This is a genomic window from Massilia sp. FBCC-B171 (assembly GCF_059134155.1).
Window position 1 is genome coordinate 2,903,436 of sequence record NZ_CP101443.1, and the last position, 115,343, is coordinate 3,018,778.

At 64.0% G+C, this 115,343-nt stretch carries 97 protein-coding genes, 1 tRNA gene, 1 pseudogene and 2 other annotated features (2 of these 101 cut by a window edge); of the genes and pseudogenes, 45 read left to right on the plus strand and 54 right to left on the minus strand.

The window, feature by feature from the left end; translation table 11 throughout:
- Both NMB41_RS13175 and NMB41_RS13180 read right to left on the minus strand, forming a co-directional pair.
- A protein-coding gene (locus NMB41_RS13175) for an FAD-dependent oxidoreductase (RefSeq protein WP_494378270.1) crosses the window boundary here: on the minus strand, positions 1-550 show its start. The gene continues 1,142 nt to the left of window position 1, outside the view; the window shows 550 of its 1,692 coding nt (coding positions 1-550); the start codon lies at positions 548-550; its stop codon lies off the left edge, out of view.
- 19 nt (positions 551-569) lie between these two features.
- Positions 570-1,532 carry an MBL fold metallo-hydrolase gene (locus tag NMB41_RS13180; RefSeq protein ID WP_494378271.1) on the minus strand — a complete coding sequence of 321 codons (963 nt, stop codon included), beginning with the start codon at positions 1,530-1,532 and terminating at the stop codon, positions 570-572.
- Between the two features lie 116 nt (positions 1,533-1,648).
- Between NMB41_RS13180 and NMB41_RS13185 the strand changes: the two genes are divergently transcribed.
- A complete protein-coding gene (locus tag NMB41_RS13185; RefSeq protein ID WP_494378272.1) occupies positions 1,649-2,548 on the plus strand; it encodes a LysR family transcriptional regulator in 900 nt (299 codons plus the stop codon).
- 174 nt (positions 2,549-2,722) lie between these two features.
- Here the strand turns inward: NMB41_RS13185 and NMB41_RS13190 are convergent, their stop codons facing one another.
- Positions 2,723-3,799, minus strand: coding sequence for a porin (locus NMB41_RS13190; RefSeq protein WP_494378273.1), 1,077 nt, complete (start codon positions 3,797-3,799; stop codon positions 2,723-2,725).
- A gap of 522 nt (positions 3,800-4,321) precedes the next feature.
- On the opposite strand from NMB41_RS13190, the gene NMB41_RS13195 reads away from it, so the two are divergent.
- The 7 genes from NMB41_RS13195 (at position 4,322) to NMB41_RS13225 (ending at position 11,999) form a co-directional block, all read left to right on the plus strand.
- Positions 4,322-5,299: a tripartite tricarboxylate transporter substrate binding protein gene (locus NMB41_RS13195; protein ID WP_494378274.1), complete on the plus strand. Its 978-nt coding sequence runs from the start codon at positions 4,322-4,324 to the stop codon at positions 5,297-5,299.
- Positions 5,296-5,793 carry a tripartite tricarboxylate transporter TctB family protein gene (locus NMB41_RS13200; RefSeq protein ID WP_494378275.1) on the plus strand — a complete coding sequence of 166 codons (498 nt, stop codon included), beginning with the start codon at positions 5,296-5,298 and terminating at the stop codon, positions 5,791-5,793. The genes NMB41_RS13195 and NMB41_RS13200 overlap by 4 nt, the downstream gene beginning before the upstream one ends.
- A gap of 9 nt (positions 5,794-5,802) precedes the next feature.
- Positions 5,803-7,302: a tripartite tricarboxylate transporter permease gene (locus NMB41_RS13205; protein ID WP_494378276.1), complete on the plus strand. Its 1,500-nt coding sequence runs from the start codon at positions 5,803-5,805 to the stop codon at positions 7,300-7,302.
- A 57-nt stretch (positions 7,303-7,359) separates the two neighbouring features.
- Entirely contained in the window at positions 7,360-9,987 is a 2,628-nt protein-coding gene (gene acnA / locus NMB41_RS13210; protein ID WP_494378277.1) for an aconitate hydratase AcnA, read from the plus strand.
- A 142-nt stretch (positions 9,988-10,129) separates the two neighbouring features.
- Positions 10,130-10,855, plus strand: coding sequence for a transporter substrate-binding domain-containing protein (locus NMB41_RS13215; protein ID WP_494378278.1), 726 nt, complete (start codon positions 10,130-10,132; stop codon positions 10,853-10,855).
- Positions 10,852-11,427 (plus strand): chromate transporter, encoded by a 576-nt coding sequence (locus tag NMB41_RS13220; RefSeq protein WP_494378279.1) that lies wholly within the window; start codon positions 10,852-10,854, stop codon positions 11,425-11,427. The genes NMB41_RS13215 and NMB41_RS13220 overlap by 4 nt, the downstream gene beginning before the upstream one ends.
- A complete protein-coding gene (locus tag NMB41_RS13225; RefSeq protein WP_494378280.1) occupies positions 11,424-11,999 on the plus strand; it encodes a chromate transporter in 576 nt (191 codons plus the stop codon). The genes NMB41_RS13220 and NMB41_RS13225 overlap by 4 nt, the downstream gene beginning before the upstream one ends.
- 59 nt (positions 12,000-12,058) lie before the next feature.
- Here NMB41_RS13225 and NMB41_RS13230 read toward each other — a convergent pair whose 3' ends face one another.
- The 15 genes from NMB41_RS13230 to NMB41_RS13300 all read right to left on the minus strand — a co-directional run bounded on the left by NMB41_RS13230 (position 12,059) and on the right by NMB41_RS13300 (position 30,409).
- Positions 12,059-12,640: a TOL_0243 family YfiR-like periplasmic protein gene (locus NMB41_RS13230; protein WP_494378281.1), complete on the minus strand. Its 582-nt coding sequence runs from the start codon at positions 12,638-12,640 to the stop codon at positions 12,059-12,061.
- The gene (locus NMB41_RS13235) at positions 12,640-14,571 is read right to left on the minus strand and encodes a TOL_0244 family TonB-dependent receptor (protein WP_494378282.1); all 1,932 of its coding nucleotides are present in this window, start codon (positions 14,569-14,571) and stop codon (positions 12,640-12,642) included. The genes NMB41_RS13230 and NMB41_RS13235 overlap by 1 nt, the downstream gene beginning before the upstream one ends.
- A gap of 112 nt (positions 14,572-14,683) precedes the next feature.
- Positions 14,684-15,532: an oxygenase MpaB family protein gene (locus tag NMB41_RS13240; RefSeq protein ID WP_494378283.1), complete on the minus strand. Its 849-nt coding sequence runs from the start codon at positions 15,530-15,532 to the stop codon at positions 14,684-14,686.
- 24 nt (positions 15,533-15,556) lie between these two features.
- On the minus strand, positions 15,557-15,949 hold the full coding sequence (locus NMB41_RS13245) for a RidA family protein (protein ID WP_494378284.1): 393 nt from the start codon (positions 15,947-15,949) through the stop codon (positions 15,557-15,559).
- A gap of 19 nt (positions 15,950-15,968) precedes the next feature.
- Positions 15,969-16,400 carry an acyl-CoA thioesterase gene (locus tag NMB41_RS13250; protein WP_494378285.1) on the minus strand — a complete coding sequence of 144 codons (432 nt, stop codon included), beginning with the start codon at positions 16,398-16,400 and terminating at the stop codon, positions 15,969-15,971.
- Positions 16,393-17,565: an acyl-CoA dehydrogenase family protein gene (locus NMB41_RS13255; RefSeq protein ID WP_494378286.1), complete on the minus strand. Its 1,173-nt coding sequence runs from the start codon at positions 17,563-17,565 to the stop codon at positions 16,393-16,395. Before NMB41_RS13255 ends, NMB41_RS13250 begins: the two co-directional genes overlap by 8 nt.
- 5 nt (positions 17,566-17,570) lie before the next feature.
- Positions 17,571-18,425 (minus strand): enoyl-CoA hydratase family protein, encoded by an 855-nt coding sequence (locus NMB41_RS13260; protein WP_494378287.1) that lies wholly within the window; start codon positions 18,423-18,425, stop codon positions 17,571-17,573.
- Positions 18,426-18,438: 13 nt separating this feature from the next.
- Positions 18,439-18,963 carry a MarR family winged helix-turn-helix transcriptional regulator gene (locus NMB41_RS13265; RefSeq protein ID WP_494378288.1) on the minus strand — a complete coding sequence of 175 codons (525 nt, stop codon included), beginning with the start codon at positions 18,961-18,963 and terminating at the stop codon, positions 18,439-18,441.
- Position 18,964: 1 nt separating this feature from the next.
- Positions 18,965-21,358 carry a bifunctional salicylyl-CoA 5-hydroxylase/oxidoreductase gene (locus NMB41_RS13270; protein WP_494378289.1) on the minus strand — a complete coding sequence of 798 codons (2,394 nt, stop codon included), beginning with the start codon at positions 21,356-21,358 and terminating at the stop codon, positions 18,965-18,967.
- Positions 21,355-22,989: an AMP-binding protein gene (locus NMB41_RS13275; RefSeq protein WP_494378290.1), complete on the minus strand. Its 1,635-nt coding sequence runs from the start codon at positions 22,987-22,989 to the stop codon at positions 21,355-21,357. The genes NMB41_RS13270 and NMB41_RS13275 overlap by 4 nt, the downstream gene beginning before the upstream one ends.
- Positions 22,990-23,143: 154 nt before the next feature.
- Positions 23,144-24,619: a YeeR family protein gene (locus NMB41_RS13280; RefSeq protein WP_494378291.1), complete on the minus strand. Its 1,476-nt coding sequence runs from the start codon at positions 24,617-24,619 to the stop codon at positions 23,144-23,146.
- A gap of 279 nt (positions 24,620-24,898) precedes the next feature.
- Positions 24,899-26,149 (minus strand): benzoyl-CoA 2,3-epoxidase subunit BoxA, encoded by a 1,251-nt coding sequence (gene boxA, locus NMB41_RS13285; protein ID WP_494378292.1) that lies wholly within the window; start codon positions 26,147-26,149, stop codon positions 24,899-24,901.
- A 29-nt stretch (positions 26,150-26,178) separates the two neighbouring features.
- Positions 26,179-27,606, minus strand: a complete 1,428-nt coding sequence (gene boxB, locus NMB41_RS13290) for a benzoyl-CoA 2,3-epoxidase subunit BoxB (RefSeq protein ID WP_494378293.1) — start codon at positions 27,604-27,606, stop codon at positions 26,179-26,181.
- Between the two features lie 25 nt (positions 27,607-27,631).
- A complete protein-coding gene (boxC, locus tag NMB41_RS13295; RefSeq protein WP_494378294.1) occupies positions 27,632-29,290 on the minus strand; it encodes a 2,3-epoxybenzoyl-CoA dihydrolase in 1,659 nt (552 codons plus the stop codon).
- 201 nt (positions 29,291-29,491) lie between these two features.
- Complete coding sequence (locus NMB41_RS13300; protein ID WP_494378295.1) at positions 29,492-30,409, minus strand: helix-turn-helix transcriptional regulator; 918 nt, start codon at positions 30,407-30,409, stop codon at positions 29,492-29,494.
- Positions 30,410-30,624: 215 nt separating this feature from the next.
- Between NMB41_RS13300 and NMB41_RS13305 the strand changes: the two genes are divergently transcribed.
- From NMB41_RS13305 to NMB41_RS13335, 7 genes are all read left to right on the plus strand, one after another.
- Positions 30,625-32,187 (plus strand): benzoate-CoA ligase family protein, encoded by a 1,563-nt coding sequence (locus NMB41_RS13305; RefSeq protein WP_494378296.1) that lies wholly within the window; start codon positions 30,625-30,627, stop codon positions 32,185-32,187.
- Positions 32,188-32,200: 13 nt separating this feature from the next.
- The gene (locus NMB41_RS13310) at positions 32,201-32,995 is read left to right on the plus strand and encodes an alpha/beta fold hydrolase (RefSeq protein WP_494378297.1); all 795 of its coding nucleotides are present in this window, start codon (positions 32,201-32,203) and stop codon (positions 32,993-32,995) included.
- A 27-nt stretch (positions 32,996-33,022) separates the two neighbouring features.
- Complete coding sequence (locus NMB41_RS13315) at positions 33,023-34,198, plus strand: ABC transporter substrate-binding protein (protein WP_494378298.1); 1,176 nt, start codon at positions 33,023-33,025, stop codon at positions 34,196-34,198.
- 62 nt (positions 34,199-34,260) lie between these two features.
- Positions 34,261-35,133: a branched-chain amino acid ABC transporter permease gene (locus NMB41_RS13320; protein WP_494378299.1), complete on the plus strand. Its 873-nt coding sequence runs from the start codon at positions 34,261-34,263 to the stop codon at positions 35,131-35,133.
- Between the two features lie 2 nt (positions 35,134-35,135).
- Positions 35,136-36,164 (plus strand): branched-chain amino acid ABC transporter permease, encoded by a 1,029-nt coding sequence (locus tag NMB41_RS13325; RefSeq protein WP_494378300.1) that lies wholly within the window; start codon positions 35,136-35,138, stop codon positions 36,162-36,164.
- Positions 36,161-36,919, plus strand: coding sequence for an ABC transporter ATP-binding protein (locus tag NMB41_RS13330; RefSeq protein ID WP_494378301.1), 759 nt, complete (start codon positions 36,161-36,163; stop codon positions 36,917-36,919). The genes NMB41_RS13325 and NMB41_RS13330 overlap by 4 nt, the downstream gene beginning before the upstream one ends.
- Before the next feature lie 26 nt (positions 36,920-36,945).
- Positions 36,946-37,647: an ABC transporter ATP-binding protein gene (locus NMB41_RS13335; RefSeq protein ID WP_494378302.1), complete on the plus strand. Its 702-nt coding sequence runs from the start codon at positions 36,946-36,948 to the stop codon at positions 37,645-37,647.
- A gap of 158 nt (positions 37,648-37,805) precedes the next feature.
- Here NMB41_RS13335 and NMB41_RS13340 read toward each other — a convergent pair whose 3' ends face one another.
- The 3 genes from NMB41_RS13340 to NMB41_RS13350 form a co-directional block, all read right to left on the minus strand.
- Complete coding sequence (locus NMB41_RS13340) at positions 37,806-39,008, minus strand: ISL3 family transposase (protein WP_494382838.1); 1,203 nt, start codon at positions 39,006-39,008, stop codon at positions 37,806-37,808.
- A 122-nt stretch (positions 39,009-39,130) separates the two neighbouring features.
- A complete protein-coding gene (locus NMB41_RS13345; RefSeq protein ID WP_494378303.1) occupies positions 39,131-40,282 on the minus strand; it encodes a glycerate kinase in 1,152 nt (383 codons plus the stop codon).
- A 95-nt stretch (positions 40,283-40,377) separates the two neighbouring features.
- Positions 40,378-41,277, minus strand: coding sequence for a LysR family transcriptional regulator (locus NMB41_RS13350; protein ID WP_494382839.1), 900 nt, complete (start codon positions 41,275-41,277; stop codon positions 40,378-40,380).
- Positions 41,278-41,421: 144 nt separating this feature from the next.
- On the opposite strand from NMB41_RS13350, the gene NMB41_RS13355 reads away from it, so the two are divergent.
- The 6 genes from NMB41_RS13355 (at position 41,422) to curA (ending at position 47,084) form a co-directional block, all read left to right on the plus strand.
- Positions 41,422-42,609, plus strand: coding sequence for a CaiB/BaiF CoA transferase family protein (locus NMB41_RS13355; protein WP_494378304.1), 1,188 nt, complete (start codon positions 41,422-41,424; stop codon positions 42,607-42,609).
- Positions 42,610-42,619: 10 nt separating this feature from the next.
- Positions 42,620-43,576, plus strand: coding sequence for a hydroxymethylglutaryl-CoA lyase (locus NMB41_RS13360; protein ID WP_494378305.1), 957 nt, complete (start codon positions 42,620-42,622; stop codon positions 43,574-43,576).
- A gap of 10 nt (positions 43,577-43,586) precedes the next feature.
- Entirely contained in the window at positions 43,587-43,967 is a 381-nt protein-coding gene (locus NMB41_RS13365; protein ID WP_494378306.1) for a VOC family protein, read from the plus strand.
- A 37-nt stretch (positions 43,968-44,004) separates the two neighbouring features.
- Positions 44,005-44,931 carry an NAD(P)-dependent oxidoreductase gene (locus tag NMB41_RS13370; RefSeq protein WP_494378307.1) on the plus strand — a complete coding sequence of 309 codons (927 nt, stop codon included), beginning with the start codon at positions 44,005-44,007 and terminating at the stop codon, positions 44,929-44,931.
- Between the two features lie 45 nt (positions 44,932-44,976).
- Complete coding sequence (locus tag NMB41_RS13375; protein ID WP_494378308.1) at positions 44,977-45,963, plus strand: Bug family tripartite tricarboxylate transporter substrate binding protein; 987 nt, start codon at positions 44,977-44,979, stop codon at positions 45,961-45,963.
- Between the two features lie 83 nt (positions 45,964-46,046).
- Complete coding sequence (curA, locus tag NMB41_RS13380; RefSeq protein WP_494378309.1) at positions 46,047-47,084, plus strand: NADPH-dependent curcumin/dihydrocurcumin reductase; 1,038 nt, start codon at positions 46,047-46,049, stop codon at positions 47,082-47,084.
- A gap of 167 nt (positions 47,085-47,251) precedes the next feature.
- Here the strand turns inward: curA and NMB41_RS13385 are convergent, their stop codons facing one another.
- Entirely contained in the window at positions 47,252-48,322 is a 1,071-nt protein-coding gene (locus NMB41_RS13385; protein WP_494378310.1) for an MBL fold metallo-hydrolase, read from the minus strand.
- Positions 48,323-48,341: 19 nt separating this feature from the next.
- Complete coding sequence (locus NMB41_RS13390) at positions 48,342-49,034, minus strand: Rossmann-fold NAD(P)-binding domain-containing protein (RefSeq protein WP_494378311.1); 693 nt, start codon at positions 49,032-49,034, stop codon at positions 48,342-48,344.
- A gap of 124 nt (positions 49,035-49,158) precedes the next feature.
- Here NMB41_RS13390 and NMB41_RS13395 point away from each other — a divergent pair, with 124 nt between their 5' ends.
- A complete protein-coding gene (locus NMB41_RS13395; protein WP_494378312.1) occupies positions 49,159-49,707 on the plus strand; it encodes a TetR/AcrR family transcriptional regulator in 549 nt (182 codons plus the stop codon).
- Between the two features lie 9 nt (positions 49,708-49,716).
- On the opposite strand, the gene NMB41_RS13400 is transcribed toward NMB41_RS13395, so the two are convergent.
- On the minus strand, positions 49,717-50,031 hold the full coding sequence (locus tag NMB41_RS13400; protein ID WP_494378313.1) for an EthD family reductase: 315 nt from the start codon (positions 50,029-50,031) through the stop codon (positions 49,717-49,719).
- An 83-nt stretch (positions 50,032-50,114) separates the two neighbouring features.
- On the opposite strand from NMB41_RS13400, the gene NMB41_RS13405 reads away from it, so the two are divergent.
- Complete coding sequence (locus NMB41_RS13405) at positions 50,115-50,261, plus strand: hypothetical protein (protein ID WP_494378314.1); 147 nt, start codon at positions 50,115-50,117, stop codon at positions 50,259-50,261.
- 9 nt (positions 50,262-50,270) lie between these two features.
- Here NMB41_RS13405 and NMB41_RS13410 read toward each other — a convergent pair whose 3' ends face one another.
- The 7 genes from NMB41_RS13410 to NMB41_RS13440 form a co-directional block, all read right to left on the minus strand.
- Positions 50,271-52,751, minus strand: a complete 2,481-nt coding sequence (locus tag NMB41_RS13410; protein ID WP_494378315.1) for an MASE4 domain-containing protein — start codon at positions 52,749-52,751, stop codon at positions 50,271-50,273.
- Positions 52,752-53,638: 887 nt separating this feature from the next.
- Positions 53,639-54,358, minus strand: coding sequence for a hypothetical protein (locus NMB41_RS13415; protein WP_494378316.1), 720 nt, complete (start codon positions 54,356-54,358; stop codon positions 53,639-53,641).
- 123 nt (positions 54,359-54,481) lie between these two features.
- Complete coding sequence (locus tag NMB41_RS13420; protein ID WP_494378317.1) at positions 54,482-55,813, minus strand: MBL fold metallo-hydrolase; 1,332 nt, start codon at positions 55,811-55,813, stop codon at positions 54,482-54,484.
- Positions 55,814-55,989: 176 nt separating this feature from the next.
- Positions 55,990-56,466, minus strand: coding sequence for a hypothetical protein (locus tag NMB41_RS13425; protein ID WP_494378318.1), 477 nt, complete (start codon positions 56,464-56,466; stop codon positions 55,990-55,992).
- Positions 56,438-57,085 carry a hypothetical protein gene (locus NMB41_RS13430; protein WP_494378319.1) on the minus strand — a complete coding sequence of 216 codons (648 nt, stop codon included), beginning with the start codon at positions 57,083-57,085 and terminating at the stop codon, positions 56,438-56,440. The genes NMB41_RS13425 and NMB41_RS13430 overlap by 29 nt, the downstream gene beginning before the upstream one ends.
- A 10-nt stretch (positions 57,086-57,095) precedes the next feature.
- Positions 57,096-59,537, minus strand: a complete 2,442-nt coding sequence (locus NMB41_RS13435) for a DUF262 domain-containing protein (protein ID WP_494378320.1) — start codon at positions 59,535-59,537, stop codon at positions 57,096-57,098.
- The gene (locus NMB41_RS13440) at positions 59,534-61,342 is read right to left on the minus strand and encodes a DUF262 domain-containing protein (protein WP_494378321.1); all 1,809 of its coding nucleotides are present in this window, start codon (positions 61,340-61,342) and stop codon (positions 59,534-59,536) included. Before NMB41_RS13440 ends, NMB41_RS13435 begins: the two co-directional genes overlap by 4 nt.
- Before the next feature lie 253 nt (positions 61,343-61,595).
- Here NMB41_RS13440 and NMB41_RS13445 point away from each other — a divergent pair, with 253 nt between their 5' ends.
- From NMB41_RS13445 to NMB41_RS13455, 3 genes are all read left to right on the plus strand, one after another.
- Entirely contained in the window at positions 61,596-62,201 is a 606-nt protein-coding gene (locus NMB41_RS13445) for a hypothetical protein (protein ID WP_494378322.1), read from the plus strand.
- 139 nt (positions 62,202-62,340) lie between these two features.
- Positions 62,341-62,457, minus strand: a sequence feature (AL1L pseudoknot).
- Positions 62,458-63,047: 590 nt separating this feature from the next.
- Entirely contained in the window at positions 63,048-64,235 is a 1,188-nt protein-coding gene (locus NMB41_RS13450; RefSeq protein WP_494378323.1) for a hypothetical protein, read from the plus strand.
- A protein-coding gene (locus tag NMB41_RS13455; RefSeq protein ID WP_494378324.1) for an IS3 family transposase occupies positions 64,232-65,787 on the plus strand; the annotation gives its coding sequence in 2 pieces (ribosomal slippage) (positions 64,232-64,694 and positions 64,694-65,787; 1,557 coding nt in all). Before NMB41_RS13450 ends, NMB41_RS13455 begins: the two co-directional genes overlap by 4 nt.
- A gap of 559 nt (positions 65,788-66,346) precedes the next feature.
- On the opposite strand, the pseudogene NMB41_RS13460 reads toward NMB41_RS13455, so the two are convergent.
- Positions 66,347-67,540: pseudogene (locus NMB41_RS13460) on the minus strand (AIPR family protein).
- Positions 67,541-67,835: 295 nt separating this feature from the next.
- Positions 67,836-69,554, minus strand: a complete 1,719-nt coding sequence (locus tag NMB41_RS13465; RefSeq protein ID WP_494378325.1) for a DNA cytosine methyltransferase — start codon at positions 69,552-69,554, stop codon at positions 67,836-67,838.
- Positions 69,555-69,602: 48 nt separating this feature from the next.
- Between NMB41_RS13465 and NMB41_RS13470 the strand changes: the two genes are divergently transcribed.
- Positions 69,603-70,094 carry a very short patch repair endonuclease gene (locus NMB41_RS13470; protein WP_494378326.1) on the plus strand — a complete coding sequence of 164 codons (492 nt, stop codon included), beginning with the start codon at positions 69,603-69,605 and terminating at the stop codon, positions 70,092-70,094.
- Positions 70,095-70,155: 61 nt separating this feature from the next.
- Here NMB41_RS13470 and NMB41_RS13475 read toward each other — a convergent pair whose 3' ends face one another.
- From NMB41_RS13475 to NMB41_RS13515, 9 genes are all read right to left on the minus strand, one after another.
- Positions 70,156-70,905 carry a hypothetical protein gene (locus NMB41_RS13475; protein WP_494378327.1) on the minus strand — a complete coding sequence of 250 codons (750 nt, stop codon included), beginning with the start codon at positions 70,903-70,905 and terminating at the stop codon, positions 70,156-70,158.
- A gap of 286 nt (positions 70,906-71,191) precedes the next feature.
- Positions 71,192-72,106 (minus strand): PD-(D/E)XK motif protein, encoded by a 915-nt coding sequence (locus tag NMB41_RS13480; RefSeq protein ID WP_494378328.1) that lies wholly within the window; start codon positions 72,104-72,106, stop codon positions 71,192-71,194.
- A gap of 27 nt (positions 72,107-72,133) precedes the next feature.
- Entirely contained in the window at positions 72,134-72,793 is a 660-nt protein-coding gene (locus NMB41_RS13485; protein WP_494378329.1) for a DUF6339 family protein, read from the minus strand.
- On the minus strand, positions 72,790-73,770 hold the full coding sequence (locus NMB41_RS13490; RefSeq protein ID WP_494378330.1) for a hypothetical protein: 981 nt from the start codon (positions 73,768-73,770) through the stop codon (positions 72,790-72,792). The genes NMB41_RS13485 and NMB41_RS13490 overlap by 4 nt, the downstream gene beginning before the upstream one ends.
- Positions 73,767-75,848: a hypothetical protein gene (locus tag NMB41_RS13495; protein WP_494378331.1), complete on the minus strand. Its 2,082-nt coding sequence runs from the start codon at positions 75,846-75,848 to the stop codon at positions 73,767-73,769. The genes NMB41_RS13490 and NMB41_RS13495 overlap by 4 nt, the downstream gene beginning before the upstream one ends.
- Entirely contained in the window at positions 75,845-78,655 is a 2,811-nt protein-coding gene (locus NMB41_RS13500) for a Z1 domain-containing protein (protein WP_494378332.1), read from the minus strand. The genes NMB41_RS13495 and NMB41_RS13500 overlap by 4 nt, the downstream gene beginning before the upstream one ends.
- A gap of 618 nt (positions 78,656-79,273) precedes the next feature.
- Positions 79,274-80,496, minus strand: a protein-coding gene (locus NMB41_RS13505) for an IS3 family transposase (protein ID WP_494378333.1) whose coding sequence is annotated in 2 segments (ribosomal slippage) — positions 79,274-80,208 and positions 80,208-80,496 — 1,224 coding nt in all. Because the reading frame shifts where the segments join, the coding sequence is not laid out codon by codon here.
- Positions 80,102-80,218, minus strand: a sequence feature (AL1L pseudoknot). (Overlaps the previous gene by 117 nt.)
- Positions 80,497-80,574: 78 nt before the next feature.
- On the minus strand, positions 80,575-81,708 hold the full coding sequence (locus NMB41_RS13510; RefSeq protein WP_494378334.1) for an MBL fold metallo-hydrolase RNA specificity domain-containing protein: 1,134 nt from the start codon (positions 81,706-81,708) through the stop codon (positions 80,575-80,577).
- Positions 81,709-81,860: 152 nt separating this feature from the next.
- Positions 81,861-83,377 (minus strand): ISNCY family transposase gene (locus tag NMB41_RS13515; protein ID WP_494382804.1). Its coding sequence is split into 2 segments (ribosomal slippage): positions 81,861-82,501 and positions 82,501-83,377, totalling 1,518 coding nucleotides; the frame shifts between segments, so codons are not numbered across the junction.
- 251 nt (positions 83,378-83,628) lie between these two features.
- On the opposite strand from NMB41_RS13515, the gene NMB41_RS13520 reads away from it, so the two are divergent.
- From NMB41_RS13520 to NMB41_RS13530, 3 genes are all read left to right on the plus strand, one after another.
- Positions 83,629-84,627 carry a transposase gene (locus NMB41_RS13520; protein ID WP_494378335.1) on the plus strand — a complete coding sequence of 333 codons (999 nt, stop codon included), beginning with the start codon at positions 83,629-83,631 and terminating at the stop codon, positions 84,625-84,627.
- A 278-nt stretch (positions 84,628-84,905) separates the two neighbouring features.
- Complete coding sequence (locus NMB41_RS13525; protein WP_494378336.1) at positions 84,906-86,042, plus strand: IS481 family transposase; 1,137 nt, start codon at positions 84,906-84,908, stop codon at positions 86,040-86,042.
- A gap of 45 nt (positions 86,043-86,087) precedes the next feature.
- Positions 86,088-86,519 carry a hypothetical protein gene (locus NMB41_RS13530; protein ID WP_494378337.1) on the plus strand — a complete coding sequence of 144 codons (432 nt, stop codon included), beginning with the start codon at positions 86,088-86,090 and terminating at the stop codon, positions 86,517-86,519.
- Between the two features lie 351 nt (positions 86,520-86,870).
- Here NMB41_RS13530 and NMB41_RS13535 read toward each other — a convergent pair.
- The 4 genes from NMB41_RS13535 to NMB41_RS13550 form a co-directional block, all read right to left on the minus strand.
- Positions 86,871-86,945 (minus strand) — tRNA-Val (locus NMB41_RS13535).
- 39 nt (positions 86,946-86,984) lie between these two features.
- Positions 86,985-87,692, minus strand: coding sequence for a DNA polymerase III subunit epsilon (gene dnaQ / locus NMB41_RS13540; protein ID WP_494378338.1), 708 nt, complete (start codon positions 87,690-87,692; stop codon positions 86,985-86,987).
- A 55-nt stretch (positions 87,693-87,747) separates the two neighbouring features.
- A complete protein-coding gene (gene rnhA, locus NMB41_RS13545) occupies positions 87,748-88,188 on the minus strand; it encodes a ribonuclease HI (RefSeq protein ID WP_192050515.1) in 441 nt (146 codons plus the stop codon).
- A 20-nt stretch (positions 88,189-88,208) separates the two neighbouring features.
- Entirely contained in the window at positions 88,209-88,982 is a 774-nt protein-coding gene (locus NMB41_RS13550; protein WP_494378339.1) for a class I SAM-dependent methyltransferase, read from the minus strand.
- Between the two features lie 11 nt (positions 88,983-88,993).
- Here NMB41_RS13550 and gloB point away from each other — a divergent pair, with 11 nt between their 5' ends.
- Positions 88,994-89,818 carry a hydroxyacylglutathione hydrolase gene (gene gloB, locus NMB41_RS13555; protein WP_494378340.1) on the plus strand — a complete coding sequence of 275 codons (825 nt, stop codon included), beginning with the start codon at positions 88,994-88,996 and terminating at the stop codon, positions 89,816-89,818.
- A 220-nt stretch (positions 89,819-90,038) separates the two neighbouring features.
- On the opposite strand, the gene aceB is transcribed toward gloB, so the two are convergent.
- Positions 90,039-91,628 carry a malate synthase A gene (gene aceB / locus NMB41_RS13560; protein ID WP_494378341.1) on the minus strand — a complete coding sequence of 530 codons (1,590 nt, stop codon included), beginning with the start codon at positions 91,626-91,628 and terminating at the stop codon, positions 90,039-90,041.
- A gap of 174 nt (positions 91,629-91,802) precedes the next feature.
- On the opposite strand from aceB, the gene NMB41_RS13565 reads away from it, so the two are divergent.
- Positions 91,803-92,729 (plus strand): LysR family transcriptional regulator, encoded by a 927-nt coding sequence (locus tag NMB41_RS13565; RefSeq protein WP_494378342.1) that lies wholly within the window; start codon positions 91,803-91,805, stop codon positions 92,727-92,729.
- 137 nt (positions 92,730-92,866) lie between these two features.
- Here the strand turns inward: NMB41_RS13565 and NMB41_RS13570 are convergent, their stop codons facing one another.
- The 4 genes from NMB41_RS13570 to NMB41_RS13585 all read right to left on the minus strand — a co-directional run bounded on the left by NMB41_RS13570 (position 92,867) and on the right by NMB41_RS13585 (position 96,168).
- A complete protein-coding gene (locus NMB41_RS13570; RefSeq protein WP_182988379.1) occupies positions 92,867-93,070 on the minus strand; it encodes a cold-shock protein in 204 nt (67 codons plus the stop codon).
- Between the two features lie 290 nt (positions 93,071-93,360).
- The gene (locus NMB41_RS13575; RefSeq protein ID WP_494378343.1) at positions 93,361-93,741 is read right to left on the minus strand and encodes an Hpt domain-containing protein; all 381 of its coding nucleotides are present in this window, start codon (positions 93,739-93,741) and stop codon (positions 93,361-93,363) included.
- A 3-nt stretch (positions 93,742-93,744) separates the two neighbouring features.
- On the minus strand, positions 93,745-94,395 hold the full coding sequence (upp, locus tag NMB41_RS13580) for a uracil phosphoribosyltransferase (protein WP_494378344.1): 651 nt from the start codon (positions 94,393-94,395) through the stop codon (positions 93,745-93,747).
- Between the two features lie 96 nt (positions 94,396-94,491).
- Positions 94,492-96,168 (minus strand): isovaleryl-CoA dehydrogenase, encoded by a 1,677-nt coding sequence (locus NMB41_RS13585; protein WP_494378345.1) that lies wholly within the window; start codon positions 96,166-96,168, stop codon positions 94,492-94,494.
- A gap of 320 nt (positions 96,169-96,488) precedes the next feature.
- On the opposite strand from NMB41_RS13585, the gene NMB41_RS13590 reads away from it, so the two are divergent.
- Both NMB41_RS13590 and NMB41_RS13595 read left to right on the plus strand, forming a co-directional pair.
- Positions 96,489-98,237 (plus strand): putative bifunctional diguanylate cyclase/phosphodiesterase, encoded by a 1,749-nt coding sequence (locus NMB41_RS13590; protein ID WP_494378346.1) that lies wholly within the window; start codon positions 96,489-96,491, stop codon positions 98,235-98,237.
- A complete protein-coding gene (locus NMB41_RS13595) occupies positions 98,234-99,736 on the plus strand; it encodes an HDOD domain-containing protein (protein ID WP_494378347.1) in 1,503 nt (500 codons plus the stop codon). The genes NMB41_RS13590 and NMB41_RS13595 overlap by 4 nt, the downstream gene beginning before the upstream one ends.
- 4 nt (positions 99,737-99,740) lie before the next feature.
- Here NMB41_RS13595 and aroC read toward each other — a convergent pair whose 3' ends face one another.
- Complete coding sequence (gene aroC, locus NMB41_RS13600; RefSeq protein ID WP_494378348.1) at positions 99,741-100,832, minus strand: chorismate synthase; 1,092 nt, start codon at positions 100,830-100,832, stop codon at positions 99,741-99,743.
- A 208-nt stretch (positions 100,833-101,040) separates the two neighbouring features.
- On the opposite strand from aroC, the gene NMB41_RS13605 reads away from it, so the two are divergent.
- Positions 101,041-103,290 (plus strand): GGDEF/EAL domain-containing response regulator, encoded by a 2,250-nt coding sequence (locus NMB41_RS13605; protein WP_494378349.1) that lies wholly within the window; start codon positions 101,041-101,043, stop codon positions 103,288-103,290.
- Positions 103,291-103,331: 41 nt separating this feature from the next.
- On the opposite strand, the gene NMB41_RS13610 is transcribed toward NMB41_RS13605, so the two are convergent.
- Positions 103,332-103,784: a CBS domain-containing protein gene (locus NMB41_RS13610; RefSeq protein WP_494378350.1), complete on the minus strand. Its 453-nt coding sequence runs from the start codon at positions 103,782-103,784 to the stop codon at positions 103,332-103,334.
- 182 nt (positions 103,785-103,966) lie between these two features.
- On the opposite strand from NMB41_RS13610, the gene NMB41_RS13615 reads away from it, so the two are divergent.
- The 3 genes from NMB41_RS13615 to NMB41_RS13625 are packed head-to-tail and all read left to right on the plus strand — an operon-like array spanning position 103,967 to position 106,388.
- Positions 103,967-105,277 (plus strand): O-acetylhomoserine aminocarboxypropyltransferase, encoded by a 1,311-nt coding sequence (locus NMB41_RS13615; RefSeq protein ID WP_494378351.1) that lies wholly within the window; start codon positions 103,967-103,969, stop codon positions 105,275-105,277.
- 2 nt (positions 105,278-105,279) lie between these two features.
- Entirely contained in the window at positions 105,280-106,101 is an 822-nt protein-coding gene (locus NMB41_RS13620) for an alpha/beta fold hydrolase (RefSeq protein WP_494378352.1), read from the plus strand.
- Positions 106,098-106,388 carry an Mpo1-like protein gene (locus tag NMB41_RS13625; RefSeq protein ID WP_494378353.1) on the plus strand — a complete coding sequence of 97 codons (291 nt, stop codon included), beginning with the start codon at positions 106,098-106,100 and terminating at the stop codon, positions 106,386-106,388. Before NMB41_RS13620 ends, NMB41_RS13625 begins: the two co-directional genes overlap by 4 nt.
- A gap of 21 nt (positions 106,389-106,409) precedes the next feature.
- On the opposite strand, the gene NMB41_RS13630 is transcribed toward NMB41_RS13625, so the two are convergent.
- Positions 106,410-107,738, minus strand: coding sequence for a YihY family inner membrane protein (locus NMB41_RS13630; RefSeq protein ID WP_494378354.1), 1,329 nt, complete (start codon positions 107,736-107,738; stop codon positions 106,410-106,412).
- A 110-nt stretch (positions 107,739-107,848) separates the two neighbouring features.
- On the opposite strand from NMB41_RS13630, the gene wrbA reads away from it, so the two are divergent.
- The 7 genes in view from wrbA to NMB41_RS13665 are tightly spaced (at most 31 nt apart) and all read left to right on the plus strand, a layout consistent with a single transcriptional unit that may run on beyond the window.
- Positions 107,849-108,472 (plus strand): NAD(P)H:quinone oxidoreductase, encoded by a 624-nt coding sequence (gene wrbA, locus NMB41_RS13635; protein ID WP_494378355.1) that lies wholly within the window; start codon positions 107,849-107,851, stop codon positions 108,470-108,472.
- On the plus strand, positions 108,472-108,870 hold the full coding sequence (locus tag NMB41_RS13640) for a DUF2069 domain-containing protein (RefSeq protein WP_494378356.1): 399 nt from the start codon (positions 108,472-108,474) through the stop codon (positions 108,868-108,870). Before wrbA ends, NMB41_RS13640 begins: the two co-directional genes overlap by 1 nt.
- Positions 108,863-110,272, plus strand: coding sequence for an FAD-binding oxidoreductase (locus NMB41_RS13645; protein WP_494378357.1), 1,410 nt, complete (start codon positions 108,863-108,865; stop codon positions 110,270-110,272). Before NMB41_RS13640 ends, NMB41_RS13645 begins: the two co-directional genes overlap by 8 nt.
- A gap of 14 nt (positions 110,273-110,286) precedes the next feature.
- On the plus strand, positions 110,287-110,718 hold the full coding sequence (locus NMB41_RS13650) for a DUF4124 domain-containing protein (protein ID WP_494378358.1): 432 nt from the start codon (positions 110,287-110,289) through the stop codon (positions 110,716-110,718).
- Positions 110,706-113,255 carry an FtsX-like permease family protein gene (locus tag NMB41_RS13655; protein WP_494378359.1) on the plus strand — a complete coding sequence of 850 codons (2,550 nt, stop codon included), beginning with the start codon at positions 110,706-110,708 and terminating at the stop codon, positions 113,253-113,255. The genes NMB41_RS13650 and NMB41_RS13655 overlap by 13 nt, the downstream gene beginning before the upstream one ends.
- Positions 113,255-114,319, plus strand: a complete 1,065-nt coding sequence (locus NMB41_RS13660; protein ID WP_494378360.1) for a lipocalin-like domain-containing protein — start codon at positions 113,255-113,257, stop codon at positions 114,317-114,319. The genes NMB41_RS13655 and NMB41_RS13660 overlap by 1 nt, the downstream gene beginning before the upstream one ends.
- Before the next feature lie 31 nt (positions 114,320-114,350).
- Positions 114,351-115,343 carry the 5' portion of an ABC transporter transmembrane domain-containing protein gene (locus NMB41_RS13665; RefSeq protein WP_494378361.1) on the plus strand. Its footprint extends 852 nt past the window's final position, so 993 of the gene's 1,845 nt are visible here — the first part of the coding sequence; it begins with the start codon at positions 114,351-114,353; its stop codon lies off the right edge, out of view.

The window sequence follows — 115,343 nt, forward strand, 5'->3', positions numbered from 1 at the left end:
TGCTCTTGCCGCCGTCGGCCGCGACCACATACGCCGCCTCGCAAACGTAGTCGCCATCGGGCGTGGAGACCGTCAACGCGACATGGTCCGCATGCTGGACCAGGCCAGTTACCTTGCTGGCCCAGCGCAGCGCGAGCAGGTCGAGCTCCTGCGCCCGCTCGTGCAGATAGCCCTCGACATAATACTGCTGCAGGTTCACAAAAGCCGGCCGTTCGTGGCCGCTTTCGGGCAGCAGGTCGAAACTGTAGACTTCCTCGCTGCCCTTGAAGACGCGCCCCACATTCCAGCGCACGCCCTTGGCCGCCACCCGCTCGCCGCAGCCCAGGCGATCGAAAATCTCGAGGGTGCGCTTGGAAAAGCAGATGGCGCGCGAGCCGGTCGAGAGCTTGTTGTCGTCGTCCAGCAGCACGACCGGTACGCCATTCTGCGCGAGGTCGATCGCGGTTGCGAGGCCCACCGGGCCGGCGCCGACCACGGCGACGGGATAGCGCGATCCCGATGCATCCGGCGGCGCGTAGCCGAACACACAGCCCTGGTAATCGATGTCCATGATGGCCGCCTGTAAAAAATCAGTTCTGCAGCGCGTGCCACATCTCCTTGTCGCGCTCCGCGGTCCAGATGCGCGGGTGCTTGATGCCCTTGGCCTCGTCGTAGGCGCGCGTCACGTCGAAGGGCAGGCAGTGCTCGTAGATGAAGACGTGGCGGAATTTCGGGTCCATCTTGCTGCGCACGTGGACCATCGTCTCGTTCAGCGTCATCTGCGCCGCCACAGCTTCCTTCGCGCCTTCGAACAGGGTCGTGACGAAATCCTTGGTGTAGTCGATGCCTTCATTGACCTGCTGCGGATTCATCAGTGCGGGGCCGCGACCAGGCACCAGTTTTTCGGCGCCCAGCGCGCGCAGCGCTTCCAGCGTCGCCGGCCATTCTTCGAGCTGGGCGTCGCCGGTGTAAGCCGCCGCGCCGTATTCGACCAGGTCGCCGGAGAAACAGATTTTTTGCGACGGAATCCAGGCGATGGTGTCGCCCTTGGTGTGGCCCATGCCGATATGGGCCAGGCGCACTTCGAGCTTGCCCATGAAGATCGTCATCTCTTTTTCGAACACCATGGTCGGCCAGGACAGGCCGGGCACCGATTCGACGCCCGCGAACAGGCGCGGGAAGCGCTCGATCTCGGACTGCATGTCCTGGGCGCCGCGCTCGACGATCAACTCGTAGGTGCCGCGTGAAGCGATAATCTGCTCGGCCCCTTCGGCGAAATAGGCCGAGGCGCCCAGCACGCGCACCGCATGGTAGTGCGAGAGCACCACGTACTTGATCGGCAGGTCGGTCACGCTGCGGATATGCTTGATCAGGGACTGCGCCATCATCGGGGTGGCGGTGGTGTCGATCACCATCACGCTGTCGTCGCCGACGATGACGCCGGAATTCGGGTCGCCCTCGGCCGTATAGGCCCAGGCGTTTTCGGAGAGCTGGATGAAGCTGGTCTTCTTTTCCTCGAGGTCGGCCTGCGATGCGAAGGTTCTTTCGGTCATGATGCTGTCTCCCTTTATATTTGAACGCTGGCGATAGGCAGACGATACGACTTTCCGTATTATCTGTAAATCAGGGCTTATCGATGAAGACTATGAACGGCGTGCATAACACAGACTTGGACCTTAATTTGCTGCCGGTGTTCGACGCCTTGATCCGGGTGCGCAGCGTCAGCCGGGCGGCGGCCGAGCTGGACATGTCGCAAAGCGCGGTGAGCCACTCGCTGAAACGCCTGCGCGAGTTCTTCGGCGACCAGCTGTTTTTGAAGTCCGGCAGCGGCATGCAGCCGACCCCGCGCGCGCTCGAATTGCAGGCGCCGGTGCTGGCGGTGATGGGCACCGTGCGCGGCGAGCTGCTGGTGCGCGAGGGCTTCGAAGCATCGACCAGCAGGCGCGTCTTCAGCCTCTGCCTGACCGACATGGGCGAACTGATCTTCCTGCCGCGCCTGATCGAGCGCCTGCGCCGCGAAGCGCCCTACTGCACCCTGCGCACCCTGCAGATGCCGATGCAGCAGATCGCCCAGGCGCTGGAAAGCGGCGCGGCCGACCTCGCGCTCGGATCCCTGCATTCGATGCCCGAGGGCCTGTTCCAGCAGCAGCTCTTCACGCGCAGTTTCGTCACCATCGTCAACCGCCGCAACCGCGCCATCGGCGAAGCCCTGACGCGCGAACAGTACCTGGCGCTGGAGCACATCGTCGTGTCCCTGTCGGGCAGGCTGGAAGACGCCTACGACGCCATCGTCGACCAGCTGGCCGGTCCGCGCCGGGTCTACCTGACGACGCCCCACTTCCTCACGGTGCCGATGATCATCGAGCAGAACCCGGAGCTGATCGCCACCGTGCCGCGCGAGCTGGCCACGCGCTTTGCCGGCTACAACAGCATCAAGGCGCTGACCACGCCAGTCGACGTGCCGCCGTTTGCGATCCGCCAGCACTGGCATCCGCGCTACCAGCACGATGCGGCCAATGTCTGGCTCAGGCAGCTGGTGAAGGACGTGTTCGATACGCATCCGGAATAGCAGGCGCCACCTATGCGGTCAAACAGAATTGAACAAAGATGAATACGATGCATGAAGGCACAGACCCGTAGGGGCCATCGAGGCCACTGGCCTCGATGGCCCCTACGGGTCTGAGCGTAAGGATTCAGCTTAAGTGACCGGGCTTGGCCTGCGCCCTGCCTGCTGCGCGGCGCGTCAGAAGCGGTGCTGGATACCGACCACCAACCCGGTCTGGTTGTCCGCCGTCCCCGTCACGCCGCCGTCTTCGTTGTTGTCGCGCGAGACGCCGACCGGCACGCCGCCCCTGGCCTTCGCATGCGCGGCGGTCGCGTACACGCTGGTGCGCTTGGTCAGCGCGTATTTGGCGCGCAGCACCAGCATGCGCGGATCGGCGGCGGTGTCGGCCGGCGTCACGCCGGTCTTCACGTCGACGTAGTACAGCACCGCGGTCAGGTCGAGCGCGGGCGTGAGCTCGTAATTGGTGCCGGCCCACCAGGTATTGGCCCGCGCCGTGGGACCGGCCGCCTGTTCCAGCCTCAGGTGGCGGTGGCCAAGCTTCAGGCTCAGCGCCTCGCTCGCCTCGAAGGCGGCCGCCGCGTGATAAACCGTCGATTCGGAACGCGCACCCAGCGCATTGCTGACGCCGTTGACGCGTTCCCCCGTGGCGACAAAGCGCAGCTTGCCCAGCTCGTAGGCGGCGGCAGCGGCGAGCTTGCGGCCGTCCGACGAACTGCCGGCGACTTCGCCCGCACCCCAGGACGCGCCGATTTTCAGCTTGTCGAACTGGCCCTGGTATTTGACCATGTTGTCGAAGCCCGTCGTCATGCCGTATTTGTTCGACAGGGTGCCGTTCCCGGTCGGGACCCAGGAGTAGCGCGGCGCATAGCCCATCGGGTCGAAGGAAACGATGAAGTCATAGACCGTCGTGAACGAGCGGCCGATCACGACGCGGCCGAACTTGCCTTCCAGGCCGACGTTGGCCTGGCGCCGGAACAGGGCTCCGTCGAAGGTGCCGTTGTCGATCAGGAGGCCCGATTCGAGGTTGAACACGGCCTTGAGGCCATTGCCCAGGTCTTCGGTGCCGCGAAAACCGAGGCGCGAATTGTTCGATCCGCCCGAGTAGACCTTGGTCACGTCTGCGCCGCCGGCGCCCGCATTCGTCACATGCTCGATGCCCGCATCCATGATGCCGTAGATTTGCACATTGGTCTGGGCGCATGCGGCACCGCTGAATGCGGCAGCCATCGCTGCGAAAAGCGCAGGTTTATTCATTGTCTATCTCCGTTGTAGTTGTAATGGGACGATCGAAAAGGCTGCGGGCGCCGCGCTGAACACTGCAGCGTCCGCCTCTTCTTGCGGCAAAATATAGACGGGCCCAGCTTTCAGAATGCTTTCATTGTGCTTTGCAACATCAATAACATGCGATCGCGGCGCCTGATTTCGTATGGGGAGCAAGGCGCGCAGAAGGATAATTTTTAATATCGAAGGGACAAGCCCGGGCTGAAAGCAAACTGAAAGCTGAGCCCGCCTATAGTTGACGAAAACAAGGCACACAAACGATGCCGCCAACCGGAGACAAGATGCAGACCTTTCCCTCACGCGCACGCCGTCCTGGCAGCGCCATTCCCGAATAATTCCTTCATGGCCAAGGCACGGTCCAGGCCCTGGCCTGGCCGTGCCCGGGCTTGAACAAGACAAGCTGTGCCCGCCAATGACCGTCACGCCTGCTTGCGTGGCGGCTGCGGCAATACAACAACCTGCACCGATACAGGTGCTTACATCAGGAGACGCTTCATGAACAAGATCAACACAATGCTGGCCCGTGCCGTCCAGGCGCTCGTCATCGGCGCCGCCGTGGCTGCGGCGCCGGCCATGGCGCAGGCGCCGCTGGAACTGAAGATCATCGCCCCGGCGGCGCCCGGCGGTGGCTGGGACAGTGCCTCGCGTTCGCTGCAGCAGGTGATGGTTGCCGCCGGCGCCGCCAAGAGCGTGCAGGTGATTAACGTGCCGGGCGCGGGCGGCACCGTCGGCCTGGCCCAGTTCGCCAATGGCGCGAAGGGCGACGGCAAGCAGATGATGACGATGGGGATCACCATGCTCGGCGCCGTGCTGACCAACAAGTCGCCGGTCAAGCTCGACACCGTGACCCCGATCGCGCGCCTGACGGCCGATCCTCTGGTGATCGTGGTGCCGGCCAATTCGCCGCACAAGACCATCAAGGACCTGGCCGCCGCGATCAAGGCGGATACCTCGAAAGTGGTCTGGGCCGGCGGTTCGGCCGGCGGCGCCGACCATATCCTGGCCGGCATGGTTGCGAAAACGGCGGGCGGCGACGTGCGCAAGCTGAACTACGTACCCTTTTCGGGCGGCGGCGAAGCCCTGGCCGAAATGCTGGGCGGACGCGTGACGGCCGGCGTGTCGGGCTATAACGAATTCGAAAGCATGATCAAGGCGGGCAAGCTGCGCGCCCTGGCCATCGCGTCCGGCAAGCGCATCGCGGGCGTCGACGTGCCGACCCTGAAGGAACAAGGCCTGGACGCGGAACTGGTGAACTGGCGCGGCATCGTCGCCGGCCCCGGCATCACGCCGCAGCAGCGCGCCGCCCTGGCCGCCGCCGTCGAAAAGACCGTCAAGTCGCCGGAATGGGCCAAGGTCCTGAAGGCACGCGGCTGGGAAGACGCCTACCTGCCGGCTGACCAGTTCGCCGCCTTCATGAAAGGCGACCAGGCGCGCGTCAAGGACATCCTGGTGTCGATCGGCCTGGCAAAATGATCGCCAGCCGTGAACACAAAGTGCCCGCCTGGCGGGCGCCGCTGCTGGTCGGCTTGACCCTGCTGCTGCTGGGCGCAATCACGCTGGTCGATGCCTACCGCGTCGCCGAAAGCGTCGGCCCGGGTGTCGGCCCGTCGGCGGCGATGAAACTGATCGCGGGACTGCTGGTGCTGCTTGGCCTCGCGCACCTGGTGCAGGCGGGCCGCGCGGCGAAGCAGACCCTCGTCTTCGACGCAGCCGAGAAGGTTAACTTCGGCGCCCTGGCCTGGGTGCTGGGCGGGCTGGTGCTGCAGATCGCGGCCCTGTCCCTCGGCCTGGGCTTCATCCTGTCCTCGACCATCCTGTTCGTCGCCACCGCCTGCGGCTTCGGCCGCCCGCTCAAGTCCTGGGGACCGGTCTACGGCCTGGTGCTGACGACGCTCGTCTACCTGTTTTTTACCAAGGCGCTCTCCCTGTCCCTGCCGATGGGACCGCTTGAGCAACTGCTGGGCTAAAGGAATCCGATGGATACGCTTTCACTACTGGCCGACGGTGTCTGGATCGCCCTGCAACCCGGCAACCTGCTGTTCGCCGGCATCGGCGTGCTGCTCGGCACCCTGGTCGGCATCCTGCCCGGCATCAGCCCTTCGCTCACGGTCGCCCTGCTGCTGCCCGTGACCTTCCAGCTCGACCCAACCGGTTCGATCATCATGTTTGCCGGTATTTATTTTGGCGGCATGTACGGCAGCTCGACCACGGCCATCCTGATCAATACCCCGGGCGAGGCCGCCTCGATCGCCACCGCCATCGAAGGCTACAAGATGGCGCTGAGCGGACGCGCCGGTCCGGCCCTGGCCACCGCGGCAATCGGCTCCTTTGTCGCCGGCACCATCGCCACCGTCTGCCTGGCGCTGCTGGCGCCGTGGATCGTCGACCTGGCGGTGCAGTTCGGCCCCTGGGATTACCTGGCCCTGATGGTGGTGGCCTTCGTCACCGTATCGGCCACCTTCGGCAGCTCGGTGCTGCGCGGGCTGACCAGCCTGGCGCTCGGCCTCTTCCTGGGCCTGGTCGGCATCGACAAGCTGACCGGCCAGGCCCGGCTCACCTTCGACGTGCCCCTGCTGATGGACGGGATCTCGATCACGACCCTGGCCGTCGGCCTGTTCGCGATGGGCGAAGCCCTCTTTGTCGCCTCGCGCTTTGGCGGCGTGACCGAAAAGATCGAAAAGGTGCGCGGTTCGCTGATGATGTCGAAAGAAGACTGGAAAGCCTCGTGGAAGCCCTGGCTGCGCGGCACCCTGCTCGGCTTTCCGATCGGGGCCCTGCCCGCCGGCGGCGCCGAAGTGCCGACCCTGCTCTCCTACACCCTCGAACGCCGGCTCGCCAAAAACCCCGAGCAGTTCGGCAAGGGCGCGATCGAAGGCGTGGCCGGTCCCGAGGCGGCGAACAATGCCTCGGCCACCGGCACGCTGGTGCCCCTGCTGGCCCTCGGCCTGCCGACTTCGGCCACCGCCGCCATGATGCTGGCCGGCTTCCAGCAATACGGCCTGGTGCCGGGACCGCTGCTGTTCACCACCAACCCCGACATGGTCTGGGGTCTGATCGCCAGCTTCCTGGTCGGGAACCTGATGCTGCTGGTGCTGAACCTGCCGCTGGTGGGTCTGTGGGTGAAGCTGCTGGCCATTCCGCAAGCCTGGCTGTATGCGGGCATCCTCGTGTTTGCCGCGATGGGCACGCTCGCTGCGAATCCCTCGACCGTCGAGCTGACCATGCTGGTGGTGTTCGGCTTGGCGGGCTACATGATGCGCTGCTGGGACTATCCGGTCGCGCCGATGATCGTCGGCCTGATCCTGGGGCCGATGGCCGAGAGCCAGTTCCGGCGCGCGCTGCAAGTGAGCCTGGGCGACTACTGGATCTTCTTCAAGCATCCGGCCTCGGCCACGCTGCTGGCGATTGCGGCGTTCGCGCTGCTGGCGCCGCTGCTGTTCAAGGGCTTGCGACGGTTCAGGGGCAGCGACGAGTAACAGCCCTCAACCATGCCGGTCAGACGACCGGTTGGCGCATATAGTTAAAGATCGGCCATGCACAATTTCGCTACCCTGCCCCCGGCTTACCTCGACCACGCCGGACAACGCCATCGGCTGGTCGACCTGCCCGCCCTGTTCGGCGAACGCCTGTACCGCCTGCCCGTCGTCCTGCGCCTGCTGCTGGAAAACGTGCTGCGCACCAGTCCTATTGAGGAAGGCCAGGCCGCCGTCGATGCCATTTTCGGCTGGCTCGAACACGGCAGCAGCGAGGCGGAGATTGCTTACCAGCCGGGACGCGTGCTGATGCACGACACCACCAGCACCCCGGCCCTGGTCGACATCGCCGCCATGCGCAACGCCCTCGATGAAGCCGGCTTTGACCCGGCCGTGCTGAACCCCGGCCTCCCGGTCGACATTTCGGTCGACCACTCGCTGGCCGTGGAATTCTACGGCCAGCGCGATGCGCTCGACCTGAACCTGCAGATGGAAATGCGCCGAAACAGCGAGCGCTACACCTTCCTGCGCTGGGCCTCGAAGGTGATGAAGGGCGTGCGCATCCATCCGCCCGGCACCGGCATCATGCACACGATTAACCTCGAACAGCTGGCCACCGTAGTCACGCTCGAAGAGCGCGGCGGCCAATCCTGGGTCGTGCCCGACACCATGATCGGCACCGACAGCCACACCCCCATGATCAATGGCATCGGCGTGCTGGGCTGGGGCGTGGGCGGTCTGGAAGCGCAGACGGTCATGTTCGGCATGCCGACCATGCTGCGCGTGCCCGAGGTGATCGGCGTGCGCCTCACCGGCCGCCTCGGTGCATGCGCGGTCGCCACCGACCTGGCCTTGACCGTCACCCAGCGCCTGCGCCAGATCGGCGTCTCGGGCCAATTCGTCGAATTCTTCGGGCCGGGCGTGGCCACCCTGAGCGCCAACGAGCGCTCGGTGGTGGCCAACATGGCGCCCGAATACGGCGCCACCACCGGCTTCTTCGCTATCGACGGGCAGACGCTCGACTACCTGCGCCAGACCGGCCGGCCGCAAGAACGCATCGCCCTGGTCGAAGCTTATGCGCGCCGCAACGCGCTCTGGTTCGACCCGGAAGCGCAGCCGACCTATACCCGCACCATCGAGATCGACCTCGATGCGATCGCGATCCACGTGGCCGGCCCCAAGCGCCCGCAAGACCTGCTGGCCTATACCGAGACCGCCGCCGCACTGGCCAAGCTGGGCTTCGTGCCGGCCGCGTCGAACGGCGCGCTGCCGCGCCATCCGGTCGTCATCGCGGCGATTACCAGCTGCACCAATACCTCCGACCCCGGCCTGCTGGTTGCCGCCGGCCTGGTCGCGCGCCGCGCCCGCCAGTTCGGCCTGAAGGTGCCGAGCTGGGTCAAGACTTCGCTCGGACCCGGCTCGCCGGCTGCGGCACGCTATCTCGAACGCGCCGGCCTGCTGGAGGACCTCGCCTCTGTCGGCTTCGACATCGTCGGCTATGGCTGCACGACCTGCATCGGAAACTCGGGCGCCCTCACCGAACAGGTCCAGCAGGCGCAGGCACGCGGCGAGATTCACCCGGTGGCGGTCCTGTCGGGCAACCGCAATTTTCCGGGCCGCGTGCATCCCGACCTCGACCTCGGTTTTCTGATGTCGCCGCCGCTGGTGATCGCCTTTGCGCTGGCCGGCAACGCCGAACGCGATCTGAGCCGCGATCCGGTCGGGACCGCGACCGACGGCAAGCCGGTCTTCCTGCGCGACCTGTGGCCGACCCGGCTCGAGGTCGACGCCCTGGTGGAGAAAGGCCTGGCGGCCGGCGACTTCCCGCAAGCCTTTGCCCATGCCAGCCTGAACCCGGCCTGGCATGGCCTGAAGGTGCCCGATACGGCCCTCTTCCCCTGGAATCCGGCGTCGACCGCCCTGCGCCGCCCGCCTTTCGCTTCGCTGAGCGAAACGAGCCAGCTTGGCCGCTACACCGCCTGGCCGCTGCTGGTGCTGGGCGACGACATCACGACCGACCATATCTCGCCGGCCAGCGCCATTCCCGAAGACAGCTTCGTTGCCGACTTCCTCGTCGCGCGCGGCGACGAGCGCAAGGATCTGAATGTGTTCGCCTCGCGGCGCGGCAACTGGGAAGTGATGCTGCGCGCGGCCTTCTACAGCAAGTCGCTGCGCAACCTGCTGCTGCCATCAAGCCCGGTCGGGCATACGCTGCACGCGCCCAGCGGCGAGGTAGCGCCGATCTTCGAGGTGGCACAGCGCTATCGCGACGAGGGGCAGCCGGTGGTGCTGGTCGCCGGCGAGCGCTATGGCACCGGATCTTCGCGCGACTGGGCCGCGAAGGGCCAGCGCCTGCTGGGCGTGCGCGCCGTGCTGGTGGTGAGCTTCGAGCGCATCCATCGTTCGAACCTGATCGGCATGGGCATCCTGCCGCTGCGCCTGTCCGAGGGACTGTCGCCGGCCACCTTGCAGATTGCTCCCGGCGACCGGATCGAAATCGATGCCGCATCCTCGTCGTTGCGTGCACGAGGCCCGGTGCAGGTCAGCCTGCACCGGGCGGACGGTAGGCATCAGGTATTCAAGGCCATCGCCGCCGTCGAAACACGGCTCGAGGTCGAGCTGCTGCGCCACGGCGGCGTCATTCCCTTCATTCTGCAAAAAACCATGGCGCAGCAAGCTAAGCCATAATGCAAGGATGCGGCCGGTGGCCTCGCAGCACCTGAACATCCTCGACCTGATGAGCACCTCGCGCATACCCTGGCCTCCCTGGCGAAGATCGAAGACATCCTCCATGCCACGGGAACGACGCAACCCTGAACCTGGTGCAACCATGAACCCATCGATTCGTTCCGCCTTCACCCCGACCGGCAAGCTGCGCGCCTGCATCAACCTGGGCAATCCCATCCTCGCCGGCCTCGATGCTGCCGGCCAGGCGGCCGGCGTCTCGGTGGACCTCGCTGGTGAATTGGCGAAGCTGCTGGGCGTGGAACTGGAACTGGTGCTCGTGGACGCCGCCGGCAAGTCGGTCGAGGTGGTGGCCGCCGACCAGGCCGACATCGGCTTCTTCGCCATCGACCCGCTGCGCGGCGAGCACATCGCCTTCACCGCGCCCTATGTGCTGATCGAGGGCTGCTACCTGGTCAAGGACGATTCGCCGCTACGCTCCAACGACGAAGTCGACCAGGCCGCGAATCGCGTCGTCGTCGGCAAAGGCAGCGCCTACGACCTCTACCTGACCCGCACGCTGCAGCACGCGCAGATCCTGCGTTCGCCAACCTCGCCCACGGTGGTCGACACCTTCCTCGAACAGGGTGCGGAAGTGGCGGCCGGCGTGAAACAGCAGCTCGAAGCGGACGCACGGCGCCTTGGCGGCCTGCGCCTGCTGGGCGAGCGCTTCATGGTGATCCAGCAGGCGATGGGCACGCCGAAAAGCCGCGGGCTCGAAGCGGCCGCCTTCCTGGCGCGCTTTGTCGAGGACATGAAAGCGGGCGGCTTCGTTGCGGCCGCCCTGCAGCGGCACGGCATCGAAGGGGCATCGGTGGCGCCCCCGGCATGAGCGTGGCGGCACCTGACGCCCGTCCGCGTCCGGCCTCGCTGGCGGAACTGTTCTTCTCGATTACCTGGATGGCCCTGCAGGGCTTCGGCGGCGTGCTGGCCGTGATCCAGCGCGAGCTGGTCGAGAGGAAGCGCTGGATGACCAACGAGGAGTTCGTCGAGGACTGGGCCGTCGCCCAGATCATGCCCGGCCCGAACGCGGTCAACCTGTGCATGATGATTGGAACCCGCTATTTCGGCCTGGCCGGCGCCCTGACCGCGCTGGCCGGCATGCTGGCGCTGCCGCTGGTGCTGATCCTGCTGCTGGCGCTGCTGCACGGGAAATTCGCCGGTAACCCGCTCGTGGCCGGCGCACTGCGCGGCATGGCCGCGGTGTCGGCCGGCCTGATCGCCGCCACCGCCCTGCGCATGGCGGCGGCCCTCGTCAAGAACGTGATGCCGCTCCTCTGGTGCGCGGCCATTGCGCTGGCCAGCTTCGCCCTGCTGGCCTGGATGCGCGCGCCGCTCGGGTTGACACTGGCGCTGCTGGGCGGCCTTGGCTTCCTGCTGGCCTGGCACAGGCTCAAGCGATGAGCGCGCACCAGATCGTGCTGTCCTGGCAGGAGTGGGTCGACCTGTTCGCCCACTTCCTGATGCTCTCGATGATGTCGCTGGGCGGCGCGATTTCGACCAGCGCCGAGATGCACCGCTACCTCGTCGAGCAGCAGGGCTGGCTGACCCACGCCCAGTTCAAGGAAGCGATCGCCCTGGCCCAGGCCGCACCGGGCCCGAACGTGCTCTTCGTCGCCCTGATGGGCTGGCAGGTGGGACTGAACGCCGGCAGCACCACGGCGGCTTTGCTCGGGGTTGGGATTGCGATGGCCGGCATCCTGTTGCCGTCGACGGTGTTTACCTACCAGGTCGCGCAGTGGGGGCACCGTAACCGCGAGCCGCGCGCCGTGCGCGCCTTCAAACAGGGCATGGCGCCGCTGGTGATCGGCATGCTGCTCTCGACCGCCTGGCTGCTGGGCGCGGGCGGCGGCGCCGGCAACTGGCGGCTATGGCTGGTTTCCATCGCCAGCTGCCTGCTGATCTGGCGCACCCGCATTCATTTGCTGTGGCTGCTGGGCGCGGGCGCGCTGCTGGGAGCTCTCGGCCTCGTCTAGGCCGCGCTTGCCGCTTCGTTGACGATCCGCTGCGCGCGCAGGATGACCGGAGGCCTACCCTAGCGCTTGTCCTTGACGATCGAGGAAGCCAGCACCAGCAGCTGCGAGCTGACCCGCAGCCCCGCCTTGCCGGCCGAGTCGAGCGAAATCTCGAAGCGCACGCGCTCGTCGAGCACGCGGAAATTGATGACGCTGCCATGCGCAAGCGCGCCGTCCGACTCGGTCACCACCAGGATCGAGCGGGCGGCGGCCTGCTCGATCATCGGTGCGGCGCGCGCCACATAGCCGTCACCGACATACAAGATGTGGATGCCGTCGAGCGGGTCGCCGTTGCGCAGCTGGCGCACCGCCAGCGTCCCTTTGACGGGATCGCGCACGGCCGCCAGCTGCGCCAGCCTGGCGGCCACTTCATCCGCGCCGACGATGCCGATCACGGTGCGTCCGCCGGCCGGCGGTGCGGCGCGCGGCGGCCACTCCACATAATGCCGCAGCTTCGACAGGTAGGCGGCCTTGACCACGTCCTCGGTCGAGGCGCCTGCCTGGGCCTGCGCCTCGCCAGCTGCCAGCCACGCGGGCGCCAGCAATACCGCGCCGCACAGGCGCAGGGACAGTGCAATCGCCAGGCGCCTGGCCCGCATCATTACAGCCGCCACACCAGGTTCACGCCAACACTGCGCTCATACAGGCTGCGCCCCGGGCTGCTGCCGAATTCCGGGTGCTCCGCATCGAGCAGGTTGCGTCCGCGGACCGACAAGTCCAGGCCAGGCGCAACGCGCCAGTTGTAACTGATGTCGAGCGACTCGTAGGCCGGCACCGCCGGGCGATTCAGTTTGCCGTAATGGCGCAGCAGCAGGTCGACCGAATGGCCGCGTGCGATGTCGTAGGAGGCCTGCAGCTTCCAGTAGTTGCTCGGGTCGCTGGTCGCGAGGCCCGTGCCGGCGCTCGCGTCGCGGCTGCCCGCGTCCAGCGTGCTGCGGATGTGCTGCGCCACCAGGCCTGCCGACAGGCGCAAGGCGGCGCTTGCGTCCCAGCTCGACCACATCTCGATGCCGCGCGCGCGCGCATTGGCCATGTTGCTGAACACCGAACCGGAGCCACGCGGGTTCGGCTCCAGCGTGCGCAGGCGGTCGTAGTCGCTGACAAAGGCCGTCGCCGAATACGACAGCGCCGGCGTGGCCTGGATCCGGTAGCCCAGTTCGAACACGTTCGCCACTTCCGAGCGGAAGTCCGGCCCGCCGGCCAGCGCGTAGCGCGGCACGCCATTCACCACGGCCGGGTTCGTGGGACTGTAGAAATCGTGGTCGATGCGGGACGGCGCGCGCACCGTGCGCGAGGCCGAGGCCCAGGCCCGGCTGCTGCCGGTCGGCTTCCATGCCAGGCGCAGGGTCGGCAGCAATTCCATGCCGGTGTAATTGTTGTGCTCCACCTTGGCGCCCGCGACCAGGCGCAGGGTATCGGTCAGGTCGATCTCGTCCTGCACAAAAGCGTTCCCCCAGTGCAGGTCCAGGTCGCCCGGCAGGAAGGCGAAGCCGGCGCCGTTGTCGATGCGGTCGAAGGCGACGCGGTAGCCCGCGCCCCAGACGAGGCGGTGGCGCTCGGCCAGCGTGAGCGAACTTTGCAACTGCAGGTCCAGGGTATTGAGGTGCTCGATGAAGGCGCCCGGCTGGTTACGCTCGGTGAAGTCCCAGTAGGCCTGGGCCGTCACGTCCGAGACGCCGATGCGCATCGATGTGCGCCCGAGCAGGTTAGCGCCGGCGATGCGGATGTCGCGCGTACCCCGCTGGTGCAGCGCGCCGGTATAGGCGTCGCCCTGCACGGTCGTGCTAGCGAGCCCCTGCCCCCAGTCGGCGCGGAAACCCGCCTGCGAACGCTTCCAGCCGGTGAGGTCGCTCATGCCGTTTTCGCGTTGCAGGTCGTCCTGTTCGGAGACCTTGGCGTAGACGCGATAGCGCCCGCCTTTGGCCAGCGCGCCGCCATGGCGCACCGATCCGGTGACGAAGTCGCGTTCAACCGTGCTGCTCACCTGCGTGCCCTGGGTGGCGCCGGCGGCCTTGGTGATGATGTTGATCACGCCATTGACGGCATTCGCGCCCCACATGGTGGCGCCCGCCCCGCTGATGACTTCGATGCGCTCGACGTCTTCCAGCACCACGTCCTGCGCGTCCCAGAACACGCCCGAGAACAGCGGCGTATACACGCTGCGCCCGTCGATCAGCACCAGGAGTTTGTTCTCGAAGGCGCTGTTGAAGCCGCGCGCCGTGACTGCATAATTGCGCGCATCGACGCGCGCTACCTGCAAATTGGGCGCCAGGCGCAAGGCCTCGGGCAGTGTCGCCGCGCCGGCGCGCTTGATGCTCTCGCCCGAGATGACGTAGATCGACGCGGCCGCATCGGCCACCGGCTCGGAGCGGCGCGAGACGGAGGTGACGCGCACGTTCGACAAGTCTTCCAGGCTGAGGTTGGCGATGTCTTCCGGTTCGATGACCTGGGCGCTGGCCGGCGCGGCAAGCACGCCGGCGAGCAAGGCGACCGCGAGGGGACTTAGTGATGTGACAAGCAGGCGATGACGCATGCGGCGCGATGTTCTATTCAGGTAGATGGGCCCGAAGCCTGAATCGGGTACTGCGTTCGATATCTGAAAACGCGTCAATACAAGGCGATTCTAGCAGAGTCGAAAAAGCGCCCTACTTCCTTCCGAGCCGCCGCGCGGCCTGGAAGGGCGGCGTATCGCCCAGCGGCAGCAGCGCGGCCATCCGCGCCAGGCCGCGCACCAGCTGCGCTTCGCCCAGGCGCAGGGCGCGTCCGCGCAATTGCGGCAGCGAGCGCACCGGCTCCGGCGTCATGTCCACGGCGGCGCGCACCAGCAGGCGCTGGAGCGGACGCAGTGGCGCCGGCACGATGGGCGCGTTATCCATGATGCGCAGGAATTCGCCGAGGATGCTGGAGCCCTCCAGCATCGGCGCCGTTTGCGCCAGCAGCGCTTCCCACGCGGCCCAGGTGTGCGGCACCCCTGTGGCGCCGTACAGCGCCGCGGACGCCTGGCTCTCGGCGAAAGCGGCATCCTTCTCGGCCGGCGACAAGGGGCTGGCGTAGCGGTGGTAGGCTTCGGCAAATCCGAATACGGCGCTGGCCTGTACCCAGTCGAGCAGGCGCGGATCGTTGGCGTGGTAGGCGGCGCCATCGGGCGTGGTGCCGGCTACCATGCCGTGCACGCGCACCACGCGCGCAATGAGCTGCTCGGCGGCCGAACGCGGGCCGTAGACCGTCATCATGGCTGCAAAGCCCGTGCGGCGCAGGCGCAAGCCCGGGTCGCGCTGGAAGCCGCCCGAATCCCAGACGCCCGATCGAACCTTGGGCTCGGCCAGTTCGAGCAGCACCGCCGCCACGCCGCCCACGAACAGCGAGACCGGGTTGGCGAACACCCGCCAGGCCACGCCGTCAAGCGGCGCGAGCGCAGGTTCGCCGCGCGGCTGGCTGAAGTCGAAGGCCATGCCCGGCGGCGGTTGCAATAGTTCGCGCAGGGCTTTCAGCATGCGCTCTTTCGGTGTGACACGCGGCTAGTCGGGTACGACAGCGGTGACCTCGATCTCGACCCGTGCCCGGTCCTCGACCAGCCCGGCCACCTGCACCGTGCTCATGGTCGGGTAGTGGCGGCCGATTAGGTCGCGGTAAGCGGCGCCGATTTCCGGGTAGGCGGCCACGTATTCCTTCTTGTCGAGCACATACCAGGTCATGCGCACGATGTGCTCGGGCCTGGCGCCGCCTTCGGCCAGCACCGCGACGATGTTGGCGAGGGCCTGGCGCACCTGGCCGGCGAAATCGTCGGTTTGGAAGACGCCGTCGGCGTCCCAGCCGATCATGCCGCTCACGAAGACCATCCGGCCCGAGGCCGCGATGCCGTTCGCGTAGCCGCGCGGCCGGGGCCAGTTTTTGGGTTGAAGGAATTCCATGGATGCTTGCCTCTCTCTGTCAGTCTGCCGCCGGCGCCTGGAATTGCGCGATGCGGCTGCGCATGGGTTCTGGAATGCGCGTGGCGCGCTGCGTCTTCATGTCCATCAGCACCAGGATCAGGGTAGCACGCACACGCGGCGCCCCGTCGGCACCCAGCAGCCGGATCGCCACGGTGATCGACGAGCCGCCGATCTTGAGCACCGACAGCTCGGCGCGCAATGCGTCGCCCAGTTTGCTGGTGGCGACGAAGTCGGTCTGGACGCTGACCAGCGGCAGGCCGAAGCCGCGCACGCCGATCAGCTCCTGAAACGGCGTGCCGAGACCTTGTCCGCACCAGTCCTCGACCAGGTTGTTGAACATCTCGAAATAACGCGGATAGAACACGATGCCGGCCGGGTCGCAGTCGCCGAAGCGCATCACCACGTCGGTCACGAAGCGCGATTCAGCCATGCGGCACCGCTTCGGCCAGCAATTCGCGCGCGATAATCAGCTGCTGCACTTCAGTCGCGCCTTCATAAATGCGCAGCGAGCGGATCTCGCGGTAGAGGCGCTCGACCGGCTGTTCGCTCACCACGCCCAGGCCGCCGAACATCTGCACCGCCGCGTCGATCACCTGCTGCGCCGTCTCGGTGGCGGTCAGCTTGGCCATCGCCGCTTCCTTGGTCACGCGCCGCCCCTGGTCGCGCTGCCAGGCGGCGCGGTAGGTGAGCAAGGCCGCCGCGTCGATCCCGGTCGCCATCTGCGCCAGCTTGGCCTGGGTCAGCTGGAAGTCGGCCAGGGTCTTGCCGAACATCTTGCGCGAAGTGGCGCGCGCCAGGGCTTCATCCAGCGCACGGCGCGCGAAGCCGAGCGCCGCGGCGGCGACCGAGGTGCGGAAGATGTCGAGGGTCGCCATCGCCACCTTGAAGCCCTGCCCCGCTTGCCCCAGGCGTTTCGACGCCGGCACCCGGCAATCGGTGAAACGCAGGCGCGCCAGCGGGTGCGGCGCGATGACGTCGATCCGCTCGGCGATCTCGAAGCCCGGCAAATCGGCGTCGACGATGAAGGCCGAGATGCCGCGCGCGCCGGGCGCTTCACCCGTGCGGGCGAACACCACATACATGTCGGCGATGCCGCCGTTGGAAATCCAGGTCTTCTCGCCATTGAGCACGTAATCGTCGCCGTCGAGCGTCGCCGCGCAGGCCATCGCCGCCACGTCCGAGCCGGCATCGGGCTCGGACAAGGCAAAGGCGGCGATCGCCTCGCCGCGACCGACCCGGGTCAGGTAGTCCCGCTTGTTTTCTTCGCTGCCGAACAGGGTAATGGCCCCGCTGCCCAGGCCCTGCATGGCAAACGCGAAGTCCGCCAGCCCCGAGTGGCGCGCCAGGGTTTCGCGGATCAGGCACACCGCCCGGGTGTCGATGGCCTCGCTCGCGCCGCCATAGGCCAGGCCACCAATGGCGTGCTTCAGCCACCCTGCCTCGCCCAGCTGGCGCACCAGGCCACGGCAGGCCGCGTCGACGTCGTGCCCGTGCTGCTGGTCGATGTGCTGCGCGGCCCAGGCGTCGAGCTCCTGCGCCAGTTCGCGGTGGCGGCCCTCCAGGAAAGGCCAGTTCAAATAGTCGGTATCGGCCATGGCCTTCAGTCCCCTTCGAATTGTGGTTTTTCCTTGGCCACGAAAGCGTGGTAGGCGCGGTGGAAATCGTTGGTCGCCATGCAGATCGCCTGGGCCTGGGCTTCGGCCTCGATGGCTTCGTCGACGCCCATGTTCCATTCCTGCTGCAGCATTTTCTTGGTCATGCCGTGGGCGAAGGTCGGTCCCGCGGCCAGCATGGCAGCGAAGGCCTGGGCCTCAGGCAGCACGGTCTCGGGCGTGGAGACGCGGTTGAAGAAGCCCCAGCGCTCCGCTTCCTCGCCGCCCAGGCTGCGCCCGGTGTAGAGCAGCTCGGCCGCGCGGCCCTGGCCGATCACGCGCGGCAGCAGCGCGCAGGCGCCCATGTCGCAGCCGGCGAGACCCACCCGCGTGAACAGAAAGGCGGTCTTGCTGCGCGCGGTGCCGTAGCGGATGTCCGAGGCCAGCGCCAGGATCGCGCCGGCGCCGGCGCAGATGCCGTCGATCGCGGCCACCACCGGCTGCGGGCAGGCGCGGATCGCCTTGACCAGGTCGCCCGTCATGCGGGTGAAGGTCAAGAGTCCCGGCATATCCAGCTTGGTGAGCGGGCCGATGATGTCGTGCACGTCGCCGCCGGAGCAGAAGTTCTCGCCGGCGCCGGTGATGACGACCGCCTTGACGTCCTCGGCATAGGCCAGGGCGCGGAACAGGTCGCGCAGCTCGGCATAGGAGTCAAAAGTGAGCGGATTCTTGCGCTCGGGGCGGTTCAGGGTGAGCGTGGCGACGCCGCCTGCGACGCTGAACTGGAAGTGCTGCGGCTGGTAAGCGGCCATGCTGGCGCGGTTGCCGGCCAGCTGGTGTGCTTCGCCTGTGAGGTAACGCATCAATTCTCCTGGTTTAGGGTTGGCCGGCGGGCTGCAAGCCCCGCTTCATTGTCGAGAGCAGCGCCATCAGCGCTGCACGTTCGTGCTCTTCGAGGGCGCCCATCAATTCGATGATCCAGCCTTCGTGGCGCGCGGCCATGCGCTTGAAGCTGCGCCGCCCGCCGGCGGTCAGCTTCAGGGTAAAGGCGCGGCCGTCGCCCGGCACCGCTTCGCGCAGCACCAGGCCCTCCTGCTCGAGCAGGTTGGCAATCCCGGTCACGTTGGCGCTCGTGACCATCATGCGTTTCGACAGTTCGCCCATGCGCAGGCCCTCCGGATGGCGGTCGAGCTGGGCCATCAGGTCGAAGCGCGGCAGCGTGATGCCGAATTCCAGGCGCAGGCGGCTGCGGATCTCGGCTTCGATCAGCGTCGTGCAGGACAGCATGCGCAGCCAGAGCTTGAGCGACTGGTGATTGTCTTCGGTCAGGCGGCTTTCGACGTCGAGCACCGCGCCTTCATCTTCAAGCACGGGCGCCAGCGTCAGGTGTTTGCGCGCCATGTCAGCCTTCGAGCAGCTTGGCCGCGACCTGCTGCGGCGTCAGCCCGCTGCTGGCGGCCGCCATCTGGCGCTCGCGCTCGAGGTTGCGCTCCAGTTGCTGCTTGCCGGCGTAATACTGCTTCGGCCAGGCGATGTCGGTGTAGCCCAGCTTGGCCGTCTCGTGCAGGGTCCAGGCCGGGTCGGCCAGGTGCGGGCGCGCGATCGCGCACAGGTCGGCGCGGCCCGAGGCGATGATGCTGTTGACGTGGTCCGCTTCGAAAATCGCGCCCACCGCAATGGTCGGAATGCCGACTTCGTTGCGGATGCGGTCCGCGAACGGGGTCTGGAACATGCGGCCGTACACCGGCTTTTCGAGTTTGCTGACCTGGCCCGAGGAGACGTCGATCATGTCGGCGCCGGCGTCCCGGAACAGGCGCGCCACCTGGGCCGCTTCGCCCGGGGTCAGGCCGCCTTCGACCCAGTCATGGGCCGACAGGCGCACGCTGATCGGCTTGTCCTCGGGCCAGACCGCGCGCATCGCACGGAACACCTCGAGCGGATAACGGCAGCGGTTTTCCAGGCTGCCGCCATAGTCGTCGACGCGCTGGTTGGTCAGCGGCGAAATGAAGCTGGAGAGGAAGTAGCCGTGCGCACAGTGCAGTTCCAGCCAGTCGAAGCCGGCCCGCGCCGCGTCCACCGTGGCGCGCACGAAGTCGCGCTTGATGCGTTCCAGGTCCTCAAACGTGGCTTCGCGCGCCGTCTGCGACACGCCCTCCAGGTATTGCTGGGGCGAAGCCGACACCAGCGGCCAGTTGCCCTCTTCGAGCGGCAGGTCGGTGCCGTCCCAGGCGCGCCGGGTCGAGCCCTTGGCGCCGGCGTGGCCCAGCTGCAGCGCGATTTTCGCGTCGCTGCTGGCGTGGACGAAGTCGACGATGCGGCGCCAGGCGTCCGTGTGCTCCGGCGTGTACATGCCGGGGCAGCCGGGCGTAATGCGGGCGTCGGCCGAGACGCAGGTCATCTCGGCGAACACCAGGCCCGCGCCGCCCAGCGCGCGGCTGCCCAGGTGGACCAGGTGGTAGTCGCCCACCACGCCATCCACGCTGGAATACTGCGCCATGGGCGAGACCACGATACGGTTCTTCAGCACCGTGCCGCGCATGCGGAAAGGCGTGAGCATGGGCGGAATGCCGGCGCCAGCACGCGGCGCCGGCAGGCCCGCCTGGGCGAAAGCACGCTGCGCGATCCAGTCTTCGAAACCGGCGACATAGTCCGGGTCGCGCACGCGCAGGTTCTCGTGCGAGAGGCGCTGGCTGCGCGTGAGCATCGAATAGGCGAACTGCTCGGCCTCCATCGCGGTGTAGCGCTCGACGTTCTCGAACCATTCCATGGAATTACGCGCCGCGCTCTGGATTTTCAATACTTCGATCCCGCGCAGCTCCTGGTAGGCGGCTAGCGCCCGGTCGATGCCGTCTGCGCCATGGGTGGCGAAGCTGCGCGCCAGTTCGATCGCGTCTTCCAGCGCCAGCTTGGTGCCCGAACCGATCGAGAAGTGCGCGGTGTGGGCGGCGTCGCCCATCAGCACGACCGGCACGCGGCGTGCGTCGATGGTATTCCAGTGCACCCATTCGCGGCAGACGATGCGCGGGAACCTGATCCACATGGCCGAACCACGCAGGTGCGAGGCATTGCTCATCAGCTTGTGGCCGTCGAGGTAGTTGGCGAACAGCTTCTCGCAAAAAGCCACGCCCTCTTCCTGGCTCATGTCCTCCAGGCCGGATTTTTTCCAGACTTCTTCGGGCGTCTCGACGATGAAGGTCGAGGTGTCGCCATCGTACTGGTAGCAATGGGCCTGGAACCAGCCATGTTCTGTTTTCTCGAAGGCGAAGGTGAAGGCGTCGAATTTTTTCTTGGTGCCGAGCCAGACGAAGCGGCAGTTGCGGGTGTCGATGTCGGGCTGATAAGTCGCGGCATAGCGGGTGCGCACGCGGCTGTTCAAGCCGTCGCAGGCGATCACGAGGTCGGCGCCGTATTGCGCGGCCAGGGCCAGGTCGTCGGACACGTCGGTTTCGAACACCAGCCGCACGCCAAGCTCCTCGCAGCGCGCCTGCAGGATGTTCAACAGGCGCTTGCGGCCGATGCCGCAGAAGCCGTGCCCGCCCGAGGTGACGGTGCGGCCCTTGAAATGAACGTCGATGTCGTCCCAGTGATTGAAGGACTGCAGGATGGTGCGCGCGGTCTCCTCGTCGGCCGCGACCAGGTTGCCCAGGGTCTGGTCGGAGAACACGACGCCCCAGCCGAAGGTGTCGTAGGGGCGGTTGCGCTCGACGACGGTGATCTCGTGCGACGGGTCCTGCTTCTTCATCAGCAGGCTGAAATACAGGCCGGCCGGGCCGCCGCCGATGCAAACGATCTTCATGAGGGCTCCGTGAGTTGTTTCGCTTCCTGGCGCAGCTTGAAGCGCTGCAGCTTGCCGGTTTCGGTGCGCGGCAGGCTGCTGCGAAACTCGATCCGGCGCGGGTATTTATAGGGAGCGACCAGGCGCTTGACGTGCTCCTGCAGGGCTTTGGTCATCTCCGGCCCGCCCGCTTCGCCCGCGCGCAGCACGACATAGGCCAGCACCACCTGGCCGCGCTCGGCGTCCGGGGCGCCGACCACGCCGCATTCGGCCACCGCCGGATGCTGCAGCAGCACGTCCTCGACTTCAGGCCCGGCGATGTTATAGCCGCTCGAGATGATCATGTCGTCGGTGCGCGCCTGGTACCAGTAATAGCCGTCGGCATCGACCTGGTAGGCGTCGCCGGTCAGGTTCCAGCCGTTGCAGACGTAGTCGAGCTGGCGCGGGTCGGCCAGGTAGCGGCAGCCGGTCGGGCCTTTCACCGCCAGGCGCCCGGTCACGCCGGGACCGACCGGCTGGCCTTCGTCGTCGAGGATGCAGGCCTGGTAGCCGGGAATCGGGCGGCCGGTGGCGCCGGGCCGGATGGCCTCCCCGGCGGCGGAGATAAAGATGTGCAGCATTTCGGTGGCGCCGATCCCGTCGATCATGGCCAGGCCTGTCGCCTGCTGCCAGGCCTTGCGCGTCTCCAGCGGCAGCGCTTCGCCGGCCGAGACGCTGCGGGTCAGGCTGGACAGGTCGTGCTTTGCCGCCAGCGGCGCCATCTGCCGGTAGAAGGTGGGCGCGGTGAAGCAGACCGTGGCGCGGTATTCGGCGATCGCCGCCAGCAGGGAATCGGGATTGAGTTTTTCCAGCAGCACGGTCGAAGCGCCAACGCGCAGCGGGAACAGCAGCAGCCCACCCAGGCCGAAGGTAAAGGCCAGCGGCGGCGTGCCGATGAAGACGTCGCCGCTCGTCGCACCGAGGGTCGAGCGCGGGAAGCAGTCGCAAATGGCCAGCACGTCGCGGTGGAAGTGCATGGTGCCCTTGGGGCGGCCGGTGGTGCCGGAGGTGAAGCTCAGGAGACACACGTCCTGCGCCCAGGTGTCGACCGCCTCAAAACGCGGTGGCATGGCCGCCATGCGCTCTTCGAGCGAGCCGGGCGCGCTGTCGTTGAAGGAGACGATGCGCGGCGCGCTGTCGCTGCCTTCGCAAGCCAGGTCGAGTTCCACGCGCAGGTCCGCGGCGCACAGCACGGCATTGACCTTGGCCAGCCCCATGATCGTGGCCAGCTCCTTCGCGCGCAGCAGCGGCATGGTGGGCACCGCCACGCAGCCGGCCTTCCAGACGGCCAGGATGCAGGCCGCCATCATCGGGTTGTTGGCGCCGCGCAGCAGCACGCGGTTGCCGGGGACCAGGGCCAGGTCGGCGCGCAGCACGCCGGCGATGCGGTCCACCGTCTCCAGCAGTTCGGCATAGGTCCAGCTGAGGTGCGCGCCGCGGATGGCGACGGAACTACCATGGCCGCGCGCCACCATCGCGTCGAGCAGCTCGGAAGCGCAGTTCAGGCGCTCGGGATAGGCCAGCTCGGGAAGCTCGAACAGCAGTTCAGGCCACTGTTCGCGCGGCGGCAGGTTGTCGTTCGCAAAAGTGTCCAGGTACGCGGTTCCGTTCATGTGGTCTCCGGGCTGTCCAGGGAAGGCATGGCGCCACATGTGGGGCGGCCATGGCGAATGCTCGTCGTGCCCGATCTACTTTAAGCCTAAACTATCTCGGAAAGCAAGAAATTCCCTGGCAGGCGGACCTGTGGCCGCGTCACCAATGGCCCGGTCAGGGGCGCGAGCTCGTCGGGAATGGCCAAGCCGTCGCCGGCGCCAGTACCGTCCTGGCGGCCCGGGGTGCGGAAAGCCGCGTGCTCTCGTCGGGAGTATCGCCTTCCAGCAGTGTCGCTGCCGTTTTCAGCAGAACTTTCTCGCTTGGCATCCGGACCTTCTTGCGCCGCGCGATCGCACCCTCCACCAGCGGCCGTAGCAACCAGCGTGCGTATTGCTCGGGGTCTACTGAAGCAAACATCTCGCGCATCTGTTCGCGCACATCCCATTCGTCCTGCAAGCGCTGCATGACCTCGCCGGCCTCCGTTTGCGTCAGCAGGTAGTCCCGGGCCTCCTCGATGAACACTTGCTCGAGATACCGCATCATCTGCACGGCGTCGTCCTCGACCAGCCAGTCCGTGACCGTGCGCGAGGCAGCGCTGGCGGCGGATGAACCGGCGATGCCTCCGACGATGCCGCCGATAAAGGCGCCCACTGGCGCGCCTCCCGGAATCCAGCCGAGGTAGACGGCGCCCTGCGCCGCGCCGGCCCAGGCCCCACCCATGCCGCCGCCGACGCCCGCCGCCGTGTTCGCCACGTTCTTGAAGAGCTGCGCCCTCGATATGTGGCCCGAAAATACCCTGCCAAAGTCGTTGGCGGAGAGAATAAGCGTCATCGCAGTGGCGGCGATGACATTTCCGGTCAATGCTTTCGTCAGGTATTGCTCGGCAGCCTTGCCGGAGAGCTTGCGCCCCCCTTGCCGTACCATTTCCGAGCGCAGTGCGCGCTCGCCGGTGCCCAGGGTGTTGGCGATTGTCAGCGTCGCTTTGGATCCCAGCTGGCGCACCATCCAGCCGCTTCCTTCCCGAACAAGGGCTTCCGCCCCCGTCTTGGCTACCTGTGCAGTCAGTACCGAGCACAGCCACGTTGTGCCACCGACCTTCAGCCCGGTCGCGCATGCGATGCGGGCAGCCGCCTTGGTATCGGCACCGTTGTAGATTGCGTATGCGTAAGCGATTGCGACAGAAATACTTCCCGACTTGCCGGCGGCCACCGCACCGGTCGCAGCGTCGAAACTGAGGCTGTCGATGTTGCCAGGCTCGACGATGCGGCGGGCGGTCGCGTAATCGACATTCCCTTCGACCAGGATGCCCCTGGCTTGCCTGTTTGCCGCGGCCGAAGTCATCTCACCGGCTTGCAATTTCTTTGCCATCAGTTTCAGCGCAGCGGGATATTGGTCCTTGGGCACCTCGATCTTCATTGGCTTGCCCCGGCTGAGGTAGATCAGCTTGCCCGCCTTGGTGAAACAGGCATTCACGGTGGCCTGCGCATTCGCACAGTACTTCGATTGAAGCTGCACGCCGTTGACCAGCCGGTCCGCGCCTGCTTTCGCATTGTCGCCGCCCACCAGGCGCGCGCGCTTCCCCTTGGCCGTGTCGATCAGGTGGTTCGCGCGCTCGGCGGCAAAGCCATGACCCTGGCGCGTGCGGAGCAAGGCGTTCTCCGTGTGCGCGGACGCGGCGCCTGCCGCGCCTGCTCCGTACTGTTGACCGTCTGTGTCGCTCGTGTTGGCTTTTCGGATGCGTGGCATTAGGATGAAAGTTCGGTGGTGGTCGGGACGGTGCAAGCTGGCCGGACGAACATTCCCTATTCGCCCGGCTGCCTGAAATTAATTCTTATAGGAAATATTTTATACCAACAGTCCACGCCTCTGAAACACCTTTTTTTCATCTGCACAACCGCGCAAGTTGAAGCACCAGACGCGAAGGCCGCATTAATACGTCTCGACGTGAAAGCGCCCTTCCCCCACCATGCGCGACTGCAGGCCCGGCCAGTCGATGCCCGCCGCTGCGCAGACCGCGCCCAGCGCTTCGAGCACGCCCGTCTCCATGCCTTTCAGGCCGCATATATATAGGTAGGTGTCGCTTGAGAGCAGCTGGGCCACCGCCGGTCCGGCCGCGCGGATCTTGTCCTGCACATAGGCCTTGGGCTGGTCCGGGAGGCGCGAAAAGGCCAGGTGCATGTCGATGAAGTCGGCAGGCAGCTTCAACAGCGGCCCGAAGTAAGGCAGCTCGGCCGGATTGCGGGCGCCGAAGAACAGCATCAGCTTGCCCTCAATCGGCCTGCCGGCGGCCAGCATGCGGCGGCGGTGCTCGGTCATGGCGCGCATCGGTGCCGAGCCGGTGCCGGTGCAGATCATCAGGATGTTCGAGCCCGCATGGTTCGGCATCAGGTAGTTCACCCCGAACGGGCCGGCCACCTGCACCGTCGCGCCTTTCGCCAGGTCGCACAGGTAGTTCGAGGCCACGCCCAGCGTCGGCCGGCCCGCGTGGTCTTCCACCACCCGTTTCACCGTCAGCGCCAAGTTGTTGTAGCCCTCGCGTTCGCCGCCGCGTGGGCTGGCGACCGAATACATGCGCATGTAGTGCGGCTTCCCGTTTTCGTCGACGCCGGGCGGGATGATGCCGATCGACTGGCCCTCGAGGATCGGGAACATCTGGGTGCCGAAGTCGAGCACGATGTGGTGCACGTCGCTGGCGGCGTCCGGCGCGGTGAGCCGGTAATTGCCGGCGACCGTCGCCAGCACCGGGTTCTTCACCGTGTACAGGTGAGCGTAAGGATGCGCCGCCGACCAGGGCGGAATCGAGGACGATACCGAGATCGCCGCGTTTTCCTGCACCGCTTCGTCCGGCACGATGGTCGATGCCTCGTTCGCCGCTTCCATCTGCGCCAGCACCGGTTCGACGATCTCCAGCTTGGGCGGCAGTTCGTCCCAGCTGAACTGCTCGGCCAGCGGATAGGCTTGCGCGCGCGGCAGCGTATGCCAGTGGTCGATGGCGCCGGTCGGGCAAGGAGAAACGCAGTTGCCGCAGGCATTGCAGATGTCGGCATCGACCACGTAGTTGCGGCTGTCGTGGGTGATCGCATCGATCGGGCAAGTCTCTTCGCAGGTATTGCAGCGAATGCAGACCTCGGGGTCGATCAGGTGCTGGCGTATCAGGGCAATCGGCTCAAGCGCATTCATGGCGGCGACTCTTACTCAATTAAAGCGGCTCAGTTAAAGCGGATATACTCGAAGTCGATCGGCTGCTTGTTGATGCCCATCGGCGGCGGCGCGATCCAGTTGGCCATCTTGCCCGGCTCGATCACGCGCCCCATCAAGGACGCGACATAGGCCCGGTCTTCCTCGCTCGGCAGCCAATTGCGCTCGTTCGCCGCCCATTCGGCTTCCGACAGCACGCGACCGTCCGGCGAGACGCGGTGGCCGGCAAAGCCGCCGATGTGGCGGTTGAAGGCCTTGTTCGGCGCCGCCAGGCGGAAGGCCAGTCCCGCTTTTTCGATGACGCGGTTCCAGCGCCCGATGCCGGCGATGGAGTCGCGGATGTAGTCGTCCCGCAGCACTTCGTTCAGGGAGTTCAGCATCGGCACTTCCCGTTCTTGCAGCTTGCCGTCGACGACCTCCAGGATGCGGTAGTGCTGGCCCTTGAGCAAATGGTCGTCGTCGCGCTTGGTCTCTTCATAGCGGCCCTTCAGGCCCGAGCTGTAGAAGGTGGCCGCGTTCGAGGACTGGTCGGCGCCGAACAGGTCGACCGTCACGCTGAAGTGGAAGTTCAGGTAGCGCTGGATGGTCTGCAGGTCGATGGCGCCGAGTGCGCGCACCTGCACCGGGTCTTCCACGCCGTGCTGGCGCATCAGTTCGACCGTGCGCGCGATCACGCGCGAAATGCCTGACTCGCCCACGAACATGTGGTGCGCTTCTTCGGTCAGCATGAAGCGGCAGGTGCGCGAGAGCGGGTCGAACCCCGATTCGGCCAGGGCGTTGAGTTGGAACTTGCCGTCGCGGTCGGTGAAATAGGTGAACATGTAGAAGGCCAGCCAGTCCGGCGTCTCTTCGTTGAAGGCCTCAAGGATGCGCGGGTTGTCCTGGTCGCCCGAATTGCGCTGCAGAAGGGCTTCCGCTTCCTCGCGGCCGTCGCGGCCGAAATACTTATGCAGCAGGTAGACCATGGCCCACAGGTGGCGGCCCTCTTCCACGTTAATCTGGAACAGGTTGCGCATGTCGTATTGCGAGGGCGCGGTCAGGCCCAGGTGGCGCTGCTGCTCGACCGATGCCGGCTCGGTGTCGCCCTGCGTGACGATGATGCGGCGCAGGTTGGCGCGGTGCTCGCCGGGCACATCCTGCCAGGCGGCGCGGCCCTTCTCTTCGCCAAAATTGATCTTGCGGTCGTTCTCGGCCTGGGCCAGGAAGATGCCCCAGCGGTAGTCCGGCATTTTCACGTGGCCGAAATGGGCCCAGCCTTCGGGCGTGGTGCTGACGGCCGTGCGCAGGTAGACGTCCATCTGGTTCGAGCCGTTCGGGCCCATGTCGTTCCACCATTGCAGGTAGTTCGGTTGCCAGTGTTCCAGCGCGCGCTGCAGCGTCTTGTCCTCGGAAAGGTTGACGTTGTTCGGGATCTTGTCGTTGTAGTTAATCGAGCTCACGATATGTTCCTTAAGAGGGGTGCCGTCAGACGCGGTTGAAATCGAATTGGGCCTTGTTGCCCGTGCCGTAAACCTTCAGCGCGCCGAGCTCGCCGACGGCGTTGGGACGAATGAAGATCCAGTTCTGCCAGGCCGAGAGGCGCCCGAAAATGCGGGTTTCCATGGTTTCGGGACCGTTGAAGCGCAGGTTCGCTTCCAGGCCGGTGAGCGCGTCGGGCGACATGCTGGCGCGCTCTTCCAGCGCCAGGCGGGTCTCGTCGGCCCAGTCCAGGTCATCGGGGTCGGCCGTGATCAGGCCGAGGGCCAGCGCTCGCGCCGCGTCGATCGGCTGTCCGGCGGTGGACTGCACCGCCAGCACGGCTTCGGCATCGTCGTAGAAGCGGCGCTCGAGGCGCGACTGGCTGCTGACCATCGGCAGGCGGCCGAAATTCATCTGGCTGACCGCAATCGTCGGCGCACGTTTGGGGTCGTCCGGCATGGCCAGCATGTAGATGCGGTCGGCGGCCAGCGCCACTTCCAGCAGCGAGCCGGCGAAGCAGGAGCCTTCCTCGATGAAGGCGAACAGCGAGCGCGAGGAGACGTCGAGGCGGGCGAAGGTGCGGCGCATCAGACCGACGGTCTGGCGCACCAGCCAGTGCTGGCCGAGTTCGACCAGGGTCGCGTCCACCGCCAGCACCGCCTGCGCCTCGCCCGCGCTTTTCAGGATCCAGGTGCCGGCATCGAGCTCGTTGGTGCGCAGGTGCAGGATGGCGTCGTCGAGTTCGCGCGCCATCTGCAGCGGCCACCAACTCACGCCCGCCGCTTCGATGCCGGCCACGTCGGTCGGCTGCGGAGACAATGGCGCCCGTACGGTCAGCGTTACATGGCGTGCTGCCCGGTCGATGGCGATCCCGACGTATTCATACTCGACGCTGTCGGCGCCGATGGTGCGCGTGAGCGGCGTGAGCTTGACGCCCTCGGCGGCCGCGGGCCGGGTGCTGCCGGCGGCCAGCGCCTGCGCCCGCTGGCGCACCGTCTCGGCAAATTGCGCCGGCTTGGCCACTTCGTCGACCAGCTTCCAGTCCTTGGCCTTCTGGCCGCGCACGCCCTCGGAGGTGGTGCAGAAAATGTCGGCCAGGTCGTGGCGCACCTTGCGCTTGTCGGTCAGGCGGGTCAGGCCGCCGGTACCGGGCAGCACGCCCAGCAGCGGCACTTCCGGCAGGCTGACCGAGGACGAGCGGTCGTCGACCAGGATGATCTCGTCGCAGGCCGCCGCCAGCTCGTAGCCGCCGCCGGCGCAGGCGCCGTTCACGGCGGCGACGAATTTCAGGCCTTCGTGGCGGCTGGAGTCTTCCAGGCCGTTGCGGGTTTCGTTGGTAAATTTACAGAAGTTCACCTTCCAGGCATGGGCCGATTTCCCGAGCATGAAGATGTTGGCGCCCGAGCAGAAGATGCGGTCCTTGCCGCTGGTGACGACCACCGTGCGCACCGTCGGGTGCTCGAAGCGGATGCGCTGCACCGCGTCGTGCAGCTCGATGTCGACGCCGAGGTCGTAGGAATTGAGTTTGAGCTTGTAGCCTTCGCGCAGGCCGGCGTCCTCGTCGATGTTCATCGTCAGCGTGGCGATCTCGCCCTCGACTGCCAGGCTCCAGTGCTTGTAGCGATCCGGGGAAGTAGCGTAATCGACCTGCGGCGCGGTGCTCATGAGATGGTCCTTGGTGAAATATGCTGCATCTATGAATCGGTAGAAGCACTATATTGCAGCAAAATAGACGTGTCAAGAACAAAACTGCAGCTTGCACAGCCGGCATGGCGGTAAACGTAGGGTGGACTCCTGAGTCCACTCTACAGGATCGACGGCTCCGGGTTCGGGGCCAAAAAAACGCCGGCATCGCCGGCGCTGTTCTTACTGCGGAAACGCGACCGTGTCGCGCAGCCGGTCGAGCAGCCCAATGAAGGCCCCCTCCTGCGCCATCTCGCTGGTATCGAACGACAGGTCGGCTTTCGAATAAAAGGCGGCGCGGCTCTCGAGGATGCTTTTCAGGTCGTCCATCGCCTCGCGGTTGCCCGACATCGGGCGGGTGTCGCCCTGGGCCAGCACCCGCTCCATGTGGTCTTTCGGCGAAGCCCGCACCCAGACCGTATAGCAGTGCGAGAGCAGGATATTGTAGGTGGCCGGATCGGAAACGATCCCGCCGGGCGTGGCGATGACGGCCCGCGGGTAGCGCTGGATGACTTCCTCGAGCGCCCTCCGTTCGTAGCGCCGGTAGGCGGTCGGGCCGTACAGGGCGTGGATCTCGGCGATGCTGCAACCGGCCAGGGTCTCGATTTCGCGGCCCAGCTCGATGAAGGGCACCATCCAGTGGTCGGCCAGCATGCGTCCCAGGCTCGACTTGCCTGCGCCGCGCAGGCCGATCAGGGCCACGCGCTGGCGCCGCGCCGTCTCGCTGGTGGGCGCGTCGAACACGCCGGCCAGCACCGCGCGCGCCTTGGCCAGTTCCTCGTCCGAACGGCCGCGCAGGATCTCGCGGATCATCAGCCATTCGGGCGAGGAAGCGGTCTCGTCGCCGATCATTTCCGCCAGCGTGCAGTTCAGCACGGTGGCGAGCTGGCGCAGGAACTGGATCGAGGCATTTCCGACGCCGGACTCGACGTTGGCGAGGTGGCGCTCGGACACGTCCGCCAGCCGGGCCACCGCTTTACGCGTCAGGCCGCGGCGCGAACGCAAGGCGCGCACCCGTTCGCCCAGGGCGGTGAGGAAGGGATCTTTGGCTTCGCCTGGATCGGTGTCGATGGCGGGCGCAGGGCGGGGAAGCGATGTCATTCGTTGAATCCGTGTAGTAAGCGCTCTCGGCGCGAGCGCTGTATTGCAGACCGCGAATTATGCCAAATCCCAGTGCATGTGACGAGAAGGCGCATGAAATATAAGCCAAAGACACCTTGACGCATGCAAGATAATACACCTACACTTATTTGAAACGCACTATAAATCCGGTCTTTTCTTCATGCAATGTGTTGCATTTACTGAAGGATGTTCCAATGGATGTCTCCGCTTTGCAGCCGCTGGCCGGTCCGCAGTTCAACTTTGCCCGGCACATCCTCGACCTCAACCAGGGACGGGCCGCCAAGACCGCCTACATCGACGACCAGCATGCAATCAGCTACGGAGAGCTCGGCCGGCGCGTGCGCAGTTTTGCCGCCGGCCTGCTGGCGCAGGGCGTCCAGCCCGAGCAGCGCGTGCTGCTGGTGATGCAGGACACGGTCGACCTGCCGGTTGCGTTTCTCGGCGCGCTGTTCGCGGGCGTGATCCCGGTCCCGGTCAACACCCTGCTCCATGCGGCGGACTACGCCTACATGATCGACCACAGCCGCGCCAGATTGGTGATCGCCAGTGCCGCCCTGCTGCCCTGCGTGCGCGAAGCCCTCGGCATGGCGAAGAACCAGCCGCCGCTGATCGTCGCCGGCGACGCGCCGGACGCCGGCCTCACCCACTTCAGCGCCCTGCTCGCCTGCGAGCCGCTGGCGCTTGACGCCCACGCCGCTACCTGCGCCGACGACTTCGCCTTCTGGCTGTATTCCTCCGGCTCCACCGGCCGCCCGAAAGGCGCGGTGCATTCGCACGCCAACCTGTACTGGACGGCGCAGCTGTACGGCCAGCCGGTGCTGGGCGTGGTTGAAGACGACGTCGTGTTCTCGGCCGCCAAGCTGTTCTTCGCCTATGGCCTGGGTAATGGGCTGACCTTCCCCTTGAGCGTGGGCGCCACCGTGATCCTGATGGCCGAACGCCCGACGCCGCCGGCCGTGTTCGCGCGCCTGGTGCGCCACCGGCCGACCGTGTTCGCGGGCGTGCCGACGCTGTACGTGGCGATGCTGGCCTCGAACGACCTGCCCCCGCGCGAACAGGTGGCGCTGCGGGTCTGCGCCTCGGCCGGCGAAGCCCTGCCCAAGCCGGTGGGCGAAGCCTTCCGTAACCACTTCGGCTGCGACATCCTCGACGGCCTGGGCTCCACCGAAATGCTGCACATTTTTGTGTCGAACCGCGCGCGCGATGTCCACTACGGCAGCTCCGGCCTGCCCGTTCCCGGCTACGACATCGAACTGCGCGACGACGACCACCAGCTGGTCGCGCCAGGCGAGATCGGCGACCTGTTCGTGCGCGGCCCGAGCGCGGCCCTGCTCTACTGGTCCAACCGCGACAAGAGCCGTTCCACCTTCCAGGGCGAGTGGCTCAAAAGCGGCGACAAGTACATCATGGACGCTGCCGGCTACCTGACCTATGCCGGGCGCAGCGACGACATGCTCAAGGTGAGTGGCCAGTACGTGTCGCCGATCGAGGTCGAAGCGGCGCTGTCGGCCCATCCTGCGGTGCTCGAATGCGCGGTGGTCGGGCGCAGCGACGCCGACGGCCTGACCAAGACTGCCGCCTATGTGGTGCTGGCCCGGGGCCATGAGCCCGCCGATTCGCTCGCCGACGAACTCAAAGCCTTCGTCAAGGAACGCCTGGCGCCGCACAAGTACCCGCGCGAGCTGGTCTTCCTGGCCGACCTGCCGAAGACAGCGACCGGCAAGATCCAGCGCTTCCGCCTGCGCGATGCGGCCTGAAGCCGATGCGGACATGACGCAGTTCGCCCAGCTGGACTGGCGCGGCGCGCCCCTGCGCCTCGAATACACCTGGGTCGGCGTACCGGACTCGCCCCATCCGGTGGTGGTCTTCCTGCACGAAGGCCTGGGTTCGGTCTCGCTGTGGAAGGATTTTCCGGATCAGCTCTGCCAGGCCGGCGGCTTGCGCGGTCTGGTGTTCTCACGCTACGGCTATGGGCGCTCGACACCGCGCCCAAGCGAAGAGCGCTGGCCGCTCGACTTCATGCACCGGCAAGCATGGGAAGTGCTGCCGCAACTGTTCGCGCAGCTGGGCGTGGAGCGTCCATGGCTCTTCGGCCACAGCGACGGCGGCTCGATCGCGCTCTTGTATGCGGCGCGCTTTCCGGAGGCGCTGCGCGGCCTGGTCGTGGTCGCGCCGCACATCATGGTCGAAGACCTGTCGGTCGCTTCGATCGCCGAGGCGCGCACTGCCTACATCGAAGGCGGCCTGCGCGCACGCCTGGCGCGCCATCACGTCGACGTCGATTCGGCCTTCGGCGGCTGGAACGACATCTGGCTCGACCCGGCCTTTCGCGCCTGGGACATCCGCCCCCACCTGCCTGCGATCCGCGTCCCGATCCTGGCAATTCAGGGCGAGGACGACGAATATGGCACACTTGAACAGATTGAAGGCATTGCGAGACTCGCGCCACAGACGCGCCTGCTCGTACTGCCCGCATGCGGTCACTCGCCCCACCGTGACCAACCCGAGCGGCTCATACAAGAAGCCCTTCGATTCATGATCGGCCACAGCGAAGCACGCGGCTGATCGACCCATAACATCAGGAGACACGCCATGAAGTTATCAAGCACCTTGCGCATCACCGCCGCCGCAGCCTCCCTGCTGGCCGCCGGCATTGCCGGCGCCCAGGGAAACGCCCCGATCAAGGTCGGTTTCATGCTGCCCGCGACCGGCACCTATGCCAACCTCGGCACCATGATCGAAAACGGGTTCAAGCTGCATGTGGCCGAACAGGGCGGCAAGCTGGGCGGACGCGAGGTGCAGTACTTCAAGGTCGACGATGAATCCGATCCGGCCAAGGCCAACGACAACGTCAACAAACTGATCCAGCGCGACAAGGTCGACGTCCTGGTCGGCACCGTGCACTCGGGCGTGGCATCGACCATGGCCAAGGCAGCCAAGGAAAGCAATACCATTCTGATCGTGCCCAACGCGGGCGCCGACGCGATCACCGGGCCGATGTGCGCCAAGAACATCTTCCGCACCTCGTTCACCAACTGGCAGCCCGCCTTCGCCATGGGCAAGGTCGCGGCCGAGCGCGGCCACAAGAAGGTCATGACCATCACCTGGAACTACGCGGCCGGCAACGAGTCGGTCAAGGGTTTCGCCGAGGGCTTTGAAAAAGGCGGCGGCAAGGTGGTCGGCAACCTGACCCTGGCTTTCCCGAACGTCGAATACCAGGCCCTGCTGACCCAGATCGCGGCCGAAAAGCCGGATGCCGTGTATGCCTTCTTCGCCGGTGGCGGCGCCGTGAAATTCGTCAAGGATTACGTGGCCGCGGGCCTGAACAAGACCATGCCGCTCTACGGCCCCGGCTTCCTGACCGATGGCACGCTGGAAGCGCAAGGCGCGGCCGCACAGGGCATGTTCACGACCCTGCACTATGCGGACAAATTGAATACGCCGCGCGACAACGCCTTCCGCCAGGCCTTCATGGCCGCCTATAAAAGCGATGGCGACGTCTACGCGGTGCAAGGCTACGATGCGGCCCAGCTGCTGGCCACCGGCATGAAAAGCGTCGGCGGCGACTTCACCGGCAAGCGCGATGCCATGCTCAAAGCCATGCACACGGCGACCATCGACAGCCCACGCGGCAAATTCACCCTGTCGGCGGCGAACAATCCGATCCAGGACATCTACCTGCGCCAGGTGCAGGGCACGGACAACGTGGTCAAGGGCGTGGCCATCAAGGGCCTTGCCGATCCAGCCCGCGGCTGCCGCCCGTTCTAAGCATGTGAGTGCCGGCGCCGCCTGTGCGGCGCCGTTCGCAGCATCGAATCAACAGAGACGCAATGGATATTTCGACTTTCCTGGTGCAGTGCCTGAACGCCGTTCAGTATGGCCTGCTGCTCTTCCTCGTCGCCAGCGGGCTGACCCTGATCTTCGGCATCATGGGCGTGATCAACCTCGCGCACGGCAGCTTCTACATGCTCGGCGCTTACCTGGCCTATGTGCTGGCGCCTCATTTCGGCGGCAACTTCATCACCATGCTGCTGGCAGGCGTGCTGCTCTCGGCGATCTTCGGCTTCCTGCTCGAGTGGGTGTTCTTCAGCTTCCTGTACGGGCGCGACCATCTGCAGCAAGTGTTGATGACCTATGCGCTCATTCTCGTTTTCGAAGAGCTGCGCAGCATTTTGGTCGGCAACGAGGTGCATGGCGTGGCCGCGCCCGCGTGGCTGTCCGGCGGCGTCTCGCTCGGCGGCCTGATGAGCTACCCGGTCTACAACCTGTTTGCGTCCGCCGCCTGCATCGTCGTCGCGGCCGGCCTGTACTGGCTGGTGAACCGCACCCGGGTCGGCATGATGATCCGCGCCGGCGCCAGCAACCGCGACATGGCGCGCGGCCTGGGCATCAATATCCGCATGCTGTACCGCGCGGTGTTCGCCGGCGGGGTGGCGCTCGCCGCGCTGGCCGGCATGATCGCCGCGCCCGCCAGTTCCGTCTATCCCGGCATGGGCGGCAGCGTCTTGATCATGTGCTTCGTGGTGGTCGTCATCGGCGGCATCGGTTCGATTTCGGGCGCCCTCATCGCGGCGCTCCTGGTCGGCTTCGTCGACACCTTCGGCAAGGTGTTCTTCGCCCAGTTGAGCGGCATCGGCGTGTATGTGCTGATGGCGGTCATCCTGATCTGGCGCCCCCAGGGTTTGAGAAGCAAAGGATTCTGACCATGCATTCCCCGACTCTTCCTGCCGCCACCACGGCCGCGCCACCTGGCACGGCGCCGCGCCGCGCCGGCTGGCTGCCGCCCGTACTGGTGGCCGCCGCGCTGGCCTTCGCGCCGCTGGTGCTGGGCACCTATTACCAGGAGCTGGTGGTGCAGATCATGATTTATGCGATCCTGGCTCTCAGCCTCGAGCTCCTGGTCGGCACCACCGGCCTGGTGAGCCTCGGGCATGCGGCATTTTTCGGCATCGGCGCCTACGCCACTGCGCTGCTCGCGCCCCAGTATGAGGCCGGCTCGGTGCCGCTGCTGCTCGCACTGGCCATGCTCGCCGCGGCCGCCTACGCGCTGCTGGTCGGCGCCCTCAGCCTGCGCACGCGCGAAGTGTATTTCATCATGGTGACGCTCGCCTTTGCCCAGATGGCCTATTTCGTCTTCCACGACACCGCGATCGGCGGCGGCAGCGACGGCATGTACCTGATGATGCGCCCGGTGCTCGATGCCGGCGGCACGCTCCTGATCGACCTCGAACAGCCGCGCCACCGCTACTTCCTGGCGCTTGGCCTGCTGGTGCTGTGCTACGCCTTCCTCGCGCTGGTGCTGCGTTCACGCTTCGGGCACGCCCTGGTCGGCATCCGCATCAACGAGCAGCGCATGCGCGCCGCCGGCTACCAGACCTATCGCTACAAGCTGGCCGCTTTTGTCCTGGCCGGCGCGCTGGCGGGCATGGCCGGCTTCCTGTCGGCGACCAAGAACGGCGTTGTCAATCCCGAGCTCTTGTCCTGGCACGAGTCGGGCGCGGTGCTGATGATGATCATCCTGGGCGGGCTCGGTTCGCTGCGCGGCGCGGTGATCGGCGCGGTCGCCTTTGTGCTGCTGAAGGAATTCTATTCGTCCGAAGCCCTGCTCGGGCCAGCCATTGCGGGCCGCTGGCAGCTGACGCTTGGGCTCACCATGATCGCCTTCGTGGCCCTGCTGCCCAAGGGCTTGATCGGCATCGGCCGGCGCTTCACGCTCACCCGGAGGCAGCCATGAGCGCCGCTCCCCTGCTGCAGGCAAGCGGCCTGACGCGCCGCTTCGGCGGCCTGGTCGCGGTCGACGCCGTTTCGATCGACCTGAACCTGGGCCAGGTGCACGCGGTGATCGGCACCAACGGCGCCGGCAAATCGACCCTCATCAACCTGCTCTCCGGCGAGATTCCCCTGTCGTCGGGGGTGATCCGGCTGGAAGGCCGCGACATCACGACGCTGGCCCAGCCGCGCCGCGCGCGCATGGGCGTCGGGCGCAGCTACCAGCGCACCACCATTTTCCCGGCTTTATCGGTACTGGAAAACTGCCGCCTGGCCGCCCAGGCCGGGCACCAGAAGCCGTGGACGCTGTGGCAAGGGGCGCAGTCCTGCCGCGCCAGCCTCGATGCCGCGCACGCCGCCCTCGACGCGGCGGGCCTGCTTGATGCCCTCCACCTGCCGGCGGGGAGCATGAGCCACGGTAAAAAGCGCCAGCTCGAGATCGCAATGTGCCTGGCGACTGGCCCGCGGGTGCTGCTGCTGGACGAACCGCTGGCCGGCATGGGTGCCGAGGAAAGCGAACGCATGCTGTCCATGCTCGAGCGCCTGCGTACTGGCCACGCGATCCTGCTGGTCGAGCACGACATGGACGCGGTTTTTCGCGTGGCCGACCGCATCACGGTGATGGTCAACGGCGCCGTGATCGCCAGCGGCAGCCCGCAGGAAGTGCGCGCCAGTCCCGAGGTGCAGCGCGCCTACCTGGGCGAGGAAGCCCATGCCTGATCCGCTCATTCTTGACGAGGAACGCCGTGCTCCAGATTGAATCGCTCAACACCTATTATGGCGACAGCCACATCCTGCAGGGCGTCGACCTGCACATCGCGCCGGGCAGTGCCGTGGGCCTCTTGGGACGCAACGGCATGGGCAAGACCACGCTGATCCGTTCGCTGATGGGTTTTGTGCCGGCGGCTTCGGGCAAGGTGCGCTGGCAGGACGTTGATGTCACCGGCTACGCGCCGGAGCGCATGGCGCGCCTGGGCATCGGTTATGTGCCGGAAGGGCGCGGCATTTTCCCGAACCTGTCGGTGCGCGAGAACCTGACCATGAGCGCGCGCCGCGGCCCCGGCGGGCGCAGCGACTGGACGTTTGAGCGCGTGCTCGACACCTTTCCGCGCCTGGCCGAACGGCTCAATTACGGCGGCCAGCAGCTATCGGGCGGCGAGCAGCAGATGCTCTCGATCGGCCGCGCCCTGATGACCAACCCGGACCTGATGATCCTCGACGAGGCGACCGAAGGCCTGGCGCCGCTGATCGTGGCCGAGATCTGGCGCGTGATCGCGCGGATCGGCCAGACCGGGATCAGCACCCTGATCGTCGACCGCAACTACCATGCGGTGCTGTCGCATACCGATTCGGCCATCGTGCTCGAGAAGGGGCTGGTCGTGGCCGGTGGTGCTTCCTCCACGTTGCTGGCCGAGCCCGACACCCTGACGCGCTATCTCGGCGTCTGAGCTTCGGGCCGGATATTCACGGCGCATATGTCCATGATGCGAAAACAAAATTGGACCCGCATGCTGTGGCGCAGCATAATCACACCTGTCTCCTCCAACTCTCCTCAGAAAAGAATTGGATTTCAGCCCGCCGCAATGGTGGGCTTTTTTTTGGTTCATCACGGATTTCCGGGAAACGCGGCTTTGATCTTGAGGAAGAAGAAGTCGCTATCCCGGTAGCCGTAGGCCATCCGTTTCATTACTTTGATACGGTTGTTGATGCCTTCGAGCTGGCCGGTATGCATCGGCCAGCGCAGCCGTGCTGCGATGCCTCGCCAGTAAGGCTTGAGCTTTGCTGCAAACTTTCTGAGCGGTTCGATTCCGCTGTCGCGCGCCATCTTGAGCCAGTTGCGCCAGGCGAGAAGCCACCGCCAGCCGCCCGATGTCTGCCAGAGTTCCTTGAGTGCTGTCTTCATCACGTACACCGTCATTAAGGCCTGGTTGGCGGCAAGCAGCTCGTCCAGATTAGCCTGCTGGGCTGGCGGGACGTTTTCCCGGTTGCGCAGCAAAAGCCAACGAGAGCGCTTGACGACTTTGCGCTGAGGGCGGTCGTCGCGCAGGCGGTTTGCCTCGTCGACCCGTACCCGGTCGATCACCTCACGGCCGTACTTGGCAATGACGTGAAACAGATCGTAGACCACGCGCGCCTTCGGGCATTGCTGCTGTACTTCCAGGTCAAAAGCGGTATTCATGTCCATTGCGACGGCTTCGATGTTGGCGCAGCGGTCGGGGCCGAGCCATTCGAAGAACGGACGGATGGCCTCGCGGCTGCGGCCCTCGCCGACCCACAGTACCCTCCGGCTGTCCGCATCGAGCACGACAGTGGCGTAACGATGCCCCTTGAACAGCGCGAATTCATCCATGACAAGCCGCGTTGGCTGCGCTGCGGGCAAAGCAGCCAGTTCACGTTCGAGCTTGGCACGCTCGATAGTGCGCACCGTCTCCCAGTGCAGCTGCGCCAGTTTGCACACGTGGGCAACTGGAAGCTTCTCGCACCACAAGCCGACAAACTCGGCCAGGGAGCGGGTCACCCGGGCATGGCGATCGAGCCACGCCACGCGCTCGACCCTGGTGCCGCATGTGCTGCATTTCAGACGACGCAGTGGCACCCGCAGCCGTACCGGCTTACCCTGCATCGGCAGCTCTCGGATGATGCGCGTCGCGCCATCGTGCACCTGGTAGCAATGCACGCCGCACCCGCCACAGACCATCGCTGCGCTCGCATCCCGCCGCAGCGTAATCCACACGACATCGTCCTTCACATCCAATTTGGTAGCGGTAAAGCCTTCCCAGAACGGGAGGCTGAGACTATGATCTGGCATGAGAGCGGTAGGTTGAGTTGGTTGGGTTTGGTCGCACAAACACAATAACTCTTCCTTACCGCTCTCTTGCGTTTACAACACGGTCATCCCGGAAATCCGTGATGAACCTTTTTTTTGCCTGCTCAGCCTCGCGCCCCGGCAAACAGCCTGGCCGCCTGCCTGCCGGCGCGCTGCAGCAAGGCCCCGGCATTGCGCATTGCATAGTCCAGGCTCACCGGCCCGGGCTGGATCGAAAAACAGCCGCCATCGAAGGCCGCTTCCAGCGCCAAGTCGAGTTCCACCGCGCCCGACAGCAGGGTGACGGGAATGCCGCTGTCGCGCGCCAGGCGCGCCACCTCGGCCGGGCCCTTGCCGAGCAAGGTCTGCCGGTCGGAGCGCCCTTCTCCCGTGATCACCCAGTCGTAATCGACGGCGCCGGCCACCAGGCGATGCGCCTCGAGGATGAACTGCGCGCCGGGACGCAGCACCCCGCCCAGCAGCGCCACGGCGAAGCCCAGGCCGCCGGCGGCGCCGCAGCCTGCCTGCGCACGCAGGTCCTTGCCCAGCAGCGCCGCGCAGCAGTCGGCAAAGTGGGCCAGCACGGCGTCGGCCGCCGGCAAGTCCTGGAAACCCTTTTGCGCGCCGAACACCATGCTGGCGCCGCCTTCGCCGTTGAGCGGGCTGCTCACGTCGGTCAAGCCGATCAGGGTCAGCTCCTGCAGCCATTCGCTGCCGGGCCGGTGTTCGAGCGTCTGCACCTGCATCAGCTTGTCGAACACCGGGACGACCTCGACGCCGGCCGCATCGCGGCAGACGAAGGCCAGTTCAGCCAGCATGCCGGCGCCGGCATCGTTGGTCGACGAGCCGCCCAGGCCCAGCGCGATCGTCTTGAAGCCGCGTGCGTGAATCGCCCGGATGGCCTGCCCCACGCCGCGCGTGGTCCGCGCTCCGGGAGCGGCGACGGCCGCCGGCAGGCCGACGATCTCGGCGACGTCCAGCACCGCGAAGGGTCCGAGCGCCGGGCTGTGGCAAGCGGCAAAAGGCATGGCGATCCGCTTGCCGTTGGCGTCCACCACGTCGACCTCCTGCCAGCTGCCCTGCAAGCCCTGGGCGATGGCGCTGGCCGTGCCCTCGCCGCCGTCGGCGATCGGCGCCTCGACGACAACGCAGCCGGGAATGGCTTCGCGCACGCCTGCGGCGATGCTCGCGGCCACGGCGGATGCATCCAGGCTGCCCTTGAAGGAATCCGGGGCGACCAGCACCCGCAGCGCTTTGTTCTCAGGTGACGACGTCATTCAACTCTCCGATGTAGTTGGTGCACATGATGCGGGAGCTTTGGGGCGAACGGAATTTCCGTTTGCTCCAGCGGCTTTTCCGTATCGGCAAAGCCTCAGTGCGTATCGGCGCGGCACAGGTGTTCGAGCAGCTTGGCCGCTTCCGGCACCAGGGCGGTTTTCGCGCGCACGCCCAGCCACAGCGAGCGATGCGCCCAGGGGTCGGTCAGGCGGATGGCGCGCAGGCCGCTACTGCCACCACGCAGCGCGCCTTCGGGCAGGACGCCAATGCCCAGGCCCGCTTCGATCATGCGGCAGATGGCGTCGAAACTGCTGACCTGTATCCGCAGCCGCAAGGTGCGTTCGAGCCCGGCGGCCGCTTCGCTGAGACGCTGCAGGAGCGAACTGCCCTGGCTCAGCCCGACGAAATCGTAGTCCAGCGTGTCGTCGAACGCGATCTCGGTCCTGGACGCAAGGGGATGGTCGCCCGGCACCAGCAGCACCAGCCGGTCGCGCCGGTACAGGTATTTCTCCAGCCCCGACGAGGGTATGTTGTCGGCGAAGATGCCCAGGTCCGCTTCGCCGTCGGCCACCGCCGCGATTACCTGCTCGCTGGTGCGCTCCTCCAGGCTGATGCGCACCATTGGCTGCGCGCGCACGAAGGCGGCCAGGTCCTGGGGCAGGAACTGGGTAATGGCCGAGGTATTGGCCCAGATGCGTACGTTGCCGCGCACGCCGATGGCGAAGTCGCCCATGGCAAAGGCCATCCGGTTCACCGCATCGAGCACCGCGCGCGCATGGTGTACCAGCTCGGTCCCGGCCGGCGTCAGGTCGAGTCCGCGCGGATGGCGCACGAACAGGCTGCAGTCCGCAGTGCGCTCGAGTTCCGCGATGCGTTTGCTCAGCGCCGACAGGGTCATGTGCGATTTCTCGGCTGCCTTGGTGAGGCTGCCGGTGAGCGCGACTTGCAGGAAGACCCGCAGGGACTGGAGATCGAAGTGGCCGGGATTGATCACAGATTTCACACTGAAGCTGGGAATGCAGGCAAAAGGCCTGCCGCTTTTCCGAAATGGAAAGGGTAGTTGAAGAATAGCCGATTTCCAAAGCCTGCGGGGCGTCCTACACTCGGTTCCATCGTGTCAGTCGACGTGGAGAGCATCATGACAAAACCTTTGGACGGCCTGCGGGTCATCGAACTTGGACAGCTGATCGCCGGTCCCTTTGCCGGAAAAATGCTGGCCGAGTTCGGTGCGCGGGTGATCAAGATCGAGCCGCCCGGCACGGGCGACCCGCTGCGCAAATGGCGTCTCCTGCACGAGGGTACTTCGGTCTGGTGGGCGGTCCAGTCGCGCAACAAGGAGTCGGTCTCGCTCGACCTGCGCACTCCCGAAGGCCAGGACGTGATTCGCGCGCTGGTGAAAGATGCCGACGTCCTCATCGAAAACTTCCGCCCCGGGACCATGGAAGCCTGGGGCCTGGGCTGGGACGTGCTGCACGAACTCAATCCGAAGCTGGTGATGCTGCGCGTCTCCGGCTATGGCCAGACCGGCCCCTACCGCGACCGGCCCGGTTTCGGCGTGGTCGGCGAAGCCATGGGGGGCCTGCGCCACCTGTGCGGCGAACCGGGTCGCACGCCGGTCCGCACCGGCATCTCGATCGGCGACTCGCTCTCGGCCCTGCACGGCGTGATCGGCATCCTGCTGGCCCTGCGCCACCGCGATGCCAGCGGCGAAGGCCAGATGATCGACGTGGCTTTGTATGAGTCGGTGTTCAACATGATGGAAAGCCTGCTGCCGGAGTTTTCGGTCTTTGGCGCGGTGCGCGAGGCGGCCGGCAGCAGCCTGCCGGGCATCGCCCCGACCAATGCCTACCAGTGCGCCGACGGCAAGTACGCCCTCATCGCCGGCAATGGCGACGGCATCTTCCGCCGCCTGATGGAGCTCATCGGCCGCGCCGACCTGCGCGACGACCCTGAGCTGGCGCAGAACGATGGCCGCGTCAAGCAGGTCGCCCGGCTCGATGCAGCGATCGGCGTCTGGACCGCCGAGCGCACGCTCGAGGAAGTGCTCGACCAGCTCAATGCAGCGCGCATCCCGGCCGGGCGCATCTACGACATTGCCGACATCGCCGCCGACCCGCATTACAAGGCGCGCGGCATGATCCTCGAGACGCAGCTCCCGGACGGCACGCCGGTGCAGGTGCCGGGCATCGTGCCGAAACTGAGCGCGACCCCGGGCGAAGCGCTGCGCGAGGCGCCGGCGCTTGGCGCGCATACCGACGCGGTGCTGGACGAGATCGGCATCGATTCCACGACCCGCAGCGCCTGGCGCGCACGCGGCATCATCTGAGGACGGCACCATGAACAAGCAGCGGCTGTACATCCAGGAAGTGGCAACCCGCGACGGCTTCCAGAACGAAGCGGTCTTCGTCGACACCGACGCAAAAATCGCGCTGGTCAACCAGCTGAGCGAATGCGGCTATGCCAAGATCGAGGTGACCTCGTTCACGTCGCCGAAAGCCATTCCCGCCCTGAAGGACGCCGAGGCGGTGATGCACCAGATTGTGCGCAAACCCGGCGTGGTCTATACCGTGCTGGTGCCGAACATCCGCGGCGCCGAACGCGCCCTGTCGTGCAAGGTGGACGAGGTGAACCTGGTGATGTCGGTGAGCGAATCGCATAACCGGCGCAACCTGCGCATGACGCGCGAGGACTCGTTTGCCCAGCTGCGCGAAGTGGTTGCTGTCGTCAAGCAGTCGCCGGTGGCGATCAACGTGTCGCTCTCGACCGCCATGGGCTGCCCGATGGAAGGAGACGTTCCGCTGGCCACCGTGCTCGACTGGATGGCGCGCTTCGCCGATATCGGCGTGCACGGCGTCACCTTGTGCGACACCACCGGCATGGCCTATCCCTCGCAAGTCGCGGAACTGAGCCGCGCCGCCCGCGGGCGCTTCCCGCATCTGGAACTGACCCAGCACTTCCACAACACGCGCGGCATGGCGCTGGCGAACACGCTGGCGGCCCTGAACGCCGGCATCGACCGTTTCGATTCCTCTCTTGGTGGACTCGGCGGATGCCCGTACGCGCCTGGCGCTTCGGGCAATGTCTGCACCGAAGAGCTGGTGCATATGCTCGAACTCGAAGGCTATGACACCGGCGTCGACCTGCAGGGCATCCTGGCCGCAGCGGCCCAGCTCCCCGCCCTGATCGGCCACGACGTGCCGAGCCAGATCCTGAAAGCCGGACACCGCCTGAACCTGCATCCCATGCCTGACGCCGGGGACGACGCCATGCCCGAACAGCGCGCATTCGCATAAAGAGGCTGCCATGATCTCCCACCTCGACCACCTGGTGTTGACCTGCACCGACCTGGAAGCGACCAAAGCCTTCTATACGCAGGTGATGCAGATGCGGCTGGAGACCTTCGGCGCAGGCCGCATCGCCTTCACTTTCGGGAACCAGAAGATCAACCTGTACCAGCGCGGCCAGGAATTCGAACCGAAGGCCCATTTGCCAGTGCCGGGCGCGCTTGACCTGTGCTTCATCGCCTCGAAGCCGCTGGATGAGGTGATAAGGCATCTGGGCCAGGTCGGCTGGCCGATCAAGGAAGGACCCGTCGAGCGCACCGGCGCCACCGGCCGGATTCGTTCGGTCTACCTGCGCGATCCCGACCTGAATCTGATCGAGATTTCGGAACTGATCGGATGACGTCAATTCACACCAATTTGCAGACCGAGGACCTCCCATGAAAGTCGTTTTCCTGGACGCGGCGACCCTGCCGACCGCCTTGCAGTTCGATCACGCCGCGCTCGACTACACAGCGCGGCCGTCCACCACGCCCGCGGCCGTCATCGACCGCATTCATGACGCCACCGTGGTCATCACCAACAAGGTCCGCCTCGACGCCGCGGCGCTGCGCAGTGCTCCTCGTCTGCGCATGGTGGCGGTTGCCGCCGCCGGCACCGACAACATCGACAAGGAGGCAGCCGCGCAGCTCGGGATAGCGGTTGCCAACGTGCCCGATTACGGCTCGGACTCGGTGGCCGAACACGTCATCGCCTCGCTGTTCGCGCTGCGCCGGCACACCCTCACCTATGCCGCGGCAGCCCTGGATGGCCGCTGGACGGCGTCCGAACATTTTTGCTGGACGGGCCCGCGCATCAGCGACATTGGCGGCACGGTGTTCGGCGTGGTCGGGCGCGGGCGGATCGGCGAAGCAGCCGCGCGGCTGGCGCGCGGGCTCGGCATGCAGGTGCTGTTCGCACAGGGCCGCGGCGGGCCGTGCCGGGACGATGAACTGCCACTGAACGAACTGCTCGAGCGGGCCGACGTGATCACCCTGCACGTCCCGCTGACCGAAACGACGCGCGGCATGATCGGCCAGGACGCGCTGGCGCGCATGAAGCGCAGTGCCGTCATCATCAATACCGGCCGCGGCGCCCTGGTCGACGCCGAGGCACTGGTGGCGGCCCTGCGCGCAGGAACAATCGGCGGCGCGGCCATCGATGTGCTGGACGTCGAGCCGCCGCCGGCGGACCACCCGCTCCTCGCCCGCGACGTGCCAAACCTGCTGGTCACGCCGCACGTGGCCTGGGCCAGCGAACATGCGCAGGCCCGCTTGGCACGCAGGCTCGAACAGCTGGTGGTACAGCAGTTTGCAAAGAAGGACTGAAGCATCGACGCAGGACCAACACAATTAGATCAACCAGGAGATACCATGAAATCGATCCACTTTCTGATGTCGCAATCCGGCAAACTCGCCGTCCTCATGGCGCCCGCCGCCGGGGGCGCCCAGGCGCAGGATGCCTATCCCTCGCAAGCGGTGACCCTGATCGTGTCCTCGGCCGCCGGCGGCACGACCGACATGGCCGCCCGCATGATCTCGGATCCACTGTCGAAGGCGCTGGGAAAACCGGTCGTCGTCGAAAACCGTCCGGGCGGCTCGGGCGCGATTGCAGCCTCGGTCGTGAAACGCGCCAAGCCGGACGGCTACACCTTGCTGGTCCAGTATTCCGGCTACCAGGTCATCACGCCGCATGTGGTCAAGGTGGCCTTCGATCCGATCAAGGATTTCGCACCCGTCGCCAATATCCTGGTGGCGCCCCAGGTCATCGTGGTGCGCCCCGACCTGCCCATCAAGACCCTGCCGGAACTGGTCAGCTACGCCAGGGCCAACCCGGGCAAGCTGACCTATGCATCGTCGGGCAATGGCTCGCTGCAGCACGTCACCGGGGAACTGATTCATCAGCTGGCGCGCGCCGACATCACCCATGTCCCTTATAAAGGCACGGGCCCGGCCATCACCGACCTCCTGGGCGGCAACGTCGACATGACCTTCACTACCGCGCCGCCCCTGATCGGCCATATCAAGAGCGGCAAACTGCGCCCGCTCGCCGTCACCGGCAATGTGGCGCTGGCGACCTTCCCGGACGTGCCAACCACCGCCAGCATCAAGGGCTATGAAAAGATCGATGTCAGCTCCTGGTTTGCCGTGTATGCGCCGGCCGGCACGCCGACGCCGGTGATTACCAAGCTGACGACCGAGATCCGCAAGATCATGCAGACCGCGGAATTCAAGAGCAAGGCCGAAGCGCAAGGCGCTTACGCGGTCTACATGAATCCGCGCGAACTGGGCGAATACACCAGCAAGGAGCTGCAGAGCTGGGGGAAGTTCGTGAAGGACGCGAAGATCACGGGCGAGTAAATCCGGGCACGGCAGGTGGCAGTGCCGGCTGACGGGTAGAATCGGTCAAGCCGCCGCTTTCGCCACCTCAACCGGAGTTCCACATGCCCCAATCGACACAGACCAACCGTTCCATCGTCCTGGCATCGCGCCCGCACGGCCCGCCCTCGCCCGCCAACTTCCGCCTCAAGGAAGCGGCGATTCCCGTGCCGGCTGAAGGCGAAGTCCTGCTGCGCACGGTCTATCTCTCGCTCGACCCCTACATGCGCGGCCGCATGAGCGACGCCCCTTCCTACGCGCCGCACGTCGAACTCGATGCGGTGATGGTGGGACAGACAGTGGCGCGCGTGGTGGATTCCAGGCATGCCGACTACAAGCCGGGTGACTGGGTGCTCGCCAGCGGCGGCTGGCAGGACTATTCGATTTCCAAGGGCAGCGACCTGCGCCGCCTCGGCGACGCGCCCAACAATCCTTCGTATGCGCTGGGCGTGGCGGGCATGCCTGGCTTTACGGCCTATATCGGCCTGCTCGAAATCGGCCAGCCGAAACCGGGCGAGACGCTGGTCGTGGGTGCGGCGACCGGGCCGGTGGGCGCGACCGTCGGCCAGATCGCGAAACGCGAAGGCTGCCGCGTGGTCGGCATTGCCGGCGGCGCCGAAAAATGCAGGCACGCCGTGGAGGTGCTGGGCTTCGATGCCTGCCTCGACCACCGCGCCGAGGACTTCGCCCGCCAGCTCGCCGCGGTCTGTCCCGACGGCATCGACATCTATTTCGAAAACGTCGGTGGCAAGGTGTTCGACGCGGTCCTGCCGCTGTTGAATGTCGCCGCGCGCGTGCCGGTCATCGGGCTCGTCGCTCACTACAGCGGCACCGCGGGCACGTCCGCGACGGACCGCCTGCCTGCCCTGATGGGCGCGGTGCTGCGCAAGCGGCTCAAGATCCAGGGACTGATCATCTTCGATTACTACGGCACGCCGCGCTTCGACGATTTTCAGCGCGAGATCCCGGCCTGGCTGGCGGACGGCACACTCAAGTACACCGAAGACCTCGTCGATGGACTGGAAAACGCGCCGTCAGCCTTCATCGGCATGCTGCAGGGGCAGAACTTCGGCAAGCTGGTGATCCGCGTTGGCGACGACTGACCTGGTGCGTATCGGCGCGGCCTCCACCGCGTCTATCACCTGCAGCAACTGCTGCATCCGTTCCGGCTGACGGCCCGCCGCGCCGGATTCCCACAGCCGGTCGAACTCGGTCACTGCGGCGCGGTATTCAGGTGGGGCTGTTCTCATGTGCCTGACTCCTTGTCGATCTACTTGACGCCGCGCCACCAGGGCTGCCCGGCATGCGGTTGCTTGAGGCTGAGGGGCTCGCCCATCTGCGGCGTCGTGACGGACACGCCGCGCTCGGCGGCCAGGGCCGCGATCCGCTCGAACGGCGCCTGCCACTGGTGCAGGCCGAGATCGAAGGTGCCGTTGTGAACCGGCAGCAGCCAGGCCCCCTTCAGGTCGGCGAAGGCCTGCAGGGTTTCTTCGGGCTGCATGTGGACGTCGGGCCACTGCTTGTCGTAGGCGCCGTTTTCGATGATGGCGACAGCGAAGGGGCCATACTTGGCGCCGATCTCCTTGAAGCCGCCGAAATAGCCGCTGTCGCCGCTGTAGAACAGGCGCAGGTCCTGGTGCATGAGCACCCAGGAGGCCCACAGGGTGGCATTACCGTCGGTGAGGCCGCGGCCCGAGAAATGCCTGGCGGGCGTGGCCACGAAGCGCAAACCGTCGATTTCGCCGCCCTCCCACCAATCGAACTGCTGCACCTTGAGCCGGTCCACGCCCCAGTCGAGCAGGCGGTTGCCCACACCCAGCGGCGCGAGGAAATGCGCGGTCTTCGGCGCCAGCGCCATGATGGTGGCGTGGTCCAGGTGGTCGTAATGGTCGTGCGACAGGAAGACCGCCTTGATCGGCGGGAGTTCTTCGATGCTGATCGGCGGCGCATGGAAGCGCGCCGGACCGGCCCAGCCCACGGGCGAAGCGCGCTTAGAGAAGACCGGATCAAACAGGTAGAACTCGCCCCCGAGCTTGATCAGGGTGCTCGAGTGGCCAAGCCGGTACAGCGTGTTGTCGGGCGCGGCCAGCAGCTCGGCCCGGGTGATGGCGCGCACCGGAATCGCGCCTGCGGGAACGGTGCCCTCGGGCGCATTGAACATGAAATCCCACATCGTGCGCGCCATCTCGGTGGCGCTTTGTTCGAGCATGGTGTCGCGATTATGGAACTGGCCGTCGCGGAACTGCGGCGATGCGTCCGCCGGTACGGGCGACGGGCGCGCGGCGAACACCGATACCCCCAGCAGCACGCCGATGAGAATGGAGATGATGAGGGGACGCATTGGTTCGGCGCTTCCGTATTCAGGTCAGTTGATAAGCCGATGCGTCCTGCTCGACCAGCGCGCGGATGTCGGACGATGCGAGCACCCGCACCGGCGCGCCGCTGCGCACCAGGGCCAGCATCGCTTCGCCCAGCAACTGCGTGCTCAGGACGAACCCCGGCGCGATCCAGCGCAGCAGCGGTAGCAGCGGGCCGAGAATGCGATAGAGCACCCGGTAAGAGCGCGTTTTCGAGCGCGCGCCATGCAGCGGTTCGATCAGCGCCGGGCGCAGGATGAAGCTGCTTGCGAATGGCAGGCGCAGGATGGCGTTTTCGGTCTGTCCCCGCACCCTCGCCCACATGCGCCCATTGCGTTCCGTGCTGTCGGCGCCGGCGCCGGAGAGGTACACGAAGACCATGCGCGCATTCATGTCCAGCAGCTTGTTGGCAACCGCCAGCGTCAAGCCATGGGTCAGCTTCTTGTAGGCTTCGGCGGACATGCCGGACGCACTGGCGCCGATGCAGAAGAAGCAGGCGTTCACGTCTTTCAGGTGGGCCCGGTGCTGGCTCAGGTCGAGCAGGTCGTCGACGACGAGCTGGCGCAGCTTGGGGTGGGTCAGCTCGAGCGCCTGGCGCACGACGACGATCACTTCGCTGACGTCCGGCGCAAGGAGGCTTTCGCGCACCGCCCCCTGTCCCACCATGCCGCTTGCCCCAAACACCAGAATCTTCATACTGCTCTCCACATGAACGTGTGCCGCTTTCCAACTAACTAGTTGGTTGCTATACTGTAGGCGGCAAAGCAAAAGTTGTCAACCAACTAGTTGGTTTATTTTCGAGTCAAACCGTGGAGCAGACATGAGGAATCCCGAAGAGACCAGGCGCCGCCTGCTCGAAGCTGCGACGGCGGAATTCGCCGCCTACGGCATTGCCGGGGCACGCGTCGACCGTATCGCGGACAGCGCAGGCTGCAACAAGCAGTCGATCTACGGCTATTTCGGCAGCAAGGATGGCTTGTTCGAGGCCGTGCTCGATGCGATCGTGGCGCGCGCGGTGTCGGAAGTACCGGTGGATGCGCATGACCTGCCGGGCTACGCGGGCCGCGTCTTCGACTGGTATGGCGAACATCCCGAGGTGCTGCGGCTGTGGAACTGGATGCAGCTCGAACAGGGCGACCCCAAGCAGATGAGCGAGGCGATGGCCGCCGCCGGCGCCAACAAGCGCGAAAAAGTGCGCGAGGCGCAGCAGGCCGGCGTGATCACGAGCGCCATCCCGGGCGACCAGCTGCTCGGCTTCGTCACCCGCCTGGCGTCGATCCAGATCGACTATTGCAGTCTCGATTCGGGCGAACGCAGCACCCTGCGCGCGGCGCTGGTGGAAGCGGTGCGGCGCATGGTCGCGCCTTGATCATGGCGTTTATCCGACCAGGATCTCGCTCATCTGGATGACCGGTTTCTGGTTGGTGTAATTCGGAATATCGCCCATGATTTCCTTGGTATGCGGGCCGAATCCGGCCTGGAAATCCTCGACCGAATCGCAGAACAGGTGACCCATGGCGATGTAGGGCGCGTTCGCCTCAGGCGTGCCGGAGCCCAGCGCACGCTCGACCGTGTAGTACTTGCAGTAGTCGCCCATGCGCTGCTTTACCATCGGCATGTGCCGGTCCACGTAATAGGCCGTATCGAAATGCGCGTCGGGACCGTTGGGATACATCACGCTTACCTTGATCATGTTTGCTCCTCGTCGTGGTTGGCCAGCTGGGTGAACTCATCCTGCGCCGGTGTGCGGCAGTTTGCAAGTGCCGCGTTGCGGGTTTGGGACGCCCTGCATGCCTGGTGGGCGCCGGCCAGGGCATCGCCACGCGCCACATGGACCACTCGCCGGAACTGGTGAACATGCTGGAAGTGATCTACGAGATCTACGACGAACTCGGGATCGGGCACGTCAAGCAGGCGCTGTAGCGCAGCGCGCTAGGCTGCGCTGGCCGCCGGCACTGGCGCCGACAGCAGGGTGCGCACGGCACTGGCCAGTTCGGCGCGTCCATAGGGTTTACTGAGCAGGTTGATGCCCTCGTCCAGGCGGCCGTTGTGGATCATGGCGTTTTCCGTATAGCCCGAGGTGAACAGGACGCGCAAGTCCGGATGCAGCGCGCGCGCTTTCGCGGCAAGCTCGGTGGCCGGCACGACGCCAGGCATGATCACGTCGGTGAAGAGCAAGTCGATGCGCCCCAAGCCTGCAAGGCGGGCCACCGCGTCGTCGGCACTGCAGGCGGTCAGTACGCGGTAGCCGAAATCGCGCAGTATCGCCGCCACGTTGTCGAGAATGTCCTGTTCGTCGTCTACCACCAGGATGGTTTCGCTGCCGCCGTTTCCGCCGGCCCGGGATGGCGCCGCCTTGCCGGTGGACTGGGCATCGGTGCGCGGCAGCAGGATATGGATGGTCGTGCCGGCGCCCTCTTCGCTCTCGATGTCGATCTGGCCGCCGCTTTGATTGACGAAGCCGTGCGCCATCGACAGCCCGAGGCCGGTGCCTTTGCCGACGCCCTTGGTCGAAAAGAAGGGCTCGAACGCGCGCGCCTTGACCGCTTCCGACATGCCCAGGCCCGTGTCGCGGAAGGCCAGGTGGACATAGTCGCCCTCGGGGCGCGTGACGTTGGCGACGGCGATCGTCAGGAGTCCGCCTTCGGCCATGGCGTCGCTGGCGTTGAGCGCCAGGTTGAGAATGACATTCTCGAGCTGCTGCGGATCGACCAGGGTATTCCAGACGTCTTCGGCAAGGTCGAAGCGCACCTCGATGCGCTCGCCGACGGCGCGCTTGAGCAGCAGGTCGATCGATTCGAAGACCGCCGGCAGGCTCACCGCCTCCGGCTGCAAGGGCTGCTTGCGCGCGAACGACAGCAGCTGCGAGGACAGCTTGGCGCCGCGCTTGACGGCCGTCTGCGCGGAGCTGCAGCGCTGCTGCACCGGGGCATTCGCCGCCGACACCATCTTGATCAGGTCGAGGTTGCCGTTAATAATATGCAGCACGTTGTTGAAATCGTGCGCAACGCCGCCCGTCAATTTGCCGATCGCTTCGAGCTTTTGCGCATGCATCAGCGCCGTCTGCGTTTCCTCGAGCTTTTTGGTGCGCTCCTGCACCAGCGTTTCCAGCATCTGCTGCTGGCGCTCCACTTCGAGGTAGGCGCGCCGCTGTTCGGTCACGTCGCTGCCTTGCACGAAAATCCGTATCCCCTTGCCGTCCGCCCGCATCTTTGGCTGGAACAGGACGTCGATATAAATGTCGCCGGCGGCGCGGTCCGCCTCCTGCGTCAGCGTCAGCTTCATGCCCTTGCCGACGTGCGCCTGGCCATGCGTGCGGATGGCGTCGAGGAGTTCGAAATAGCCCTGGCCGTGAAGCTCCGGCAAGGCGTCGCGGAAAGCGCGGCCTGCGACAGGGCGCTCGCCGACCAGGCGCTGGAAGGCGGCGTTGTGAAGCTCGATGCAATGGTCCTCGCCCGACAGCACGGCGACGAAGCCTGGCGCCTGTTCGAACAGGTCGAGCATGCGTGCATGTTCGGTCTCGAGCAAAGCGTTCGCCGCGCTTAACTGCTCGGCGTTGGCGGCTGCTGTCAGGTAGACGCGATTGACTTCCTTCAGGTAGAGAATCAGCATGACGAAGGCCGATACCAGTGCATTGATGCGGCCGACATACCAGCCGATCGACAGGCGCGTGCCACCCGCCATGGTGATCGCGTTATCGAAGGCCAGCGCCACCATGGCCACGCCCAGCCAGGCGTGCATCGGCGTGCGGAAGCGGCCGGCGCGCCACAGCATCCACAGCGCCGCGACGATGACGACCTGGATCAGGGGCGCATAACCCGTGCTGGTGATCCGGCTGAAGTCGCCCTTGATATCGACCACCGGCATTGCATCGTGAAACACCGTCACCGCCATCACACTTGCGACGAGCGCGAGCGCCGTCAGCGCGGCGCATGCCCGGAACGCCGCCATCGGATGCGCGTTCGTGCGGCCGGGACGGCGCCACTCGGCCGCTGCGTAACCGAACAGCATGCCGGTCGAACCGAGGTGCCAGAAGAACCACAGCCAGCTCGGCGTCTGTGTCCCGCCCAGCAAGCGGATCTCCGGCACGAAGGCGCCTGGAAACGCAAAAAACTGGACCAGCAGGATGGCCGAGGTGTAGACACAACCGCCGAAGAGGTAGAGAAGTGCATGCTGGCCGGTCTGCCGATAGTAGCCAAAGAGCAGATACGCAACCACGGCATAGCAGCTGATCGTCGCGGTCTGGTAGCCCGGCAGGAAGGCGGCGATGGCCGGCCAATGGCTGGCAGCGTCCGGCATCAAGGCCGTCGTGACCAGTGCGATCAGCAAGGCCACCGCGAGCGCCTGGCGCTGGAAGGGCGCGAGCGCGGAAGCGGTCGGCCTGGACGGGAACTGCGTGGATGTACGGCTCATACGGTGCCTCTGGTGGGTGCAAAATGCGGGCACTGCCAGCGCGCACGGAATGAAGAGATATTTTGACGGGGAGTATATCAGTGCGTGCGTCCCGGCATTGGATTTGTGCGCGGACTCGATTCGAGGATGCGGCACCCACAATGCAAAAAGCCCATCAACCGAAGCTGATGGGCTTAATGACGAATTCTGGTGGGAAGTGCAAGTTTCGAAATTGATGAGCTGACGATGACAGGTCATGTGAGCGCATGTCTGCGCAGGGCGTGGAGACAGCCGAATCATCATCTCCAGCACCTGAAGTGCGCTAAGCTCATCTGTTGCCCCCCCCAAATTCCCCCCAGGTTGCTGCTCGTACCTCAACCGTATTGACATGTACGATCCGCCGGCAGTGCTTACTGCAGCGTACTCACATCGCCGCTCATTTACGCCAGCACGACTGTGCAGGCATCGGGATAGACGAGACAAGACACAATTTCCTGCGATCATTATGACTTTCATCGTACCTGTCCACACTTGAAGCTTCGGCGCAAAACGACTGAGGCACGTAAAGAGGGAGTGCGGGCGAGACGAACCTGATCCGTGGTACTAGTAGTGTTGCCGCAATAGCACCGCTAGTTAATTTTACACGCGCGTGAAACGGCTCAGCTGTGACACACGACTGCTCGTCTCGACTTTACAAGCGAAGTTGTGCGTGGCCTACAGGGCAAGGCGAGCATCAAAGTACAACTGCAGCGCTGCGCGGCAAGCATAAGTTTGCATGCCTGATGAGCTATCGCCGGCTCGGCGAGATTATCCGCAGTGGCTAGACGTCATCGTATTCATGATGTGCCCCGCGCTAAGCCCATCTTTAGCACGCAGGATTATGTTCTGCTGAATTTTTAGATAGCCGATTAGGGCATTCCATCTCTATTTACTCTTTTTATTTTTTCCTTACAAAACGCTTCAGAGATAAAGACAATTTCCCGCGACAGCAGTCGGAAAGGCTGTGATAGCGTCGTTAAGTTTACCGTCTTCCCAATTTCAAATATTTTGCTCACATATGAGAAGTTTAGTCGTGCGAAATCGAGCACCGGCTCAGATATTTCAACACACGTGTCATGACAAAGGAAGCCGCCGCTTACGCACTCCTTGTAAAAGTATTCAGTCACTATACCGAGGTTGTGAGTATGCAAGTTTCTCAATTTATGACAAAAACTAATAAATTTTAATGCCTCACCATCGAAAAGGTCTATAGCTTTAACGATATTTATATCAATCTCATTAAAGACTTCAATCATTAGCTTCGGCAACGGCTCCTTACGAACCCGTGCAGCCGCATTTTTTCTTTCAACATTTAAAATTTTGGTTAATAAGCTTTCGATATATGCCTCTAGATGAGAGAACACCGAGATAAATTCCAATTTGTGCAGTTGACTCAAAATAAAGGATTGGTCCTTAACGTAGTTCAACCTTCTTTTCGTTTGGTTTGCGATGTCAGCTAAATTGTTGTCTTCCTTCTCAGATTGCAGGCCTCTCAAGTTTAAACTTGGATGGCGAAAATAGCGCGCAGGAATTTTTATTTGGAAGTCATCATACCTTTCTAACTCAAGCCTCCTATCTTCGAAATGCATTAAATTCTCAAACACATGGGCGGCTGTTTGTAACGAAAGGTTAGAACAACGGGCCAATGAAGAAGTCCTCGTAAAGACTTAGTTCGTTTCAATCTGTGACATCTGCGGATCAGACAGTCCCTTTCATGGCGATTCAAAATGGTAGTCCAGCGTGACTGAGCATTTATAGTCTGCGGTGAAAACTTTTGAATGGGCCAGATCCGCGGTTACGTTGGGATGGGGGTGTACTCCTACCCCCGGAGCGCAATGCACAAAAGCAGAGGGTGCAAGAAGAGCTGCATTCCCGACGTTCCAGGAATGCTGAGATCCGTGATGTGGCACTTGCGTCAGGCCAATCTGCCCCCACCTGGTCGTACCGAAGTGGGCCTGCATTGCTGAGATGACTTCTTGATTGAGCTTCAAATCACCAGTACAGAGTACAGCCGGTCGGGAAAAATCGAAGTCGGACGCTGGCTCGATTTCGATGATATGAACTTTGCTGACACGAAGCGGATCGCAAAAATACCCGCAAGGGTCGACCGTATCACCATTCAGTAATGGTCTTACTTCCATGCATAACGAAATGTTGTTTCGGGCATTTCCTGTTGAACCAAAATGCGATTGATAGCATGCTTTGAGTCTCGTCCGCCAATCCTTGGGGAGCGAAGCAAACGGATAAACGAGACCGAGGGCGTCTATCGTTTTCTCGATCTCCCGTCTTACTTGTGACAGGCGCAACCCGGACTTTTTCGCAACTAGTTCGCCGCCAACAGTCCTGATAATGCCGAGCGCGGCCCCGCTTAACTCGGCGTTATAGAACATGAACTCAATCGGCAGTGAGCCAATCCGCATCGGCTGCTGATGGCGCACGGAGCGAGTTTGCATGAACGTCGATGGCGCTGAGCCATTCAACCGCAGGTCATCTGCCAGACCGCGGCGCGTTTCCGCGTCGCGCCTTTCGTTGTCGTTGAATTCGTCTTGCGGGCCTCCTGGCAAAAGATATGGCGCAACCGGAGTCCCATCCGGGCTCGAGTCGTCTCCGCCGCCTCTTATCAGCACCAGTCGCTCCACTCGCTGTCCCAGTCCTCTCGACTCAAGCCAGCCTGTCGGATCCAATTGCATCTGGGCGGTGGACGGCGCTATGCCTTTCAGTCCTCCGATTACTGCGCCGTGAAGGCGCTGCTGCCACTCCGAGTAAGGCAAGACGAGGGTCCCGACTCGTCGTTGCTTTAGCAGCTCTTCAATACCATTCACATGGTCGTCGTCAAAGTGCGACAACACCACCATGTCAATCGGGTCTGGCCAATATTCCCATGCTGACATTTCGTTCAGTGCATTCTGCAATGGTAGGGAGCGTTTGGAGCCGCAATCGTATACCCAGCTGAACTTTGTGCCTATATTATTGGCAATGACTCCAGTCAGGAATGTGCCGTGACCAACGGCATGGAAACGTTGACGAACGTGATACATGTGCATGAATAGCTTTTCGAATCAGGTTGTTATATGAGCGGTTCCCGGGTTCCGAACCTGCCAAGTTCCATCGTCGTTCCGTGACTCGCCCCCTTCGGTCCGCACTAAAGCCCTTGACTATTGCGTGCATTTTGACGGCAAGATGCAAACACGCTATCTATCAGGACCAACGAATCGCACAGTCAGGGTTGCCTCTTAATATTGCCGAAGCCGAGTGGCGCGGCTTGGGCAAAACGCTGCTCAATCCAGGAGACGTCGGCCACACCTCGCGCCTCGAAATCAAGCAATGTTGCAACTGGAACGGTGATGACGCCGGGCTGGGACTGAGATCCCGGCATCACCCCCACCACGTACCCAGTCTCCTCCCCGCTTTCCCAGACGAGGACGTAACGAGGCTCCCCATGCTGGCCATAATCGATCCGCGCCTTTCCCGAGAACAGGCCGGCTGCCCCGTTAATCCCATTCAGCGCTGTATCAATTGACTTGTGGTTGAATGCCTTGCGCCATGCAGTGCGGCTGTGAATCGCACGATAACTGACTGCGGAACTCGTTCCACTGGACGCTGAAAAAGCAGGCGTACTCATGTTTGTCAACGTACAGCCCCCGGCAGTTCGTCTTTCGATGTGCTCTTCACGAAATCGTGATATCTCTGGTGTCATCAGGGCCGCCAAGATTTGGAAAACCAGGATATTGGTCAACATGCAGCCCATTGTGGTTGCTCATGCCTGGCCGAGTCAGGCAGCCCCTCGGTTCCACGTAACTGCCGATCCACCTAACCGGCTTCTCGTGCCAGCTGATGTTGAACGCAGCCAGTTTGGGAAAAAAGTACAGCGAGCTATAGTCCAGATGGTCGTGAATCCACCAGGCCATGTCGGTCCAGCTGCCGCCGTTCGCGATATGGTCCACCAGCCATGGGATCACGATGCATGCCGTGGCGCCGTGGCCACCGGACTTGTCGGGATAATCCCATATGTGCCCGGCAAAGTTGTGCTCGTTGCTTGCACAGTTCATTCCGTGCTCGTTCCCGAACCCGTTCACCAGCGGAGACCGATAGCCGGAGCGGATATTGATTCTGCCGAACGCGGCCTGCAGCGGCTCCAGGAGTTCGGTACACAGCATGCGTCCGGATTCGAGTGCACGATCCGGGAAATCCGGGACGTTGCGAAGCTGATTCCAGGCCGCGATTTCGCTGTACAGAAAATCGCGCATGAAGAAGTTCGGCGACAGACGTTGCCGTCCGAGCGCCTCCAGCTGCGCATATGAATCCACTTTTTTCACAACGTTCCCCTCAATTTTCCGATCCTGTCATCGCAGCCGGCATCGACGAGCGAAGAAGGCCGGCAATGTCGCCGATCACGGCTTTCGCAGAATCGCGCGGCAGATGACGCGTCAGTTGCTCCCCTGCCCGCTCGAACCCTCCCGTCCCGGCAAGGCTGCCAATGATCGGCTCCGGGTCGCCGGATCCGCTGAAGGCGAGAGCGAACGTGAATCCGCCCGCAGCAGCATGGATGCTCAGCTTGACGGTGACGTCGCAAAGAATGCCGGTCAGCTCGATGCCCGGTTCCTCGCTGTCGGTGTTGACGCTCCTGTAGACGGGTTTGCCGAAAGGCGCAAGAAGGCCCTGCCCGGCCATTGGCAGCAGTGCCGTCAGATACAGGTGATACGTGAACGACTCCACATGGTCGGCGCTCATCCGCTTCCTGCTCAGGAGGTAGATTCGATCCGGTGAAAGAAATCGAATCATCCTCTGTTTGCAGTACTCGATCAGCGCCGGGCAGCGAACGAAGGGCTCGCGCCAGTCACCAGTCGCAGGCGTCGACGCGATGATGCGGTCCAGCGTCCCCGCCACATCCGGATCCCCGGGTGGAACGTTATCGAGAAGAGTCCGGAAATGGATGCGCCGGGCCGCGTCGTTTCCGCTGTCGGAGGCATTGCTGCGCAATAGTCGCTTCCAGCTGGTGTCGCGGTTTGCCGCATCTCCGAAGTGGAAGTTGCGTCCGATCGGCAGCAGATAATCGCCGATCGAGAGTAAGGCGCGCTCCCATCGTGCGTCGCCGAAGGACAGCAGCCCCCCTTGACCAAATACCGTGGTTGCACGTGCATGGTAATCGTCGAACCGGTGCCTGAAGGCGGCGTCGACTTGGTCCGACCAGCTGGCGCCGCCGGCCGCTTTCCAGGCGTCCAGGACCCCGCAGAATTTCAGCAGGAACTCGATCTGGCCCTTGAAGTATCCGTGCCGTTCGGCTTCGACGATGCGTGTTCGCCACTCGCGATCGCGCACCATCAACTGCGCCTTCAGCTGTTCCTCACGGACCTGCTGGACGGTAAACCCGGGAACTTCGAAGATACCCGAGGCGAAGTGGCTCATGATGTCGGGCGCGTGCCTTGCCAGGGCATTGACGCCGGCAATGGCACGGCGCAGGTCTCCGACGTTATCGTAGGGTGTGTTTTCCGAAAGATTGACAATCACCCGCATCCATTCGACGAAACGCTCGGTGCGGAGGTGATCCGGGTGCCGGTGAATGAAGGCACAGTAAGCGTGAAACTGGATAAGCTGTGTGTACGTCAGGTCCCTGCTGTCGTTCACTGCCCGGGAGAAGGTCGCCAGCTCGTCGAAATACGGATTCGGCCCGAGCACCGGACGGATGCCGGCTGGCGAACCGCTCCAGGCGTCGAGCACGGCAACGAGCACGTCGATGAACGGGCGATCGAGACAGCCGGTTTCGTGGAAGCGTCTGAACGAGAACGGACGCGCGGCATTGCGCAGCGCTGCCAGCATCCCTTCGCTGCCCTGCGCGTCCGGGTTGCGGGTCACGACGACCAGCGTCTGCACGAGATTCATGACGCGTTCGTCGAAGACGTTGGTGGCCTTGTCGCGGTAATGCCAGAAGATGTCGGCCCAGACGGTGTCGATACGATGACTGAAGTACTGCCGGAGCGTCGCGGGTTCGTTGTGCAGCACGTACGTGTCGCCAGCGTACACTGACTCCAGATGCTGCTCCATCCTCGCCTTGAAGTTTTCGAATGGAGTCAGCGGCTTGCCGCGCGCGTTCATCTTGATGTAGAGGTCGTCGGACAGACCGAAACTTTTCAGGTCGAGCAGGTGCAAGGTGATGCGCGGCCGCTCCTCCCGGACGATTCGCTCGTACAGACCATTGGTTGCAACGAACTTGCCATGGATGGCGTCCAGCATCGACAGTGCCGACTGGATCGTCGGGTCGAGCTGCCATGAGCGGAAGAACCAGGGCTGCTCGACCAGCAATGTGGACAGGCGCACGTCCATGCCCGGGAGCGAACCGGGCGTCCACGTGACCAGCGCGTCGAAGAATTCCCTGCTGCTCGGCCGAATCGCATAGCCGAAGCGGGAATGGTTCCCATCGCGCATGAAATCCGTGAAGTCCCCGAGTTCCCCGTCGCGCCATGCAAGATACCAGTGCAGGAGATACAGCGTGGTAAGCCGCTGCTGACCGTCGAGGGGTGCAAACGCGTCGCGTCCGTCCGCCTCGACGCTGCCATACACGAAATCCAGATTCAGGGGCGGCCCGACATCGCCCTCCTCCTTGATGAGAGCGCCGAACAGTGCTTCGAGAAACTCGTCACGCACTTCATGTTCGCTGCTGCGCCCTTGCGCATAGTCGCGCTGCACCAGAGGAATCTCCACCAGCGCGTGCCGTCCGAACAGTTCGCGGAAGGTGACTTCCTGACCGCCGCTCACGATGTCGTTGCTCATTGTTGTTGTCCTGTCCGGTCGAGAAAGAGCTGCGCCAGGCTTTCCACGATGGCGCTGACATAGTCTTCGCGATCCGTCGTGGTCCAGAGCGTCATGCAGTCAATGCTTGTGCTGAAGTACTTCATGAATACGTTCTTCGTGCACAAGGGTACGAAGATTCCATGCTTGTCCCGATCAATGATCTTCTTGCGCTTCACCGGGAACACCGCGTTCCGGTATCCGCGGTTGGTGGAAGAATCGAGCAGGGTCAGATTGCCGATGGTGTTATCGTCGGCCATCTCTCCACGGCCGTCGAAGGTATCCAGCGCGCCATCGTAAAGGGCCTGAAAACGTTCGGAGAAGCTCGGTCCCGGCGGGACCGAGCTGTGCACCAGGATCTCCCGCAATGCCTGCGCCTTGCGCTGCAATTCGTCGGCACCCCCATTGGCGTCGAGGTAATCGAGCATGTCCGTCAGCCAGTCCAGACGCTCGCTCATGCTGCTCGGCGCAAGCGTCGCGATGGCCCGGATGTGCTCGATGTCCCACTTCTCCTTCTTGAAATGGCTGAACGGAAAACGCAGTGTCGTCTTCTCGCTCTCCAGCAAGGCTGCGATGTTGAAAAGCAGAAGTGCAGAACGGATTCGACTGCGATCCGCCGGGCTCTCGTAATCCAGTCCCTGCAGTGTTTTCCGAACCGACTCGCGCACCTGGTCAATGACCGCCCCATCCGGCATCGCGCTTCCGGTCAGGCGGTCGTGAATCCTCCGTTTCAGGGCCTGCCGGAACGCGGCCCGCGTCATCGAGACCGCCATCTTTCTCAGCGCGAGCAGGTCGTCCCCCTCGTTGACGAGATAGCCGATCAGGTGATGGAGCGTGCGGTCACCATGCCATTCCTGCAGCCGCATGAACGATTGCTTCACCCTCAGCCATTCCCCGGCCACGTCCGCGTCGGGGGCCTCGAATTTCGTCTGGTAGAAGTGGAACGTCCCATGGGGGTCGCTCAGGAGTGGAACGTCGCCGAGCGTTTCCCGTGCGATCAGCTCAAACAGGTACTCGATCCGGCTGCTGGGAATATTGCTGCCGCTATGGAGGAAATACCAGAGATCGTCGTCCTGGAGCGCCTTTTCGATTTCATCCCATTCCTGAGCGATGGCAGCCCGCTCCAGGTGACCGGTGCTGCGCGAAAAGTTACCCTCTCTGAGAAAGAGTGCCCGAATGAGCTCCGCGTTCGTCAACGGGATCTTGCCGACGTTGAGGCGAGTAAATGCCGGGACCGGCTTCTCCGATTCGGGAAGCTCGTACCAGATGACCTTCACGTTCTTGCCGACGTCGTCGCCATTGAGCAGGCACTGGAGAAACTTGATTCTGTGGCTGCCGTCACGCCCCTCGAACCACCGCGAGATCGCCTTGTGCGCCTCGCACATGTGGAAGAAGTCGATATTCTCCTCGGCACGATGCAACTCGATGTGCTGCAGGAAGGCGGCGCTGGTTTCACGCGTTTCGAAAGAGAGCGTGAACGACCGCTTGCCCAGAAGCTCGAGGATCGGCTTCAGGTAGTCGAGTATGAGGAAAATGGTTGTCAGGCGTTGCTGCCCGTCGACCAGCTCCCATTCGCCACTTTCGCGCTTCAGCACGACCACCGGCTGCAAGCAGTAGAAGGCGGACCTCTCCTGGTTCTCTGCCTGCGCCTGAAAATTCCATATGTCGTCCAGCAGGTCGCATACTTGGCGCTCCGTCCATCGGTAACCTCGCTGATAGGCCGGCACGTGGAACCGTTCGCCGAGAAGGGAGTTGATTGATCTGGTACTGATTTGGGAAGCTGACACGGCGGGCTCTCGAAGAGTAGAGGCCATGAGTATAGGTGCAGAGAGGTGGCGAAAAACTCACCAATTTCCACCGTGAATGATTTTTAGCGGGTGTGACGTAGAGCTTTGCCTCCAGTTGCGCCCTCCCGGCAGGCGAACCACCACCAGGCCGCCGTAGCGCGGGTCTGTTCCGAATGTTATGATCCCAAGCATTGTCGCTAATGTCCCGTGCATGGTGTACGGATGCATGCAGAGGCAAAGTACAGACAACCTGATGGACAAGAACGAATGGATCAATCAATTTCAGGACGGATTGCGGCAAAAAGGGCCGGACAATCCGCTGAAGAACTACGTCCATACTCGAGAGGGTCCCTTCAACGCAAAACTGAGTGCTTCCGTGTCACCATCCGTGTGGCTATATGACTCCCCCTTCCAGATTTCCGTGAAGCTAGTCGGCGGTGGTCTCACGATCGTGATCGACAACGAACTGCAGTTCAGAAAGGCCACCGAAGCGGATGTCGGCCGCCTGCTCGATAGTGTTCGGATAGTGAAGTGCCGAACGCGCGGATGTCATAACCCGGCGTTCGATCCTGACACATCACTGAAGCATCGCGATGGAAAATGCGAACAGTGCGCCCTGAAAGCGTTCGACAAGGAACTGCAGAAAGCGCAGCTGGCGGAGCAGAAAAAGCTCGCGGCACTCGACAGGAAATACAAAGCGCGCGGTTTCACGCACAGGATCGATGCATGGGTGCATGCCGATGGCGGGGATCAGCAGATCAGCATGTGGATGTGCGATCCGACAGAGGCCACGATCAGCAGTGAGCTGCTTCGCGAGGGCATCTCCGAATTGCAGGGCTACACGCTGCACCGATTGTAGTCGCCATGCAGGCTCTCGTTACTCCTGCAGAGCGGATGTCAGAGACGCTCGATGTCGATGCTCAGCACGAGGTAGCGCTGAATGCGGGCAAACCGCAATGCGGGGTTGCGCTGCTGCGCAGCGTGCGCCAGTAGCCCGACGGTGCGACCTGCATCACCTTGCAGATCGGCTCGACACCCTAGATATAGAGGCACCAGTCAATGAACGCCTTCCCGGCTTCAAATGGCGGCCGATCTCCGCTTGAGCGAAAAACGCACTCGCCAAGTCCCAGATCTTGTTTACCTTGCCGCGCCGCTGAACTTACGTGCGCGATAACCAAGCGGAGACATCGTTCCGGCCGCTCTGCGGTTTGCCTATAGCTCTGATCGCAAAGGCGTTCACCCGCAAACCCATCTGGCCAATTTGGAATGCATGCTTCAAGCACATGCCTGTGCCGGGTTCGCTTTCCAGGAAAGTAGCGCCATACAGAAAACAGCGTGCCGGACGCACGCTCGGGTCTAACTCTACAATTTGCACGAAGCGCCGTCCTCGGCACTGACGACCGAGGCGTTGCGTATGATCGGCGAACTAAAAGCTTAACTATTCCAAGTGGTTGATCCTTCTGACGCGTTTTGCGAGTTTCATGAAAATCTGAGTTAAGCAGTCAAATTTCAACTATCTCATGTCAGAACCTTCCATTTACGCCAGACAACTTAAGTAGTGTTCCTATCACTAGAAATAAAAAATAAACCGACACCGTTTTGGCGTAAATACGTTGCATAATCTTTAAACCTTATTTTCAAGGCAAGCCTGACCATGCAGTTTCGGTCAGTCGGTAGGTTATACAAAAAATATGGAGGTAACGATATGTCGCGGCTCCTGTGGCTCCTGCTGTTTTTTTCACTTAATGCTTTTGGACAAAGCGTTTCCCCTTGGAAAAGAATCGACTCAGCTACCTTTGGAGATGTGACAAGTCCCAGTCCCGGAAACGCATATATGACTGTCTGGCTGCGGAAAGCATCTGCTTACCAGAATTCGAACTACTGGACCAATATGGTCGAACGAAACCGGCAGTCCGTCGTTACTGTCAACTTGTCAGGGACAGTGGCAGGGATGCCCGTGTCGCTAACAAAGGTGGGCTTGCCAAAGGAACTAAGGAAAAATAGATCAATGGTCGATCTCGGCTACAGTGGACTGATTGTCGACCATCTGCCCATGACGTTTTCTTCACTCAGCATGAGCCTGCACATCAACAAGACCTCTCGCGACGGTGTGGACGACATGGTTTCAATGGTATCGGCAATGTCTACGGGTCCAGCTGCGGTCCTCTCTATAAACCAGCAAACACTGGGCGTAATCAATGTGACAAAAAATCTAGCCGATTTTTTGTTTAACCGTCAGTTGCTGGTCAACCATTTGACTACACAATCTCCCCTACCATCAAATGGTCTATTGCCACCTGGTATTTATGTCTGTTTCGCGGCTGATACATCGGATAGCTATGCAACATATCTTACAGCCGGGAATGATCTACGATGGGACGGCGCGCAGTTAACTTATAGGGGTGTCGCCATCACCGGCACAACCTATTTCGTAATCGAAGTGGGTTATCAAAGCAAGTACTTTGCGAACCCGATCGATGCCCTAGCGTTCGGTGCCACGCGGCCTTGGGTCACATTGTTCCTGCTAGCGGAAGAGAAAGTACGTTTCTTTACCTCAGCCGCCGATGCGGAACGTGTCCGCACTGACATAGAAGCACATCTAGCCGACGCCCGTAGTCTGCTTCGACAGGATTACGATTTTACGCAGGTTGAGAAGGATGCAGTTTATGATGCAGTCTGGAATCGAATTCAGCTAAACTTCAAGCAAAAATTATCTGCGCTGCCGTCCGTGAATCAATATAATCTAGCTCTTGTAAAGCCAGCACTTTCTCTGACCACTGAACAAGCACTCGACTCCATTCAGGCAAGGTCAATGGCCCCCGGTGTCAGAATAGTTGTCGCGTCACTTGATGAAGTAAAGCCATACCGGGGACGGGCAAGAGAGAGCGTGTGAAGCAGTATTCAGCAGAACGAAAAGAAGCGTTACTACGGCAGATGATGCCGCCCCAGAACCGGGTGGTGTCGGAACTGGCCCGTGAGAGTGGGATCACCGAGCAGACGCTTTATACTTGGCGCCGTCAACTTCGTAATCAAGGAACGCCGGTGCCAGGTAGTGGGAAAAATGCTGAGGAATGGACTTCGGAGGACAAGTTCGCGGTGGTGCTCGAAACAGCAGCGCTGAACGAAAGCGAGCTGTCGGAGTATTGCCGCCGCAAGGGGCTTTTCGCAGAGCAGATCGCCACGTGGCGGGCTGCGTGCATGGCGGCTAACGTGAACGTGGCGCAGCAGGTGCGCGGTCAGCAGACGCAATCGAAGGAAGACAAGAAACGCATCAAGCAGCTGGAGAGGGACTTGCAGCGCAAGGAGAAGGCCTTGGCCGAGGCGGCAGCGCTGCTGATCCTGCGAAAAAAAGCCCAGGCGATCTGGGGGGACAAAGAGGAAGACTGATCAGCGTCCCAGATCGCCTGTCGTGTGTTGCGTTGATCCGCGAAGCAGAGGCAGCAGGTAGTCGGTTGTCACCGGCTTGCCAGGAGCTCGGCATTACCCTGCGTACGTTTCAGCGGTGGGTGCGCGACGGCGACGCTGCTGTAGCTGCCGACAGCCGCCCGACGAGTGCGCGGCCAGAGCCTGCCCACAAGCTCAGTGAGGACGAACGGGCCGAGATTCTCGCTGTCGCCAACAGCGAGGAGTTCGCCAGCCTGCCGCCAAGCCAGATCGTACCGACGCTGGCCGATCGCGGCGTTTATATGGCATCGGAATCGAGTTTCTACCGCGTGTTGAAGGCGGCTTCGCAGCAGCAGCATCGCGGCAAGGCAAAGAAGCCAAGTGCTCGCGTGCTCACAAGCCATTGCGCCGTGGCGCCGAACCAGGTTTGGAGTTGGGATATCACGTGGCTGCCGGCCGCGATCAAGGGCAAGTACCACTACTGGTACATGGTGCTCGACATCTACAGCCGGAAAATCGTCGGTCACGAAGTCCATGAGGCGGAATCGGCAGAGTCGGCAGCGCGGCTGATGCGCCGGGCCAGCTTGGCCGAAGGCCTGGCGGGCCGGCCGCTGGTTCTGCACTCGGACAACGGCAGCGCAATGAAGGGTTCGACAATGCTGGCCACGTTGGAACAGTTAGGCGTTGCACCGTCCTTCAGCAGGCCCCGCGTGAGTAACGACAATGCGTTCGCCGAGTCGCTGTTCAGAACCTGCAAATATCGCCCGGATTACCCAAGTAAGCCGTTCCAGACGCTGGAGGACGCACGCGCATGGACGCAGAAATTTGTGCGCTGGTACAACCAGGATCATAAGCACAGCGGCCTGAAATTCGTGACGCCGGCAAAGCGCCACGGTGGTCAAGCCGGAGCGATCCTGGAACATCGCGAACAAGTGTATCGACAGGCCAGAAGCCGCCATCCGCAGCGCTGGTCGCGGGGTGTCAGAAACTGGAATCTGGACGATCATGTCTGGTTGAATCCGGAACGGATTCGGCCAGAAGAATCAAAGCAGGTTGCGTGAGATGACGCGACAACTACGTTGACAAACACCGATGGCGGCCGCTCGATCAGTAAGTGAACAGGGGTTCATCAAGTAGTTAATCTCGGGAAAAGAAGCCCTGCAGCGCACGGCTATTTCTCCTGTCAGAGAAAAAGTTTCTTACTAAGGCGCTTCGTAGTCCGGAATGTGTAAGCAATTCACAACACTTTCACAGCCAGCTACATGCCAAGCGCCAATATATAAAGTTTCGTCAAGACTGGTTCAGTGTGCTTTTCGGCGGCTTACCGCTGTCGCTACTGCTTCGGCGGCGGTCGCCTAGCTCAGCTGGCTCGATCGTAACAGTCGCTTCGTGGGTCACGCCAATTCAAGATGCAGCAATTCGGGATTGGTTAATGCACGCTCAAGCGTTCCAAGGCTCCTCGAAACCATTCTTTATCAGCTTCGAGCGAATCAACCAGATCCGCTCGCACTCCTTCACCGATGGAACGAACTTGGGAATCCGGGTGGCAGACCTGAGCAGTTCCGTCTCGCGCAAGTCGAGCATGGCGTTTGCCGTACCCCACTGCCGCAGCTCCTCCCACTAGCCTGGCCGCATCCCCAGCACCGCAGTTCTCGCGAAGACCCCGTAACCCACCTGCTGCACCCCGCTCCCTTCGGCATACTTGCGCGCAATCGGGTCGACCAGGTCGTCGAAGACCTGCTGGTTCAGCGGCACGGCGGCAGCCCGTGCCCGCTCCCAGCACGCCTCCTGCTTGGCCCATTCGGTCACGTTCGCGCGTGGACGTGTCGGGTCGGTCAGAACGCCCAGCATGGCCCTGGCAATGACTGCGATCTGGTCACTGAGCGCTTCGGGAACCCGCTGCGTGCGCCAGATCTCGTCCAGGTCGAGCTGACGCCCCTTGCCGCTCTTCAGTACCGTGAACTGAAGGACGGCCAGCGCATAGGTGACGATGTTGGCACGGTATGCGCCCGCATACCAGGGCTGCTCGCCGACCAGGCGTTCGGTATGGCGGAACAGGATCGCCATCGCAACCAGATTCCTGAAATAGAGTTCGTCGAATGCGCTGTCGTTCTCGGTCCACCGTTTTGCCAGCCAGCTGGCGAAGGAAATGAAGTTCTTCTGCGCGCCGTAGCTGACCTTGTGGGGCAGTCCCTTCTAGGTATTCTCGTATCTTGCGACATCGATCTTCGTCAGCAGCTGCGGTTTCGGATTCAGTGCGAGGAAGCGCTTCTTGCCGCTGCTGTCGAGATTCTTCTGTTCGTTGACGTATTGCCCGCGTGACCGCTCGTAGTACCAGCGGGTCGGCTCGTATTACCAGCGGGTCGGCTCGCCTCCGTCCACTGCGGGCGCCATGACGCGTTGAGACAGCTGCTCGACCCGGTGGTGGTATGGGTGGTTCGCGAAGAAGTCGGACTCGTTGACCTTGTTCTGGCTGTTGGCGAAGCGTGCGATCAGCGGTATGAGCTCGCCGGCACGCGCCGGCGACAACACAGACAGCTTCATCTACACGCAGACCTCCCACAGATCCTATCCATCACGCCATGCGGCCACCAGCGTTGCGGTGGCCTGGCTACCATTGACGATCTGCAGGTTGGCCGCCCTGACGATTCGCGAGGTGGCCTAGTCGAATTCAACTGCCTCGGCAGTTGCTGCAATGTCGTTCTTATACGCGAAGAAGATTTCCGGTTTCTCTGCAATGGTCACCTGGATGGCCGAGTTGATCTTGCCTTTGTACTCAGGAAGGTCCCGATGTTCCCTTCGAGAAGACGGCATCCATGGCGCTCGTAGATCGCGGCCAAGATGGGCCGGCGATGGTACAGACGTTACTCTGGTAGTCGTCGCCAGAAACGATGCCGACCTGCTTGACGAGGTTTATTCTTTGATGAGCGGTTTCAGAAGCGAGTCCACAATAGATTTCGGACTAATACTTGGTGGCATTCTGAGCATGGGCTCTTGCAGACCCCATGACGATACCGCGCAAAACTTCGACATGTTCAGTTTTAATGCTGGTAACACGCCACTTGGGTTGCCAAGCGACTGAAAAATCATCGCGAGGACGTTTGTTGTCCTAGCAGCCGTTCCGACCATCGTCGTCGCAGCATGCTACGGCCAGGGTGCCAGTTTTGTCTACACCCTCTGAGCCAAGCCGACTTTCCTGTGAAGCATCGCATGTCCACAAATCCTGCTGGGCAGGCAACGACGTACCCGCATCGCCGCCCCGCAGCAATGCAAATACGATGTCTCCAATTTTTTTTGCCAGAAGCGGGGGGACAGCATTCCCGACTTGGTGGAACTGCTCTGTCCTGTTCCCTTGAAAGAAATAATTGTCGGGAAAGGTTTGCAGTCTTGCCGCTTCCCGCACCGTCAGGCTTCGACATTGCCTCGGATCGTAATGAATAAAGTAGTGACCATCCTTGGAGATGTGGCTCGTGACCGTTGTCGCAGGCCGCGCGCGCAACTGAACGCGGAAGCGATCGGAAAATTTGCCGGTTTCCCAGTTCTCGTGATTGGGCCGCAAGCCTGGCAGAGAGAACTCGCCATGCCCTTTCGGCGACCAGCCGAACGCCGAGGCGAATGCTGCAGCATACGCATAGCGACGCAGGTCCGCGCGCATATGTCCCCGCGCATCATGGTTCAGCCAGACCTGGAGGCGCGGATCGTGGTACCAGCCATCGAGCAGTGCCGGATCGTCATCGTCCGGGCCATGCTTGTGCAGTTGGTTGCTGCCCGTACCCAGTCCGCGCGCAATGCTGCGGGAGGCTTCCTCGAGTGCCTCCCTCAGCTCGCCCCGGGACTGCGCGGCACCAACCTCGCATGCCATCTCGCCGAAGTGACTGGAAACGACCTCGGCCCAGTTCTCGCTCGAGTCCGGCTCCTTGCTGAGCCGGCTGCGAAGGCGCGGCAAGGAGCCAATGACGCGCTCGACCGTGACCTCTTTCTCGAGGTCGATATGGCCGGGCGCTCCCAAACCGATGCCATCGCGGACCCCAATGAGGATAACGCGGTGGCGCGCCTGGGGAATGCCATGCTGCTCCGCCTTGATGACGAAATCGTGCACATCGATCTTGCGCGGCGCATCCTTGGCCGAGTAGCTTGTCGAACAGGTCAGCGAATGGATGCGGTATCCGCTGCCCGAGGCCGGCATGCCCATGGCCTTGTCGGGATCCGACAGATCTTCGAGAATCGTCTGGAAAATCTTCTTCCCGCCCACAGCCGCGGTCAGGATGCCCTTCACGTTTTCCATCACGAAGACGGCTGGTCGGTACTTCTGAATGATCCGCAGGTATTCCTTGTAGAGGAAGTGACGATGATCCTCTTCGGCACGGTATTCGATTTTGCCCCGATTGCGCGCCCTTCCGACGAGAGAATATGCCTGGCACGGCGGTCCGCCAATCAGCACCCAAGGCGTATCCGGCCCCAGCGCATGCTCCGAAATCCGCTTGTCCAGCTCCTCGTTGTCAGCCGGCTTCCCGAGCTCGAGCTGCCGCGCCTCTTCGCCCGCCTCCTCCCACAGCTTCAGGTTCGTATCGTCGTACGGGAAATCCGCCTCGCCATTGCAGAATCGATAATAGGAGTCGAGCGCGCTTCCGCCCTCGCGTTTGAGCTGACGATAGAAGGCTCTCAAGCGCAGCGTACTGCGCGCGGAGGAATTCATTTCTGCCGATACAATTATCCGAAACGGATCATCTTGCACCGATGAAAATCCCTCTCCCAGACCTCCCGGCCCGGCAAAGAGATCGACGATGGGAATATGACCCGTGAAAATGGATTGCGGTTCGATGAGCAACTTGGCCTAACGTAAAAACTTGCGTGGGGGCATAGGATACTAGGAAAAATGGACGTAGTCGATTCGGCCACTCGGTCGAGAATGATGTCGGGGATCCGGTCGAAGGACACGAAGCCCGAAATGACGGTACGACGCTACCTTCATGCGAGAGGTTTCCGCTACAGGCTGCATGCACGGGACCTTCCCGGCTCGCCGGATCTCGTTCTCCCAAAATACCGTGTAGCCATTCTAGTTCACGGATGCTTCTGGCATCGACATCCCGGATGTCGCTATGCCACGACACCTGCGTCAAATATCGAGAAATGGAATGCAAAATTCCAGACGAACGTCGATCGCGATGCACGCAAGCTGGCCTCGTTACAGGCAGCTGGCTGGCGCGTCATCGTTGTCTGGGAATGCGAACTCAGGCGCGATCCGGTCGAGAGACTTCAGAGGCTCGCGTCCGAAATCAGCGAGGATGCCGACACCATCGGCAACAACCTGCTTAACCTGTCGGTCATGCCCGTCGGTTGGCTCGGGCTCGGGCAAGCAGAGAGCTGACCGCTCGATTCTGCACCTCATGCCTGTGGGCTTCCTCCGCATCATGCCGATCCCGCCGACGTCATTCCCAGCGCTTGCGCAGAGTACGGATCGACGCATCGGAACGGAGAGCCTTTTTCTCCGGTCCGCGCAGGGCAACCGAACCCTCGGGGAGTCCGAACACTGCCTCGATGCTTCGGCAGATACTGCCTACGCTGGCGTCAGAGCGCGCAGCCCGGAAACGTGCCGGCAGTTCCGTGCGTACGAGCGGGGCGACGACCTGCACGTCTTGGCCGCTCCCGGACCCTTCCGGCGCTGCACCACCCTCCGGGTCGGCTTCGTCCTCCTCCAAGCCCTCGTCCTCCACGCCCACGTCGTCTTCATCGTCCTCGACGCCTTCGGCTTCACCTCCATCCGCATCGTCATCCGTACCGGCGTACCAGACATGACCCTCATCTGGCCGCCAGAGCAGGCCTCCCTCGATATGGTACTGGCAGAGCGCCTGTGACTGCTGAATCTGGTCGCTATACCTTGTCTTGAGTCCGCGGGCGCCGCTGAACGAGGCGTACAGCGCACCAAGGATACGGCGGTCTCCGGCAACACCAAAGAAAGCCGAATAACCGTACTTCCCGAAATTGACACTTGGACCCTGGCAGACGTACACCGTTGCGCAGAGCTGCGGATTCGCGGCGGCCAGCGGCACCAGTGCAGACTCGACGAGCTGTGCATACCCGAACCATTCTTCCGGCAGCGTATCAAGGTCAATCTCGACAGTCGACATCGGTTCCCGTGATTGGATGAAATGCAGTTCGTTGACGGGCTTCCTGATCAAGGGATTCTCCAGAGTAGTAGACTCAAAACGGCAGGGCAGGCCGGCTTGAATGAAGGTCGCTGCAGGGCCATGCGGCGTTCGATGCATCAGTGTATCGATATTTTCCTTTGGAAAATTCACACATTCCCACCATGTGCCTTGGACGCCACATATTCTCCGGTAGCTGACGCCTTCAGCGGTGCCGGATCATTGCCGAAGCTGATCCCTAACCTTCAAACGACGTGGCTGTCAGTTGGTGCCATTTCGCGCGTTCAGGCCGGATACGGACTGTGCCGACGCGGTCGGTTCAGAACGGCGCGCTGACCAAGCCGGAAAGATCAACCTGGTATTCGATATGCACAACTCCAGTCGGCAGAATCCCGCCCTTGAAGCTGGAAGGGACAATCCTGGGGAAGTCCGCGTTGACAGGGTATATCCGGGACTCCAGCACCGTAAACGTTTCGTCTCTTGCAGAGCAGCCCGGCTCGAGACCGCAGCGTGTGAGCAGCCCGTCGAGGAGCGCCGCGGCGGCGATGCCTGTAGCGGCGAGCCGCCGGCATACACCGTTGATTGACTCTCCCGGGGATCCAGGTTCGAAACGGTAGAACACCAAGGTCAGCGGCATGACATCGGCAAGTGCAAGCTGGAACTGGCCCGAAACGTGGATCCGCGAATCATAACGGCTCACCGTCGACTTGACCTCGTAAGCGCCGGCAGCGGTAACGAGATCAACCGTACCGCCGAGCGGGCCGCACCAGTCCACCTCCTCCCCCCGAGTCATCAGTCGCTCGAATGCGAGCAGTTCGGCCAGCGTTCCGTACGTGGGCTGGGCGGTAACGGCATTGCCCAGCAGATGGCGCCACCGCTCCCACCATGCGGCCGGGTCGGCGACCAGGGCCTTTCGAGATGCACCGTCGCATCCCGAATCCACCATCTGTGCGCACACCACTGCAAATTCGTTCCGCAGAGCGAGAATCGAAGATTCGAGCCGAAGAAAACGCCGCGTCACTCCTTCGATCAGCCGGTCAACGGTGGCAAGTCGCGCTCCGGCAAATCCTTCGGCGACCAACCGCTCGCTTTCCATCTCCACCGCGACTCCGAACGTGGCTCCTTCCCGGAATACCCACGCCGGCGCGGTCGCCGGCAGGGTCGCGATGGGGAGCATGCGTCCGCTGTCGTCGAGGTGGGCAAGGCCACGCCGGATCTCTTCAAGTACATCCATACAGTTTCCTTTTCCTGTCACGTAGGGTCAGCGGAGACTGACGACATAATCGTGCAGCTCGCGAACATATCCACGGATTCCGCCGTTGCAGAACCACGGTTCGGTCACCATCACGCGTGCCGTGTTGAGTTTCATGAGCGCTCGGAACTCTTCCTGAGACAGTCGTCTGCTGCTGCGTTCCCGGAACATCGCGCGCGCGAGTTCAATACGGAACCCGCCTCGCCCCGGACGCTCGACCAGCTGGACGATCGTGTCCGTCGTCACATCGGTCAGAACCGCGCGGGTCTGTTCCTCAGTTTCCTGCCACGCGAGATGAATCAGCCACCAGACCGCACGCAGCCAGATACGGCTGCGGCCACGCCAGAACCGGTCTGCCGGCAGCTTTGTCCACCTCGCCTGAACGATGTCCGGCACCACCCTGAGCGACAGAAAGCGCCAGACGCCGTCGTCGGCGGCGGTCCGAACGTCCATCCCCGCTTCCCCCAGGATCCGGTACAGGGCAAGGCCGGCGGCCACATCATATGCACCGGCCCCGGTATTGCCGTCGAACCGGGGGATGGCTTCCACCAGTCGGTCGCGCAACATCGCGTAGTCCGCCGACAGCCCGGCCTGCACAAACTTGCCTGCTTCAGTCATTTCTTCATGGCGCCGCCGCGCGAGAGTCGCGTTCAATGTCGACCACTTCATTCGACAGCCTCCGTTGTCGTTGCCCGAACTCGGCGGTCGAGCCATCGCTGCACCGAAGCGAACAGCGCGCCGAGCGAACCGGTATCGAGATCGCCCGTGCGGACAAGAACCGCGGCGGCTTCGGCGATGCTGGCAAAGTCGCCTGTCGGGGCCGGCGCCGCGACCAGTTCGTCGAACTCGGTCTCCAGGTCCGTACTGACGGAATGAACCAGCAACGCGATCCAGGATGCGAGCACATGCCGCATCAGCGGGGTCTGCCCGCCCTGTTCTCCACGCCTTGTACCGAGCTGTTCGAACAATGCGTGATCACGGTTCAGCACCAGTGCAACATATTCGCTGCTGAACGGCTCTTCACGAGGATCGTTCCAGCATGTACGCATTTCCCACAGCGCCTCGTCCCGGCCGAGCGACTCCTCGAGAACCGGGAACAGCGAGCCATCGCTGTCGATCACGAAGCGCACCGGATCCGACAGCATCCCCAGCCTCGCGCCCCTTTGGCGTGCGAGACCCGCGTCCGCGCTGTCGGCGGTGCCTGGCTCGCATAGATATACCTGCACGCCCAGAAGGCCAGTTCCCCTCATTGTCCCGGCCGGGAGTACCAGCTGCAGGGCAGGCATCTCGTCAGGTGCGGACAGTTGTTCCCCGGTCAACCGCAGCGGCCGCCCCAGGCCGCGCCATCCCGAGTCCGCCGAGGACCACTCGAGGGCAAGCAGGAGAACTGCATCCGTGGCGGCGACGCCGCCGGCGCCGAACAGCGGATGGAGTTCCGCCACGTTCGCCAGGACACAGCCGACCGTCAGGTTATGCAGGTCCGGATTCCAGTCGCTGTCGCTTCCAAGCGAATACTCCCCGCCACCAAGATCGAGCGCGCCGGGATTCGGCCCTTCGGATCCGAACACGAGCCGCATGCCGGGACGTGGCATGTCGGGAAGGCTCGTCGACAGCGTGCGGTAGGGGCTGAGGACGGTCCTGCTCATGCCTGCTCCACGGTAGCGTCATTCACGTCGGCGACGAGAACCGGACGCAGTGTTCCGGGACGGCCAGCAGCCAGTTCGACACGGAGCGCTCCTCGCACCGTGCCGACCGGCCCCTTCCCGGACAGCCGAAGAAGGACACTTCCGTTCTCGACACTGTCGATCTCGACCGCGCCTCCGGCAGCGCTATTTCCCTCCGGTTCAATTGCAGCATCGAGCACACGGAACGGAAAGGTCCCAAGTCCTTCTTCGCACCATTGCTGCAGGCTGATCGGACCGCTCTCGGAATCGACCTTCAATGAAATCGCCCGGGCGACACCAGGATCGGCGCTGCCCCACTCGAGTGACCACTGCACTTGCATCGCGCCCGGAAGATAGATGACGTTCAACAGTTCCAAGATCGGTGTAACTGATGTCGAACGCCGTCTCCCACCGCCGCCGCCGCCCTTGCTTCCGCCCGAACGCGTCGACGACGGTCGTCCCGACCGACCATCGGTTCCCATGCCGCGCTCCGGCAATACCAGGTCCGCAAGATTTCGCGCCATGCGAATGGCCGTCGCGACCGTCGCGACTGGAGCCCGACGGCTACCGAAGTCGCGCAGGATGCGGGCGCAGTTCGAGCGGATTCGTTCGATGACCTTCAGTCCGGCCACGTCATGCCAGGCCGCATGATCGGCGCGCTCGCAGCCTCGCAGGTACGACTCAAGGGTAACTGGAGTTTCTTCCCTGGTACGTCGCCCTGCATCCACGAGGACCCGATTCTGCCTCGGCACGAAAACAGCCACCAGATAACGGGTGTCGGCCACACCTGGCTGCCCGCCTGCCCAGCCCCGGCTTTCCGTGCTGTCGTCCCAGGATACGCACATCCCCGGGCGTCGCATGAATGTAACCAGCGGGCGATATGGCGGAATCGCACCGGATCTCCCGAACACGCACATTCCGGGGTCGTAATGGTTCAGGGGCGCGGCCATGCCTAGCTGCTCCGGCGTGAGCAGAGCCGCCGCAAGGTCGCCAGCCGGGCCGGACGTCGTGAAAAGGCTGCGCGGCGCAACCGGCTGCAGCATGACCGCATCGGCAGGAACATTGTTGCGTGTGAGGTAATCCTCTGACCCTACTGGTGCGCCGATCGCCCGGTTGTACAGCGCCTGCGCAACCTGGAACACCGGCAGCATCCTGCCGGCGGTGATTTCCTTGCCATTGACCTCCGCGCTCAAACGCGGGCCGGTCGCAAAGTGCGGGTTGTCGAGCCGCGCGCAGAACCAGCGCTCCAGTGCGATCCGGATATAGTCACCATAGTTGTCGCACCACCAAGGGAGGTGTGCCGTGCTGCCATCGTCATCGAAAGCTCCAGCCGGCACGAGGTCGTCGCGCAGGAAAGGAATGATGATCGACGTGCCGGTTTCCTCTCCAGTAAAGCGTCTGACACGGAGCATGTCGAGCGCTCGCTCCATCTGCGCTGCTCGCGTGATCGGCTTGAGCGCTCCCTCCGCGCCCCACCAGCCGATGCCGGTTTTCGTGGTGCGCTGCAGCCTGTCGGACCTGGTCTCATCCTCGACCAGACTGGCCACCAGTCGCTCCTGGAACCCATTGTCGAGCCTGATCCGGCTGTAATAGAAAACGAGGCCAATGCCCATCTGAAAGTAACATGTTTTCCCCAGACCCCATGACCCCCCTGCATCGATATCGCTGCGAGTACGACCAATCTCGTAGACAAGCTTGAGCAGGTTGCCATGCACCCCGTCGGGTGCGATCTCGTCGAAACCCAGCGGGCCCGTGAGGCCCTCGGTCAGGGAATCCCGGATCTCCAGCAATTTTCCGCCCGAAGAGAACCGTTCAAGCAGCGTCCTTCGGTCGATACCTTCGGACAGCACCGAAGCGACCGTCTCCGTGGCATGCTCGCGCACATGGAACGCAATCCGGACCTCACCGCCAAGCTGCCGATCCAGCGCCGCGTCGAGCGCGTTCTGGACTGATTCGCGTACCAGCAGATCCAGACGAGGCATGTCCTCATTCTGCATGGCGCGCAGCAGGAACGCACCGGACTCCTGCATGGGCCGGAGCGGAAGAGCGTGATACTTCATGCATCGTCCTCTTCGCCGGTGCCGGGCAGATCGTCCTCCGAAGCCAGCAGCGCCGGCGGAATCCTTACCGTCAGGCGTACTGCGTAGCCGGTCTTGCGATCGCTAACGCCCGGCAGCCACAGGCTGAGGCCGACAATGTCCGTTTCGGCCCCGAGATCTCCGCGCGCGCTCCCGTCCTCCTTGACCTCGCGCGCTGCGTCTCCGGGTTTGCTTTCTCTGTCGATCAGATAGAAAAGCAGCTGCGGGATGCCGCCAACACCAGATCCATTTCGCAGTTCGTCGACCCTGATGTTGTTGAGCGGCCCCTTCAAGTCGGCCGCGGTTGCGGCACCGGCGTCTGCCAGCAGGTCGCGCGGATCCCGCAATGCACCAATCGAGACCGCGCCATCGCTACGGTCCGGCAGCATGCGGGTACGCGATACCAGACCGACGGCGCCACCCGGCAACTGCCAGGCCAGCCCCTTGCGCGGATCGCTGCCGGCTGCGACCACGTTCCAGAAGTCATAACCGGCCTCCGCAGCCTGGCTGTCGAGCCATTCGAGAAACGGTTCGATTTCCGAAAAGAACTGGCTGGCATCATGAAACCGGAATCCGCGAAGGAAGGCGATTACCTCTGCAACACCGACGCCGCGCCAGACAAGACTGTTGCCGTGCCCATTGACGGGTGTGCCTGCCGCAGCCAGGAATGCCTCGGTCTGGACAAGGTTCAGCCCGTGTACTTTGCCTGATCCGGGTCCATCATGGAACAGGGTTGTCTGCCGGTTCACGCCCGAGAAGTCATAATCCGCCGTAACCGTACTCTGCATTCGACCCTTTGCCGTGGGCCGAAGCCAGGAGGAGCGGGGGTGGACGCACACCCTGGGACCGAACTCCGACGGACGGGCCCCGCGGTACATGAAGCGCTGCAGATCATCGCGAAGATCCTCCTCGTAGATGGTCATGTATTCGAACTTCATGCGAGTGGCCTCGGGCATCCAGATACGCGGCAGCAGTTCGTATTCCTTCCGGTAGCCGAACCAGCGTCCCATCTGCATCAGCGAATCGGCCTGTGCCGAGGCGCGCAGGAAGAAGGTACTGACAAGGTTTTCGATCGTCAGCCCTCGCGACAGCGTACCGCCGCCGATCACGATGAACGCGGTCGCGGTATCCGGCACCCGGGAATCGTCGGGATCCGGATAGAAGAGGCGACGGACTTCGTTTTCGTCGGAAATGCCATTGTTGGCGCAGTTGTCGACGCAGACGTGGAGTCCCTCGTGGTAGGTACGTTCATAGTCTTCGTCGAGCTGGATTGCCGTGACGGTCGAGACCAGCACCGCCAGGCCGTCCGCAAAATCGGCGAACGGCGGATAGTCTTCCAGTTCAGCCAGTCGGCCGTAGGACGGGAATCGCTCGCGGAAGCTGTCCGGATCCAGGTCGGCCGTCCGCTCCTCCCAGACGCCCTCGCAGCGCGCGACAAGGGCGGGCAGATCGGCCCCGCATGCGAGCAGGAATGCGCGCAACGCGGTCTCGACGGCGGCATGGTGCCGCTGCGCCGCGCTGGTATGCACAAGCATGCTGACGGGCTTGCGAATACCCTTGTGCCGCATCGCGGCCACACAGCACAGGAACCAGAGTACGGCTTCTTCGAGAGCACCCGGCAACGAGCTGCCATCTCCCTGGTGAAGCAGATCGAGCACCTCAAGATCCTCGAGCGAAACATCCTGCACGATTCCCAGCGGTGGCCGACCGGCTTCGGGCTGACCGAAGATCTGGAGCGGACCGAAGTGTTCGTCCGACTGCGGCAACGCCACGATGAAGTCTTCCGGATACAGCGACTCGCCCGGCCCCTCGTTCAGGAAGTTGGCGGCGGGTGTCGCGGTGTACGCCACGTAATTGACGCTCTGGACCGGTAACTGCACGAGCCGAACGATCAGCCCGTTGATCCGGGAACGTTCCTCTTTCGAGACGTTGGCGGTGTTGATGCCGCCCTGGTCAGCCTCGTCGTCGATGATCACGATCCTCATCTGCGCCATTCCGACCTCGTGCTTCGTGATCCAGGCAATCAGGCCTTCCAGACGTGACGCGTTCTTGAGACTGACCACCAGATGGCGGTCGTGCCCGGCAGCATGGAACTGCATGTCCTGAGCCCTAGCACCGGGCGGCATGGAAGACGATGGATGCTCGACGACTTTCCAGCTGAGATTACCCGGATGATTCAGATCCCGGACGAGACGCTTGCGCGTCTGGAGACGCAAATTCTCCAGCGTGCCGCTCAGCACGATAAATAGATTCCAGCGGTAATCGGCTGCCATCGAAATAAGACCTGCCATGTTGGCCGTCTTGCCCGACTGGACATGGCCGACCACGAGACCCTTGACCGGCCCCCTTTCGGCGGTACTCAGACGCATGCGGCGCAGGATGTGCAGCGCCGAGTTCTCGATGCTGTCGATGGCCGCCGGCTTCCAGTTCTGCCGATCAAGGTGAGCCCGGTACATCTGCCACGCACTTCTTTCGACCGGCGGGACCTGGATGTTCTGCTCCGACTCTTCCACTCCGACGATCACGAGCGGACGGGTGGCTGCGACCGACATCTCCTCGGCCGTGCGCTTCGCGGCAACGATGGCCAGCCATTGCGCAAGGCGCATGTCGGCAGTGGCGCCGAGGCGTGGCCAGAAATGCGTTTCTTCCTGGTCGAGGAACCACCTGTCCAGATCTTCGGAAGTACGGTTCAGGTGTTCGAGAAAGTCCCACTCCTTGCCGTTCCTGCGGGCGAGTTCGATATAGGCCCGGTAGCAATCGAATTTTGGGTCGTTAATTGAGTCGAGCATGAGGTCTTGTTGTCGAAAGGCTTTTAGATGACCGGTTTGCCGTGTTTGTCAGGCGGACCGGGACGCGGAGAATCGAGCACGCATTCAGTCAGGGTTCTGCATATCCGCAGGAACAGTTTTTCGTTATTGCCTGGCGACGGCCGGTGCAGCCTTGGCGAAAAGAAGCGATGATCGCGGGTGAATATGAAGTTTTGCTCATCAAGGCGAGGCTGAGACGTGAAACGCACAGCTGGATAAAGGCGGTCACATATTGTGGATTACCAGCATTAATTGCACAAGACAAAATATCCGTTCTGCAACAGAGGCACGAATTTCATGCAATGCACCGGAGTCCGGCGCCTAATTCCGGCCATCGGCTCCGAACACTGTATTTACCGAACAAGGAGGTGCGTGTCTTTTATGTTGTTTGAGCATCGCCGGCACCGCCGAGTAGAACTACGCCCGCGGATACAACGAATACGAAAACTGGATGACACGTGTGGCAGGCTGAAAGCACTTGACGCCGGTACCGTTACGGAATGCCGTTCGGCTGGCACCTGGTAGTGGCCGCTTACAGACCATACAGACCAACATGAAAACTGAATCGCCCCGGCTTTCATGGAGGCCGGTTAGTGTGAGTCAGGCCGGAATGGCTTGACTGCTCAGTTGCTCGTAATAGTTTGCCTCAGCTTCGGCCGGCGGTATATAGCCGAGCGGTTCCAGCAGGCGGTGATGGTTGAACCAGGATACCCATTCCAGCGTGGCCAGTTCGACGGCCTCCCGCGTCTTCCAGGGAGCGCGGCGATGGATCAGCTCAGCCTTGTAGAGTCCATTAATCGTCTCGGCCAGAGCATTATCATAACTGTCGCCCTTGCTACCCACAGACGGCTCGATGCCGGCTTCTGCCAGGCGCTCGCTGTACTTTATCGATACGTATTGCGAGCCCCTGTCGCTATGATGGACCAGCTCGTTTCGTTCGGGCTGACGTGCGTACAGCGCCTGTTCCAAGGCGTCGAGCACGAAATCGGTTCGCATCGAGCTGCTGACGCGCCAGCCAACGATTCTTCGAGCAAAGACGTCGATGACGAACGCGACGTAGACGAAACCCTGCCACGTCGAGACATAGGTGAAATCGCTGACCCACAGCTGATTTGGCCGCTGGGCCTTGAACTGGCGGTTGACCCGGTCGAGCGGGCATGGTGCCTTCGCATCGGCAACCGTCGTGCGTACGACCTTGCCGCGCATAACGCCGCGCAGCCCGGCCTTGCGCATCAAGCGCTCCACCGTGCACCGGGCCACGTCGGTTCCCTCACGACGCAGTTGGCGCCACACCTTGTCGGCCCCGTAGACCTGCAGGTTCGCCTGCCAGACACGTTCGATGTCGACGCTCAGCACGTCGTCGCGTTGGGCTCGGGCACAGCGCAGTGCCGGGTTGCGCTGCTGCGCGGCATGACGCCAGTAGCCTGACGGTGCGACCTGCATCACCTTGCAGATCGGCTCGACACCGTAGGAATGGCGGTACCGTTCGATGAACGCTCTCACGGCTTGAAGTGGCGGCCGAGCTCCGCCTGGGCGAAAAACGCGCTCGCCAGGCGAAGAATCTCGTTCGCCTTGCGCAGCTCGCGCACTTCTCGCTCGAGCGCCTTGACGCGCTCCTCTTCGGCAGTGGTTGGTCCTGGGCGCTGGCCGGTATCACGCTCCTGCTGGCGCACCCAGCGGCGCAGCGTCTCTGGCGTGCAGCCGATCTTGGCCGCGATCGACGTGATCGCTGCCCACTGTGACTCGTACTGGCTGCCGGCTTCGCTGACCATGCGTACGGCGCGCTCGATGACTTCGGGGGAATACTTGGGTTGCTTTTTCATAGCTCCATTTTCTCAAAGAATGGAGCCTCTACAAAACCCGGGGCGATTCAAACTGTTCGTGTGCGGATAGCGCGCGGATTACTGCCCAGAAGTGCATCGCCTCGCCACTTCACGGGACAGACGAGCAATCTCCTCCATCTGCCTGACGCGAAGTTCCTCCGAAATTTCCAACGCATTCCGGTCGAGGTCGTACCAGACGCCAGGGTCGCCAGGAAGTACCTGCGTGATGACCACGCCTTCCTCCTGTGCCTGTGCTTGGATCGCCTTCGCCAGCTCAAGCCGCTGAGCGTTGCCACCATGCTGAATGAACACCAGTCTGCTTTCAATGGGGCGCAGGTCTTCACGCACGTCGAAAATCCAGTCGAGCAGCCCTGCCTGATCGGCGTGGGCCGAATACCCGGAGAGCGAGACAATGTTCGCCTCCACCTGAGCCATGGGCATCGTCGCCCCGCCAGGCCAGGTAATGTCGCCGGTCAACCGCCGGCGCTCGCCAGGACCGGCCTGGGCAAGCGACAGCAACTGGCCACCAACAGTGCTCGCAGAGCAGAAACCCGCCAGCGCAACGGTATTCCCGGGCGACGAAAGCAGCTTCGGCAGCCACCAAGCTGCGGGACCACCGTCGCAGCTGCCCGAACTGACGACGTACACCGAAGCACAGGTGCCTTCGTCCCTCATGAGCCGTTTTTGATTCTCGACCGTGCGGAAAATCGGACGCCACGCGCGTGCTAATGCATTTCCATGGTGCGGCCCCTTCTCTGCTCTACCGGCATTCGGCAGCAGCGTCACGCGGCAGATGTCTAGAACCATTAGCACATGGACCGGGTTGGCGTCGTCGAGATCGAACCAGCGGAACATCTGCTTCCCAAGCCAGAGCGGCCGCACTTTGCCTTTTGCGCCATTGTTCTCCGTCCTGTTCGCTGCCTCCAGCAGCACGGCATTCATTTTTTGCGCGCTAGGCGCGTCCAGATGGAAGCCGACCGCTGCATACCGCTGTGGATCTTCGGCCACGATCCAGTGCAGGTCGAACAGGACATCCTGCACTCGCCCAAGAGCAAAGGCCGGAATGACCAGCGTGCCGTTGCGCTCGATTGTCCGGTCGAGCAGGCCGCGCAGTCGGGCCCGTCGATGCTCCGGGTCGGCCTGCTCCGCAGTGCGCACTGTTGCGCCGTACGTTGACTCGACGACCGAAAAATCGGTCTTGCCCACGTTCATCAGTCGAATTGCCCTGCCGCGGCGCTGTGCACCTGATGCCTCGCCCCTGTCCGAATTGTCAGTCGGTGGGGGCCGTCGGCGTCGTCGAGCTCGTACGGTTTGTGCAGCGGCTTTGCGGCCCTGGATCACAGATGCGTCAAGGACGAAAAAAACTAGGACGGCACATTTAGCTTGTCACAAGCTGACTCTAGTTTAGTCAGATAGGCCGCAGGGTTTTTCCTGAAACGGAACCGCAGGCAGCGTGACTGGCGGCGACGTTCGAGCGCGGCGCGTTCGCTGTACCAGCGGGCATGCGACACGGCAGCCAACATGTCCTGTGTCACCGTGCGAGTACGAGTAAAAACGGCAGCGGCCATTCGCACACACCCACTGAGTACCAGGGACGGCGAAGCGACCTTGCGGCCGCTGGCGCGGCGGTCGTGATAACGCAAGCTGCCAAAAGCTTGTTCGAGGGCGTTGTTAGTGCGCGGCAGGCCCGGGATCCGGTAGCAATGGAAAAGATCCAGGCCATACCCGCGGGTCACTCTGATGAAATGGGAAGCGGCCTCGCGCAGTGCTGCGGACAGACCGGCAGCGCTACTTTCCAGTTCCAGGCGGCCGATCCAGTCCTGATAGCGCCCCGCGACAAGGTCGGCTGGCAGTGCGTCACTATTGGCGAGGATGGACGATGCTGCGTGCACCCAAGAAGCGCCCAGCTCAACGTCGGGCCACAAGGTGGCAGTACGTTGAAGCGCCCGCTCCAGCATATCGCGCAGGCGCCTGAGCGCCGTCAGCGCCCCTTTTTTTCGGCGCTTCGCCGCACACTGGCATGGATATCAGTGAGATGTCGATGCAGGCGCAATCCTGCAAACACCAGTGGCGGATGCGCGTCTTCGGTCATCGCACTGCGCACGGCGGCGCAGTAGCCGGTCACCACATCGGCTGCTGCGCCGCCATCAGCGGCGGCGCATTCGAGCGGGCGTACCCCCCGTACCAGTTTTTTCAGCTCTTTCTTGGCATGCCGATCTGCCTCCCACAAAGGGCTGGCTGCCTCTCGTAGATAGTGGAATTGGCATAGTTGGTGTGCCACACCCGGCAGGGCAGCGGCGACAGCGTGCCGAACACTGCGCTGACCGTCGGATACCACGGCAATCACCGGGACCGGCAGCGCCCGAGCCACTTGCTCGATCAACGGTTGCAGTTCCGATTTGGCCGACGACAAAAGGCTGCGTGCGCAAAGCACTTCGCCCGACAGCACTTCGCGCACCACCCATAACACTTCATGGCCGACATCGGGCTGCAAACCATCGATCGCCAAAATGGCGTGTCCCTGTGCCGCCAGCTTCGCGCCGCGCTCGGGAAGCGTGTCCAGAGAGAGGCTGAGTAATATGTCGTAGTGCGCCAGCAAATTGGACACGCTACGCTCGCCCAGCGTCACGCCGTCCTGCAGCAAGCGTTGATGGATTTCGGCACGGGATCGGTGTTCCCGGTATCGCAGCTGCCCGACACGCAGCACGACATCGAGACCGAATTCCTGATCAGGCAATGCCCAGCTCCCTTCAGCTTCGGGATGGCACACTTTGTGGAATCGTTCACAAGAGCTGTTTTGACAGCGGCGAATCTGCAGCCGAAGCAGAACCAACCCGCTCATCGTCATCAGCTTGCGCGTCTTGGTGTACGCCACTGGCATCGCATGCCCGCATGCAGCGCAGTGGGTCAGGGTAACCGGGAGCCGGTGCTCACTTTCGGCGTTATCACGAGCAATGCGTCCAGACATGGCAACTCTCCTTCATGCATGTCCGTTTGACCACGGTCGGGAGAGAAAAGTCCGGCACAAGCGGAATGTGCCGTCCTAGAAAAAAACTAGGAAAGCAAAAGGGGCTTGGCTGGCACAACTTGATGCGTTGAAGGTCTAACGCGGATTGAGTTAGGGAGAACGCCATGTCCCGTGATACCGCCCGAGCCGAGCCGGTCGAAGAAGTCCGGCTTACCCCTTGCATGCTCACCTGTCCGGCATGTGGGCAGCCGATGTCGGTGGCGTACACCAAAAAGCGCAAGCTGATGACCCGACGTGGACTAGTGCGCCTGCACCTGTCCATTCGTCGCTGCGAGCACGCCGGCTGCACCTGTTTCCATCATCCCTACCATCCCGAGGACGAAGGCCACTGGGCCTTGCCGGCGCAGGAATTTGGCCTGGACGTCGTTTTGCGCGTCGGGCAGTTGCGCTACCGCGAGCATCGCTCATGCACGGAAATCCACGCGCAACTGGAACAGGAAGGCGTGTCGCTGGCGCTGCGCACGACACAAAACCTGCTGGCCCAGTACGATCTTTTGTTAAGCCTGGCTCTGGAGACGCTTCCGGAGCGCGCGTCCCAGCTGTCAGCGCAGGGACGCGTCATCCTCGCCGTCGATGGCCTGCAGCCCGATGTCGGTCACGAAGTACTGTGGGTGGTGCGAGACGTCCTGTCCGGAACAATCCTGTGCGCGCGCAGCCTGCTTTCGTCGGCAAGCACTGAACTGCGCGCACTCATCGAGGATGTCGCCGCCTCGCTGCCGGTGCCCGTGGTGGCCGTGCTCTCCGACGGGCAAAACAGCTTGCATATCGCAGTTGCCCAAGCCTTACCGGACGTGCCCCACCAGCTGTGCCAGTTCCACTATCTGCGCGAGGCAGCGCGGCCGATATGGGAAGCGGACCGCCACGCTAAAAAGGAATTGAAAAAACGCGTGCGCGACGTGCGTAGCATCGAGCGCTCGGCCGAGCATCAAACCGATGCCGGCGACGACGTGGTGCTGGGTTACTGCGCGGCCGTGCGCAGTGCCATGACCGACGACGCCCGGCCACCCTTGGCGTTTTCCGGATTGCAGCTGGCTGAGCGAATAGAACAGATCGAAACCAGCCTGGAAACAGCAGGCAAAAAAAGGGGGCGCCGGCCACGCTGAAGCGACTCCAAGGCATCCTGCAACGCGCCCTTGCATACTGCGCGCCGCTGTGGCCAGAGGTGAGGCGAGGCGCGCAATGGGTGCGCCAGGCCAGCACTATCCTGGACAATGCAGACGGCGCAAGCACGCAGACAGTACGGCGGCGCTACGACCAATGGTTGCAAGGGCTGGACGGGGCCGACGTGCCTGTTTGGCCGGGGGACATAGGTAACACTTGTCGGGAGACATGGGTAACACTTCTTTTATGATTATTGCACCTCAAGAACTGGGAGCGTGCGATGCCTTGGAAGGAGTCCTCTACCATGTCAATGCGACTGGAGTTTGTCCGGCTTGCGAGCGCTCCGGGCGCAAACGTTCAAGCCATCTGCGCGGCTTACAAGGTCAGCCGGAAGACGGGCTACAAGTGGCTCAAGCGCTTTGTTGCGGAAGGGGAAGCGGGACTGGCAGATCGATCGCGCCGCCCGCATTCTTCGCCTGCTCGCTCCAGTGACGAGCTTGAGGCGAGCGTCCTGCGATTGCATGATCAGTATGACTGTTGGGGTAGCCGAAAACTGCATGCACTGCTTCCAAAGGAAGCCAGCTTGCCCCATCCCAGCACGATCGATGCCATTTTGCGGCGTCACGGCCGACAAATACATGGCAGCATAAAAGGCCCAGATGCCGCTACAAAGCGCTTCGAGCACGCCGAGCCAAACATGCTTTGGCAGATGGACTTCAAAGGTCACTTCGCCTTGAGTGACAGTCGGGCAGGACGGTGTCATCCTTTGACTGTGCTGGACGATCACTCCAGATTCAACCTGTGTTTGGCAGCCTGCAGCAACGAGCAGACCAGCACCGTCAAGGCTGCGCTGACCGCCACGTTTGAGCGCTATGGGTTACCAGACCGGATTACAGCCGACAACGGTCCACCCTGGGGGCTGCCGCGTGGCATGGGAATATCAACGCTTGAAGCTTGGTTAATTCGGTTGGGTATCCGCGTCGGCCATAGCCGTCCCTATCACCCGCAAACGCAAGGCAAAGATGAACGGTTTCATCGGACATTGAAACTCGAAGTCATTACCCGCCACGGTTTCCCATCGATTGCCGACTGCCAGGCGGCGTTCGACGATTGGCGCGCGATTTACAACCACCTTCGTCCACATCAGGCCCTGGGTCACGCTACGCCCATGGACCGCTACCGTCGCAGTGGCAGGGAGTTCCCTGCCGTACTTCCGCCAGTGGAATACCTATCTGGAGACCGAGTTTTGAAAGTGAGAGGAAACGGCCACGTCATGCTCAAGAAGCACGAGTGCTTCATCGGCGAAGGGCTCATAGGACATGAAATTGCGCTGCGGGCGACCGATATCGATGGCGTCTACAAGGTCTATTTCTGCGGCACCGAATTGCATGAAATTGACACGACCAAGTTCGGGTAACATGGCCAAAATAGTGTCACCTATGTCTCCCGACAAGTGTTACCCATGTGTCACGGCCAAACAGTGCCCGCAGCCCTACGCGCATCGGCGCAGCACTTCCTCAAGGTGACACGCAGTTACGGTGACAATCTGTTTTACTGCTACCGGATCGCTGACCTGCCACGTACTAACAATGCGCTGGAGCAGACGTTTGGCCGCGTGCGCTATCACGAGCGGCGAGCCAGTGGGCGCAAAGTCGCGTCCCCCTCACTCGTGACCGACGGCAGTGTGCGCGTGCCGGCGTCACTGTACACGCGGGACGCCTTGGTGACGGTGCAAATGCTGGCCAGCGTGCCGCATGCACGCTGGCGCGCACGACGCGCCGAACTCGAACAGCGACACAACGCGCGCCGCCTACGCTGCCGCTTCCGCAAACATCCCGAGCACTACCTTGCAATGCTTGAGCTGGAAATCGACAAGCTGACTTTGCTTTCCTAGAAAAAAAACCCGCGTGCCTGTCAGGGCAGCGGGCTATTTTGGTCTCGGCAGAAATTCTTGGCTCAGGTTCTGACGTGGACGGCGCGATCGATATCAAGGATAACCAGCCTGTTCGCCCATCCAGCCCGAGTGCGCTACGACACCCGACAGCAAGGCGAAAGCCGTTTCGCGCTCTCTACGGGCCGCGATACACAAGGCACGATCCGCCGAGCCAGCTACCGGGGGTATTCGTGCCTCGAAGTGCGTCCACTCTTGTCCAGAAACGTCCAAGGGGATTTCCCGTACTTTTCCCGTACAAAGCAAAAAGGCCTGTAACGCGACGTTACAAGCCTTTGATTTTCCTACGAATTCTGGTGGGAAGTGCAAGTTTCGAACTTGCGACCCCTGCAGTGTGAATGCAGTGCTCTACCCCTGAGCTAACCTCCCTGACAACGAGGCGTATTATGCCAAAAACTTTCTCTACCGTCAAACTTTTGGCGAATAATTTCTCCACACGCAGTCGCCTTTGACGCCTTTGTCGAGTCCGACGAGCAGGTTGTCGTGCAAGGCGAGTTCATCCGCGCTGGCGGCAACGACGATGATCTCGCCCAGCGGTACCGCATCGAGTTCGATGCCGTCGCTCGAGGTTTCGATCTCGTGGTCCATCGACAGCGAGTTCTGGCCGCGCGTCATCGACAGGTAGACGTCGGCCAGCAGTTCCGCATCGAGCAGTGCGCCGTGGAGCTTGCGGTGCGCGTTCGAGACGCCGTAGCGGTCGCACAGCGCGTCCAGGGAGTTGCGCTTGCCGGGGTGCATTTCCTTGGCGTTGATCAGGGTGTCGATCACGCCGCTGCAATGCGAAACGAAACTCGGCAAGCCAAGGCGGCCGAATTCGTGGTTCAGGAAGCCCAGGTCGAAGGGCGCGTTGTGGATGATGACTTCCGCGCCCTGGATGTAGGCGCGCAGTTCTTCGGCGATTTCGTGGAACTTCGGTTTGTCGCTCAGGAACTCGGTGGTCAGGCCGTGCACCGCGAGCGCGCCCTCGTCGGATTCGCGCTCGGGGTTGATGTAGCGGTGGTAGTTGTTGCCGGTCAGCGTGCGGTTGACCAGTTCGACGCAGCCGATTTCGATGACGCGGTCACCGGTTCGTGGGTTCAGGCCGGTGGTTTCGGTATCGAGGACAATCTGGCGCATGGCAGGCTAAAAATAAGTTGAGGCAAGCCGGCAGTATAGCGCAAGCGAGCTCGTCTTAACGCCTCACCGTCGCCGCACCGCGGTTCGCCAGCACGTCGGCGCGCTCGTTGCCCGGGTGGCCGTTGTGCCCCCGCACCCAGCGCCATTCGACCGCATGCTGCTGCTGGGCCTGGTCGAGCGCCTTCCACAAATCGTCGTTCTTGACAGGCTCCTTGGCCGCTGTTTTCCAGCCGCGCGCCTTCCAGCCGTGGATCCACTCGGAGATGCCCTTTTGCACGTATTGGCTGTCGGTGTGCAGCACGACTTCGCAGGGGCGGTTCAATACGCCCAGGGCTTCGATCACGGCCTTCAGTTCCATCCGGTTATTGGTCGTGTTCGGCTCGCCGCCGAAGATTTCCTTTTCGTGACCGTCGGCCACCAGCAGCGCGCCCCAGCCACCCGCACCGGGATTGCCCTTGCAGGCGCCATCGGTAAAAATTTCCACTTTCGTCGTCATGCAGCCTGGTCTTTCCTTGTTTATTCTCTGTTGGTTGCCGGCACCGCCTGCGGCGACCGGCTTGATTTCTTGTTCCACGCCGGCCCGATCAGGTGCATGCCCTTCACGCGCTTGACCGCGTGCACGATGTAGACGGCGCCCAGATAAGGCCACCACTTCTGCCCTGCCCCTTCCATGACCGCGAAGCGGTTGATCCACTGGGCCGTGCGAAACGGTGGCGCGTAACAGCCGAAGTGGCTGCGCGTGACGCCAAGATTCAACAATTTTAACCAGTCTTTCATGCGGGGCATAGAGATCAATTCGCCTGCCGCCGGCAAGTAGCCGGTGCGCGTGACCTTGCCGATGCCCTGGCGAATGCCCCACAGGCTGGCCGGATTGAAGCCGCAGATGATCACCTGCCCTTCGGGAATCAGTACCCGCTCGACCTCGCGCAAGACCTGGTGCGGCTCGGAGGCGAACTCGAGCACGTGCGGGAGCACCACCAGGTCCAGGCTCTGCGACGCGAAGGGCAGCTCGGCGAAATCGAGAGCGACCGCGATCTGCTTGCCGCTGGCGGCAAACTCGAGCTCGTCGAAGGTGGAGGTGCGTGTTGCAGCCTGCCACTTGTTCGGCATGCGGTTCGCAGCCAGGGCGTCGATCTGCGGCACGCCGATCTGGACCGCGTTGTAGCCGAAGATGTCGGCCGTGAGCTCTTCCAGGCAGGCTTGCTCGAAGGCGCGCACGTAGGCGCCCGCCGGCGAAAGCAGCCATTGGTCGAGCGCTATAATGGATTTTTCGGATGCAGCGCTATCCATGACCACCTCTTATGCAAACCAAACCCGACTCTGACGGCGCAAGCGCCGCGCGTAATGATTTGAGTGTCCTGACCGTGCCAGCGTTCAAGGATAATTATCTTTGGCTGATCCACGACAGCGTTCATGCTGCCGTCGTCGATCCCGGCGACGCGGCACCGATCCTCGCCAGCCTGGAAGCGCACGGCCTGACCCTCACCGCCATTTTACTCACCCATCACCATGCTGACCACATTGGTGGCGTACCGGCCCTGCTGAGGCGCTTCCCGGTACCCGTATTCGGCCCGCGCGGCGACGGCATCGACGCCGTCACCGATCCGCTGGACGAAGGCGACGCCATCACCGTGCCCGGGCTCGGCCTGGAGCTTGGCGTGCTGGAAGTGCCGGGCCATACGCTCGGCCACATTGCCTATGTGCGCAAGACGCCCGGCCTGCACTGGCTGTTCTGCGGCGACACGCTTTTTGCCGGCGGCTGCGGACGCCTGTTCGAAGGCACGCCGGCGCAGATGGCGGCCTCGCTCGAGAAACTCGCCGCCCTGCCCGAGGATACCGAGGTTTATTGCGCGCACGAATACACGCTGTCGAATTTGCGGTTTGCGCTGGCCGTCGAGCCGGGGAACGAGGCGCTGGCCCTGAGGATGCGCGACGAGAGCGCCAAGCGTGCCGCCGACTTGCCGACGGTGCCGTCGAGCATAGGGCTGGAGCGGCGCACGAATCCGTTCTTGCGCTACCGGGAGCGGGAGATTGTGGGTTCGCTGCTGGAGGCTGGCAAATTGTCCGAGGGGGCGACGCCGGTGCAGGCGTTTGCTGCCTTGCGGGAGTGGAAGAACGTGTTTTGATGGAGTGCCGAGTTTGCGAGTGATCAGCTGGTGAGACGGCGTGGGCACAAGTGCCCACCCTACGACCCCTTCTCCTGCTGACCGGGCGCAAGGGCTTGATGGGCCGGAAACGCTGCATTTGGGGGCGCGCTCCTGTTGGTTAGTTACGTTTTAGGGGATGCAGGGCAAATAAAAACCGCGCCGTCCCGGAGGGCGGCGCGGTTTGCTGACTGCTCGACGCTTAAATTTCTTCGTAGAGCGGCAGCGTCAGGAATTCGGCGAATTGTTCCGAGGTCGACATTTCTTCGAAGATCACTGCGGCGCGGGCATAGCTCGGGTTGTCGCCGTTCGGCGCGGCGGCTTTCGCGTTGGCCAGTTCTTCAGGGATCATGGCGCGCACCATCTCGGCGGTGACCTTGCGCCCGTCGTCCAGCACGCCCTTCGGCGAGCGGATCCACTGCCAGACCTGCGAACGGCTGATCTCGGCCGTGGCCGCATCTTCCATCAGGTTGTGGATCGGCACGCAGCCATTGCCCGCCAGCCAGGCGCCCAGGTAGTGAATGCCGACGTTGATGTTGTAGCGCAGCCCTGCTTCCGTGATCGGCGTTTCCGGCTTGAAGTCGAGCAGTTGCGCGGCCGTGACGTCGACGTCCGGACGCTGCTTCTCGATCTGGTTCGGCTTGTCGCCCAGCACCTTGGTAAATTCGGTCATCGCCAGCTCGACCAGGCCCGGGTGGGCGACCCAGCCGCCGTCGTAGCCGTCGGTGGCATCACGCGCCTTGTCGGTACGCACGCCGCCCATGGCGATCTCGTTCTTTTCCGGATCGTTCTTGATCGGGATCAGGGCCGCCATGCCGCCGATCGCCGGCGCGCCGCGCTTGTGGCAGGTCTTCAACAGCAGCAAGGCGTAGGCGCGCATGAAGGGCGCGGTCATCGTCACCTTGGCGCGGTCGGCCAGGCAGAAGTCCTTGTCCAGCTTGAATTTCTTGATGCAGGAGAAGATGTAATCCCAGCGGCCTGCATTCAGGCCGGCGCTGTGTTCGCGCAATTCGTACAGGATTTCGTCCATCTCGAAGGCGGCCACGATGGTTTCGATCAGCACCGTCGCCTTGACCGTGCCGCGCGGCAGGCCCAGCGCTTCTTGCGTGGCGATGAAGATGTCGTTCCAGAGGCGCGCTTCCAGGTGCGATTCCATCTTCGGCAGGTAGAAGTAAGGACCGGCGCCGCGCGCGATCTGCTCTTTCGCGTTGTGGAACATGAACAGGGCGAAATCGAAAATGCCGCCGGAAATGCGCTTGCCGTCGACCAGCACGTGCTTCTCGTCCAGGTGCCAGCCGCGCGGGCGCACGACCAGGGTTGCGACCTTGTCATTGAGTTTGTAGCTCTTGCCGTTCTGCTCGAGCGAGATGGTGCGGCGCACGGCGTCGCGCATGTTGATCTGGCCGGTGATCTGGTTGTCCCAGTTCGGCGCGTTCGAATCCTCGAAGTCGGTCATGTAGCTGTCGGCGCCCGAGTTCAGGGCGTTGATGACCATCTTGCGCTCGACCGGGCCGGTGATTTCGACGCGGCGGCATTCCAGGGCTGGCGGGATCGGGGCGATCTTCCAGTCGCCATCGCGGATGTGCTTGGTCTCAAGCAGGAAGTCCGGCCGTTCGCCGGCGTCGAGCCGCTTGGCGCGTTCGACGCGCGCGGCCAGTAATTCCTGGCGGCGCGGCTCGAATTTGCGGGTCAGCATCGCGATCAGCTCGAGTGCCTCGGGCACGAGGATGGCGTCGAAGCCGGGCTTGATCTCGCCCGAAATTTCCAGGCCTTGCGGGGTGGCGATGGTCATGGTGGTGCTCCTTGAAGGAAGTAAATGATCGTGCAGAGATGAACGCCAATACCGTCAAGTATATGCCAGCTTGGCGTTTGTCATATCATCAAGTATATTCAACTCAAAGTACTTAAACGATACATTTATGCACTTCATTTGTGCGCATTAGTCACAGATAGGCAGAGGGATAAGATGGGCAAGTTCAGGGAGATCTCGACCTTTGTCGAAGTGGTCGCGCGCGGCAGCCTGTCGGCGGCGGCGCGCGCCGAGGGGATTGCACCGGCCATGATCGGGCGCCGCCTCGATGCGCTGGAGGCGCGGCTTGGCGTCAAGCTGCTGCAGCGCACGACGCGGCGCCTGGCCTTGACCGATGAAGGCGCCGCCTTTCTCGAGGATTGCCAGCGCATCCTGGCCGAGATGGAGGATGCGGAAACGGCCGTGTCCGAACGCAGCGCGCACGCGAAAGGCCATCTGCTGGTGTCGGCGCCGGCCGGCTTCGGGCGCCAGCACGTGGCGCCCCTGCTGCCCTCCTTCCTTGCCGAGCACCGCGACGTGACGATCAACCTGAACCTGAACGACCGCGTGGTCGACGTGGTCGGCGAAGGGGTCGACGTGGCGATCCGCATCGCCAGCCTGGGCGACTCGAACCTGGTGGGCGTGAAGCTGGCCGACAATGCGCGCGTGGTGGTGGCCAGTCCCGATTACCTCAAGCGCCACGGCACGCCGCGCACCCTGGGCGAGCTGGCGCGCCACAACTGCCTGGCGATCAGCAGCGAAGGCAGCCAGCGCGGCTGGACCTTTCGCGAGCATCACAAGACGGTCACGTTAAAAGTGGCGGGGAATATGGTGTGCAACGACGGCGAAGTGCTGCACGACTGGGCGCTTGCCGGCAAAGGCCTGGCCTGGCGCTCGATGTGGGAAGTGGGCGCGCAGATCGAAGCGGGACGCCTGGTACGCGTGCTCGACGATTATGCGGCGCCGGGCAACGATATATATGCGGTCTTTGCCCAGCGGCGCCATTTGCCGCTGCGTATCCGCGCCTTTGTCGACTTCCTGCGGCGCGCTTATGCGCAAGCGGATTATTGGAGGGCGGAAATCAAACAGGGCCGGGAGGCATAGCGGCGCTATAAAACGGCTACACTGTCGCGGCCGCCGATACTGCTGGAACTGCGTGGTACCGGTAGCGCGGCCGCCTGAGCGACAGACGAAAAAAATCCCCGGCAAGCCGAGGATTTTTTCATCTTCAATTCAGTCGATTAGATCGGCTGGATGTTCGATGCTTGTTTGCCCTTAGGACCCGAGGTCACGTCGAACGAGACGCGCTGGTTCTCTTGCAGGGACTTGAAGCCTTGGCTCTGGATAGCCGAGAAGTGCGCGAACAGATCTTCGCCGCCTTCATCAGGGGTGATGAAGCCGAAGCCCTTCGAGTCATTGAACCATTTAACGATGCCAGTTGCCATTACAATTTCCTATTTCAGTTAAGTGGGCTTGCGCCCGTTTATGATCGTTTGAAGAAGCAAGAAAGAAATGACAGACAGACTGCACTACTAGCTCGAACCCAACGATCCCGTATTATACCGAATAAAACCGCTTACATGCGTTTTTTGCGAAATAAAAAATCGGGTGGCTTAACAATGCCGTGTATCAACTTTACCCGGCCTTATTTCGACGTCGGCACTTGGGACAATATAGGTCATCGAAGCTCCGCAAGTTTGCGGTAAATCAAACGGCTCGACGCTAGACTTTTAATTCAAGGCAACAGCGAAAACGCGGCGCTGTGATACGCGGGCGCGGGCCCGGCCAGGCCAACGCGGACAAAATCGTCCAGTGAGGCCAGCCACGCCTGCCAGTCGTCTTCGCCGACCAGTTCGAACGCTGTCAGCACGCGCAGGCGCTGCTCCAGCGCGCGGGCGCCCTGCCCCAGTTCGCGAAAGCCGAATGTGACCGCGGCGCCAGCGAGCGTATGCAGCAGCGACTGCAGATCGCCTGCCTGCTGCGCGTTCGGCGCGGCAGGATCGAAGCCGGCGCCGGCATCGCGCAGGCGCTGCAGCGTGACCGGCAAGCCGGCACGAAAGTCGGCGTTGGCCTGCGTTAAGCGGACAAAGAAGTCCACATCGTTGGTGTCGCTCACCGCTTATTTGGTGCCGAAGATGCGGTCGCCCGCGTCGCCCAGGCCCGGCACGATGTAGGCGTGCTCGTTCAGGTGCGAGTCGAGCGAAGCGACATACAGCTTCACATTCGGATGCGCGTCCTGAACCACTTGCACGCCTTCGGGCGCCGCCACCAGGGCCAGGAAGATGATGTGCTCGTCCGGCACGCCGCGCTTTTTCAGCACGTCGATCGCGTGCACCGCCGAGTTGCCGGTGGCGACCATCGGGTCGCACAGGATGAAGGTGCGCTCGGAGGTGTCCGGCAGGCGCACCAGGTATTCGACCGGCTCGTGGGTGTCGGGGTCGCGGTAGACGCCGATATGGCCCACGCGTGCCGACGGCACGAGTTCGAGCAGGCCGTCGCTCATGCCGATGCCGGCGCGCAGGATCGGCACGATGGCCAGCTTTTTACCGGCGATGACGGGCGCGTCGATCGTGACCAGCGGGGTCTGGATCGGACGCGTGGTCAGCGGCAGGTCGCGCGTGATCTCGTAGCCCATCAGGAGCGTGATTTCCTTGAGCAGCTCGCGGAAGGTGCGCGTCGAGGTGTCGTGCTCGCGCATGTGCGACAGCTTGTGCTGGATCAGCGGGTGGCTGAGGATGTAAAGGCTCGGAAAACGGGGATCTTGTTTCATGATGGACATAGAGGATGTTCTGTTGTTGGTGCTCGTAGCCTGCCATTATCCCAGCCGGGCGCGATTTTGTCGCGCCAAGCTTGTAGAAATTTCACCCTAAACGACGAGCGCGCGCTCCAGGATCTGCTGCAGCGCCAGTCCCGCCGGCAGCCGGCCGAAGGCGCCGCCCACATCCTGCGCGATGCGCGAGGCGACGAAGGCCTCGGCCACGAAGGGCGGCGCATGGCGCAGCAGCAGCGCCGCCTGCACCGCGATCACGAGCCGCTCGGCCAGCCGCCGTGCGCCCGCTTCCTCGGTGTCGAGCATGTCCTGCCCGAGCTGCTCCACGTAGGCGGCGAAGCGGCTGTCCAGCGCGGCGGCCGGCGCCAGTTCCGCTTCCAGCGCGGCGCGCGCCGCTTGCGGGTTCTTGCCGAGCGCGCGCAGCACGTCCAGGCACATCACGTTGCCGGAACCCTCCCAGATCGAGTTCACCGGGAACTCGCGGTACAGGCGCGCCAGCGGCCCGTCCTCGACATAGCCGTTGCCGCCCATGACTTCCATCGCTTCGGCGCCAAAGCCCGGGCCGCGCTTGCACAGCCAGTACTTGCCGGCCGGGGTCAGGATGCGGGCGAGCGCCGCTTCATGCGCATCGCCGGGATGGTCGAAGCAGCGCGCCAGGCGCAGCGCGAACGCGGTGGCCGCTTCCGATTCGAGCGCGAGGTCGGCCAGCACGTTCTGCATCAGCGGCTGCTGCGCCAGCGCTTTGCCGAAAGCGGCGCGGCCGCGCGCGTGGTTCAGCGCGTGGCACAGCGCCGCGCGCATGATGCCGGCGGTGCCGACCACGCAGTCCAGGCGCGTGTGGCTGCCCATCTCGAGGATGGTCGGAATGCCGCGCCCGACGGCGCCCACCAGATAGCCGACGGCATCCTGGAATTCGACTTCGGACGAGGCGTTCGAACGGTTGCCCAGCTTGTCCTTCAGGCGCTGCACACGGATCGCGTTGCGGCTGCCGTCGGGCAGGTAGCGCGGCACGAAAAAGCACGACAACCCCGCGCTGCCTCCCTCGTCGGTCTGGGCCAGGATCAGGTGCGCATCCGATTGCGGCGCCGAGAAGAACCATTTATGGCCGACGATCTGCCAGGCGCCCTCGCCTTCTTCGCCGAAGCGGGCACGGGCTTCGGCCGGATGCATTTCGCGGGCGCGCGTGGTGTTGGCGCGCACATCGGTGCCGCCCTGCTTCTCGGTCATGCCCATGCCGATCAGGGCGCCGCGCTTTTGTTCGACCGGCAGCGAGCGCGGGTCGTACTCGTTCGAGAGGATTTTCGGCAGCCAGCGCTCGCCCAGCTTGCCCGCATGGCGCAGCGCCGGCACGCTGGCATAGGTCATCGTCACCGGGCACTGGGCCCCGTTCTCGACCTGGCCGAACAGCAGGTAGGCGCCGGCGCGCGCCACCTGGGCGCCAGGGCGCGGATCGAGCCAGGGCGCCGAATGGGCGCCGGCGCCAATCAACATGCCCATCAACTCGTGCCAGGCCGGATGGAATTCGATCTCGTCGACGCGGCGCCCGCTGCGGTCGAACGCAATCAGGCGCGGGCCGTTCACGTTCGCCAGGCGGGCCAGGTCGAGCACCTCGGCCCGGCCCAGTTGCGCGCCGAGCGCGTCGAGCCGGCCGACGTCCCAGCCGGCGCCCTCGCGCGCCAGGCCTTCGCGCAGCGCCGGGTCGCAGCGCAGCAGGTTGACGTCGCCGAAAGGCGGGGCCTGGTTGAAGACATCGTGGGTGTCGAACTGGCTCATGGCGGTCTCTATGCGCGTGGTGGATTATAATGTTGCAATCAAGCATCAAATCGCACGCTTGTGCTTCCTGGAATGCATCCCGTCGGCGACAATGGCATTCACGTATTGACAATGCATGTTAGCGATCACTCAACAGGCTAGCGCAAAGCGACGCGCCAGGCAAGACGCACTGCGCTAACGCAAAGGAAGCGTCAATTGAGCTCCCCCCGATTTTTTTAATGCCCCTCGGAATTTTTCAGTGATAAAGTGTCCTGTGGTTTGTTAAACTCGCACGGTTACACCTGCTCCAGGGTGCCCGCAATAAGGCAATTATTTCTACCATGCGCTCCACTTCCGCCGTCGCGCCCTTCGACCAGCCGCACCTGCCACCGGAGCATGGTCTGGATGGACTGATGGAAGCGGCAGGCGATTGCGTTTTCCGGATCGCGCCCAATGGCGACGTCCAGAGCGCCAGCCGCCGCGCACTGCGCCTGCTCGGCCTGTCCACGCCCGCCGCGGGCGTGCCGCTGTCCGCCCTTGTGCTCGACGCCGACGGTCCCGTCCTGCGCACTGCCATCGTCGAAGCGCACGCCGCCGGCGAACCGGTGCTGGTGCGCGTTCGCCTGCGCTGCGCCGGACAGCCGCTCCCGTACGAACTGCGTATCGCCGCCCTGGGCGACGAGTCGCAGTTCGCGGGCAACCTGCTGGTGGTGGGGCGCGACATGAGCGCCCAGCAGGCCGTCGAAGAACGCCTGCGCCACATGGCGACCCACGACGCGCTGACCGAACTACCGAACCGCCTGCTGCTGGCGGACCGGATCCGCATGGTGGTGGCCAATGCGCGCCGCACGGGCCAGGGCTTTGCCGTGGCCAGCATCGGCATCGACGGCTTCAAGAAAGTCAACGACGCGCTCGGCCATACCATCGGCGACGCCGTGCTGCGCCAGGCCGCGACGCGCCTGCGCAAGACCATGCGCGACAGCGATACCCTGGCGCGCGCGGGCGGCGACGAATTCGTCGTCATCCTGCCGGGCACCGCCAGCGAAGCGCAAATCAAGCTCGTCACCGGGCGCCTGCTGGCCACCCTGCAGTCGCCGTTCGAGCTCGAGGGCCACACGATCTACCTGGGCGCTTCGGTGGGCGTTGCACTCTATCCCCAGCATGCCGAGGACGACCATGGCCTGCTGGCCCTGGCCGACGCGGCGCTGTCGCGCGCCAAGGAAACCGGCAAGGGCCGCGCGATCGTCTACAGCGCGCGCGAACAGGGCCCGCCCCAGCACGATATTTCGCTCGAGGCGGCCATGTTTACCGCGGTGCGCGAAGGCGAATTCCTGCTCTACTACCAGCCGATCGTCGACGCCCGCACGCGCCTGATCGAAGGCTTCGAGACGCTGATGCGCTGGAAGCACCCGACCCTGGGCATGGTGCCGCCGGTGCGCTTCATCCCGATCGCGGAAACGAACGGCCTGATCAACCTGCTCGGCGCCTGGGCCCTGAAGGCGGCCTGCGCCCAGCTGCAGCAGTTCGAGGAAGCGGCCAAGCGCGAACTCTACATCTCGGTCAACATCAGCCCGCGCCAGTTCAGGAACGACAAATTCCTGGACGTGCTGGACGAAGCGCTGCTCCTGTCCGGCATGCCGGGCAAGAAGCTGGTGCTCGAAATTACCGAGGGCACGCTGATGGTCGATCCCCAGCACGCCGAAACCATCCTCACCAGGATGGCCGAGCGCGAGGCGCGCATCGCGATCGACGATTTCGGCACCGGCTACTCGTCGCTGGCCTACCTGAAGCGCTTCCCGATCTCGGTACTCAAGATCGACCGCGCTTTCGTGAAGGACCTGCCGGGGGCGCCGAAGGAAGCGGCCATCTGCAGCGCCGTGCTCGACATGGCGCGCCACCTCGGCCTGTCGGTGGTGGCAGAAGGCGTCGAAACCGAAGACCAGCTGGGCTGGCTGCAAGCGCGCGACTGCCGCTACATCCAGGGCTACCTGACGGGCCGGCCGATGCCGGCGAATATCGCCCTGGCCGCCCTGCAGGACAACCATTACACGGCATTGCTGCCGCAAGACCGTCCAGCAAGTACATCATGACGCCTCAACCAGACAACCAACACGCGCCCAAGGCCGCCGACACCCTCGCCCTGTTGTGGGAGCGGATCCGGCGCCAGGGCGACATGCCCGGCTTTACCCGCGCCATCAATGCCATCCTGGCCTCGATGCGCGGCGAGGACGAGCGCGAATTCTCGATGACGCAGACCGTGCTGTCGGACCCGGTCCTGACCCAGAAGGTGCTCAGGCTTGCCAACAGCGGCATGTACTCGGCCTTCGGGCAGCGCATCAACACCGTCTCGAAAGCGGTGCTGGTGCTCGGCACCGAGGCGATCGGCCACCTGGCGCTGGGCCTGAAGCTGATCGAGGAACTCTCGAAGAGCACGCCCGATTCGGCGCTGGCCCACGTCGAGATGGAAAAGGCCGTGCTGGCCGGAATGGTGGCGCAGCAGGTGGCCGCCCGCGCCGCCACGCGCGACCCCGAGGAAGCCGTGGTCTGCTCGATCCTGCATTCGCTGGGGCGGATGATGGTGACCTTCTACATGCCCGAGCGCTGGAGCCGGATGCAGGCCGAGGCCGGCGTCGGCATCGAAGGCCTTGCGGCGCAGGCCGTGCTGGGCCTCTCGCTGGAAGACCTGGGACGCGCGACCGCCGAACACTGGGGCCTGCCGCGCAACCTGGTGGCCGGCATGCGCACGCTGGAACCGGGGGAACGCGAAGACGGCTTCGGCCACGACGACTGGCTGGCCGCGCTCGGCACCATGTCGACGCGCTGCGCCAACTCGCTCTGGAACGACGACGAAGCGGGCGCGCTCGCGGTGGCCGCACTGGCCGCGGCCTTCGCGCCGATGCTGGGCGTGGCGCCCGAGCAGGTGATGGCGGCGATCGACAAGGCAAAGACCGTGGCCGCGGCCGACCTGAGCATCGCGCCGCTGGCCAGGTCTCAGGAGAAGCCCGCCCCGGCCGAGGCGCAAGTGAAGGCCGGCGCGCGCAAGCGCGAACCGGGCAACCGCATCCTGATGAGCGGCGTGGCCGACATGCGCGACGCCGGCATGACCGTCAATCCGGGGCAGATGATGTCGATGGCGCTGGAAACGGCCTATCAGGGCCTGTCGTTTACGCGCGCCTTTGCCTTCCTGCGCAACCGGCGCGAAGGGAAATACCTGGCGCGCATGGGCTTCGGCGCAGGCGCCAGGGCCATGATCCCGAACCTAACTTTCGACGACGCCTACGAGGCCGACGTGTTCCATGCGGCCCTGACCAGCGACCGCGTGATCTTCATCGAGAATGCGCGCGACCCGAAATTCGCCGCCAAGCTGCCCGGCTGGTGGTGCGGCACGCTGTCCGAAGCGCGCTGCTTCGTCATCATCCCGCTGTGCCTGAACGGCCAGCCGGTCGGTTTCATCTACGGCGACTGGGACGACAGCTTCCCCTCGGTGCACCTGAACCAGACCGAGTTTTCGCTGCTGAACGACTTGCGCGCGCTGATGGTCGGCGCGCTCGAGCGGCGCGCCGACACGGCCGCTGCCGGCAAAGCCTGAGCGTTCAGATGCGCGGCGTGTCGACGCGCACGTCGCCGCACTGCGCGCGCTGCATCAGGGCGTGATCGATCAGCACCAGGGCCAGCATCGCTTCGGCGATCGGGGTCGCCCGGATGCCGACGCAGGGGTCGTGGCGGCCGAAGGTTTCGACCATGGCCGCTCTTCCCGCCTTGTCGATCGAGCGGCGCGGAATGCGGATCGATGAAGTCGGCTTGATCGCCAGCGACACCGTGATGTCCTGCCCGGTCGAAATCCCGCCCAGCACCCCACCGGCATGGTTGCCGACGAAACCGCCGGGCGTGAGCTCGTCGCCGTGCTCGGACCCCTTCTGCGCGACGGATGCAAAGCCGGCGCCGATCTCCACACCCTTGACCGCGTTAATGCCCATCATCGCGTAGGCGATGTCGGCATCGAGCTTGTCGTAGATCGGCTGGCCGAAGCCCACCGGCACGCCGGTGGCGACGACGTCGATGCGCGCGCCGATCGAGTCGCCGGCGCGGCGCAGCTCGTCCATGTAGTCTTCCATGCGCGCCAGCAGCGCCGCGTCGCCGGTGGCGGCAAAGAAGGGATTATTCCCCACGTGTTCCCAGCCGCCGAAGGGGATCTCGATCTCGCCGAGCTGGCGCATGTAGCCGGCAAAGCCAATGCCATAGCGCTCGCGCAGCCATTTCTTGGCCACCGCGCCGGCGCCGACCACGGGCGCGGTCAGGCGCGCCGAGGAGCGCCCGCCGCCGCGCGGATCGCGCACGCCGTATTTGTGCCAGTAGGTGTAGTCGGCGTGGCCGGGACGGAAGGTCTCGGCGATGTTGCCGTAATCCTTGCTGCGCTGGTCTTCGTTGGGAATCAGGAGCGCGATCGGGGTGCCGGTCGTGACGCCCTCGTACACGCCCGACAGGATCTGCACCCGGTCGCCTTCCTGGCGCTGGGTCACGTGGCGCGAGGTACCGGGTTTGCGCCGGTCGAGGTCGAGCTGAATGTCGGCTTCCGACAAGGCCATCCCGGGTGGACAGCCGTCGATGACGCAGCCGATCGCGGGGCCGTGCGACTCGCCGAAGGTGGTGACAGAAAAGAGCTTACCGAAGGAATTACCAGACATGGGCGTAGGCGGTGAAGGTGCAAAAAAGCCATTCTACCAGCCCCCGCGAGGATAGTCCGGCGGCCAAAATTTCCATCCGGCAAATGGATTTCGTTGCCTTGCGGATATAAATTTTCCCGACAGATCAATTTTGAGCCTGCGCGTTCAGTAATGTCCGCTATACTCGACGGGTAGAAAAGCCGAGAAAAAGCTTGGAGACGCACCAATAATGTCCGCATCGATTCCATCCGGTGTCGCCGCACCCATCCACGACGACCTGGTTTTCCTGGACGAGGCACCACTTGCCCCGTCCCGCGCCGCCCAATCCGGCTGGCGCATCCTGATCATCGATGACGACGCCGACGTCCATTCGACGACGACCTTCGCCCTCGCCGGTCTCGAAGTGCAGGAGCGCCCGCTCGAATTCCTGCACGCCAGTTCGGCGCAGGCGGCGCGTTTCGTGCTGGCGCGCGAGCCCGACATCGCCGTCATCCTGCTCGACGTCGTCATGGAGCAGCCCGACGCCGGCCTGCAGCTGGTGCGCCATATCCGCGAAACGCTCGGCATGCAGGACGTGCGCATCATTTTGCGCACCGGCCAGCCCGGCTATACGCCCGAGATGGACGCGATCCGCGACCTCGACATCAACGACTACCGCACCAAATCCGAACTGACCCGCACCAAGCTGTACACGACGGTGGCCGCCGCCGTGCGCTGCTACGAGCAGCTGCATGCGCTGCGCATCGGGCGCGCGGGGCTGGAGCGCATCGTCCATGCCGGCACGGAACTGATGCGCCTGCACGGCGCGCGCGACGTGGCCCGTTCGGTCCTGCAGCAAGCCGCCGCCCTGCTCGGCCAGGACGCCGCCGGCGTGCTCTGCGTGCGCGAATCGGCGACCCTGCACGACACCGTGCGCGTACTGGGCGGCGCCGGCGCCGCGCAACGCCTCGAAGGACAAGTGCTCGACGCCCGGCACGAAGCACTGCTGGCCGGGGCCGCCGCGCGCGCGCTGGCCGAAGGCCGGCCCGAGTTCAGCCCGACCTGCCTGGCGCTTTACTTTCCCGGCAAATCGGGCCGCGATTTTTGCGCGGCGATTCCCCTGGCGCAGCCGGTCAGCGACGGCAAGAAGCGTTTGCTGAACGTGTTCGCCAGCGTCGTCACGGTGGGCCTGGACAACGTCGAACTGGTCGAACGCCTGAACGACGCGGCATTCTTCGACCGCCTGACCCGCCTGCCGAACCGCACCCGCCTGGTCGAAGAGCTCGACGCGGCGGTGGCGCAAGGCAGTACGCTCGACGCCACCCTGACCCTGGTCGACCTCGACCATTTTGCCGAGACCAACGACGCCCTCGGCCACCAGTTCGGCGACGCGCTGCTGGTGACCGTGGCCCAGCGCCTGCAGCACCAGCTCGACCCTCGCCTGACGGTGGCGCGCATCAGCGGCGACATCTTCGCGGTGCTCGGCAGCGCCGAACTCAATACGCCGGCTGCGATTCACGCGCTGTTCGCCCCGCCCTTCTCGATCGACGGCCAGGACGTGCAGGTGTCGGCCACGCTCGGCCTGGTGCGCCTGCACGAGCACGACGGCAGCGGCGCCGATGCGCTCAAGGACGCCGACATCGCGCTGAAACGCGCCAAGTCCCAGCAGCGCAGCGGCCACTTCTATTTTTCGCGCAGCATGGGCGTCGAGATCCGCGAGCGCGTGCGCCTGATGCACGCGCTGCGCAGCGGCGTCGCCAGGGGCGAACTCTTCCTCGCCTACCAGCCGCAGGTCGACCTCGCCAGCCACCGTCCTTTCGGGGCCGAAGCGCTGCTGCGCTGGCGCCTGGAAGACGGCACCATGATTCCGCCGGACCGCTTCATCCCGATCGCCGAATACTCGGGCCTCATCGTCGAAATCGGCGCCTGGGTGCTGCGCGAAGCCTGCGCCGAACTGATGCGCCTGCGCGCTGCCGGGCACTTGCAGTTCACGATGTCGGTGAACGTCTCGCAGGCCCAGTTCCGCCATCCGCATTTCGTCGAGGTGCTGCAGCGCGCCCTGGCCGACACCGGTGCGCCGGCCGAATACATCGAGCTGGAAATCACGGAATCGATGGCGATGGAGGAACCGCAGCAGCTGGCCGAAATGCTGGCCCAGGTCAAGCGCACCGGCGTGTCGATCGCGATCGACGACTTCGGCACCGGTTTCTCGTCGCTCTCGCACCTGCAGCGCCTGAAGGTGGACCGCCTGAAGATCGACCGGTCCTTTGTCAGCGAGATCACGGGCTCCGCGCGCGGCAGCAGCATTGCCGAGATGGTGATCCAGCTCGGGCGCAATCTGGGATTGTCGGTGATTGCCGAAGGCGTCGAAGACGAGCGCCAGGCGCAGATCCTGCACGCGCTGGGCTGCCCGCTCGCGCAAGGCTATTTGTTCGCGCGGCCGCTGTCGCCGCAAGCGCTGCTGGAGTGGTTGGGAACGCAGCAACTCAATGCCGCGTAATGGGCCGGGCCGCGATCGGACCCGGCGCCCACCTCACAAATTCAATCCTCGGCCGCCTGCTCCGCCGGCCAGTCCCGAATATATGCCTTGAGCATGCGGTTCTCGAAGCTCTGCGCTTCCAGCACCGCGCGCGCGACGTCGTAGAAGGAAATCACGCCCAGCAGGGTCTTGGCGTTCATGACCGGCAGGTAGCGCGCATGCTTTTCCAGCATCATGCGCCGCACCTCGTTCACTTCGGTATCCGGCGTGACCGTGATCGGGCTGTCGTCCATGTGCTTGCGCACGGTGCCGGCACCCAGGGCGCCGCCGTTGGCATGCAGCACCTTGATCACTTCGCGGAAAGTCAGCATCCCAACGAGGTCGCCGTACTCCATGACGACCAGGGAACCGATGTCCTTTTCCGACATCGTTTCGACCGCGTCGGCGAGCAGTGTTTCAGGGGTCACGGTATAGAGGATGTGACCCTTCACCTGCAGGATTTCTGAAACTTTCATATTAGCCACCCCGGCTTCTGTTGGAATATTCACGAATCGATTTCTTTGTCTAAGGCATAACACGGATGTAGCCTAAGCCTAGCAGAAAATCGGCTATAGAGGGAAGTAGCGGACTGCTGCCTTGCGCCGGGATGAAAAAATGCTACGATGCCGCCCATAATAATTTCTTCAACGAGACAATCATGAGCGGTCCACACTACCCGGGTTTCGACACCCTGGCCTTGCACGCGGGCGCGGCACCCGACCCGGCGACCGGCGCGCGGGCCACGCCCATCCATTTCACTTCCTCGTTCGCCTTCCGCGACTCCGACCACGCCGCTTCCCTGTTCAACATGGAGCGCAGCGGCCACGTCTATTCGCGCATTTCGAACCCGACCAATGCGGTGCTGGAAGAACGCATCGCCGCGCTCGAAGGCGGCGTCGCCGGAATCGCCACCGCCAGCGGCCAGGCCGCGATGTTCCTGGGCCTGTCGACGATCGCCGGCGCCGGTTCCCACATCGTCGCCTCGCGCGCCCTCTACGGCGGCTCGCACAACCTGCTGGCCTATACCCTCAAACGCTTCGGCATAGCGACCACTTTCGTCGACCCGCGCGACATCGACGCCTGGCGCGCCGCGATCCGCCCCGAAACGAAGGTGCTGTTCGGCGAAACCCTGGGCAACCCGGGCCTGGACGTGCTCGACATCCCGCGCATCGCCGCCCTCGCCCATGAGCACCACCTGCCGCTGATGGTCGACGCGACCTTCACCACGCCGTATCTGCTGCGTCCCTTCGACCTGGGCGCCGACCTGGTCTTCCACTCGGCCACCAAGTTCCTGTGCGGGCATGGCACCGCGATCGGCGGCCTGCTGGTCGACGGCGGCACCTTCGATTGGCAGGCGGCCTACGAGCGCACCGGCCGCTTCGCCGAACTGTGCGAGCCCTACGAGGGCTTCCACGGCATGGTCTTCGCCGAAGAGTCGACCGTCGGCGCCTTTGCCCTGCGCGCGCGGCGCGAAGGCTTGCGCGATTTCGGCGCCGTGATGAGCCCGCACAATGCGTTCGCCGTGCTGCAGGGGATCGAGACGCTCGGCCTGCGCATGGACCGCCACGTGGCGAATACGCGCCGCGTGATCGACTTCCTGCTGTCCAACCCGGCCGTCGCTTCGGTCTCGTATCCGGAACTGGACACCCATCCCGACCACGCGCTGGCGCAACAGCTGCTGCCGAAAGGCTGCGGCGCCGTGTTCACCTTCAATCTGAAAGGCGACCGCGCCGCGGGACGGCGTTTCGTCGACGCCCTGAAGGTGTTCTCGCACCTGGCCAATGTCGGCGACGCCAAGTCGCTCGTCATCCACCCGGCCTCGACCACCCACTTCCGCGTGCCGCCCGAACAACTGGCGGCCTCCGGCATCACCGAGGGCACGATGCGTTTGTCGGTCGGCCTGGAAGACGCGGACGACCTGATCGAAGACCTGGCGCGCGCTCTTAAAGCCTCGCAGAAAGGAGCGTAAGGATGATCCTCGATATCGCAGGCAAGACGGCCTATTGCTACAGCGGCGGCAAACCCTTCAACGCGGCGCTGCCGACGGTGGTGTTCATCCACGGCGCCCAGAACGACCACTCGGTCTGGGGCCTGCAGTCGCGCTGGTTCGCGCACCATGGCTATGGCGTGCTGGCGGTGGACTTGCCGGGGCACGGGCGCAGCAGTGGTCCGGCACTGGCCAGTGTCGAAGCGATGGCCGACTGGCTGCTGGCCGTGCTGGAGGCGGCCGGCGTGCGCAAGGCGCTGCTGGTGGGCCACAGCATGGGTTCGCTGATCGCACTGGAAGCCTCGCAGCGCGCCCCGCATAAAGTGCGCGCACTGGCCATGCTGGGCACGACCTATCCGATGAAGGTGTCCGACGCCCTGCTGGCGACCGCGCGCGACGACGAGGGCGCGGCGATCGACATGGTCAATATCTGGTCGCATTCGACGATCGCGCACAAGCCCTCGAGCCCCGGCCCGGGCTTTTCGGTGATGGGCGGCGCGCGCAGGCTGATGCAGCGCATGTCGGCCATCAATCCCGATCAGCTCTTCTTCAACGATTTTTCGGCCTGTAACGCCTATGCCAATGGCGAGGCGGCGGCAAGCGCGGTGCGCTGCCCGGTGCTGTTCATCTTTGGCGCCAAGGACATGATGACGCCGGCGCGCTCGACCAAGATCCTGACGAACGCGATCGCGCACGGCAAGGTGGTGCAGGTCGACGCCGGCCATTCGCTCATGAGCGAGCAGCCCGATGCGGTGCTCGATGCGCTCGACGCCTTCGCCCTCTCGCTCGAAGGGGCGCCGGCATGAGCTTCGCCGAGTTCTACCCCTATTACCTGACCCAGCACGCCGACCGCCGCTGCCGCCGCGCGCATTTCATCGGCAGCACGGGCGCGCTGCTGGCCATTGCCACGGCCATCGTCACAGGCGGCGCCGGGTGGGTGCTGGCGGCGCTCGTGTCCGGCTACGGCGGCGCCTGGATCGGGCATTTCTTCTACGAGCACAACCGGCCGGCGTCGTTTGCGCAGCCGTGGTTGTCGTTCAAGGCGGATTGGGTGATGTATTGGCAGATGTTGACCGGCAAATTGACGTGGTGAGCATGGCCGCCGGCCCCTGCGCTACTGCTCTGCGAAATACGCGCTGATCGGCTGGTCCAGGCCCTGGCTCACTGCCGCCTCGACCTGCCGCGCCAGCGTGCCTGCATCGAGCGACAAGGGCGAGCCCGCCACCTGCTGCGCACTCGGCGCCAGCGTCCCGCCGAACACGAACAGGCGGTACACGTCGGCCACCTGCAGCTTGTCGGGATCGGCCAGCAGCACCCAGTCGTCCGCCCCGGCGCGGCCGGCGCTGCCCCAGCCGCCTGGCTGCGGCCCGTCGGGCTGGACCCGGCCGACCCAGCCGGCCGCCACCATCTGTTCGAGCAGCAGGCCCAGTTCGTCATAGCCGATGCGGGTATGGGCCCGGATCGCGCTGGACGAGACCAGGGCCGAACCGGTCGCATGGGCGACGCCGTGCAGCACCTTGAGCACCGCGATGGCGTCGACGAACACCCCGCCCGGCGCCGGCACATGCCACCAGCGCTCGTACTTCACCACCGGCAAGGCGGCGGCCACGACCGCACCAAGCAGCGTGATCAGCCAGGACAAATACATCCACAGCAGGAACAGCGGCAGCGCGGCCAGCGCGCCATAAATGAGCGCGTAGGTCGGGAACTGGCGGATGAAGAGGGCGAACAGGCGCTTGGCCAGTTCGAAGGCAATCGCGGCGGCCAGCGCGCCCCACAGCGCGTCGCGCCAGTTGACGCGGCGGTTCGGCACGGCCACGTACAGCAAGGTATACGCGCCGGTGGTGAGCGCGACCGAGGCCAGCGTCGACAGCAACGCGCCGAGCACTGGCACGGCGCGGGTCATGCCGCCGGTGGCCGTGAACAGCGGGGCGGTCAGCGAAATCGACAGGCCGAACAGCAAGGGACCGAGCGTGATCAGGGCCCAGTACGTGAGCATGCGCTGCATTAGCGGACGCGGCCGGCGCACGCGCCAGATCTGGTTGAAGACGCGCTCGATCATGCCCATCATGGCCGTCGTCGTAAACAGCAGCAAGACCGCACCCAGCGCGGAGAGGCCCTTCGCCTTGTCGGCAAATTGCGTCAGGTTGGCAATGATGGTGTTCGAAATCGCCTTCGGCATCAAGGCCTGGGCGAAATACGTCTCGAGGGCCGTGCGGAGCTGACCGAAGATCGGAAACGTGGTAAAAATGGCCAGCACGATCGTCAGGAGCGGGACCAGGGCCAGGGTCGTGGTAAAGGTGAGGCTGCCGGCCACTTGCGGCAGCATCTCCTCGCGCAGGCGGCGCCGCGCAAAGCGCACCAGGTCGCGCACTTCAGGCAGGCTCAGGCCGCGCATGCGCTCGAAGCCGTCGCTGAAGATCTCGTTGGTCGAGCGCGACATGGCATGCACCTTCGCGTGAACAATTTTGGAAAGCATGTTGTCGTTTTAGATCCGTCCAAGGGGCATTTGCCGGACCAATGCGTTGAGCAAAGCATTCTATAATACCAACGATGAACCCGACCTCCCTGACTATTCTCGTTTTGTACTACTCGCGCCATGGCGCTACCCGCAAACTGGCCGAGCTGATCGCCCAGGGCGTCGAAAGCGTCCCGGGCCTGGAGGCACGCCTGCGCACGGTGCCGGCGGTCTCGACCGTGGCCGAATCGACGGCGCCCGGCATCCCGTCCGATGGCGCGCCCTATGTCGAACTCGACGACCTGGCCGAATGCGCCGGCCTGGCGCTGGGCTCGCCCACGCGCTTCGGCAACATGGCATCGGCAATGAAATACTTCCTCGACGGCACTGCGGCCGAATGGCTGGCCGGCACCCTGTCCGGCAAACCCGCGGTCGTGTTCGCTTCCACGGGCAGCCTGCACGGCGGCCAGGAAGCCACCCTGCTGTCGATGATGATTCCACTGCTGCACCACGGCATGCTCGTCATGGGCCTGCCCTATACCCACCCCGAACTGATGACCACGTCCAGCGGCGGCAGCCCCTACGGCGCCACCCACTGGGCCGGCATCGACGGCGACAAGCAGGTCACGGAAGACGAGAAACGCCTGGCCATCGCGCTCGGGCGGCGCCTGGCCGAAGCCGCCGCGAAGCTGCACCAACCATTGCACGGACTACGCTGATGCAAACCCAAAAGCTCTTCCACGGCGGTGCCATCGCCAGCCTGATCTGGCTGATCTGCTGGCTGGTGGCCTGGGAAATCTGGGTCGCCCCGCTGCACGCGGGCGGCTCCCTGCTGGCCCTGAAAGCCGTACCGCTGCTGCTGCCGCTGCGCGGCGTCATCAAACGCGACCTCTACACGCTGCAGTGGTCGTCGATGGTGATCCTGCTGTATTTCACCGAAGGCGTGGTGCGCGCCTGGAGCGACATGGCCGAACTCTCGCGCATGATGGCGCTGGGCGAAGTGGCCCTGGTCTGCGTGTATTTCGCCTGCGCCCTGCTCTACCTGCGTCCGTATAAAAAGGCGGCGCAAAAAATGGCCAAGGAATTGCTCGACAAGGTAAAAGTGCCGCATGACTGAGGATTTCCTCGGGCGCTGCCGCGAGATCGTCGGCGCGTCCTGGGTGCTGGCTCTGGAAGCCGACATGGCGCCCTACCTCACCGACTGGCGCGGCCGCTTTACCGGCCGTGCCCGCGCCGTGCTGCTGCCTTCGTCTACCGGCCAGGTCGCGCAACTGGTCGCCCTGTGCGCCCAAGAGCGCGTGCCGATCGTGCCGCAAGGCGGGCGCACGGGCCTGGTGCTGGGCAGCGTGCCCGACGCCAGCGGCACGGCCGTGGTGCTGTCCCTGCGGCGCATGAGCCGGGTACTCGAACTGGACGCCACCAACCGCACGATCACGGTCGAAGCCGGCGCCATCCTGCAGCAGATCCAGGAAGCGGCCAGCCGCGCCGGCCTGTTGTTTCCCTTGTCGCTGGCCGCCGAAGGCAGCTGCACCATCGGCGGCAACCTGTCGACGAATGCCGGCGGCACCGCCGTGCTGCGTTACGGGAACACGCGCGACCTGTGCCTCGGCCTGCAGGTGGTCACGCCCAGCGGCGAAGTCTGGGACGGCCTGCGCGGCCTGCGCAAGGACAACACAGGTTACGCGCTGCGCGAACTGTTCATCGGCGCCGAAGGCACGCTGGGCGTCATTACCGCAGCGGTGCTGAAGCTCTACCCGCAGCCGAAAGCCTCGACCACGGCGCTGGTGGCCATGGAGTCGCCCGAACGCGCCCTGTCCCTGCTGTCGCTGATGCAGGACCAGTGCGGCTCGAACCTCACGGCCTACGAATTGATGTCGGACTTCTGCCTGCGCCTGGTGGGCGAGCATTTCCCGCACCTGCCGCGCCCGTTCGCGCGCAGCCATGCCCAGTATGCACTGCTGGAAGTGTCGAGCAGCGAGTCGGAAGAGCATGCGGTCGCCCTGCTCGAAGGCGCGATCGAAGCGGCGCTCGAAGGCGGTCTTGCCGATGACGCGGTAGTGGCCACCTCGCTCGCCCAGTCGAGCGGCCTGTGGCAGCTGCGCGAACACATCCCGCTGGCCCAGGCCAGCGCCGGCAAGAACATCAAGCACGACGTCTCGCTGCCGATCTCGCAGATCGGCGCCTTCATTGCGGCCACCGACGCCCTGCTGGCTGCCGCCTTTCCCGGCTGCCAGGTAGTCTGCTTCGGGCACCTGGGCGACGGCAATTTGCACTACAACGTCGCGCCGTCCGGCGACGTGTCGCACGAAGCCTTCCTCGGCAACCAGGGCGCGATCAACCGCATCGTGCACGACAGCGTCGCCCGTTTCGACGGCTCGATCTCGGCCGAACACGGGATCGGCGCCCTGAAACGCGAGGACTTGCAACGCTACAAGGACCCCGTCGAACTGAACATGATGCGTGCCATCAAAGGCGCCCTCGACCCGCTCGGCATTATGAACCCTGGCAAAATTTTGTGAGACAGGGAGCATTGATGAGGACGACGATGATGATGGCAGTGATGCTGTGCGCGCTGGCGCACCCGGCGGCGGCGCAGACAATATATAAATGTACTGTCGGCGGCAAGGTGAGCTATGGCGAGCAGCCTTGCGCGGACGGCAAGACAAGCACCCTGGCGGTACCGCCCGCGCCGGACCCGGCGCCCGCAGCGGCGCTCTTGAAGCAGGAAAAGGCGCGCCTGGCGGCATTCCAGAAGGAACGCAAGGCGCTTGAAGCGCGCGAGGACCGCGAGATGCAGCGAGCCGCGCGGGCGGCGGCCAGCACGCGCCAGAAATGCGACCGCCTGCGCCTGCAGAGCAAATGGGCGGACGAAGATGCGGCGCGCGCGGGCAAATCGACCGTGGCGGCGGCGCGCCTGAAGGCGAGGCGGCAGGCGGAGGCGCTGGCGGTTCAATGTCCGGCCTGAACCTGCTGTCACGCTGGCTGCTGCTTGGCGAATGGCGCGCCCACCCGGTGCGCGCCGTGCTGGCCGTCACCGCCATTGCGGTCGGCGTGGCCATGGGCTTTGCGATCCACCTGATCAACGCCGCCGCCTTCAACGAATTTTCAAGCGCGATCAAGAGCCTGTCCGGCCAGGCCGACGTCCAGGTCGCCGGGCGCGAAGCCCTGTTCGACGAAGCCATCTATCCGGTGCTCGCGCAGTACGAGGGCGTGGCGCTGGCTTCGCCGGTGCTCGAAGTGCAGGCCGCCGTGCCGAAGGCGCGCGGCTCGCTGCGCATCGTCGGCATCGATCCTTTTCGGGCCGGGTATATCGCGCCCGACCTGATGGGCGTGCCGGCCGAGGGACGCGGCACCGACGTCCTCGGCGACGCCACCATCTTCTTGTCCCCGGCCGCGCAAACCTGGCTGAACCTGGGCAGCGGCGCGTCCTTGCTCGTACGCGCCGGCACCGCCGACATCGCCCTGCGCATGGCAGGCCCCGTGGCGCGCGCGCGGCCCGGCCAGCGCTTCGGCGTGATGGACATCGGCGCCCTGCAATGGCGCTTTGGCCAGCTCGGCAAACTTTCGCGCGTCGACCTGAAACTGCGCGATGGCGTCAACCGCGCCGACTTCGAAACGCGGCTCACGCAGGACCTGGAGCGCCAGTTCCCGGGGCGCTTCCGGGTCCAGCAGCCCAACGACAGCGACCAGCAAAGCCGCAACAACAATCTCAGCCGCGCCTACCGCGTCAACCTCACCGTGCTGGCCCTGGTGGCGCTCTTCACCGGCGCCTTCCTCGTGTTCTCGACCCAGGCCCTGTCGGTGATGCGCCGGCGCAGCCAGTTCGCGCTGTTGCGCGTGCTGGGCGTCGAGCGCGGCCAGCTGCTGCGCCAGGTCTTGATCGAAGGCGCCAGCCTGGGCGTGCTCGGGGCGCTGCTCGGGGTGGCTGCCGGCTATGCGCTGGCAGCGGCCGCCCTGCGCTTTTTCGGGGGCGACCTCGGCGCCGGCTACTTCCCCGGGATCAAACCGCAGGTCGTGTTCACGCCGGTCGCGGCCCTGGTCTTCTTCGCGCTCGGCCTGGGCGTCGCCCTGCTCGGCTGCCTGGCCCCGGCGCTCGAAGCGGCGCGCGCACAACCGGCCGTGGCCCTGAAGGCCGGCAATGACGAGGCGGTGCTGTCCGGCTTGTCGCGCATCTGGCCCTCGCTGGCCTGCCTGCTGCTGGCCGGCATGTTCGCCTTCGCCCCGCCCGTGTTCGAACTGCCCCTGTTCGGCTACCTGGCGATCGCCCTGCTCCTGATCGGCGGGATCGGCCTGATGCCGCGCCTGGCGGCCACCACCTTCCACTTGCTCAGCCGAGCGCTGCTGCGCGCCGCCAGGCCGCCGCCGGTGCTGGCACTGACGCTGTCGCGCCTGGCCAATGCGCCCGGCCAGGCCTCGATCGCGCTGGGCGGCGTGCTGGCCAGCTTCAGCCTGATGGTCGCGATGGGCATCATGGTGGCCAGCTTCCGGATCTCGGTCGACGACTGGATGCGCCACATCCTGCCGGCCGACCTGTATGTGCGCAGCAGCGCCGGCGGCAGTTCCGGCTTCTTCGGCAAACCGGAACAGGATGCGATCGCGCGCGCCGCCGGCGGCAAGCAGGTCCAGTTCCTGCGCACGCGCCCGGTCTCGCTGGCCGCCGACCGTCCCGACGTGATCCTGATCGCGCGCGACATCGACGCCACGGACCCGGAGCGCCTGCTGCTCCTGGTAGGCGCCTCGAGCCCGGTACCGCAGGGCGCGCGCCCGGCCTGGGTCTCGGAAGCGATGCTCGACCTGTACGGCGTGCAGGTCGGCGAGAAGCTAACCCTGCCGCTGGGCGGACGCCCCGCCAGCTTCTTTGTCGCCGGCGTCTGGCGCGATTACGCCAACCAGTCCGGCTCGGTCGTGGTGCGCCTGGCGGACTACCGCGCCCTCACCAATGCCTTCGAAGTGACCGACGCCGCCATCTACGCAGGCAGCGACGCCGAGACCAACCGCATCGAACGCGCGCTGCGCAAGCTGCCCTTCGGCGGCGCGCTGCAGCTGGCCCGTCCCGGCGAGATCCGCGCCGCCAGCCTGCAGATTTTCGACCGCAGCTTTGCCGTCACTTACCTGCTCGAGGCGATCGCCATCGTCATCGGCCTGTCCGGCGTGGCCGCGACCTTCTCGGCGCAGACCCTGGCGCGCGCCCGCGAATTCGGCATGCTGCGCCATGTGGGCGTGACGCGCCGCCAGGTGCTGGGCATCCTCGCGATCGAAGGCGGCCTGCTGACGACCCTGGGCGTGGCCTGCGGTTTCGCGCTGGGCCTCGTGATCAGCCTGATACTCGTCTTCGTCGTCAACCCGCAGTCCTTCCACTGGACCATGGGCCTGCACCTGCCCTGGGGACTGCTCGCAACCGTCGCGGCCGTGCTGGTGGCGGCATCGGTCGGCACCGCGCTGGTGTCGGGACGTTATGCTTTATCCGGCGGGCCGGTGCGCGCCGTACGGGAGGACTGGTGATGCGTTTATTCTTGATTCTGCTGCTGTTCTGGGCAAACCTGGCGCAGGCCGCGCCGCCAGGCTTTGCGCCGGTAAAACCTGGCCAGGTCCTGGCCTTCCCGCGCGACTACGGCGCCCATCCGGAGTTCCGCACCGAGTGGTGGTATGTCACCGGATGGCTGAACACCGCCGCCGGCAAGCCGCTGGGCTTCCAGGTGACCTTCTTCCGCAGCCGTACCGAACACGACCCGGCCAACCCGAGCGCCTTCGCCCCGCACCAGCTGGTGATCGGCCACGCGGCCGTGTCCGACCCCGAGCACGGGCGCCTGGTGCACGACGAGCGCAGCGCGCGCGAAGGCTTCGGCCTGGCCTGGGCCAAGCCCGGCGACCTGGACGTGAAACTCGACGACTGGCGCATGACGCGCACGGCCGACGGCAGTTACCGCGTGAGCCTGAAGTCGGCGGCGCTCACGCTCGAGCTCACCCTGGCGCCGACCCAGCCGGCGCTGCTGCAGGGCGAAGGCGGCTATTCGCGCAAGGGCTTGGGCGCGCAGCACGCCAGCTATTATTACAGCCTGCCGCAACTGCGCGTGACGGGCATGGCCGGCCGCAGCGGCGCCGTCGGGCCCGTGACGGGCAGCGCTTGGTTCGACCACGAATGGTCGAGCGAAGCCCTGCAGCCCGAAGCCAGCGGCTGGGACTGGGTAGGCGCAAACCTCGACGACGGCTCGGCGCTGATGGCTTTCCAGATCAGAGCCAAGGACGGTGGTAAACTATGGGCGCATGCAACGCTGCGCGGGCGCGATGGAAAAGTGACGCGCTATGCGCCGGAGCAGGTGAGTTTTGCGCCGCAGGCGCGCTGGCGCTCGCCGCGCACGAATGCCGAGTACCCGGTCGCCACCACGATCACCCTTGGCGCCACGCGCTGGCAGATCGCGCCCCTGCAGCAGGACCAGGAACTCGATTCGCGCCGCTCGACCGGCGCCGTGTATTGGGAAGGCGCGGTGACGGTTGCGCGCGACGGTGTGCCGGCGGGACGCGGCTATCTTGAAATGACCGGCTATGTGCGGCCGATGAAACTTTGAACCACCAGACAGAATAACAACAAGCGACACGATGACCCAGCGCTCACCCAGTACCAGCAGCACCAGCAGCACCGCTCCCGCTTCCGAGAACGCCGTCGCACGCAAGGGCAGCCTTGCCGCGCTCAAGGGCCTGCTGCCCTACCTGGCGCCGTATCGCCGCCAGTTTATCCTGGCCGGCATTGCGCTTCTGTTCGCGGCCGGCGCCACGCTGGCCATTCCGGCCGCCTTCAAGCAGATGATCGACCTGGGCTTCGGCGCCTCGGCCGGCTCGCAAAGCATCCGCCACGTCGACGCCACCTTCCTCGCGCTGTTCGGCGTCGCCGCGGTGCTGGGCGTGGCCACGGCCGCGCGCTTCTACATGGTGTCCTGGCTGGGCGAGCGCGTCACGGCCGACATCCGCAGCGCCGTCTACCGCCACGTCGTGCACCAGAGCCCGGAGTTTTTCGAGACCACCCAAACCGGCGAAGTGCTCTCGCGCCTGACCACCGACACCACGCTGATCCAGACCGTGGTCGGCACCAGCATCTCGCTGGCCCTCCGGAATACCCTGCTCTTCGCGGGTGGCCTGGTGATGCTGTTCGTGACCAGCGCCAAGCTCACCGCCATCATCCTGGCCCTGCTGGTGCTGGTCATCGTGCCGATCGTCCTGTTCGGACGGCGCGTGCGCAAGCTCTCGCGCGATTCCCAGGACCGCATCGCCGACGCCTCGGCCCTGGCCGGCGAAATCCTGAACGCCATGCCGACCGTGCAGGCCTATACCCACGAGAAGATCGAGGCCGCGCGCTTCGGCACGACTGTCGAAGGCGCATTCCACGCGGCCATGCAGCGCATCCGCGCCCGATCGTTCCTGACCATGCTGGCCATCGTGCTGGTGTTCGGCACCATCGTGTTCGTGCTGTGGCTGGGCGCGCACGCGGTCCTGGAGGGCACCATGACCGGGGGCGACCTCGGCCAGTTCATCCTGTACGCCTCGATCGTGGCCGGCTCGATCGGCGCGCTGGCCGAAGTGATGGGCGAAGCGCAG

Excerpts from the sequence above, each read along its gene's own strand:
- NMB41_RS13605 (WP_494378349.1), top strand. The coding sequence starts at position 101,041 with ATGTCCGCATCGATTCCATCCGGTGTCGCCGCACCCATCCACGACGAC.
- NMB41_RS13390 (WP_494378311.1), bottom strand. The coding sequence starts at position 49,034 with ATGAAGATTCTGGTGTTTGGGGCAAGCGGCATGGTGGGACAGGGGGCG.
- NMB41_RS13485 (WP_494378329.1), bottom strand. The coding sequence starts at position 72,793 with ATGAAGTGGTCGACATTGAACGCGACTCTCGCGCGGCGGCGCCATGAA.
- NMB41_RS13480 (WP_494378328.1), bottom strand. The coding sequence starts at position 72,106 with ATGGATGTACTTGAAGAGATCCGGCGTGGCCTTGCCCACCTCGACGAC.
- NMB41_RS13215 (WP_494378278.1), top strand. The coding sequence starts at position 10,130 with ATGAACCCATCGATTCGTTCCGCCTTCACCCCGACCGGCAAGCTGCGC.
- NMB41_RS13490 (WP_494378330.1), bottom strand. The coding sequence starts at position 73,770 with ATGAGCAGGACCGTCCTCAGCCCCTACCGCACGCTGTCGACGAGCCTT.
- NMB41_RS13260 (WP_494378287.1), bottom strand. The coding sequence starts at position 18,425 with ATGCGTTACCTCACAGGCGAAGCACACCAGCTGGCCGGCAACCGCGCC.
- NMB41_RS13190 (WP_494378273.1), bottom strand. The coding sequence starts at position 3,799 with ATGAATAAACCTGCGCTTTTCGCAGCGATGGCTGCCGCATTCAGCGGT.
- NMB41_RS13570 (WP_182988379.1), bottom strand. The coding sequence starts at position 93,070 with ATGGCAACTGGCATCGTTAAATGGTTCAATGACTCGAAGGGCTTCGGC.
- NMB41_RS13645 (WP_494378357.1), top strand. The coding sequence starts at position 108,863 with ATGACTGAGGATTTCCTCGGGCGCTGCCGCGAGATCGTCGGCGCGTCC.
- NMB41_RS13470 (WP_494378326.1), top strand. The coding sequence starts at position 69,603 with ATGGACGTAGTCGATTCGGCCACTCGGTCGAGAATGATGTCGGGGATC.
- NMB41_RS13520 (WP_494378335.1), top strand. The coding sequence starts at position 83,629 with ATGTCCCGTGATACCGCCCGAGCCGAGCCGGTCGAAGAAGTCCGGCTT.
- NMB41_RS13325 (WP_494378300.1), top strand. The coding sequence starts at position 35,136 with ATGCATTCCCCGACTCTTCCTGCCGCCACCACGGCCGCGCCACCTGGC.
- NMB41_RS13650 (WP_494378358.1), top strand. The coding sequence starts at position 110,287 with ATGAGGACGACGATGATGATGGCAGTGATGCTGTGCGCGCTGGCGCAC.
- NMB41_RS13395 (WP_494378312.1), top strand. The coding sequence starts at position 49,159 with ATGAGGAATCCCGAAGAGACCAGGCGCCGCCTGCTCGAAGCTGCGACG.
- NMB41_RS13510 (WP_494378334.1), bottom strand. The coding sequence starts at position 81,708 with ATGAACGTGGGCAAGACCGATTTTTCGGTCGTCGAGTCAACGTACGGC.
- gloB (WP_494378340.1), top strand. The coding sequence starts at position 88,994 with ATGCAAACCAAACCCGACTCTGACGGCGCAAGCGCCGCGCGTAATGAT.
- NMB41_RS13275 (WP_494378290.1), bottom strand. The coding sequence starts at position 22,989 with ATGAACGGAACCGCGTACCTGGACACTTTTGCGAACGACAACCTGCCG.
- NMB41_RS13370 (WP_494378307.1), top strand. The coding sequence starts at position 44,005 with ATGAAAGTCGTTTTCCTGGACGCGGCGACCCTGCCGACCGCCTTGCAG.
- NMB41_RS13225 (WP_494378280.1), top strand. The coding sequence starts at position 11,424 with ATGAGCGCGCACCAGATCGTGCTGTCCTGGCAGGAGTGGGTCGACCTG.
- NMB41_RS13265 (WP_494378288.1), bottom strand. The coding sequence starts at position 18,963 with ATGGCGCGCAAACACCTGACGCTGGCGCCCGTGCTTGAAGATGAAGGC.
- NMB41_RS13180 (WP_494378271.1), bottom strand. The coding sequence starts at position 1,532 with ATGACCGAAAGAACCTTCGCATCGCAGGCCGACCTCGAGGAAAAGAAG.
- rnhA (WP_192050515.1), bottom strand. The coding sequence starts at position 88,188 with ATGACGACGAAAGTGGAAATTTTTACCGATGGCGCCTGCAAGGGCAAT.
- NMB41_RS13305 (WP_494378296.1), top strand. The coding sequence starts at position 30,625 with ATGGATGTCTCCGCTTTGCAGCCGCTGGCCGGTCCGCAGTTCAACTTT.
- curA (WP_494378309.1), top strand. The coding sequence starts at position 46,047 with ATGCCCCAATCGACACAGACCAACCGTTCCATCGTCCTGGCATCGCGC.
- NMB41_RS13410 (WP_494378315.1), bottom strand. The coding sequence starts at position 52,751 with ATGAGCCGTACATCCACGCAGTTCCCGTCCAGGCCGACCGCTTCCGCG.
- aroC (WP_494378348.1), bottom strand. The coding sequence starts at position 100,832 with ATGTCTGGTAATTCCTTCGGTAAGCTCTTTTCTGTCACCACCTTCGGC.
- NMB41_RS13615 (WP_494378351.1), top strand. The coding sequence starts at position 103,967 with ATGAGCGGTCCACACTACCCGGGTTTCGACACCCTGGCCTTGCACGCG.
- acnA (WP_494378277.1), top strand. The coding sequence starts at position 7,360 with ATGCACAATTTCGCTACCCTGCCCCCGGCTTACCTCGACCACGCCGGA.
- NMB41_RS13315 (WP_494378298.1), top strand. The coding sequence starts at position 33,023 with ATGAAGTTATCAAGCACCTTGCGCATCACCGCCGCCGCAGCCTCCCTG.
- NMB41_RS13500 (WP_494378332.1), bottom strand. The coding sequence starts at position 78,655 with ATGCTCGACTCAATTAACGACCCAAAATTCGATTGCTACCGGGCCTAT.
- NMB41_RS13320 (WP_494378299.1), top strand. The coding sequence starts at position 34,261 with ATGGATATTTCGACTTTCCTGGTGCAGTGCCTGAACGCCGTTCAGTAT.
- NMB41_RS13385 (WP_494378310.1), bottom strand. The coding sequence starts at position 48,322 with ATGCGTCCCCTCATCATCTCCATTCTCATCGGCGTGCTGCTGGGGGTA.
- upp (WP_494378344.1), bottom strand. The coding sequence starts at position 94,395 with ATGAAACAAGATCCCCGTTTTCCGAGCCTTTACATCCTCAGCCACCCG.
- NMB41_RS13300 (WP_494378295.1), bottom strand. The coding sequence starts at position 30,409 with ATGACATCGCTTCCCCGCCCTGCGCCCGCCATCGACACCGATCCAGGC.
- NMB41_RS13230 (WP_494378281.1), bottom strand. The coding sequence starts at position 12,640 with ATGATGCGGGCCAGGCGCCTGGCGATTGCACTGTCCCTGCGCCTGTGC.
- NMB41_RS13595 (WP_494378347.1), top strand. The coding sequence starts at position 98,234 with ATGACGCCTCAACCAGACAACCAACACGCGCCCAAGGCCGCCGACACC.
- NMB41_RS13355 (WP_494378304.1), top strand. The coding sequence starts at position 41,422 with ATGACAAAACCTTTGGACGGCCTGCGGGTCATCGAACTTGGACAGCTG.
- NMB41_RS13205 (WP_494378276.1), top strand. The coding sequence starts at position 5,803 with ATGGATACGCTTTCACTACTGGCCGACGGTGTCTGGATCGCCCTGCAA.
- NMB41_RS13525 (WP_494378336.1), top strand. The coding sequence starts at position 84,906 with ATGCCTTGGAAGGAGTCCTCTACCATGTCAATGCGACTGGAGTTTGTC.
- NMB41_RS13330 (WP_494378301.1), top strand. The coding sequence starts at position 36,161 with ATGAGCGCCGCTCCCCTGCTGCAGGCAAGCGGCCTGACGCGCCGCTTC.
- NMB41_RS13495 (WP_494378331.1), bottom strand. The coding sequence starts at position 75,848 with ATGAAGTATCACGCTCTTCCGCTCCGGCCCATGCAGGAGTCCGGTGCG.
- NMB41_RS13530 (WP_494378337.1), top strand. The coding sequence starts at position 86,088 with ATGTGTCACGGCCAAACAGTGCCCGCAGCCCTACGCGCATCGGCGCAG.
- NMB41_RS13345 (WP_494378303.1), bottom strand. The coding sequence starts at position 40,282 with ATGACGTCGTCACCTGAGAACAAAGCGCTGCGGGTGCTGGTCGCCCCG.
- NMB41_RS13425 (WP_494378318.1), bottom strand. The coding sequence starts at position 56,466 with ATGACACCAGAGATATCACGATTTCGTGAAGAGCACATCGAAAGACGA.
- NMB41_RS13365 (WP_494378306.1), top strand. The coding sequence starts at position 43,587 with ATGATCTCCCACCTCGACCACCTGGTGTTGACCTGCACCGACCTGGAA.
- NMB41_RS13220 (WP_494378279.1), top strand. The coding sequence starts at position 10,852 with ATGAGCGTGGCGGCACCTGACGCCCGTCCGCGTCCGGCCTCGCTGGCG.
- NMB41_RS13270 (WP_494378289.1), bottom strand. The coding sequence starts at position 21,358 with ATGAAGATCGTTTGCATCGGCGGCGGCCCGGCCGGCCTGTATTTCAGC.
- NMB41_RS13620 (WP_494378352.1), top strand. The coding sequence starts at position 105,280 with ATGATCCTCGATATCGCAGGCAAGACGGCCTATTGCTACAGCGGCGGC.
- NMB41_RS13420 (WP_494378317.1), bottom strand. The coding sequence starts at position 55,813 with ATGCACATGTATCACGTTCGTCAACGTTTCCATGCCGTTGGTCACGGC.
- NMB41_RS13340 (WP_494382838.1), bottom strand. The coding sequence starts at position 39,008 with ATGCCAGATCATAGTCTCAGCCTCCCGTTCTGGGAAGGCTTTACCGCT.
- dnaQ (WP_494378338.1), bottom strand. The coding sequence starts at position 87,692 with ATGCGCCAGATTGTCCTCGATACCGAAACCACCGGCCTGAACCCACGA.
- NMB41_RS13445 (WP_494378322.1), top strand. The coding sequence starts at position 61,596 with ATGGACAAGAACGAATGGATCAATCAATTTCAGGACGGATTGCGGCAA.
- NMB41_RS13415 (WP_494378316.1), bottom strand. The coding sequence starts at position 54,358 with ATGCATTTCGAAGATAGGAGGCTTGAGTTAGAAAGGTATGATGACTTC.
- NMB41_RS13630 (WP_494378354.1), bottom strand. The coding sequence starts at position 107,738 with ATGTCGCGCTCGACCAACGAGATCTTCAGCGACGGCTTCGAGCGCATG.
- NMB41_RS13450 (WP_494378323.1), top strand. The coding sequence starts at position 63,048 with ATGTCGCGGCTCCTGTGGCTCCTGCTGTTTTTTTCACTTAATGCTTTT.
- NMB41_RS13255 (WP_494378286.1), bottom strand. The coding sequence starts at position 17,565 with ATGGCCGATACCGACTATTTGAACTGGCCTTTCCTGGAGGGCCGCCAC.
- NMB41_RS13360 (WP_494378305.1), top strand. The coding sequence starts at position 42,620 with ATGAACAAGCAGCGGCTGTACATCCAGGAAGTGGCAACCCGCGACGGC.
- NMB41_RS13250 (WP_494378285.1), bottom strand. The coding sequence starts at position 16,400 with ATGGCTGAATCGCGCTTCGTGACCGACGTGGTGATGCGCTTCGGCGAC.
- NMB41_RS13235 (WP_494378282.1), bottom strand. The coding sequence starts at position 14,571 with ATGCGTCATCGCCTGCTTGTCACATCACTAAGTCCCCTCGCGGTCGCC.
- NMB41_RS13245 (WP_494378284.1), bottom strand. The coding sequence starts at position 15,949 with ATGGAATTCCTTCAACCCAAAAACTGGCCCCGGCCGCGCGGCTACGCG.
- wrbA (WP_494378355.1), top strand. The coding sequence starts at position 107,849 with ATGAACCCGACCTCCCTGACTATTCTCGTTTTGTACTACTCGCGCCAT.
- NMB41_RS13655 (WP_494378359.1), top strand. The coding sequence starts at position 110,706 with ATGTCCGGCCTGAACCTGCTGTCACGCTGGCTGCTGCTTGGCGAATGG.
- NMB41_RS13660 (WP_494378360.1), top strand. The coding sequence starts at position 113,255 with ATGCGTTTATTCTTGATTCTGCTGCTGTTCTGGGCAAACCTGGCGCAG.
- NMB41_RS13400 (WP_494378313.1), bottom strand. The coding sequence starts at position 50,031 with ATGATCAAGGTAAGCGTGATGTATCCCAACGGTCCCGACGCGCATTTC.
- NMB41_RS13195 (WP_494378274.1), top strand. The coding sequence starts at position 4,322 with ATGAACAAGATCAACACAATGCTGGCCCGTGCCGTCCAGGCGCTCGTC.
- aceB (WP_494378341.1), bottom strand. The coding sequence starts at position 91,628 with ATGACCATCGCCACCCCGCAAGGCCTGGAAATTTCGGGCGAGATCAAG.
- NMB41_RS13375 (WP_494378308.1), top strand. The coding sequence starts at position 44,977 with ATGAAATCGATCCACTTTCTGATGTCGCAATCCGGCAAACTCGCCGTC.
- NMB41_RS13550 (WP_494378339.1), bottom strand. The coding sequence starts at position 88,982 with ATGGATAGCGCTGCATCCGAAAAATCCATTATAGCGCTCGACCAATGG.
- NMB41_RS13240 (WP_494378283.1), bottom strand. The coding sequence starts at position 15,532 with ATGCTGAAAGCCCTGCGCGAACTATTGCAACCGCCGCCGGGCATGGCC.
- boxA (WP_494378292.1), bottom strand. The coding sequence starts at position 26,149 with ATGAATGCGCTTGAGCCGATTGCCCTGATACGCCAGCACCTGATCGAC.
- NMB41_RS13625 (WP_494378353.1), top strand. The coding sequence starts at position 106,098 with ATGAGCTTCGCCGAGTTCTACCCCTATTACCTGACCCAGCACGCCGAC.
- NMB41_RS13640 (WP_494378356.1), top strand. The coding sequence starts at position 108,472 with ATGCAAACCCAAAAGCTCTTCCACGGCGGTGCCATCGCCAGCCTGATC.
- NMB41_RS13610 (WP_494378350.1), bottom strand. The coding sequence starts at position 103,784 with ATGAAAGTTTCAGAAATCCTGCAGGTGAAGGGTCACATCCTCTATACC.
- NMB41_RS13585 (WP_494378345.1), bottom strand. The coding sequence starts at position 96,168 with ATGAGCCAGTTCGACACCCACGATGTCTTCAACCAGGCCCCGCCTTTC.
- NMB41_RS13310 (WP_494378297.1), top strand. The coding sequence starts at position 32,201 with ATGACGCAGTTCGCCCAGCTGGACTGGCGCGGCGCGCCCCTGCGCCTC.
- NMB41_RS13565 (WP_494378342.1), top strand. The coding sequence starts at position 91,803 with ATGGGCAAGTTCAGGGAGATCTCGACCTTTGTCGAAGTGGTCGCGCGC.
- NMB41_RS13590 (WP_494378346.1), top strand. The coding sequence starts at position 96,489 with ATGCGCTCCACTTCCGCCGTCGCGCCCTTCGACCAGCCGCACCTGCCA.
- NMB41_RS13435 (WP_494378320.1), bottom strand. The coding sequence starts at position 59,537 with ATGAGCAACGACATCGTGAGCGGCGGTCAGGAAGTCACCTTCCGCGAA.
- NMB41_RS13200 (WP_494378275.1), top strand. The coding sequence starts at position 5,296 with ATGATCGCCAGCCGTGAACACAAAGTGCCCGCCTGGCGGGCGCCGCTG.
- boxC (WP_494378294.1), bottom strand. The coding sequence starts at position 29,290 with ATGAGCACCGCGCCGCAGGTCGATTACGCTACTTCCCCGGATCGCTAC.